This is a genomic window from Paenibacillus graminis, from assembly GCF_000758705.1.
In the GTDB taxonomy this organism is placed as follows: Bacteria; Bacillota; Bacilli; order Paenibacillales; family Paenibacillaceae; genus Paenibacillus_AQ; species Paenibacillus_AQ graminis.
Genome location: NZ_CP009287.1, coordinates 6676965 through 6792307 on the forward strand (window position 1 = coordinate 6676965; position 115343 = coordinate 6792307).

Annotated in this window: 93 protein-coding genes and 1 pseudogene (1 of these 94 only partly in view); 32 read left to right on the plus strand and 62 right to left on the minus strand. The window is 53.1% G+C overall.

Annotated features, from left to right (window positions below; all coding sequences use genetic code 11):
- Window positions 1-247 precede the first annotated feature (247 nt).
- Both PGRAT_RS28925 and PGRAT_RS28930 read right to left on the minus strand, forming a co-directional pair.
- Window positions 248-1642 carry a helix-turn-helix domain-containing protein gene (locus PGRAT_RS28925; RefSeq protein WP_025703406.1) on the minus strand — a complete coding sequence of 465 codons (1395 nt, stop codon included), beginning with the start codon at window positions 1640-1642 and terminating at the stop codon, window positions 248-250.
- Window positions 1643-1817: 175 nt separating this feature from the next.
- On the minus strand, window positions 1818-2435 hold the full coding sequence (locus tag PGRAT_RS28930) for a LysE/ArgO family amino acid transporter (RefSeq protein WP_025703405.1): 618 nt from the start codon (window positions 2433-2435) through the stop codon (window positions 1818-1820).
- 311 nt (window positions 2436-2746) lie between these two features.
- Between PGRAT_RS28930 and PGRAT_RS28935 the strand changes: the two genes are divergently transcribed.
- From PGRAT_RS28935 to PGRAT_RS28945, 3 genes and pseudogenes are all read left to right on the plus strand, one after another.
- Window positions 2747-4336 (plus strand): aminotransferase-like domain-containing protein, encoded by a 1590-nt coding sequence (locus PGRAT_RS28935; protein WP_244884042.1) that lies wholly within the window; start codon window positions 2747-2749, stop codon window positions 4334-4336.
- A gap of 413 nt (window positions 4337-4749) precedes the next feature.
- Window positions 4750-5358 (plus strand): TetR/AcrR family transcriptional regulator, encoded by a 609-nt coding sequence (locus PGRAT_RS28940; protein WP_025705393.1) that lies wholly within the window; start codon window positions 4750-4752, stop codon window positions 5356-5358.
- Between the two features lie 30 nt (window positions 5359-5388).
- Window positions 5389-6131, plus strand: a pseudogene (locus PGRAT_RS28945) (SDR family oxidoreductase).
- Here PGRAT_RS28945 and PGRAT_RS28950 read toward each other — a convergent pair.
- From PGRAT_RS28950 to mobA, 4 genes are all read right to left on the minus strand, one after another.
- Window positions 6128-7189 carry a sensor histidine kinase gene (locus PGRAT_RS28950; RefSeq protein WP_025705392.1) on the minus strand — a complete coding sequence of 354 codons (1062 nt, stop codon included), beginning with the start codon at window positions 7187-7189 and terminating at the stop codon, window positions 6128-6130. The pseudogene PGRAT_RS28945 and the gene PGRAT_RS28950 overlap by 4 nt on opposite strands.
- A complete protein-coding gene (locus PGRAT_RS28955; protein ID WP_025705391.1) occupies window positions 7190-7867 on the minus strand; it encodes a response regulator transcription factor in 678 nt (225 codons plus the stop codon). It abuts the gene before it with no gap.
- Window positions 7797-9662 carry an ABC transporter ATP-binding protein gene (locus PGRAT_RS28960; protein WP_025705390.1) on the minus strand — a complete coding sequence of 622 codons (1866 nt, stop codon included), beginning with the start codon at window positions 9660-9662 and terminating at the stop codon, window positions 7797-7799. Before PGRAT_RS28960 ends, PGRAT_RS28955 begins: the two co-directional genes overlap by 71 nt.
- A 92-nt stretch (window positions 9663-9754) precedes the next feature.
- Complete coding sequence (mobA, locus tag PGRAT_RS28965; protein WP_025705389.1) at window positions 9755-10420, minus strand: molybdenum cofactor guanylyltransferase; 666 nt, start codon at window positions 10418-10420, stop codon at window positions 9755-9757.
- A gap of 653 nt (window positions 10421-11073) precedes the next feature.
- Between mobA and PGRAT_RS28970 the strand changes: the two genes are divergently transcribed.
- From PGRAT_RS28970 to PGRAT_RS28995, 6 genes are read left to right on the plus strand one after another with little or no spacing between them, the layout of a single operon-like run.
- Window positions 11074-12876: a sensor histidine kinase gene (locus PGRAT_RS28970; RefSeq protein ID WP_025705388.1), complete on the plus strand. Its 1803-nt coding sequence runs from the start codon at window positions 11074-11076 to the stop codon at window positions 12874-12876.
- Window positions 12869-14161 carry a response regulator gene (locus PGRAT_RS28975; RefSeq protein ID WP_025705387.1) on the plus strand — a complete coding sequence of 431 codons (1293 nt, stop codon included), beginning with the start codon at window positions 12869-12871 and terminating at the stop codon, window positions 14159-14161. The genes PGRAT_RS28970 and PGRAT_RS28975 overlap by 8 nt, the downstream gene beginning before the upstream one ends.
- 58 nt (window positions 14162-14219) lie before the next feature.
- Window positions 14220-15170 carry a carbohydrate ABC transporter permease gene (locus PGRAT_RS28980; RefSeq protein ID WP_025705386.1) on the plus strand — a complete coding sequence of 317 codons (951 nt, stop codon included), beginning with the start codon at window positions 14220-14222 and terminating at the stop codon, window positions 15168-15170.
- Window positions 15163-16002, plus strand: coding sequence for a carbohydrate ABC transporter permease (locus tag PGRAT_RS28985; RefSeq protein ID WP_025705385.1), 840 nt, complete (start codon window positions 15163-15165; stop codon window positions 16000-16002). Before PGRAT_RS28980 ends, PGRAT_RS28985 begins: the two co-directional genes overlap by 8 nt.
- Window positions 16003-16062: 60 nt before the next feature.
- Window positions 16063-17415, plus strand: a complete 1353-nt coding sequence (locus PGRAT_RS28990) for an ABC transporter substrate-binding protein (protein WP_025705384.1) — start codon at window positions 16063-16065, stop codon at window positions 17413-17415.
- 27 nt (window positions 17416-17442) lie between these two features.
- Window positions 17443-19011 carry a glycoside hydrolase family 43 protein gene (locus PGRAT_RS28995; RefSeq protein ID WP_156124083.1) on the plus strand — a complete coding sequence of 523 codons (1569 nt, stop codon included), beginning with the start codon at window positions 17443-17445 and terminating at the stop codon, window positions 19009-19011.
- Here PGRAT_RS28995 and PGRAT_RS33825 read toward each other — a convergent pair.
- The gene (locus PGRAT_RS33825; protein WP_167337215.1) at window positions 18978-19427 is read right to left on the minus strand and encodes a hypothetical protein; all 450 of its coding nucleotides are present in this window, start codon (window positions 19425-19427) and stop codon (window positions 18978-18980) included. The genes PGRAT_RS28995 and PGRAT_RS33825 overlap by 34 nt on opposite strands.
- On the opposite strand from PGRAT_RS33825, the gene PGRAT_RS29000 reads away from it, so the two are divergent.
- The gene (locus PGRAT_RS29000) at window positions 19342-20574 is read left to right on the plus strand and encodes an MFS transporter (protein ID WP_025706655.1); all 1233 of its coding nucleotides are present in this window, start codon (window positions 19342-19344) and stop codon (window positions 20572-20574) included. The genes PGRAT_RS33825 and PGRAT_RS29000 overlap by 86 nt on opposite strands.
- A 125-nt stretch (window positions 20575-20699) precedes the next feature.
- Window positions 20700-20957, plus strand: coding sequence for a hypothetical protein (locus PGRAT_RS33830; protein ID WP_167337242.1), 258 nt, complete (start codon window positions 20700-20702; stop codon window positions 20955-20957).
- On the opposite strand, the gene PGRAT_RS29005 is transcribed toward PGRAT_RS33830, so the two are convergent.
- Window positions 20932-21126, minus strand: coding sequence for a hypothetical protein (locus PGRAT_RS29005; protein ID WP_042267576.1), 195 nt, complete (start codon window positions 21124-21126; stop codon window positions 20932-20934). The two genes, PGRAT_RS33830 and PGRAT_RS29005, sit on opposite strands and share 26 nt — an antisense overlap.
- Before the next feature lie 61 nt (window positions 21127-21187).
- Entirely contained in the window at window positions 21188-22888 is a 1701-nt protein-coding gene (locus PGRAT_RS29010) for a glutamine--tRNA ligase/YqeY domain fusion protein (protein ID WP_042267578.1), read from the minus strand.
- Between the two features lie 231 nt (window positions 22889-23119).
- Here PGRAT_RS29010 and PGRAT_RS29015 point away from each other — a divergent pair, with 231 nt between their 5' ends.
- Together PGRAT_RS29015 and PGRAT_RS29020 are read left to right on the plus strand one after the other, a co-directional pair.
- On the plus strand, window positions 23120-23365 hold the full coding sequence (locus PGRAT_RS29015; RefSeq protein WP_025708035.1) for a DUF2164 domain-containing protein: 246 nt from the start codon (window positions 23120-23122) through the stop codon (window positions 23363-23365).
- A gap of 28 nt (window positions 23366-23393) precedes the next feature.
- Window positions 23394-23942, plus strand: coding sequence for a GNAT family N-acetyltransferase (locus tag PGRAT_RS29020; RefSeq protein ID WP_025708034.1), 549 nt, complete (start codon window positions 23394-23396; stop codon window positions 23940-23942).
- Window positions 23943-24524: 582 nt separating this feature from the next.
- Here the strand turns inward: PGRAT_RS29020 and PGRAT_RS29025 are convergent.
- The 20 genes from PGRAT_RS29025 to PGRAT_RS29120 form a co-directional block, all read right to left on the minus strand.
- Complete coding sequence (locus PGRAT_RS29025) at window positions 24525-25169, minus strand: MOSC domain-containing protein (RefSeq protein WP_025708033.1); 645 nt, start codon at window positions 25167-25169, stop codon at window positions 24525-24527.
- On the minus strand, window positions 25150-25680 hold the full coding sequence (locus PGRAT_RS29030; protein WP_025708032.1) for a GNAT family N-acetyltransferase: 531 nt from the start codon (window positions 25678-25680) through the stop codon (window positions 25150-25152). The genes PGRAT_RS29025 and PGRAT_RS29030 overlap by 20 nt, the downstream gene beginning before the upstream one ends.
- Before the next feature lie 75 nt (window positions 25681-25755).
- The gene (locus tag PGRAT_RS29035) at window positions 25756-26967 is read right to left on the minus strand and encodes an MFS transporter (RefSeq protein ID WP_025708031.1); all 1212 of its coding nucleotides are present in this window, start codon (window positions 26965-26967) and stop codon (window positions 25756-25758) included.
- A gap of 118 nt (window positions 26968-27085) precedes the next feature.
- Window positions 27086-29191, minus strand: coding sequence for a molybdopterin-containing oxidoreductase family protein (locus PGRAT_RS29040; protein WP_081954777.1), 2106 nt, complete (start codon window positions 29189-29191; stop codon window positions 27086-27088).
- A 278-nt stretch (window positions 29192-29469) separates the two neighbouring features.
- A complete protein-coding gene (locus tag PGRAT_RS29045; protein ID WP_025707348.1) occupies window positions 29470-30297 on the minus strand; it encodes a formate/nitrite transporter family protein in 828 nt (275 codons plus the stop codon).
- Window positions 30298-30561: 264 nt separating this feature from the next.
- The gene (locus PGRAT_RS29050) at window positions 30562-31926 is read right to left on the minus strand and encodes an FAD-dependent oxidoreductase (protein ID WP_025707347.1); all 1365 of its coding nucleotides are present in this window, start codon (window positions 31924-31926) and stop codon (window positions 30562-30564) included.
- A 318-nt stretch (window positions 31927-32244) separates the two neighbouring features.
- Window positions 32245-33885, minus strand: a complete 1641-nt coding sequence (locus PGRAT_RS29055; RefSeq protein ID WP_042267583.1) for a formate--tetrahydrofolate ligase — start codon at window positions 33883-33885, stop codon at window positions 32245-32247.
- Between the two features lie 293 nt (window positions 33886-34178).
- A complete protein-coding gene (locus PGRAT_RS29060; RefSeq protein WP_025703138.1) occupies window positions 34179-34655 on the minus strand; it encodes a glutathione peroxidase in 477 nt (158 codons plus the stop codon).
- A 113-nt stretch (window positions 34656-34768) separates the two neighbouring features.
- Complete coding sequence (locus PGRAT_RS29065; protein WP_025703135.1) at window positions 34769-35788, minus strand: LLM class flavin-dependent oxidoreductase; 1020 nt, start codon at window positions 35786-35788, stop codon at window positions 34769-34771.
- Between the two features lie 199 nt (window positions 35789-35987).
- Complete coding sequence (locus tag PGRAT_RS29070; RefSeq protein WP_025703134.1) at window positions 35988-36326, minus strand: DUF3243 domain-containing protein; 339 nt, start codon at window positions 36324-36326, stop codon at window positions 35988-35990.
- A 39-nt stretch (window positions 36327-36365) separates the two neighbouring features.
- Window positions 36366-36536, minus strand: coding sequence for a hypothetical protein (locus tag PGRAT_RS33580; RefSeq protein WP_155990288.1), 171 nt, complete (start codon window positions 36534-36536; stop codon window positions 36366-36368).
- Complete coding sequence (locus PGRAT_RS29075) at window positions 36512-38083, minus strand: FAD-dependent oxidoreductase (RefSeq protein ID WP_025703132.1); 1572 nt, start codon at window positions 38081-38083, stop codon at window positions 36512-36514. Before PGRAT_RS29075 ends, PGRAT_RS33580 begins: the two co-directional genes overlap by 25 nt.
- A gap of 715 nt (window positions 38084-38798) precedes the next feature.
- On the minus strand, window positions 38799-39725 hold the full coding sequence (locus PGRAT_RS29080; protein ID WP_025703130.1) for a M15 family metallopeptidase: 927 nt from the start codon (window positions 39723-39725) through the stop codon (window positions 38799-38801).
- A 313-nt stretch (window positions 39726-40038) separates the two neighbouring features.
- Window positions 40039-41916: a DEAD/DEAH box helicase gene (locus tag PGRAT_RS29090; RefSeq protein WP_081954778.1), complete on the minus strand. Its 1878-nt coding sequence runs from the start codon at window positions 41914-41916 to the stop codon at window positions 40039-40041.
- A gap of 501 nt (window positions 41917-42417) precedes the next feature.
- Window positions 42418-44088 carry an ABC1 kinase family protein gene (locus tag PGRAT_RS29095; protein WP_042267584.1) on the minus strand — a complete coding sequence of 557 codons (1671 nt, stop codon included), beginning with the start codon at window positions 44086-44088 and terminating at the stop codon, window positions 42418-42420.
- Window positions 44089-44436, minus strand: coding sequence for a phasin family protein (locus PGRAT_RS29100; RefSeq protein ID WP_025708613.1), 348 nt, complete (start codon window positions 44434-44436; stop codon window positions 44089-44091).
- Window positions 44437-44537: 101 nt separating this feature from the next.
- Window positions 44538-45170: a ThuA domain-containing protein gene (locus PGRAT_RS29105; RefSeq protein ID WP_025708614.1), complete on the minus strand. Its 633-nt coding sequence runs from the start codon at window positions 45168-45170 to the stop codon at window positions 44538-44540.
- A gap of 140 nt (window positions 45171-45310) precedes the next feature.
- A complete protein-coding gene (locus PGRAT_RS29110; RefSeq protein ID WP_025708615.1) occupies window positions 45311-46123 on the minus strand; it encodes a uroporphyrinogen-III synthase in 813 nt (270 codons plus the stop codon).
- A 91-nt stretch (window positions 46124-46214) separates the two neighbouring features.
- On the minus strand, window positions 46215-48200 hold the full coding sequence (locus tag PGRAT_RS29115; RefSeq protein WP_042267585.1) for a methyl-accepting chemotaxis protein: 1986 nt from the start codon (window positions 48198-48200) through the stop codon (window positions 46215-46217).
- 506 nt (window positions 48201-48706) lie between these two features.
- Window positions 48707-49108, minus strand: a complete 402-nt coding sequence (locus PGRAT_RS29120) for a Fur family transcriptional regulator (protein WP_025704745.1) — start codon at window positions 49106-49108, stop codon at window positions 48707-48709.
- 195 nt (window positions 49109-49303) lie between these two features.
- On the opposite strand from PGRAT_RS29120, the gene PGRAT_RS29125 reads away from it, so the two are divergent.
- From PGRAT_RS29125 to PGRAT_RS29135, 3 genes are all read left to right on the plus strand, one after another.
- Window positions 49304-50872: an FAD-dependent oxidoreductase gene (locus tag PGRAT_RS29125; RefSeq protein ID WP_244884043.1), complete on the plus strand. Its 1569-nt coding sequence runs from the start codon at window positions 49304-49306 to the stop codon at window positions 50870-50872.
- 117 nt (window positions 50873-50989) lie between these two features.
- Complete coding sequence (locus tag PGRAT_RS29130; RefSeq protein WP_025705665.1) at window positions 50990-51709, plus strand: 3-ketoacyl-ACP reductase; 720 nt, start codon at window positions 50990-50992, stop codon at window positions 51707-51709.
- 82 nt (window positions 51710-51791) lie between these two features.
- Complete coding sequence (locus PGRAT_RS29135) at window positions 51792-52103, plus strand: antibiotic biosynthesis monooxygenase (RefSeq protein ID WP_025705667.1); 312 nt, start codon at window positions 51792-51794, stop codon at window positions 52101-52103.
- Between the two features lie 290 nt (window positions 52104-52393).
- Here the strand turns inward: PGRAT_RS29135 and PGRAT_RS29140 are convergent, their stop codons facing one another.
- The 7 genes from PGRAT_RS29140 to cidR form a co-directional block, all read right to left on the minus strand.
- Window positions 52394-54619, minus strand: a complete 2226-nt coding sequence (locus PGRAT_RS29140; protein WP_025705668.1) for an MMPL family transporter — start codon at window positions 54617-54619, stop codon at window positions 52394-52396.
- 381 nt (window positions 54620-55000) lie between these two features.
- The gene (locus PGRAT_RS29145) at window positions 55001-56914 is read right to left on the minus strand and encodes an ABC transporter ATP-binding protein (RefSeq protein WP_042267588.1); all 1914 of its coding nucleotides are present in this window, start codon (window positions 56912-56914) and stop codon (window positions 55001-55003) included.
- The gene (locus PGRAT_RS29150) at window positions 56911-58671 is read right to left on the minus strand and encodes an ABC transporter ATP-binding protein (RefSeq protein ID WP_025704176.1); all 1761 of its coding nucleotides are present in this window, start codon (window positions 58669-58671) and stop codon (window positions 56911-56913) included. The genes PGRAT_RS29145 and PGRAT_RS29150 overlap by 4 nt, the downstream gene beginning before the upstream one ends.
- On the minus strand, window positions 58664-59050 hold the full coding sequence (locus PGRAT_RS29155; RefSeq protein ID WP_081758627.1) for a MarR family winged helix-turn-helix transcriptional regulator: 387 nt from the start codon (window positions 59048-59050) through the stop codon (window positions 58664-58666). Before PGRAT_RS29155 ends, PGRAT_RS29150 begins: the two co-directional genes overlap by 8 nt.
- Before the next feature lie 424 nt (window positions 59051-59474).
- Window positions 59475-60875, minus strand: a complete 1401-nt coding sequence (locus PGRAT_RS29160; protein ID WP_025704178.1) for a hypothetical protein — start codon at window positions 60873-60875, stop codon at window positions 59475-59477.
- A gap of 134 nt (window positions 60876-61009) precedes the next feature.
- Window positions 61010-61294, minus strand: a complete 285-nt coding sequence (locus tag PGRAT_RS29165; protein ID WP_238326755.1) for an aspartyl-phosphate phosphatase Spo0E family protein — start codon at window positions 61292-61294, stop codon at window positions 61010-61012.
- A gap of 110 nt (window positions 61295-61404) precedes the next feature.
- Window positions 61405-62328 (minus strand): cidABC operon transcriptional activator CidR, encoded by a 924-nt coding sequence (gene cidR, locus PGRAT_RS29170; RefSeq protein ID WP_025704180.1) that lies wholly within the window; start codon window positions 62326-62328, stop codon window positions 61405-61407.
- A gap of 195 nt (window positions 62329-62523) precedes the next feature.
- On the opposite strand from cidR, the gene PGRAT_RS29175 reads away from it, so the two are divergent.
- Both PGRAT_RS29175 and PGRAT_RS29180 read left to right on the plus strand, forming a co-directional pair.
- Window positions 62524-62895, plus strand: coding sequence for a CidA/LrgA family protein (locus tag PGRAT_RS29175; RefSeq protein WP_025704181.1), 372 nt, complete (start codon window positions 62524-62526; stop codon window positions 62893-62895).
- Complete coding sequence (locus PGRAT_RS29180; protein WP_025704182.1) at window positions 62895-63575, plus strand: CidB/LrgB family autolysis modulator; 681 nt, start codon at window positions 62895-62897, stop codon at window positions 63573-63575. The genes PGRAT_RS29175 and PGRAT_RS29180 overlap by 1 nt, the downstream gene beginning before the upstream one ends.
- Window positions 63576-63661: 86 nt before the next feature.
- Here the strand turns inward: PGRAT_RS29180 and PGRAT_RS29185 are convergent, their stop codons facing one another.
- Together PGRAT_RS29185 and PGRAT_RS29190 are read right to left on the minus strand one after the other, a co-directional pair.
- Window positions 63662-64630: a Gfo/Idh/MocA family protein gene (locus PGRAT_RS29185; RefSeq protein ID WP_025704183.1), complete on the minus strand. Its 969-nt coding sequence runs from the start codon at window positions 64628-64630 to the stop codon at window positions 63662-63664.
- Between the two features lie 53 nt (window positions 64631-64683).
- Window positions 64684-66993, minus strand: a complete 2310-nt coding sequence (locus PGRAT_RS29190) for a helicase C-terminal domain-containing protein (RefSeq protein ID WP_025704184.1) — start codon at window positions 66991-66993, stop codon at window positions 64684-64686.
- 254 nt (window positions 66994-67247) lie between these two features.
- On the opposite strand from PGRAT_RS29190, the gene PGRAT_RS29195 reads away from it, so the two are divergent.
- Window positions 67248-69134 carry an LTA synthase family protein gene (locus PGRAT_RS29195; RefSeq protein WP_042267596.1) on the plus strand — a complete coding sequence of 629 codons (1887 nt, stop codon included), beginning with the start codon at window positions 67248-67250 and terminating at the stop codon, window positions 69132-69134.
- 180 nt (window positions 69135-69314) lie between these two features.
- On the opposite strand, the gene PGRAT_RS29200 is transcribed toward PGRAT_RS29195, so the two are convergent.
- Entirely contained in the window at window positions 69315-69746 is a 432-nt protein-coding gene (locus PGRAT_RS29200) for a MarR family winged helix-turn-helix transcriptional regulator (protein WP_025704186.1), read from the minus strand.
- Window positions 69747-69956: 210 nt separating this feature from the next.
- Between PGRAT_RS29200 and PGRAT_RS29205 the strand changes: the two genes are divergently transcribed.
- The gene (locus PGRAT_RS29205) at window positions 69957-71651 is read left to right on the plus strand and encodes a methyl-accepting chemotaxis protein (protein ID WP_025704187.1); all 1695 of its coding nucleotides are present in this window, start codon (window positions 69957-69959) and stop codon (window positions 71649-71651) included.
- 94 nt (window positions 71652-71745) lie between these two features.
- Here the strand turns inward: PGRAT_RS29205 and PGRAT_RS29210 are convergent, their stop codons facing one another.
- The 3 genes from PGRAT_RS29210 to PGRAT_RS29220 form a co-directional block, all read right to left on the minus strand.
- On the minus strand, window positions 71746-73755 hold the full coding sequence (locus PGRAT_RS29210) for a bifunctional diguanylate cyclase/phosphodiesterase (RefSeq protein ID WP_025705099.1): 2010 nt from the start codon (window positions 73753-73755) through the stop codon (window positions 71746-71748).
- 231 nt (window positions 73756-73986) lie between these two features.
- Window positions 73987-75642 carry a hypothetical protein gene (locus PGRAT_RS29215; RefSeq protein WP_042267598.1) on the minus strand — a complete coding sequence of 552 codons (1656 nt, stop codon included), beginning with the start codon at window positions 75640-75642 and terminating at the stop codon, window positions 73987-73989.
- Window positions 75635-76435, minus strand: a complete 801-nt coding sequence (locus PGRAT_RS29220) for an ABC transporter ATP-binding protein (RefSeq protein WP_025703808.1) — start codon at window positions 76433-76435, stop codon at window positions 75635-75637. The genes PGRAT_RS29215 and PGRAT_RS29220 overlap by 8 nt, the downstream gene beginning before the upstream one ends.
- 269 nt (window positions 76436-76704) lie before the next feature.
- Between PGRAT_RS29220 and PGRAT_RS29225 the strand changes: the two genes are divergently transcribed.
- On the plus strand, window positions 76705-78072 hold the full coding sequence (locus PGRAT_RS29225) for a dicarboxylate/amino acid:cation symporter (RefSeq protein WP_174469039.1): 1368 nt from the start codon (window positions 76705-76707) through the stop codon (window positions 78070-78072).
- A gap of 458 nt (window positions 78073-78530) precedes the next feature.
- Here the strand turns inward: PGRAT_RS29225 and PGRAT_RS29230 are convergent, their stop codons facing one another.
- From PGRAT_RS29230 to PGRAT_RS29240, 3 genes are all read right to left on the minus strand, one after another.
- Window positions 78531-79532: a Gfo/Idh/MocA family protein gene (locus PGRAT_RS29230; protein ID WP_042267600.1), complete on the minus strand. Its 1002-nt coding sequence runs from the start codon at window positions 79530-79532 to the stop codon at window positions 78531-78533.
- Between the two features lie 93 nt (window positions 79533-79625).
- On the minus strand, window positions 79626-80579 hold the full coding sequence (locus PGRAT_RS29235; RefSeq protein ID WP_025707002.1) for a 1,4-dihydroxy-2-naphthoate polyprenyltransferase: 954 nt from the start codon (window positions 80577-80579) through the stop codon (window positions 79626-79628).
- A 35-nt stretch (window positions 80580-80614) separates the two neighbouring features.
- Window positions 80615-80881: a hypothetical protein gene (locus PGRAT_RS29240; RefSeq protein WP_025707001.1), complete on the minus strand. Its 267-nt coding sequence runs from the start codon at window positions 80879-80881 to the stop codon at window positions 80615-80617.
- 173 nt (window positions 80882-81054) lie between these two features.
- Here PGRAT_RS29240 and PGRAT_RS31990 point away from each other — a divergent pair, with 173 nt between their 5' ends.
- The 4 genes from PGRAT_RS31990 to PGRAT_RS29260 all read left to right on the plus strand — a co-directional run bounded on the left by PGRAT_RS31990 (window position 81055) and on the right by PGRAT_RS29260 (window position 86987).
- Window positions 81055-83421: a bifunctional diguanylate cyclase/phosphodiesterase gene (locus PGRAT_RS31990; RefSeq protein WP_025707000.1), complete on the plus strand. Its 2367-nt coding sequence runs from the start codon at window positions 81055-81057 to the stop codon at window positions 83419-83421.
- A gap of 120 nt (window positions 83422-83541) precedes the next feature.
- Window positions 83542-84165, plus strand: coding sequence for an acetate uptake transporter (locus PGRAT_RS29250; RefSeq protein WP_025706999.1), 624 nt, complete (start codon window positions 83542-83544; stop codon window positions 84163-84165).
- A 222-nt stretch (window positions 84166-84387) separates the two neighbouring features.
- Window positions 84388-86532: a bifunctional diguanylate cyclase/phosphodiesterase gene (locus tag PGRAT_RS31995; RefSeq protein ID WP_025706998.1), complete on the plus strand. Its 2145-nt coding sequence runs from the start codon at window positions 84388-84390 to the stop codon at window positions 86530-86532.
- 131 nt (window positions 86533-86663) lie between these two features.
- Window positions 86664-86987 (plus strand): hypothetical protein, encoded by a 324-nt coding sequence (locus PGRAT_RS29260; protein ID WP_025706997.1) that lies wholly within the window; start codon window positions 86664-86666, stop codon window positions 86985-86987.
- Between the two features lie 171 nt (window positions 86988-87158).
- Here the strand turns inward: PGRAT_RS29260 and PGRAT_RS29265 are convergent, their stop codons facing one another.
- Entirely contained in the window at window positions 87159-87611 is a 453-nt protein-coding gene (locus tag PGRAT_RS29265) for a VOC family protein (RefSeq protein WP_025706996.1), read from the minus strand.
- A gap of 160 nt (window positions 87612-87771) precedes the next feature.
- Between PGRAT_RS29265 and PGRAT_RS29270 the strand changes: the two genes are divergently transcribed.
- From PGRAT_RS29270 to PGRAT_RS29280, 3 genes are all read left to right on the plus strand, one after another.
- Window positions 87772-88653 (plus strand): helix-turn-helix transcriptional regulator, encoded by an 882-nt coding sequence (locus PGRAT_RS29270; protein WP_025706995.1) that lies wholly within the window; start codon window positions 87772-87774, stop codon window positions 88651-88653.
- A gap of 257 nt (window positions 88654-88910) precedes the next feature.
- Window positions 88911-89387 carry a DsrE/DsrF/DrsH-like family protein gene (locus PGRAT_RS29275; protein ID WP_020426973.1) on the plus strand — a complete coding sequence of 159 codons (477 nt, stop codon included), beginning with the start codon at window positions 88911-88913 and terminating at the stop codon, window positions 89385-89387.
- Window positions 89388-89572: 185 nt separating this feature from the next.
- Window positions 89573-91084: an aminotransferase class V-fold PLP-dependent enzyme gene (locus PGRAT_RS29280; RefSeq protein ID WP_156124085.1), complete on the plus strand. Its 1512-nt coding sequence runs from the start codon at window positions 89573-89575 to the stop codon at window positions 91082-91084.
- On the opposite strand, the gene PGRAT_RS29285 is transcribed toward PGRAT_RS29280, so the two are convergent.
- The 5 genes from PGRAT_RS29285 to PGRAT_RS29305 form a co-directional block, all read right to left on the minus strand.
- Complete coding sequence (locus tag PGRAT_RS29285; RefSeq protein ID WP_025706177.1) at window positions 91070-91714, minus strand: TVP38/TMEM64 family protein; 645 nt, start codon at window positions 91712-91714, stop codon at window positions 91070-91072. The two genes, PGRAT_RS29280 and PGRAT_RS29285, sit on opposite strands and share 15 nt — an antisense overlap.
- 269 nt (window positions 91715-91983) lie before the next feature.
- Window positions 91984-92223 carry a hypothetical protein gene (locus tag PGRAT_RS29290; protein WP_025706176.1) on the minus strand — a complete coding sequence of 80 codons (240 nt, stop codon included), beginning with the start codon at window positions 92221-92223 and terminating at the stop codon, window positions 91984-91986.
- Window positions 92224-93651 carry a dihydropyrimidinase gene (gene hydA, locus PGRAT_RS29295; RefSeq protein WP_025706175.1) on the minus strand — a complete coding sequence of 476 codons (1428 nt, stop codon included), beginning with the start codon at window positions 93649-93651 and terminating at the stop codon, window positions 92224-92226.
- Between the two features lie 2 nt (window positions 93652-93653).
- Entirely contained in the window at window positions 93654-94943 is a 1290-nt protein-coding gene (preA, locus tag PGRAT_RS29300) for an NAD-dependent dihydropyrimidine dehydrogenase subunit PreA (RefSeq protein ID WP_042267606.1), read from the minus strand.
- Window positions 94944-95013: 70 nt separating this feature from the next.
- On the minus strand, window positions 95014-96405 hold the full coding sequence (locus PGRAT_RS29305; RefSeq protein ID WP_025704166.1) for an NAD(P)-dependent oxidoreductase: 1392 nt from the start codon (window positions 96403-96405) through the stop codon (window positions 95014-95016).
- A 328-nt stretch (window positions 96406-96733) separates the two neighbouring features.
- On the opposite strand from PGRAT_RS29305, the gene PGRAT_RS29310 reads away from it, so the two are divergent.
- Window positions 96734-98422 (plus strand): PucR family transcriptional regulator, encoded by a 1689-nt coding sequence (locus tag PGRAT_RS29310; RefSeq protein WP_025704165.1) that lies wholly within the window; start codon window positions 96734-96736, stop codon window positions 98420-98422.
- Here the strand turns inward: PGRAT_RS29310 and PGRAT_RS29315 are convergent.
- The 6 genes from PGRAT_RS29315 to PGRAT_RS29340 all read right to left on the minus strand — a co-directional run bounded on the left by PGRAT_RS29315 (window position 98388) and on the right by PGRAT_RS29340 (window position 105134).
- On the minus strand, window positions 98388-99755 hold the full coding sequence (locus tag PGRAT_RS29315) for an aspartate aminotransferase family protein (RefSeq protein ID WP_042267610.1): 1368 nt from the start codon (window positions 99753-99755) through the stop codon (window positions 98388-98390). The genes PGRAT_RS29310 and PGRAT_RS29315 overlap by 35 nt on opposite strands.
- 31 nt (window positions 99756-99786) lie before the next feature.
- On the minus strand, window positions 99787-101250 hold the full coding sequence (locus PGRAT_RS29320) for a CoA-acylating methylmalonate-semialdehyde dehydrogenase (RefSeq protein ID WP_025707729.1): 1464 nt from the start codon (window positions 101248-101250) through the stop codon (window positions 99787-99789).
- A gap of 138 nt (window positions 101251-101388) precedes the next feature.
- Window positions 101389-102492 (minus strand): ABC transporter substrate-binding protein, encoded by a 1104-nt coding sequence (locus tag PGRAT_RS29325; protein ID WP_042267612.1) that lies wholly within the window; start codon window positions 102490-102492, stop codon window positions 101389-101391.
- Between the two features lie 142 nt (window positions 102493-102634).
- On the minus strand, window positions 102635-103537 hold the full coding sequence (locus tag PGRAT_RS29330) for an ABC transporter permease (RefSeq protein WP_025708465.1): 903 nt from the start codon (window positions 103535-103537) through the stop codon (window positions 102635-102637).
- Window positions 103537-104349: an ABC transporter permease gene (locus PGRAT_RS29335; protein WP_025708464.1), complete on the minus strand. Its 813-nt coding sequence runs from the start codon at window positions 104347-104349 to the stop codon at window positions 103537-103539. Before PGRAT_RS29335 ends, PGRAT_RS29330 begins: the two co-directional genes overlap by 1 nt.
- Window positions 104346-105134, minus strand: coding sequence for an ABC transporter ATP-binding protein (locus tag PGRAT_RS29340; protein ID WP_025708463.1), 789 nt, complete (start codon window positions 105132-105134; stop codon window positions 104346-104348). The genes PGRAT_RS29335 and PGRAT_RS29340 overlap by 4 nt, the downstream gene beginning before the upstream one ends.
- A gap of 402 nt (window positions 105135-105536) precedes the next feature.
- Between PGRAT_RS29340 and PGRAT_RS29345 the strand changes: the two genes are divergently transcribed.
- On the plus strand, window positions 105537-107129 hold the full coding sequence (locus PGRAT_RS29345) for a histidine kinase N-terminal 7TM domain-containing diguanylate cyclase (RefSeq protein ID WP_025708462.1): 1593 nt from the start codon (window positions 105537-105539) through the stop codon (window positions 107127-107129).
- Window positions 107130-107245: 116 nt separating this feature from the next.
- Here PGRAT_RS29345 and PGRAT_RS29350 read toward each other — a convergent pair whose 3' ends face one another.
- From PGRAT_RS29350 to PGRAT_RS29365, 4 genes are all read right to left on the minus strand, one after another.
- On the minus strand, window positions 107246-108598 hold the full coding sequence (locus PGRAT_RS29350; protein WP_036706786.1) for a HAMP domain-containing sensor histidine kinase: 1353 nt from the start codon (window positions 108596-108598) through the stop codon (window positions 107246-107248).
- Entirely contained in the window at window positions 108595-109269 is a 675-nt protein-coding gene (locus tag PGRAT_RS29355; protein WP_025708461.1) for a response regulator transcription factor, read from the minus strand. Before PGRAT_RS29355 ends, PGRAT_RS29350 begins: the two co-directional genes overlap by 4 nt.
- 51 nt (window positions 109270-109320) lie before the next feature.
- The gene (locus tag PGRAT_RS29360; RefSeq protein ID WP_042267615.1) at window positions 109321-111285 is read right to left on the minus strand and encodes a serine hydrolase domain-containing protein; all 1965 of its coding nucleotides are present in this window, start codon (window positions 111283-111285) and stop codon (window positions 109321-109323) included.
- Window positions 111286-111467: 182 nt separating this feature from the next.
- Complete coding sequence (locus PGRAT_RS29365; protein WP_025706697.1) at window positions 111468-112322, minus strand: MBL fold metallo-hydrolase; 855 nt, start codon at window positions 112320-112322, stop codon at window positions 111468-111470.
- 180 nt (window positions 112323-112502) lie between these two features.
- Here PGRAT_RS29365 and PGRAT_RS29370 point away from each other — a divergent pair, with 180 nt between their 5' ends.
- Complete coding sequence (locus PGRAT_RS29370; protein WP_025706696.1) at window positions 112503-113345, plus strand: DUF72 domain-containing protein; 843 nt, start codon at window positions 112503-112505, stop codon at window positions 113343-113345.
- A 106-nt stretch (window positions 113346-113451) separates the two neighbouring features.
- Window positions 113452-114981 (plus strand): alpha-amylase, encoded by a 1530-nt coding sequence (locus tag PGRAT_RS29375; RefSeq protein ID WP_025706695.1) that lies wholly within the window; start codon window positions 113452-113454, stop codon window positions 114979-114981.
- A 113-nt stretch (window positions 114982-115094) separates the two neighbouring features.
- Here PGRAT_RS29375 and PGRAT_RS29380 read toward each other — a convergent pair whose 3' ends face one another.
- Window positions 115095-115343: the final stretch of a biotin transporter BioY gene (locus tag PGRAT_RS29380; RefSeq protein WP_025706694.1), read on the minus strand. The gene runs 360 nt beyond the window's last position; 249 of the gene's 609 nt are visible here — the last part of the coding sequence; the start codon falls outside the window, past its right edge; its stop codon occupies window positions 115095-115097.

Below are 115343 nucleotides of genomic sequence, written 5' to 3' on the forward strand. Positions count from 1 at the left end.
GTATATTATTTGTTAATGTATTTTTATGATCGAAAACAGAAACAAGATACAGCAGTATTAGCAACTCAATATATAAAAAAGACTTTTTCTTAATTGATACAGGTAGCAATTTTAAACTTTGCTTTTAGAATTTTCTGAACTTTAAGCTCCGCCACCACCATGTCCCGTCGGTTGGATGAGCAATTGGGAAGTGTCTGCTTCTACAGTTTTAACAGTACCACTAGGCAAAATAATTAAGATAGCTAAGCTACATGAAGCTAACAGCATTATGATTTTTTTTACCATACAAATTTTGCACCTCTCTTATTAAAAGTTTATATTGAGCCTTCTCTGCCTCTGCTGCTATGTGCCGGTATTGTTCAAATAAGTCGACACATCTGATGACAATAGCCTCATTATTTATCTTAGTTGAATACTCCAAACTATGTAGTATATAGTAAATTCCTTCTTTTCGTTGACTGTGCAAGTAATATTCTGCTAACTCAGCAAGGAAACTAGCATATTGATTTGCTATTACTTGCTGACTGTACTCGCCAAACTCAGTTTGATGAACCCGGTAAGGGATATAGGCAGAAAAACGCTCCAAAATGTGATCGACGTTCCAAGAATATCGATTTGCCGATTTAATAACATTAGAAAGGGCTGTAAATATTTCGCCTTTCCTAGTGGAAATATAATCAACATAATCAGGCAAGACTTCCGATTGCCCACCTAACAAGCGATATAAATAAGTATTTGCCCTTCCCCATTCTTGAAACTGAGCTAAGGTTCGTTTCACTTCCTCGCTTTCTTCTTGTATCCAGCTTCCATCCGTATAAATCGGTACAAGATCTAAAGCAGAATTGTAGTCCCCACATTCCTCATACACAATCGATCGCATAAGGTGCGCATATAGTATATAAAGGCATAACGGCTTTTCAGGCTTTTTTTCTTTTTGGAATCTACCTTCTGAATTATACTGAAGATCGTATCTAATCTTGGCAAGCCTTAGTAATTCCTGAGCCAGCTCATCCATCTTCCGCCACTGATGCAGAGAATAATAAACATTCATTAAATGTTTCAAAGCATCCAACTGGTCCGCCTCATCCAACCGGGGAACATAAGGTTCGAACAGCGTTGCCGCCCGCAGGTTTTCGCTCTGGTCGTCACCAAGCGCAATACGGAACAAGCGGTACTGACACACGGCAAGACGTTCGGAATACTGGTATTTCTCGCTGGCGCTCACATTCTTGTATAACAATGCTGCCGCCTGCCACTGCCCTTGCTCGAATAATCCTTCAGACACCTCAAACAGCGTAGGCACATTGTTCAGATTATCGAGCAGAATTTGCACCATGCGTTCAATACAATCCATGCGCCCAAGCTCAGCACAACGGATCATAAACGGCCGCAGCCGCCGCCAGGTGGGTGCCGAATAATAGAAGCATTCATCTACATACAAGCTGAAAAAGTGATCCTCCACCTCCCCCATCCCTTTGGTAATTAACTCCAAGTGACTCATAGCTATCGGCTGATTGCCTTTTACAATCCGGCTGAGTGTCCCGGAATTAATGCCACATCTGTCTGCGAACTGATTAATGGACATGCTCTGTTCAGATAAATAGTCCGCTAGCTGATCTCGAATCGTGACTGTAGACTCCAAGGATACACCTCCTTCCGAATCCCAGAAAATAGGTTTTTGTCTGTATAACTGTAATCCTATGTGATAATATTCCAATGGTCAATATGCCAGATTGGTCTAAAAAGTGAACAGCGCAAAATATTTTAAAATTTAGGCAACAGGGTTGCCATTTCCTTATGAAACAAGGGGGAACACGTCAAAATGACCGCCAGAGCTGTACTCCCATGTACACCGCAATGGCCCAGATCAACAGTGCTGAAGCGGTGTTCAGCAGCCGGATCACCCTGCCGGAGGAATCCAATCTGCCCAGCACCCGGCCAGCCGCCGCCAGGCTCAAAAACCACATCCAGGAAACCCCCGCCGTGGCAGCCGCAAACGCCCAGCGTTCAGCACCGGTATACTGCAGGGAATTGGTGCCAATGACACCCACTGTATCCAATAGCGCATGCGGGTTCAGCAGAGACACAGAAAGGGCATAGCCTACCTGGCCTTTTAGCGAGAGCAGCCGTGCCTCCCGGTACCCCTCTCCCGGCGTTGCGCTCCAGATTTTCCAGCCCATGATGCACAGAAATAGGATTCCTGCACCGTACACGATGGGCGTTACCCATTCCACGGAGAGCAGCACAAGCGAAATTCCACCGACGGCCGCGGCAATCAGCAGCGTATCACATACAGCCGCCGTAAGAACTACAGGCATCACACTGCGGAACCGGGGCTGAAGCGCCCCTTGGTTAAAAACAAATATATTCTGTACGCCCAACGGCAAAATCAGCCCAAAGGCCAATAGGATTCCATGCACAATGGCTTCCAGCATTAGTCTGCTCCTCTCAGTCTGTTTGCGGGGTGAATGAAGCTGGTGAATAACGGGCTGTTTTTGAATGCGGGATTCACTCCCCTTCTCCGCCGCAGGACTGATCGTACACCGCGATAGCAGAATTCGTAACCAGCCAAATTCTCCAAGTGCTGCCCAACCAAACTAAAAAGCACAGGTCAAAGGTGGTATACTCCAGAGAAGAACTCTTGCCTTTCCCGCCCGCATTATTCTCAATAAAGGATGGGCGTCAGATCAAGTCAGAGTATTGGCAGAGCATAAAACCGCAAGACCCTCGCAAAGGAGCTGGTATTTTGACCAATCAACATCAAAAGGAACAGATACAGGCAAGATCATGGACACCGGACCCGGCATCAGCGCTTCCGCTGCACAGACAAATATCCAATTATTACATGGATAAAATCCGCAGTGGCGCTTGGCCGCCCGGAATGCGCCTGGCCCCCCAGCGCGAGCTGTGCCGCCAGCTGGGTGTGAACCGCAGCACAGTGGTAACTGCGCTGGGAGAACTGTCGGCACTGGGACTGATTGAAGGCAGGCGGGGCGGCGGGACCCGGGTGGTCGATTTACGGGCCGCCGCAGACGGGTCGGTTTCGTACGGTGACAGGACGGCTGCGTCCGGTAGCCGGGCGGATGCGTCCGGTGACCGGGCGGTTTCAACGGGTGACGGGACAGGGATGTTGCCAGTCCAGTCTGCCGGAAGCTGGAATTCTTATGTCGAAGAGGGCGTCCACTATCCCAATCTGCCTACGGTGCAGGATATCAACCGCCTGGAATATGAGCAGGGGCTGATCCGTCTTGGCACCGGTGAGCCGTCGCCCGGGCTGCTGCCCGGCGAAGCCATGACCCGTGTGCTGGCTGAGCTCTCCCGGCAGACGCTGCCGCCGCTGTCCTATGAAGAACCTCTCGGCAGCCCGGGGCTGCGGAGGGCCGTAAGCGGCGAGCTGGCGAAGAACGGCATACAGGCTGATCCAGACTCTATTCTGATCACCTCCGGAGCACTTCAGGGCCTGCAGCTGATAGCGGTTGGGCTTTTGCCGCGCGGCTCTACCATACTGCTGGAGAAGCCTTCCTATCTCTATTCCATCCATGCCTTCCAATCCGCAGGAGTGAAGTTCAGCGGCCTGCCCATGGATGAGCATGGACTGCTAACGGACCGGCTGGCCAGGGAAGCCTGCCGGACCAAGGCGGCTATGCTGTACAGCATCCCGTCCTTCCATAATCCGACGGGCATCCTGATGGACGCCCAGCGGCGGCAGGAGCTTATGGATGTGACCGGCGGGCTGGGCCTGCCCATCCTGGAGGACGGAGCCTATCAGGAGCTCTGGCTCGACACGCCGCCTCCCCCGCCGCTAAAGGCGCTGGACCGCGATGGCAGAGTGCTGCATCTCGGCACACTGTCGAAATCCGCCAGTCCGGGGCTGCGCATCGGCTGGATCGTCGGCCCGGAGCCTGTCGTGCGCCGGCTGGCCGACATTAAGATGCAGACCGACTACGGGGCAAGTTCGCTCTCGCAGCTCGCCGCCGCCCGTTGGCTGGAGGGCGGGTATCATGAAGAGCATCTGCAGCGCCTGCGGGCCAGGCTGCGGCAGCGGCGGGATGCTGCGCTTGCACTGCTGCAGCATCATTTTGCCGGACTGGCTGCATGGAACGTGCCGGCGGGCGGCTTCTACATCTGGCTGTCCCTGGACAAGCCGGTGCCGCTGCGGACGCTTTTCCGCGCCGCCCATAAGGCCGGGCTGCTGCTGAACACCGGCGATCTGTACGACCGGGGCGACAGCCGCCATCTGCGGCTGTCCTACGTCTACGCCTCCACCACCGAATTAGAGCATGGCCTCCCTTTGCTGGCCGGACTGATCCGCAAGCTCCGGCAGCCCGGTTCCTGAACCGGGCTGCCGGCTAAATTCACTATATGAGTTATCCTTAAAGGAACAAAACGGCTACGCTGTCCTTCACTGGACAGCGTAGCCGTTTTGGATTCTGGTTTAGTGTGACCTCTACGGCAATATCAAGTGGAAAAAGGTTAACTATTTCAGCACCTTAGGCCTAAATGGCGTTATATTCCCCAATTAAGTTTCCTTTTTCCATTTAAATCTTAAGATTGTTGATTCCGAGGAGAAATAAGTTCCCTTTTTCCAACAAGCGCTGCGAACAGCCATCCATCAGAACATCCATCAGGGATTCTTGGTCATCGTTCTTGAGCATTATATAACCTCCTCTCACTATCAAATGACAAATAATAATATTTGTCATTTGATTACTTTAGTGATATGCTGTTTACACAGAGGAGGTCGGACCCATGAGCAAATCAAGCTCCTTTTTAAGTAAAACGGAAATTATGGACGCCGCCGAACAGACGCTGCGCCGCTTCGGGCCTGACAAGACCTCGGTAACCGATGTGGCCAAGCTGCTGGGGGTCAGCCATGGCACGCTTTACCGCCATTTTCCCAGCAAGGCGGCTCTGCGGGAGGCGGTAACGGAGCGCTGGCTGGAAGAGCAGATCGTTGTCCCGCTGGAGCAGATTGTGAAGGCCCCGGCAGACAATGCGCTCGCGCAGCTAAAGGTATATATTGCCCGGCTGATTGAGCTGAAGCGTCACTATGCCCAGCAGGATAGTGAAATGTTCAAGATGTACACGGACGTTACTATGGAAGCCGCTGAGCTGATTGAGGTGCATATCCAGCGGATAGTGGAGCAGATGGGCATCCTGATCGCCAGAGGAATTCAACAGAAACGGATTGCACAACGTGCGGAGACCAAATCGCTTGCCCGTTCGCTTTTCCATGCAACCTTAAGATTCCATCATCCGGCTCATGCCCATGAATGGCGGAGCGTCAGCATAGACCAGGAATTCGAGCAGCTCTGGCTGCTTCTGGAACACGGACTTGCCGCTTCACAGCATTCGTAATAATCCACAACATATCAGGAGGTATGTCAAATGAGTCAATCCCTGCAAGGCAAGGTTGAATAGTTACCGGGTCGTCGAGAGGCATTGGACGGAGTGTCGCGGAGAGATTAGCGGAAGAAGGTGCTTCGGTAGTCATTAACTATTCAAGCAGCCCGAAACAGGCCGAAGAGGTGGTCCAGGGCATTCAAGCCCAAGGCGGAACCGCTGCGGCGCTTCAGGCCGACATCAGCAAACCTGCACAGATTGAGCAGCTGTATAAGGATACCAAGGCATTATTCGGAAAAATCGATATTGTGGTCAACAACGCAGGAATTATGATCAACAGCCTGATTGGGGAGGCCACCGAGGAACAGTTCGACAAGCAGTTCGCGATTAACGTCAAAGGAACCTACTTCTCCTGCCAGCAGGCCTTTCTCCACCTGGAACAGGGCGGGCGCATCATCAACTTCTCCACTTCGGTCAATGGGCAGATGTTCCCGGCTTACAGTATCTATGCCGGTACCAAAGGCGCCGTGGAGCAGTTCACCCGCCAGCTGGCCAAGGAATTCGGCAGCAAAGGCATCACCATCAATGCGGTTGCTCCCGGCCCTGTCGCCACAGACTTGTTCCTGGAGGGCAAATCGGAAGCACAGCTTGAGGGACTGAAGAAGGCCAATGCCTTCGGACGCCTGGGCCAGCCGGAGGATATTGCCGGAGTGGTCAGCTTCCTTGCAGCAGAACAGTCGGGATGGATCACCGGCCAGACGCTCCGCGTGAACGGCGGATTTATCTAAGACTGTATAGGCAAAACGACTACACAAGCCGTCCCTTCCCCTGGGCGGCTTGTGATGGTTATGCCGCCTCCATGGATGTCGACGATTTTTTTGACCAGCGACAAGCCAAGCCCGCTTCCGCCTTCACTAGTGCTTCTGGCTTTGTCCACCTTATAGAAGCGCTCGAAGATGCGGGGCAGCTCGTCCTCGGCAATCCCGATGCCGTTATCCTTGACTTCGACTTCCACCCGGTTATCCAGGGTCCGCAGACGGACCGTAATCATCCCGCCCTGGGGAGTGAATTTGATGCTGTTATGCAGCAGGTTGGTCCATACCTGGCTCAGCAGGTCTTTTACAGCTTGGACAGTAACCTCATCCAGTTCAGCCTCGACGTCGATATTCTTGCCCAGCCACTGCGGCTCACAGGCCAGAATCATCTCCTGGAGCTGCTTATCCAGCCGGTACGCGGTGCGCTCGAACGGAAAGCTCTCCGCCTCCAGCGCTGACAGCTTCAGCAGATTGTCGCTGAGGCCGGAGAGGCGGCTGCCCTCTGCTTCAATGATGTCGAGATAATGAGCCCTGCTCTCCGCACTCAGCCCTTCATCCCGCAGGGCGCGCGCGAAGCCGCGAATCGAGGTGAGAGGGGACTGAATCTCATGCGAGACATTGGAGATAAAGTCCTGGCGCATCGTCTCCATCCGGCTAAGCTCGCTGGCCATTTCGTTGATGCCTTCAACAATACTGCCGAACTGCCCGTAACGCCTGTCGTTCTCCAGCTCCACCTTGAAATTCCCCTTGGAAATTTGCCGGATCGCTGTAATAATCTGGAGATAAAAGGTCCGTTCGTCTCCTCTCAGATGTCCGACCAGTGCCGCGATGGCGGCAAACAGGAACAGAATGAGAAACTGGAGCAGCATGGTCAGCAATTGGAACCTGTAGGGCGTAAGGGACCAGTTAAAATGCTTCTCGAGCAGCTTTAGTCCGAAATACCCGCCGTTCCAGGAAAGATAGAAGCCTGCGATGACCATGATTATCCCCATGACCCTTTTCACAATCTCTCCGGCTCTGCTTCCGCCCATCTATTTATCCCCCTCCAGACGGTAGCCCAGACCACGGACCGTACGAATGGCAAAACCATAGTTCTCCGCGGGAAAACGGTCACGCAAACGGCCCACATGCACATCCAGCGTGCGTTCATTTCCTTCAAAATCATATCCCCAGATCTCTTCAATCAGCCGGTCGCGCGTCAGCGTCTGCCCCGGATAGCTGGCCAGCTTGAACAGCAGCTCAAACTCCTTCAGCGGCAGCGTAATGCTTCCCTGATCTGCGGTCACCTCGTAGGTTTTGCGGTTCATGCGCAAACTGCCTACATTTACGCTCTGTGCGGCAGAAATCTGGTACCGCTTCAGCAGGGCTTTGACCCTGGCGATCAGCACCGGAGGCTCAAACGGCTTGACCAGATAATCGTCGGTTCCCAGCTCGAAGCCTTTGACGATCTGCGAGGTTTCGCCTTTGGCCGTCAGCATCAGAATCGGAATATCATAGCTCCGGCGCAGCGCCTTGCACAGCTCCCAGCCATCCATATTCGGCATCATGACATCAATGACTGCAAGATCCACTCCATTATCCTCTAGCAGCCGCAGCGCCTCAATACCATCGGAAGCACCGTATACCTCCTCCATGCCTTCAGCTCTCAAAAAGACTTCCACCAATTCGCGGATGTGCGGATCGTCGTCCACTACCAGGATTTTGGCCATTCTTCGCAGAACCCTCCTTTTCACCGCCGCCCGGAAGCACCGGTGTATTCAATTGCAGCTGCTGCTCGGCAAACTCCCGGTACAGCTCATGCTCCCGCAGCAGTTCTTCATGTGTTCCCCTGCCGGTAACCCGGCCCTTCTCCATAAAGATAAGCTGATCCGCATTTACAACTGTCGCCAGCCGGTGCGCAATGACAATCGTCGTCCGCCCCTTCATCAGATTGGACAAGGCCTTCTGCACCACTGCCTCCGACTGGCTGTCGAGACTTGCGGTCGCTTCGTCGAGCATCAGAATCTTCGGATCACGCAGCAGCGCCCGGGCAATGGCGATCCGCTGGCGCTGTCCGCCGGACAGCTTCACCCCGCGTTCGCCGACATCGGTATCATAGCCGTGCGGAAGCTCACTGATGAAGCCGTCGGCATAGGCCATCGCCGCCACACGGCGCAGCTCCTCCACGCCAACCTCCCGGTTCAGGCCGTAAGTGAGGTTATCGGCAATCGTGCCGGAGAGCAGCGGGCTTTCCTGGGATACGTAGCCGATCTGCTTGCGCCAGGAACGCAGAGAGAAATTCGATATCGGCTTCGACCCCAGCCTGATCCCTCCGCCCAGCGGTTCATAGAACCGTTCCAGCAGCGAGAAGAGCGTCGTTTTGCCGCCGCCGCTCGGTCCGACAATCGCCGTTACCTGTCCCGGCTGCATGGAGAAGCTTACTCCGCTAAGCACCGGGTCGCCTGTTGTGTAGCCAAAGCTCAAATTATCGATCACTATGGCTTCTTCTGCTCCTTTGGCTTCCTCTATCCCCTCGTAGATCTCCTCATCGGCCGCAAGGGTCTCAATGATCCGTTCGGAAGCGCCTTTGGCCTTTTGAATCTGCGTGAAAAACTGGGTCAGCTGGGTCAGCGGCATCACAATCTGAATCAAATACAGGATGAAAGCGACCAATTCCCCGGCCGTCAGCGCGCCTGAGGACACCTGCATTCCGCCGTAGCCGATAACGACCACCAGCAGCATCATAAATACAAAGGAGACCAGCGGACTGATCATGGCGCTGATTTTGCCCTCACGGATGCCGAAGGACAACAGGTTCATGATTCCGGTACGTCCGGCCTCATATTCCTTCTGTTCCGCGCCTGAGGATTTCACCAGCCGGATTTCGGACAAGACCCCGCTGAGCGTAGCGGTAAAGGATGCGGTTTCGTCCTGGGTACCCTTGGAGATTTTGTACATCTGCCGGCCCAGCGGCACCAGAATCAGTGCGGATAACGGGAGTACTGTGAATAGCACCAGCGTCATTTGCCAGTTCAGATAGAGCAGTACGGCAATCGAGCCGACGATGGAGATCACCCCGGTGAACAGGCTCGCTAAATGTTCTGAAATCAGAGTTTTGATAATCCCTGTGTCGTTCGTCATCCGGCTGACACTCTCTCCGGTGCGGTTGTCGTTGTAGTAAGCTACCGGCAGTACTAGAAATTTACGCCACAACCGGTCCCGCAGTCCCGCTACAGCCTTCTGCCCGACATAATTCAGCAGATAGATCGAGATCCCTCCGGCGATCGTCTGGGCAATAAAAGCCCCGGCAATCCCGGCAATCTGCAGCTTGCTGATCGAAGCCAGGGAGAAGCCGTCCACCAGATTCTTGGTGAACATGGGTATCACAAGACCCACCAGGGTCGATATCATGCTAAGCGCAACAGCAAACACCAATAGCCCATACGAAGGCTTGGCGCTGTGCAGGAGCTTCAGAAACGACTTCAGGGACGCCCCCTGTTTCTTATCAGATTGATTATTGTTCATGGATGTTCCCCTTTTCCAGCGGATCGATATCAGGGACCTCCGGGGTCCCCTGCCGCCTTAACTCTACTGTAACCCGGCAATGTAAACTGAAATTAAACAGAGGAATCATCCGCCGGTGCGGAAACCAGCTTCAGAGCTGCGGCATAATCCTCCGGTGTATTCATGTTGTACAAAGGGGAAGGCCCTGACGGGCCGCCCGTGAAGCCTGCCTCCGGAATATAGAGCACCTCCAGAGCGTCCAGGCATTCCATGACTCTGAACCGCCGCCCCTGCAGCGCTTCTTCCAGAACCCGCAGCACGCGCTTATGGAAGAGTCCAAGCAGCGGCTGAACACGGCCGGAATTGGACACTGAAACTACAGCATCAACCTGCAGGCAATCCCCGTTATAATTAGGCACAAGCTCCCGGCTAGGTTCTTCAACCGAACCCATCATATACCGCATAAATTCCGCTGAGGCAAACGGCAGATCACAGGCAGCCACCACGCTCCATTCCGTGGGGGCTTGGTACAGCGCCGCGTGAAGTCCGGCCAGCGGGCCGCAGCCCGGATAACGGTCAATGATTTGGGGCAGCTGCAAAAACCGGTAAGCCTCCCGCTCCTGCTCCCCGCAGGCTATGACTGTACCTGCGGCCACCTTGGACAGCTCATCCGCCAGGCGGGCAATGACTGTTCTGCCGCCAAGCTCGAGCAGCGCCTTATCACGGCCCATTCGTCTGGAATATCCTCCCGACAGCAAAATCCCCGTGAACTGTGGCATCTTTTCTCCTCCCGGCTCTCATATTTGTAGCATTCTGAAGTTATCGTATCAGACTTTACAGCGGGAGAACAGCTGACGCCTGCAGCAGAACAGGAACAAACCGACTACGCCGCCCTTCACCGGATAACGCAGCTGTCCCGGATTTCAATTTAGCGCTGCCTGGGCCTGGAGGACCTTTCATGAATCCGGCGGCAATACAAGGTGGAAAAAGGATCACTAATTCTGCTCATTTCGCTCCTGAGTGGATAGAACCACTCAATTAGTTTTCCTTTTTCCACTTAAATTCCTCTTCTGTTGATTTCTAGGGGAAACAAGTTCCCTTTCTCCAACTATTGATTGTTGTTCACCTGCTTCTCCGCCAGCGCGAGCCGGAAAAGGCTAACGAATCCGGCGGATTTCCGCTCTTATGGGTGAATTCGCTGAATTCACGTCAACTGTTCCCCAACTTCATGCCTATTTATCGGCAAAGGTGGTAATCGCAATTTCCTATATAGTAAAAAACAGACTGTTGATTTTGCAGGGGTCTGTGCTACTCTATGTTCGGAGGGGACGCTATCATCCGGCAGGCTAGAACGGCTGCAAGCCAATCTCATCTGTACAAAAATGTTACCGTTAACATTTCTTAAGATCTTCTCTAACAAAGGAGTCATTTCATGAAGCGTTATTTCGCCGACCGGCCTATTCAATCCAAATTGCTGATCTGCTTCCTGCCCATCCTGGTTCTATCCGTTGTTCTGACCGGCTTCTTCTCCTATCTGTCCTCAAGCCGGCAATTAAAAGAAAACGCTTTCTACGCGCTGTCTGACACCACTCATCAAACCGCTCTGTTCATGAACGATAAATTCATGACCATATTCGAGCAGCTAGTCAGGCTTGAGCGGAATGATGCCTTGGGCAGTATCCTGTCGGGGGAAGGACAGACAGCCGAGCAGCACCGGTACGATGATCTGATCGAGCTGCACAAGCAGCTTGACGATGTATACCATTCCTATTTTCAAATGATTGATTCCATCTTTGTGGCCTTCAATAACGGGAGGTCCTTCAATCTGCAGCAGGAATACGTCCCCCGGCAGGTACATATTGATCTGGACGGCTGGCTGAAGCGCTATAACACTTCGAAGAAAGGGTACTACTGGCTGAACAGCCATAAAGATACCATCTTCGAAACCGTAGAACAGCGAAAGGTAATGAGCAGCTTCAAAATGATCGGCACCGAAAGCTCACCGGTCAGCGGCATTGTACTGATTAATTTACGGGAAAGCTATTTCCTCGACATTATGGAGAATGTGAATATCTCTCCCGGCGGGACATTGGTGCTGATCAGTCCGGAAGGCGCCCTATTCTCCAAAGAGCTGGATAAGGGGTATGAGCTGAGCAGGGACACGATCACCGCGCTAAGAAACAGCACCGCTGGCAGTGGCAGCTTCTCAACGGACAGCAAAGAAGGGCGTAAAATGGCTATCGCCTACAATACCCTTCCGCTTAACCACTGGGTGCTTGCCGCCGTTGTTCCCGAGAAGGATATTCTGGAGGGAGCCAACCGGATCAAGTATATTACTCTGGTGATTATGGTCTTCATTCTTATCGTGGTCAGTCTGGCGGCAGCCGTTGTCGCACGCAACCTCAGCAACCCCCTCCGCTACCTGTCCAAGCAGGTTAAGCGCTTCGAACGGGGCGATTTCACCGTCAGCTTCGCTCTGGACCAGCATAATGAAATGGGCGTTCTGGCCCGCGGGCTCTCCGGGCTGCTGGCTTCGGTTGTCCAACTGCTTGATAAGGTGCGCAGCGAGCAGGAGAAGAAGCGCCAGATTGAGCTTCAGGCCATGCAGGCGCAGATTCAGCCGCATTTTCTCTACAACACGCTTAGTTCAATTAAGCATCTGATCGATATGAATGAGCGGCAGCGGGCCTCGACGATGGTTAGCGCACTAACCTCCTATTTCCGGATCAGCATCAGCAAAGGCCGGGAGATCATTCCCGTCCGGGAAGAGATGGAGCATGTGCGCAGCTACCTGATGATTCTGAACATCCGCTACAGCCAGGAGTTTGATTATGAAATCAAAGTGGCGGACGAGCTTCTGGAGCTTCCCATTCTCAAGCTGACGCTACAGCCCATCGTTGAAAATGCCATTTACCACGGCATCAAAAACAAACATGGCCAGGGCCACCTTTCCGTTACCGGCTACCGCGAGGGGGATAACGCCGTTTTTGAAGTATACGACAATGGACATGGCATCAGTGAGGCCAAGCTCTCCCAGCTCCGGGCGTCACTGCAATCGGATACGGCCGCTTATGAGGCCATCACTTACGGGCTGTGGAACGCCCATATGCGCATTTTGCTGCATTTCGGGAACAGCTACGGATTACAGCTGGACAGTGAAGAAGGAGTATACACACGGGTGAAGGTGTACCTTCCCTTTGCCAATAAAGCGAAAGGAGAGAGTGCCGATGCTTAAGATGCTGATTGTGGATGATGACAAGTGGATTCGGGAAGGCCTGCGGGCCAACGTAAAATGGAGCCGGGAAGGCATTGAAGTAGTTGCAACCGCTGCCAACGGCGAGGAGGGCTGGGAACTGGTGCAGAAGCTCCGGCCGGACATCCTTCTGACGGATATTCAAATGCCGCTGCTGGACGGCCTGCAGCTTGCCGAGAAGGTTAATGAGCGGTACGTCTTGACCAAGATCATTTTCCTGACCGGCTACGACGATTTCTCCTATGCCAAGAAGGCTCTGGACCTGCAGGCTTCCGGTTATATTCTGAAATACGAGGACAATGAGGCTATCCTGCAATCCGTTGCCGAGACAGGGAACAACCTGCGGAGAGAGAAACGTGAACTGGAAAAGGCCAGAAAGAGCCAGAGCCTGATTGAGAATAAATTTTTTGCCGACCTGCTGTCGGGGGTTCCCAGTGTGGATTGGGCCCGCCGGGAGATGGAGCTTCTGGGAATCCGGCCGGAAGGCCCTTATTTCCGGGTCGCGGTGATCCAGCCTGAAGATCTGCAGCGCTTCTCCCGGCCCGGAATGCTGGAAAATACCGAGCTGCTGCTGTTCTCCATTCAGAACATATGTGCAGAGCAGTTCACAAACCGCCTTCCTAAGCCTTTTTTTGTCCCTTACAACCACCGGATCAATATTATCCTGAACCTGGCAGACACGGACGGGACCTCACCATCCGGCTGCTCCCTTGCCACGCTGTTGGAGGACATACGCTATACGATTGAGTCCTGCCTAAAAATCCCTGTCAGCATCGGTGTCGGTACGGTCTGCGAAGGCTTCGGGCAAATCCCCTATTCCTACAACAAGGCCCTGGCTGCGGCCCATATGAAGGATGTCGCGGGCAGATCCGGACTATTTTTCTGTGACGAGATGAGCCATTCCCAGCATTCACACCATACGCTGCTGAAGCAGATGGAGAGCTATATCCACAAAAATTATGCCGACGAGAATCTCAGCCTGGCAGCCATCGCCGGTGAAATCCACATTTCTCCGTCGTATGTAAGCACACTTTTCAAAAAATACAGGGAAATCAACGTCATTGAATACGTAATCCGCATCCGGATGGAAAAAGCCGCTGAGCTGCTTAAACAGACGGATTATAAATCCTATGAGATCAGTGAAAAGGTAGGGTACGGCAATCCCCAATATTTCAGCGTGCTGTTCAAAAAGCATTATGGCATGTCCCCGTCCGATTACCGTAAATCACAGCGGGATGAACTGTCAAAGAAAACAAACAACCTTTGAAAGATATCTTATTCAGTACATGCGCCTTCTGGATTACGATTGTTCTGGAGGTGCGGTTATGGAAATTACGCGACAACCCGGAAACGGCAATCTTGCCTTATCCACACTGAGAAAAAGAAAACGAAAGAAAGGGGAGGCTTGGGTTCCCTACCTGCTGATTGCCCCCACGGTGCTGCTGATCGCAGGTATTCTCATATTTCCGATCTTCAGGGTATTCGACCTGAGTGTTCAAAGTTATGATTTCACCCGTCTGCAGGATGCGGGCTATATCGGACTGGAGAATTTCCGCCATATTTTTACGCAGGATGATCTTTTCTACTCCACCCTCGTCACTACGCTGAAATGGGTATTTTCCGAGGTGGCCCTGCAGCTGGTATTCGGACTGATTGTGGCTCTGCTGCTTAACCAGTCTTTCCGGCTGCGCGGTTTGGTCCGTTCGCTGGTGCTGGTCCCCTGGGCTGTGTCGGGAGTGCTGACCACGATGCTGTGGTCGCTGATGTTCAACCAGCATATCGGGATCATCAACGACATCCTGCTGAAGCTTGGAATTATCCATGAAAAAATCGCATGGCTCGCCAATCCGGGCACAGTATTCGGTTCCGTGGTCTTTGCTGAACTGTGGCGGGGCATTCCCTTCTTTGCCATCACTCTGCTTGCGGCCTTGCAGACTATACCGCATGAGGTGTACGAATCCTGTGAGGTTGATGGGGCCGGAAAGCTGAAGAAGCTGTTCCATATTACGCTCCCTTATCTGAAGGAGAGCATTATCTTTGCCACACTGCTCCGGGCGATCTGGGAGTTCAACTCGATTGACATGATTTTTACGATGACCAATGGCGGGCCGATGGATATGACAACGACACTGCCGATTTACATGATGAAGACCTCGATTCTGGAGGGCAACTACGGTTACGGATCGGCGCTTGGCGTGGTGACCTTCCTGTTCCTGATGATCTTTGTCATTCTGTATCTGAAGCTTAACCGGGCAGGGGGCATGCAGGATGAGTAGCAAAACCGCCCGCCGGATCGGGAGCAAACTGCTGTTTTACATTCCGCTGGCCTTGACGCTGATCCTTGTGCTTGTGCCTTTTCTATGGGCAATTTCTACTTCCTTAAAAAGAGAATCGGACATTATGAGCCCCGTGATTCATTATCTGCCGCAGCCCATTACCTTTGCAAATTATATCAGTGTGTGGAACGAAAATAGCTTCTCGCAGTATTTTCTGAACAGTGTGCTGGTATCGGTCATGTCGGTCGTAGTGATTACCCTTCTGTCCGTAATGAACGGCTACGCGATGAGCCGCTTTAAGTTCAAGGGAAAAAGCGCGTTCATGCTGATCCTGCTCGCTACCCAAATGATGCCCGTAATCCTGTTTGTGATTCCGCTGTTTCTGATTTTTAAGAATCTCGGGCTGATCAACACTCCTTACTCACTGGTCCTTTTCTATATTGTGCTGCAGGTGCCGTTTAACACGATACTGATGCAGGGCTTCATCTCCTCCACACCAAAGGAAATTGACGAAGCTGGCATGGTCGATGGCGCAGGCCGATTCCGCATCATCATGACCATTATCGCGCCGATTGTGCTTCCGGGCATTGTGGCGACCAGTGCCTTTGCATTCATTGGGGTGTGGAATGAATTCCTGGTCGCCTTCTCCTTCATCACAACGCCGGACCGCTTTACCATCCCGATCGGGCTTAAGTTCATGATTGGGGAGTTCAGCGTGCAATACGCTTCACTCGCGGCGGGGAGCATCATCGGCCTCATCCCTCCTGTACTGCTGTTCATGTACATCCAGCGTTATTTGGTGGAAGGTCTCGGCGGTGCCGTCAAAGGCTGAATTCCGGCCAGAAGAAATGCAACGATCCTCACAACATCATTTCAGGGAGGTCTATTGTTAATGACAAGAAAATTACGGGGAACAGCCCTTGTGGCCGCTTCGCTGCTGCTGGTGCTGTCCGGCTGCGGTTCGGACAAAACATCCAATTCAAATGCATCTGCAGCGGACGGGAGCGCAAACACCAGCGGCAAAGGCGAACCCGCCACGATCAGCTTCTGGGCGGCTGCGGTGACGACAGAGCGCAATGCTTTTTTTGAAAAAATCATCAAACAGTTCGAGGAGGAGAATCCGGATATCAAAGTGGACTATCTGGGGGTTCCGGGGGACCTCTCCGCCTACGAGCAAAAGGTTAACGTAGCCATCTCCGCAGAACAGGCACCGGATATCATGAATGACTTCAAAGCCGATCTGCTCTCCAGAGATGTGCTGGAACCTTTGGATACGTATTTTGACGGTTGGGCCGACAAGGATCTGATCTCTTCGGAGCTGATTGCCAGCAACCGCAAGCTGGATACGAAAGAAGGGAAATTGTATGCGCTCCCATACAGCTCACAGACCTGGAATCTCTGGCTGCGCCCTGACTGGTTCAAGGAAGCCGGCCTACAGCTGCCCGATACCTGGGATCAATTCTTCGAAGATATTGCCAAGCTCACGGATAAGTCCAAAGACCGCTATGGCCTGAGTATCCGCGGCGGTGCCGGCAGCGCCAATACGCTGGAAATGCTGATGTATTCCTACTCCGGGATTACCGATTATTTCACGCCGGAAGGAAAGTCGACGATTAACGATCCGCTGCATGCAGAGTTCCTGGAGAAATATCTGGGTGCCTACAATGTATATAGTCCGGAAGATGACTTGAATAAAGGCTGGACTGAACTGGCGGCTACCTTCCAATCCAATAAGGCAGCCATCGTGGTCCATAATCTGGGCTCGGCAAGCTCTCATGAAAAAGCCTTCGGCGGTGACTATACCAAATTCGAGGCTGTTCCGTTTCCAAAAAGTGTGAAGGGCTACCGTGAACATCCCGGTCTTGCTCCGCTTGGCCTGACCATGAGTAAAACAGCGAAGAATAAAGAAGCCGTATGGAAATTCATGACTTTCTATTTATCCCATGACATCAACAGCCAATATGCGAAGCTATATGGTGAGATTCCGGCCAACAAGGATGCCGCCTCCGATGCCTGGGTACAAGATATTCCATATATGAAATCCGCCTCCGATCTGCTGAATTCTGCAGATACCCATTTTGCCGATAACCCGTATTATTTACCGGGCTACAGCAACATTCAGAAGAAGGCTGAATCCATGATCCAAAAAGTAATGGCCAAAAAAATGACCGGACCGGAAATGCTTAACGAGTGGGCCAAGCTGCTGGAAGCTGAAAAGCAGTCCTATGATCAAGCCCAAAAGTAACTTACCCCCACAGATATGGAGGCCAGAATGAATACACCTGCTGTTACAGATTCCGGACTCTGGATTCCCGATCAGGAGAACGGGACCTACATCAATCCGATTATCTATGCCGATTACTCTGACCCGGATGTCATCCGTGTGGGAGAAGACTTTTTCATGACGGCTTCAAGCTTTACGCACATACCGGGTCTGCCGATTCTTCATTCCCGCGATTTGGTGAACTGGCGCATCGTCAATCATGCCCTGCCCCGGCTGGAGCTTCCTGGCTACGACAAGGTGCAGCATGGCAAAGGCGTATGGGCTCCAAGCCTGCGGTATCATGAGGGCCAGTTCTGGATCTTCTACGCCACACCCGATGAAGGTATCTTCATGACGAAGGCGGATGATCCGTTCGGAGCCTGGGAACCGCCGCATTTGCTGAAGGCTGCCAAAGGATGGATTGACCCCTGCCCCTTCTGGGATGAAGACGGGCAAGCCTATCTGGTCCATGCCTACGCCCACAGCCGTTCCGGCCTGAAGCATATTCTGAACCTGTGCAGGATGTCCCCTGACGGCACAACATTGCTTGACGACGGCACAATCATTGTGGACGGAACGGTAAAGCATCCCACGCTGGAAGGCCCAAAAATGTATAAAAGAAACGGCTATTATTATATCTTTGCACCAGCAGGAGGGGTTCCGACAGGCTGGCAGGCGGTCTTCCGCTCCAAATCCATTTATGGTCCCTATGAAGATAAAATTGTCCTCCAGCAAGGAGAGACCCCGGTGAACGGCCCTCATCAGGGCGGATGGGTCGAGCTGGCCTCCGGTGAGTCCTGGTTCATTCATTTTCAGGATAAAGGCGCTTACGGGCGGATCACCCATCTGCAGCCCATGGAATGGCGCGAAGATTGGCCCGTGATGGGCCGGCTTGCGCCGGACCGGGAGGTCGGGGAGCCTGTAGAGCTCTGGAAGAAGCCTGACGCCGCAGCGGGAGATGTGTGCATTCCGCAGACTTCAGATGATTTCTGCGGGACTGCGCTCGGCTTGCAGTGGCAATGGCAGGCCAACCCCGCTCCCGGTTGGCATCGCCTGATCCCCGGCGGCGGCTTGAGGCTGAATGCCGCTCCTCTTCCAAGGGACTGCCGGACGTTGTATGACACACCGCAGCTGCTTATGCAGAAGCTGGCTGCGCCCGCTTTTACAGCTACCGTCAAAATCACTCCACGCTTCTCCTCCTGCGGTGAACGCGCGGGACTGGTCGTCTTGGGACACCGGGCGTTCTGCATCGCGTTGTCCCTTGACCCGGCCGGAGATCTCTGGCTGGCCCGATACGAGAGCGGTACTGCGGATGATCCCGGCCGAAAGGACCTGGATATCAAAATCTCCGCGATTCGTATCCAGACAGAGTCCCTGTATCTCAGGGCCAGTTTTGAAGAAGCTAACGGCTGCCGTTTCAGCTTTAGCCCGGAGGGTTCCGATTTCACCGAGTTTGGCAGCCCCTTCAGGTTAGAGGAAGGACAATGGGTTGGAGCCAAGGTTGGCTTATTTGCCCTCTCCCTGACGCCGGGTGAACCACAAGGCTATGCGGACTTTGAGAGATATACGATTTCATAACTACAACCCACATAACTCCATAATGAAGCCCGGCTTAGCATAAGCAGCAGCGCAGCGATCCTCCAATGGAAGAGAATCTCTGCGCTGCTGTCTTTTAGCGCTGATTGAGCAGCAAGATAAGGGCAGCTTCTCCGGATACACTCCCTTACTGGACAGATCCCTTTCAGGCAGCAAAACGCGATGCCCGCAGCAGAAATAATTAAGCAGTTGGAAATCTGATCAAAAGTTGGTTTGTATCCCTTTTCAACAAGTGTTACAGTGATAGAAGCAGCCTCTTCAATGCTGCCATGAATACAAGCAAGGCATTTAGCAGGAAAGGAGTGCCCAATTTTGCGGGAGAACCTTGATAAACAGTTTTCCTTCACCTCATTGAAGTGGTTCAACTTCTTCTTGTATGGAACGGTCGTTCTCTTCACCAGCTTCTTTCCCCTTTATCTGCAGGAAGTGGGAATGAACAAGCTGGAGATCGGGAGCCTAATGTCGGTCGGGGCGCTTGTCTCCATTATTGCCAATCCCTTCTGGGGCATCTGGACCGACCGGTATCAGAATATCCGGCGGATTGTCCTGCTGATGCTCACAGGCACGCTGGTATTATCCCAGGTCGTATTCCAGGCAAATACATATGAAATGATCTATGCTTCCATATTGTTTTTTTATTTCTTTCAGGGACCGCTGTTTGCCGAGAGCAATACCATGATCCTGAGCTACATTGACGGTACCAAGCACCGCTTCAGCTCTTTCCGGCTATGGGGATCGCTGGGCTGGGCCTTTACCGCAATCCTGGCCGGACCTGTGATTGAGTGGGCCGGTGTATCCGTGCTCTCCTATCTGTTTGCGGCGCTGCTCTGTGCAGCCATGATCTCGCTGATTGTCCTGCCCAGACTCGACCATTCCATCGGGATTGCGCCGCTGCCGTTCAAGGGCTTCCGCCAGATCTTTTATAATGCCTTTTTTCTGAGCTTCATCTTCTTTGGCATTCTGGTTTCGATCCCCAATACAATGAACAATACCTTCGTGTCCCTGTACATTACAGAGCTTGGAGGCAGCAAGACCATGATCGGTCTGGCGGTGTTTCTCTCCTCGATTCTGGAGGTGGCTGTTCTTGTCCTGTGCGACCGTTACCTGAAACGCAGCATTCCGGTGCTGCTTGGCTGGCTCGCCCTGGTCAGCGCACTGTTCGTCTTGCGCTGGCTGCTGATGGCCGATGCAACAACTCCGCTGCAGGTGGCCTTTATTCAAATTCTGCATTGCGTTACGTTCGGCGGGTTCTTCTATGTCGGCACCCGGCTGACCATGCTGCTGGTTCCGAAGCCTTACCGTTCCTCGGGACAAGCGCTGTATACCCTGACTTGGAGCGGGATCTCGGGGATTATGGGCGGCGTTCTCGGCGGCTGGCTGTATCAGTATCTCGGCGCGCAGAGCATGTACCAGTCCGGAGTCTTTCTATCGCTGATTGGGACTTTGGGGTTCGGTGCCATGTGGCTGCTCGTCAGCCGTGGCGGCTATCACCCCCAGGACGGGCATCCGGAAGAAGAGTGGAATGAAATTGAGCTGAACCGTTGATGCTCCAAACCTCTTAAAAAAATGGGTACGCGTCAACATCGGCAGCAGGGAATTAGCCCCGCCGCCGGACAAGCCCATCACAAACAGCAAAGCAGCGGTTCTCCCATGGGTGGAGAATCGCTGCTTTGGGTCCATTGCCGCGTGCATCGGCAAATAATCTGCCACGTCGTGCCGCTAGTAGAGAGTGCCGCGGCCGCGGCAGCTTAATCAAAGGTATTTTTACCTTTGATTTCGCCACTTCCGGCCGCGGCGGACCATTCAAAGGTATTTTTACCTTTGATTTCGCCACTTCCGGCCTCGGCGGGCCATTCAAAGGTATTTTTACCCTTGATTTCGCCACTTCCGGCTTCGGCGGGCCTATTCAAAGGTATTTTTACCTTTGATTTCGCCACTTCCGGCCTCGGCGGGCCATTCAAAGGTATTTTTACCTTTGATTTCGCCACTTCCGGCCTCGGCGGGCCATTCAAAGGTATTTTTACCTTTGATTTCGCCACTTCCGGCCTCGGCGGGCCTATTCAAAGGTATTTTTACCTTTGATTCGTCCCACGCCAAGAGGCTGCCCCCGTCATATGATGACTTCGGACAGCCTCTTGTGCTTAAAGTAGCCTCAGCCTTATTTGGCAGGCTGGAATGAGCTTTTTAGAGAAACGATAAGATTGAACACCGGATGCCCCGGTGTGGAATATCTGCTGTCCACGTTGAAGTATCCATGACGGAAGAACTGGAACTTGTCCTGCGGCACGCTGTCCTTCAGTCCCGGCTCCACAAAACCATGCAGAATCTCGATTGATTTCGGATTCAACTGGTCAAGAAAACTAGGCTCGGGCTTATCAGTAGTAGGCTCCATGCCCTCGACTTCAGCCTCCTGATCGGCCTCCTCAGCGGAAATCAGCGGCTCATAGAGGCGGAATTCCGCCGGTACGGCCTGGCCGGCATCCACCCAGTGCAATGTTCCCTTAACCTTGCGGCCGGTGAAGCCGCTGCCGCTTTTGGTCTCCGGATCATAAGTGCAGTGAAGCTCCACAACCTCGCCGTTCTCGTCCTTGATGAAATCCGTACACTTGATGAAATAGGCATTCTTCAGGCGCACCTCATTGCCGGGGAACAGACGGAAATATTTGTTCGGCGGGTTCTCCATGAAGTCGTCGCGTTCAATATAGATTTCGCGGGAAAATGGAATCTGGCGGGTGCCCATAGCTTCATTCTCCACATTATTCTCAATTTCGAACCATTCCGTTTGGCCTTCCGGATAGTTGGTGATAACCACCTTCAGCGGCCGCAGCACCGACATTGTCCGGGGAACCGTCAGCTTAAGGTCCTCACGGATGAAATGCTCCAGCATCTGCAGATCCACCAGCCCCTGGCTTTTGGAAATGCCGGTCTCATGCACGAAACTGCGAATGGCTTCCGGTGTATATCCACGGCGGCGAAGCCCGGAGATCGTCGGCATGCGCGGATCGTCCCAGCCATCGACATGGCCTTCATCCACGAGCAGCTTCAGCTTGCGCTTGCTGGTGACCGTCTGCGCGAGATTGAGCCGCCCGAATTCATATTGATGCGGCGAAGCCGGCATATCACACTCGGCTACCACCCAGTCGTAGAACGGACGCTGATCCTCAAACTCCAGGGAACAGAGGGAGTGCGTTACGTGCTCGATGGCATCCTCAAGCGGATGAGCAAAAGTATACATCGGATAGATGCACCAAGCATCACCCGTATTATGATGATGGGAATGGGAAATCCGGTAAATGACCGGATCACGCAGGTTGATATTCGGGGAGGACATGTCGATTTTGGCCCGCAGCACCTTTTCGCCATCCTTGAATTCTCCTGCACGCATCCGGCGGAACAGATCCAGATTCTCTTCGATGGTGCGCTCCCGGTACGGGCTGTTCACCCCCGGCTCGGTCAGTGTACCGCGGTATTCACGGATTTGCTCAGCCGTCAGGTCATCGACGTAAGCCTTTCCTTTTTGAATCAGCAGTTCTGCCCGTTCATACATTTCCCCAAAATAATCCGAGGCAAACCGTAGCTCATCCCATTCATAGCCGAGCCACTTTACATCCTCTTGTATAGAGTTTACATATTCCGTATCCTCTTTGAGCGGATTGGTATCGTCGAATCTGAGATGTGTCCTGCCGCCGAATTCATCTGCCAGGGTGAAGTTAATCCAGATCGCTTTGGCATGCCCGATATGTAAATAACCGTTAGGCTCCGGCGGAAAGCGGGTCACCACTTCCTTTACTTTTCCCGAGCTCAGGTCTTCGGTAATGACATTCTTAATGAAATTGGAGGGTGTTCCACGGTTCTCCACAGTTATCAACCTTTCATTCTGTAATATTACTACTTCCTTGTATGAACATGTTTCCTACTAATATACCCGTTAAGCGGGGAATGTTCAATAAAAGTCAAGAAGAAACGGCCGGGAAGTCCAGCTATAGAGGCCTGTTTGTTCATGGTGTTTTGACTTATTTCCCGGCTATAGAGTAGCATGGGGATTATAGTGTATGTATCTTTATAATTGCTATAAGAGGGGGACTTATTCATGAAGCCAATCAAGCTGCCCAAAGAGCAGCGGGATACCATTACCGAGAATATCCGGGCCTACTTCGAAGCCGAACGGGGAGAGAGCATCGGCCATCTGGCGGCGGACAGCCTGCTGGAATTTTTCCTGCAGGAGCTCGGACCGGCGATTTATAACGGAGCGCTGGGCGACTGCCGCACACTGGTAGGCCAGCGCATGCAATCACTGGAGGACGACATTTACGCACTGGAATGGAAAAAACGTTAATCCTTGAACCGGTAGAGGGGGCAGCCTCATGTTTAATTATGTCATTGACGAAGAGCTTACGCTGAAGCTGTTGATGCCTGAGCACGCACGCCATATGTTCGCGCTGGTGGAGCGCTCGCGCGCCCGGCTCAGACAGTGGCTGCCTTGGGTAGACGGTGTTACGGAGCAGGCTCATTTGGAGACTTTTATCAAAAATTCAGTCAAACAGGGCAGTGAGAACGGCGGCTTCTCTGCCGGACTGTGGGTGCGGGAAGAACTGGCCGGCATTATCGGATACCACGAAATTGACTGGCACAACCGCTCGGTCGGCATCGGCTACTGGCTCGGCGAAGGCTATGAGGGTAAAGGCTACATGACCAGTGCCTGCCGGGTCTTCGTGGACTATGCACTGCTTGAAATGGATCTGAACCGTGTTGAAATCCGCTGCGCTACCGGCAACCGGACGAGCCGGGCGATTCCTGAACGCCTGGGCTTCGTGTTCGAAGGCGTGATCCGCCAAGCAGAAAAGCTTCCGTCCGGCTACATGAATCACGCTGTCTACGGGCTGCTGCGCAGTGAGTGGAAGCTGCTGGGCTGAATGGGCTGAAGACAGCACGTTTGTCCAAACTATTCGCAACGGGCAAAGCCCTGGGGGAATTATTCCTCCGGGGCTTTGCTTTCCTAAACTCAGATTGTTTATTCTCGTTATAGACGGAATCCTTCTGCGCGCCGTGCAGTTCCCAGCAGCAGTTGAGGTTGCGTAACAGTAGTACCCCACGGAGACTTAACATTGCCCCGATTCGAGGCCGTGCGCTGTAATGAATCCAGACTCTAAGTGGAAAAAGTATCACTAATCCAAGTCTCTAGGCTCCTCCACCAATATTAAGTGGAAAAAGTATCACTAATCTGAACCCATTAGCCTTCCAGCGCTGGATTTGCCGAATTTAAGGGTATTCCCACTAAATCCCTGTTGAGGCACAGATATCTGCAAATTAGTGGTACAAAATCCACTTACCCTCTTAAGGAATCTGGCGCAAAGCGACTTCAGCGACAGCAGAAAGTATCTCACAGCAGCACTCCACTTCACACAGCACTCATATACATATAAGCCCTGTAAGTATCGGGAATCCTTGCCAACCCAAGAGTTCCCGGCTCTTCCGGGAGAACCCTTCCGAACCCCTTATCTCTCCGCCGTATCCAGCCAGCCCCGAAACTTCTCCCGGGTGACAGCGGACAAGGTCTCAAGCGCGGCCAGCTCCGCCAAGCCTGTCTTGTCCTTGCGTCCGTGCTCCATCAGATAGAGCACCTGCTTGATCGGGAAGCTTCCTTCGCCGCTTTCCTGCTTGATGATTGAGTCGCCAGCGGCAATCTGGCCCTCGCGCAGCACACGGAAATAGAAACCGCTGTACCCGGTTTTCAGCACCTGTGCCGGCATATCCGCGGGGCCGTGTTTTTGCGCCAGCTTATAGCATGGAAAACGCGGCTGGCTGACCTGCAGCAGTGTTGTGCCGATCTCATACACATCCCCGATGCACACTTCCGTCTCCAGCAGGCCGCTGGCCGTTATATTCTCGCCAAAGGCCGAATATTCCAGTTTCTTGCCAAGCCATTGCTCCCAATAGGCATAATGCTCAATGGGATAGACACACACTGCTTTGTCCGCACCGCCGTGGTTCACAAGGTCCGCTTGCCCGTCCCCGTCGAACCCTTCCAGATGAAGCTGCACCTTACCGGGTGCGGGCATTTTGTAGATGCCTGTCTCCAGCGGCTTGCCCCGGTAATCGACGGTCTTGGGCTTGCCTACATTAAGCGAGATGACTTCCATCCTCTTTCCCTCCTGTCAGCATGCAGCTCATAAATACCTCATCAACGTAACGCCCGCCAAGAAAAAACTCCTCGCGCAGACGGCCCTCCTCCACAAATCCGCATTTGCGGTAGAACGCAAGCGCAGGTTTGTTGCAGGACAGCACACGCAGCCGCAGTTTGCGGATGCCGTTCTCCGCCGCATGGCTTTTGATCGCTTCGATCAGCTGTCTGCCAATGCCCATTCGCTGAAACTTCGGGTGAACGGCGATGTTGACCTCGCACACATGACGGTTGCTCTCCATACCACTGGGACAGCCAAAGCCGACATAGCCGCACAGTTCCCCATCCTTCAGAGCGACCAGCTGTGAACCGGGAGGGGCATGCATTAGATAATCCTCCCGTGAGCGCCACATTAACGGACCGGGTGATGTATCCTCAGTCCAGATCATATTATCAAGTACAATCAGCTCCCGGGCATCCTTGATTTCCGAGGGACGGATCGTTAAGGCATCCCTGTTCAGTTGTGGCATTCCTTCTACACTCCTTGCCTTACTAAATCACGCGGAAGACTGCAGCTGCCTTAACAGCATTCTCCCGCTGCAATTTCATGCCGTATTCCGTCCCAGTGTACGGGCGGAGCGGTTGATGTATGCATGTAACCCAAAGAATCCCACCGACAGCACAGCCATCCCGCATGCCAGCCACCCCGTCGGGGCTAGACCTCCATTGTCGAACTGGACGCCCATCAGATAAGGCCCGATCACTCTGCCGATTGCGCCAATGCCGCCGCTCAGCCCCAGATAGAACGGCGCATTGCGGTCTGCATGGTCCGAAATAAATGAAGGCATTGCCGGAGAGATCAGCATCTCCCCCAGTGTCGCCAGCAGCATCGCCAGAAACAAGCCGGCATAGCTTGGCATGAGCAGAATCACCGCATAACCACTCAAATAAAAGACGGCACTGGCCGTCATTTGCGCCGTTGAGGTTGCTGCGAACCAGCGTTTGATCAGACTGACCAGCGGCTGCGCGGCAAAGATCAGAATCCCGTTCAGCGTCCACAGAAACCCGTAAGTCTGCTTCGGCCAGCCTTCTGAGATAATAAACGGCGACACACCGGTATTCCAGATTGAATTGCCGATCAGCAGAAACATGGAGCCAATGGACATGAACAGATAAATCCGTATCTGACCCATAAGCCTCCAGCCGGATTGTGCGGGCTGCGGCTGCTTTCTCCGGGTCTGTTCGTGAGGTGAAGCTGTCCCTACTTTGCGCAAATAAAAAAAGAAAAAAACAGCAAATACAGCCGAAGTTACACCGTTTAGCACAAAGCTCAGCATATAATTGCCCAAAAATCCGCTCAGCGACGTTCCCAGTGCTACTCCTATATTGTTGCAAACATAGATGATATTAAACAGCTCTGCACGCTGCTCGGCAAACCGGAAACCGACAAATGCCTGGATGGCCGGCAGCGACAGCGAATTAAACAGTCCAAATAATCCCATTAAAATAATAAACAAATGCCAGTTGCTGCTTGCCGCCGGAATGGAGAACAAGGACAGGGCCGTTAGGGCCAAGGCTCCCACAATCAGCCGGTTGACACCGACCTTATGATAGAGCGAACCGCCCAGCAGCTGGCCGGCAATCCCCCCGAGCGCCTGAATCAGCAGAACGAAGCCGGCATCCTTCATACTCCGGCCAAGCTCATCGAATACGTACATAGTCACGAGCGGCCACATCAGTGCGCTGCCGGTTGCGTTAATCAGGCTGGCAATCAGAAATACTTTGATTTCCTTAGGATAGGCTTGCAAAAACTTCATATCTTGTCTTTCATCCCCTGTAACCTATGTGTCATTAATTCATCCAGTATCATCCTAAAACAGGGTCAAGGGCAAGTATATGGATTGACGCTTTATCGCGTCACTCAAATAAAACACATCACTTAAATCCAACAGATTCTCCGTTGGACTTCGCTTCTCCCCTACGCTTCACTTCTACAGTGGCAGAGAAAAAAGTCGCCCCGTTGCCCATATCGCTCAGCCGGTCCGGCGTCAGCACATTGACTCTCTGTTTGTGTCCTTTACCTTCCCACCACAGGCCTTGGCTGATTACGGTGCCGGGCAGCATTTTGTCCGTTACCACCGCCCACAGCTCAATAGCTCCTCTGCCGTTATATACGGTGAGCTCGTCGCCCTCTTCAATTCCCCTCACCGCTGCATCTTCGGGATGAATCTGCAGGGTCGGCCGTTTCTCCATCCGCTGGTGCTTCTCTACATTGGAGAAGGTGGAATTGAGGAAATTATGATTCGGCGGCGAAACGAACATCAGCGGGTACGCCGTTCCCGGCTGCGGCTGCCGCTCGCCGTCATAGCCTTCCTTCAGCGGTGTATAGGTTGGCAGCGGAGGCAGGCCAGCCAGCTCCATGGCCTTTGAATACAGCTCGATTTTGCCGGAGGGAGTCGGCAGGTTGTCCAGATAATCCGCCTGCGGCGACATATCCAGCTTCACGAAACGCTCAGCCGTCAGCCGCTCCAGCGTTACCCCGTTCAGATAAGGGTTGCGCGGGTAATCCAGCGCCTTACGGATCATATCATATTCGGACTCGCTGAAAGCCTCTGCATCAAAGCCCATTGCCCGGCCAAGCAGCGAAAAGACCTCCATATTGCTCTTGCATTCTCCCGGCGCATCCAATACAGGCTCCTGGAGCTGCATATAATGATGCCAGTAGGAACCGTATAGATCCACATTCTCCAACGTGGATGTTGCCGGCAGCACAATATCGGCATAAAGCGCAGTGTCGGTCATGAACAGATCATGCACGACCGTGAACAAATCCTCACGGGCGAATCCCTTCCGCACACGCTCCGCATCGGGAGCAACTACAACCGGATTGCAGCAGTAAACGAACATCCCCATCACCGGCTCTTCCTTCAGCTCCAGCGCTTCACCGATCCGGTTCATATTGATCGTGCGTGCCCGGCGGTTAGGGCGCAGATCAGGGCGGGTCAGCGCCCGGTCATTCGTGGAACTGTAGCCGCCGTTTGACTTGATCGCCCCGCCGCCGGTCTTTAGCCAGGCACCGGTAAGTGCCGGAAGACAGGCAATCGTCCGAACATTCATGCCGCCGTTGTCGTGATGCTGGAGGCCGTTGCCGATGTGGATATGCGAGACTTTAGCTTCACCGTACAGCTTAGCCAGCTTCTCAATATCCGCTGCCGCAATGCCTGTGATCTCCGCGACCCGCTCGGGCGGGTAGGCGAGCACATGGCCGCGCAATTCCTCATGTCCGGTTGTATAACGCTTAAGAAAAGCGTTATCCGTCATTCCGTCCCGGAACAGGATATGCATCAGCCCGAGCGCGAGCGCTGTATCCGTGCCGGGGTACAGCGGCAGGAACCAGTCCGCCCACTGGGCCGTGCGGTTGCGGTGAACATCAATTACAACCACCTTCGCCCCCCGTTTGCGGGCCTGCTCGGCGTAGACGACCTGATGCATGTTCGTGCTGACAATATTGCCGCCCCAGACGATAATCAGGTCGGCGTTCACCGTATCCTCAGGGCTTGTCCCGCCGTTGAAGCCCATTGTATATTTCCAGCCTGCGCTGCCTGCTGCACTGCAGATGCTCTGCTCCAGACGGCTTGCGCCAAGCGCGTTAAAAAAACGCCGGTCCATTCCGTCGACGCTGAGCACCCCCATATTTCCGTAGAAACTGTAGGGGAGAATGCTCTCCGGCCCGTGAGCTGCCGACAGCTCCTTAAAGCGCCCGGAAATTTCGCCTATGGCTTCTTCCCAACTGATCGGCGTGAAAGAACCGCTTCCCTTCGGCCCTGTACGGCGAAGGGGCTGCAGCAGCCGCTCGGGATGATGGACCCGTTCGGCCATATGCCGCACCTTGTTGCAGATCGCCCCCTTGGTGACCGGATGCCCGGGGTTGCCCTCCACTTTAATGATTTTACCATTCTGCTTATGCACTAGAAGTCCGCATGTGTCTGGGCAATCCAGCGGACATACCGCCTGAAAAACCCCATCTCCGCTGTAACTCATGGGCTGCAGTCCTCCTTTGTTGCTTGAATATGTATATTCTATAACCGCATGTGCTCCACGTAAAGAAAATAGGCGGGAACAAACTGATTCGTTCCAAGTATGCCTGGGTAATAGAGCATATGAAACACTCCCTAAGAATTCGCCGTGAGCCCGATTTCGTTCCCCCGAGTCGGATATGCACGGCGAATTTTGTTATGGGCCGGAGTAGGAACAATAAAAAACACCCCCCGATTTCGGAGAGTGCTGTGATGCTTCCAGATGGTGAGCAAGCCTGGAGTTTAGGCGTGTTTTTTTACACCGGCAGGAGCAATGCTGTCTACGGATTGGGCAACCGCCGGCGCTTTGCGCAGGTATGCCATCCAGTAAGCGAATGCGACGAAGATTGCACCGCCTGTGAGGTTCCCGAGCCAGACCGGGGCAAAATTGCCGAAGTACTGGGACCAAGTAAAATGTCCTTCGAATATGGCAGCAGGGATAAGGAACATGTTGGCTACAACGTGCTGGAAGCCGATGGCCACAAACGCCATGGTCGGAAACCAGATCCCGAGGATTTTACCGCTGAAATTATCCGCTCCGTAAGAAAGCCATACCGCCAGAGCAACGAGCCAGTTACAACCGATACCGGAAACAAACGCCTGCAAAAAGGTGGCATCAATCTTGTGTCCGGCCATATCCACCAGTTTGTCCAGATACACGCCGTCTGCGGTAAGGCCAACAACGTGGCCGAAGAAATAAGCGACGAACAAGGCACCTGCGAAATTACTGATGGTTATCAGCACCAGGTTCTTAATCGTTTCCCAGAATGAAATTTTCTTGGACATAAATGCCAGCGGCACCGCCATCATATTGCCTGTCAGCAGTTCCCCACCGGCCAGCAGCACCAAGATCAGACCTACCGGGAACACGGAAGCCCCGATAAAATTCGCAATGGAACCCCATTCCTTCGGTGCGCCTGCGATCACGCGAATGTCCAGCAAAAACCCGAGCGCGATGAACGCTCCCCCCAAGAAGCCAAGAATAAGTACGGTGCTGAGCGGGTTGTGAGCCTTCTTGATTCCGTTCTCCACCGTGACTTCGGCAATCCCCTGCGGTTTGTTATAAGCCATGATTCCTATCCCCTTCTAATTACTTAAAATTTGTTCCTTTATGTCATTGTAGCGTGTCAACTACTACAATTACGTGATAAAAATCACTTATGCAAAGACTAAGTGAAAGTTTTCACTGACATGTCAAATTTACCACAAAAGTATTCAAAGCGGAATGTTTTATTCAAGCAGAAGCGGCCAGTCCGTCAAAAAATACAGCCGTGCAGAAGCGCACCAAAAAACCGGAGCCTTCATTCGGCTCCGGGTATGGGAATGGCAGCGGGCTTAGACCGTTACAGTTTCTTTATGGGGAACCGTAGCGGGCAAGGCTTGAAGACCTGCGGTATTCAGGAAATTCCATGGTTTGTTGTAATGCGGCTGGAAGAAGAAATCGATAAATGCCAGCTGATCTACAGTCATTTTATTCTGTATGCATACCGACACGGTATTGATCGACTGCGTCAGGTCCATCTTGGACATAATCTGAGCGCCGAGGATGCGTCGGGTCGAGCGGTCATAAACCACCTTTAACTGCACCTGCTCAAAGGTTGGCATGAACTCAGGACGGTAGTTGTCGGTCAGCAATACACTCTCGACATCCATACCTTCTGCTTTGGCTGCATCTTCCGTCAGCCCGGTTCCGGCAATATTGTCTTCATAAATTTTGATCCCCGAGGTGCCCTGTGTGCCCATATAGGCGATCGTAGGCGACACCAAATTCCGGGCTACCAGCGTACCCATCCGCACTGCGTTGGTTGCCAGCGGAATATAAGCATTTTTGCCGGTCGGGTTATAGTGAATTGCGCAGCTGTCACCCGCAGCATAGATGTCCGGAAGGCTGGTCTGCATGTAGTCGTTGACGATAATCGCACCGTTAGGCAGCATATCCACTTTCCCCTTCAGCAGTTCGGTATTCGGACGGAAGCCGATGCAGAGGATAACCAGGTCTGTCTCATGCTCGCCTTTGCTGGTAATGACCTTGGTCACTTTGCCGTTCTCTCCTGCAAACGAGCTGACCTTCTCGCCCAGTGCCAGGGTGATTCCGTGATCCTCCAGGGATTGTTGAATAGGTGCCGTGAATTCTTCATCCAGGTATTTGCTCAGAATACGATCTTCGCCATCGATCAGCGTAACCTGCTTGCCGTTCATCTGAAAAGCTTCCACCAGCTCGACTCCGATATATCCGGCGCCGACAACAGTGATTCTGTCCACCTGCTGTGCTCTTTCGATGATGGTGTTGGAATGGCTGTAGTTCTTCGACAGGAGGATACCATCAAGCTCCATGCCTTCCAGCTTCGGAACAATCGGCCACGAGCCGGTGGTCATGATCAGCTTGTCATAGGAGTCATCGAATTCCTGGCCTGTCGCCAGATTGCGGGCACGCAGGGTTTTGCGGTCCGTATCGATTTGGATGACTTCATGACGCATGTTCGTCTTGACGCCAAGCTCAGCCAGCTTTTCCGGTGAGGAATAGAACAGACCCTGCGGGTCCTTGATTACTCCCCCTACATAAAGCGCGATCCCGCACGACAGGAAAGATATATTATCATTGCGTTCATATACTGTAATCTCGGCTTCAGGGTAGAGCTGGGCGGTGTTGACAATTGCGGCGGTTCCGGCATGGGTACATCCAATGACTGCTACTTTCATGGTTTCTTCCTCCTCCAAATTTGGGCATTCATTTATTTTCTCTATAGTTGTGATTTATTTCACTTTATAAATTGATTATATTGTGATTTTTCTCACATTACAAGCCTTTTTGTGATTTTTCTCACAACGTTCACAAGTTTTGCGGATTTAGTTCTCCAGGTCCCCTCTCCGTCTGCATTAGTTTTCCCCGGAACGAGTACATTATGTCTGCTGCACAGCAGGAAGGAGCAGGGAACCTTCAGCACAGCAAAGCCCCCGTACCTCTGCAGCAGTCGCAGAAATACGGGGGCTTAGGCCTGTGAACTTATATCATCCTAGCTATTCTAAACCGTTAATGGCACCGTTCAGGTCTACCTGAATACCTTCTGCAGCCGGTTTGGCTGGGAGTCCAGGCATCGTGACGATATTGCCGGTGATGATTACGGCGAAGCCTGCGCCCAGCGACAGCGTAATATCGCGGACACCCATAGTAAAACCCTCGGGGGCTCCCAGCAGTCTTGGCTGGTCTGAGAAGGAGTATGGAGTCTTAGCCATGCAGACCTGAAGCTGCTGGAGGCCAAGCTTCTCAATAATGCCCAGGCTGCGTTTCGCAGCCGGCGAGAAGGCGACCTCAGCACCACGGTAAATTTCAGTGACGATTGTATTGATTTTGGCCGGGATGTCCAGATTGTCCTCATACAAGGGGGCAAATGCCGCAGGTTGGCCTTCTCCCTGTTCCAAGAGCTTCTTCAGCTCCATGGCGAGCTCTACCCCTCCGGCACTCCCTTCAGCCCATACCTTGGAAATGGCTGCGGGTACACCCAGACGGCTGCAGGCCTCCACGACATCGTTAATCTCTGAGGGGGCATCTCCCTCGAAGTGATTAACCGCCACAAGCACCGGTACGCCGAATTTGCCCAAATTCTCAATATGGCGCTCCATGTTGGAAATGCCGGAAAGCAGGGCGGCCCGGTTCGTCTTGTACAGCTCATCTTTACGCACACCGCCGTTGTATTTCAGCGATTTCACGGTTACAACCAGCACGGCAGCGGCGGGAGTGAGCCCGGCTTGGCGGCATTTGATATCCATGAACTTCTCCGCCCCGAGATCCGCCCCGAAGCCGGCTTCCGTCACCACCACGTCACCCAGCTTCAGCGCATAACGGGTACCGATCACACTGCTGCAGCCATGGGCGATATTGGCAAAAGGGCCGCCATGCACAATTACCGGTGTCCCCTCCAGTGTCTGCACCAGATTGGGCTTCACAGCTTCCTTCAGCAGCGCAGTCATGCCTTCCACTGCCCCGATATCCTGGGCCGTTACCGGCTGACCCGACTGGTCATAGCCGACCAGCATCCGGCTGAGACGTTTTTTGAGATCGGCTAGGTCGTCGCACAGACACAGCACAGCCATAATCTCGGAGGCGGTAGTGATCTGGAAGCCGCTCTCCCGGACCGTGCCGTTGCCATCGCCGAGACCGGTCACAATGCTGCGCAGGCTGCGGTCATTCATATCCATTACGCGTTTCCAGACAATACGCTGCGGGTCCAGCCCGAGAAGATTGCCTTGGAAAAGATGATTGTCGATCATGGCCGACAACAGATTATGCGCCGAAGTTACCGCATGTATATCGCCTGTGAAATGCAGGTTGATCTCATCCGCCGGAACAATCTGCGCCTTGCCTCCGCCGGTGGCTCCGCCTTTCATCCCTAAGGTTGGACCAAGCGAAGGCTCGCGCAGCGCTGCCACGGTCTTAACCCCCGCCGCATTCAGCGCCTGGGACAGTCCGATGGTCGTCAGCGTTTTGCCTTCGCCTGCCGGAGTCGGATTCATCGCGGTGACCAGCACCAGCTTTCCATCCTGCTTGTGCTTAAGCTCATCCCAAAGGGATGGTGACAGCTTGCTTTTATATTTGCCGTACAGCTCCAGATGCTCCTCATGAATCCCTGCTGCTGATGCCACCTCTGTAATTAACCTCATGCCGTTATAAAACCCTCCTGCCGTTATTATCCTGCTTCACCATTCACTTTATGCAGTTCTTTAAGTTCTACACATTCCTCTTCAAAGGATACAGTGTCTCTGAAAAGCGTCAAGGATAATTTTCATAGATGCCCATACGAAAAATCCCCCCAATCACGGCAAAGCCGCATCCGGGAGGAAAACTCATGTGAATTCCAGCAGTCAGAAACGGCTTAACCGTCTCCTTACAAGATATATAGAGCAGAGCGCTCTGCTTATAAATTCTTATATTTTAAACATGAAGCCGTATTGTTCTAAAGCAATGCTTCGATCTGTTCCTTCATGCTTTCAGGTGATTCCTTTGGTTCCACACGGGCTACCACGTTGCCGCTCCGGTCGACGAGGAACTTTGTAAAGTTCCACTGAATGTCACTGCTCCCGCCTTCTCCCGGCTGCTGGCCCTTCAAATATTGAAACAGCAGACTGGCGTCCGGCCCGTTCACATCCACTTTGGCAAAAACGGGAAACGTAACGCCATAATTAATCTGGCAGAACTCCTCCGCTTCTTCACTGGTTCCCGGCTCTTGTCCGGCAAACTGGTTGCAGGGAAAACCCAACACAACAAGTCCCTGGCCGCCGTACTGCTCATACAGCTTCTGCAAATCCCCATACTGTGGTGTAAGTCCGCATTTGCTGGCCGTGTTGGCAATCAGCAGCACCTTCCCTTCATAATCCTTGAAAGGCACTTCCGCACCCGAAGGCTTCACTCCGGCGAAACTATAAATAGACATCCTGCTTCCTTCCCTTCATCCGTGGATTCTCTAAAGGCGATGCACTGTCCAGCCATTCTTCATCTTAACTCATTGCCGCAGAAATACAAAATTCAGGACACCATAGCGGATAGCTAATCCGCTCCGGCCTCTCCGTGCAATCCGCAGACATCGGCTATCAGCCGCAGAGATTTCAGCTTGTCCTCATAGCGGTGCACAAGCGTAGCGAACATAATTTCCTCGCATTGGTATTCCTCGATGAGCGCTGTAAACTGCCGCCGCACTTCGTCCGGTGATCCAAGCACCATTCGCCTGCGGTTATCCCCGATCCGAAACCGGTCATACGGCGTATAATTGTAACCCAGCGCCGTCTCCACAGAAGGCGTGCCTGTGGAGACATGGCCCTTCTCCAGCTGAACGAGGGACAAATCCATGCTGGCAGCCAGCCGGTCCGCTTCCGCGGAAGTCTCCGCACATATGGCAAACACCGACACCAGCGCCCGGGGCGCTGAAGCTGCAGGAGACGGGCGGAAGCTGCTCCGAAAGGACCGGACCGCCATGCTGCCCCCATCACTGTTAATAAACCTGGCGTAAGCATAGCCGGTCCCCAGCCTGGCGGCAAGAGCTGCACTATCCCTGCTGGACCCCAGCAGCCAGAGTTCCGGCGCCGTGCTGACCTGTGGACTGGTCTCCAGCCCGGCAAAGCGGTGTTCATCATCCGGAGCGCCATACAGATAGCTTAGCAGATCCCGGATTTGCAATTCGTAGAGCTCGGCGCCGCCGGTCCGGTTCTCCTGGAGCGCTCTTGCAGCGAGCGCCCCGCCTCCTGCAGCTCTGCCCAGCCCAAGATCAATCCGGCCGGGGTATAAGGCTTCGAGAACACGAAAGTTCTCGGCCACTTTATACGCGCTGTAATAGGGAAGAAGCACAGCTCCCGAACCGATGCGGATTCTTGAGGTTACTGCAGCCAGATGTGCCATAAGCACCTCGGGGCTTGAACCGGCCAGCCCGCGTGCCGCGTGATGCTCTGAGACCCAGAAGCGGTGATAGCCCAGCCGGTCCGCCTCTATGGCTAAGCTTACGGTCTCAGCCAAAGCCTCGGCCGGCGTGCTGCCCTCCGGGACCGGTGATTGATCCAGAATGCTTAATTTCATATCAGCGCATCTCCAAGTCATGAGATTTCAGAATGGGAGTATCCCATTTGAATCCAATTGCTTCCCCTATTATAGCATTCGGGTACCTGATGTTTCCCGCTCTGCCTTCTTTACGGCAAAAAATCCTTCCCCGGCCACCGGAGAAGGATCTTTGTCCACCCTATGCACTTAGATAAGCGTTAGCGGAAAACAGCTCTATTCAATTCCGGGCCAGTTTGACCAGCATATGTGCCAGCCGGTGGCGCTCTTCCTTGCTGCCGACCTTCCACAACTCCAGCAGCAGCTTCTCCTCGCTGTTGCGCGGCTCTTCATGTGCGGCCAGATAGTCGGCGATTTTTTCCGCCGCTGCTGCCAGCTGTTCTTCGCCCAACCCGATTTTCTGCGCCAATTGGATGCGCTTTCCTAGATAAGATCTGAAATCTTCAAAATTCTTCAGGATAACCTCTTTTTGTTCGGGATCTATCCGGTCAAGGGCTTCACTTACCTTAGCTATCGTCACATTCCCGTCCTTGTTCACCACATGATTATGTTCGGACATCCGAAGTTCCCCTTTCACTGGAAATTTCACGGTTTCCCACTACTTAACCAGGGCCCAGGGAGATGAACCATTAGAACCGGCGGCTTCGGCTGTAAGACACACCTGTACGGACAGCCGGAGCATGCCCGGCAGGTGATGTCTGCGGTATCCTAACCCGTAATACAGATTCAGCTCGTCATGCCGGCCTAGACCGCACCAATAGACGGCCATTCCAGCTCAAACCCGTTATTACGCAGGCGGGTCTGGAAGCTGCTCAGCTGTTGCGGGGAATTTCTCACCCCGCGGGGGGTAATTCCGTTATCCAGACAGAATGCCGCCAGCATGCCTGCAGCCTCTCCAATGTTCCATTCCACCGGATGCAGGCGGTAGCAGCCATTGGTGATATGCGTGGTCCCAATGTTTTTGGCAGCAGCGATCAGGTTGTTTACCCGTATCGGAATCAGCGCCCCCAGCGGGATCTGGAACGGCAGCGAAGGAATGTCAATGAAGGTCCGCAGCGCCGTGCTGGGATGAAGATCAATCCGGTAGCTGCCGATGCCAATAGTATCCGGGTATTTTTCGGCTTTGCCGCCGGGACGGTCGGCCGGGCTGAGATGCTGCTCCAGGATTGTATATTCTGCGCGGATACGGCGTCCTTCACGAATATACGGAGCCTGTGCAAGTCCATGCGGCGCTCCCGTCGCATCCGGCCGTGGACGAAGGCCCGGGTAACCTATACCGCCATCTTTGCGGGGAGCCTCCGTTTGCATCCAGTATAAAAGGGAAAGACTGAGCTGCTTCGCTCTCTCCAGGTGGCAGTGCCTTTCCTCAGGAGCAACGTCAACAATCGGTCCGAGCCAATAGTCATTCTGCGGCCAGTTGACCACGCTGAGGTCCGTCTTGTAGGCTCCAGGCTGAAAATTACTGCGGTCCGCCAATCTCCGGTAAGTAAACAGCGGGTTAGCCCCCTCCTCCGGCAAAAGCACATAGGTCACAGGCGCAAGCGTTGAGGGGGAAGGAACGGTCCAGCTCAGCTGTGGAGCCGGCCAGAAATCAGCCTGGTAGCTCTTCCAGAAATCATATTCCCGCGGCTTGGCAATCGTATAATCTTCACCCTCGTTATAGTCGAGCGCCAGACAATGCGTAAACGCCTGGATATCCCGGGGATTCGCCGGCCCCGTAAGCGCGTGCCTCTCCCCAGTCTCGGCAACTGATTCCGCGCCGGTTACGTACTCCACGCCAGCAAGCGGCAGCACATCGCCTTCCTCGGTTGCATCCAAAAAATAGCTGCCTGTCAGCACCAGCTTATCTCCATCCTGCCCGCATACCGTTACCGAAATCACTTCATCTCCGTCTGTCTCGGCCCGCACAGGCTTGTATCCGGTCCATATCTGCAGCCGCCCGCTGTGCACATAGGGGGCCAGCATATCCCGGAGCACCGCCAGCGCGGTACGCGGTTCGTGAGAGAGACGGCTGACCCAGGCATTTCCGGGGTTGAACCCCGCGCGGGCGCGCGCCTGCTCCGTAAGCGGGAAGAATCTGCGGTAATAGTCGCGTACTGCATTCCGGTAAGTCCGGTAGCTTGCCGTACAGCCAAACTGTTCAATCCAGCGGTTCTCATCAGGCGGCACCACCTGGCTGGTGAGCTGTCCGCCAATCCATTCGTAGGCTTCGGTCATCACCACCGACCGCCCTGACCTTGCAGCACCAAGGGCGGCCGCACAGCCTCCGGTTCCTCCGCCGATAATGATTACGTCTGCCTGAATCTGCTTTGTCATTTCACCATCTCCTCCATAACTGAATAAAAAAAGGACTGATTCCTCATGCCTTTACTTATATGTAATTTTTAGAGATGATTTTACAACTTAAAATTTTCAGATAGCCAAAGAAAAAAAACGACAGAGGTTCCGGCGATGTCTGGCGCAGGGCCGGCGGCCTTGTTAGAATAACAAGCCACCGTAGACTATTTCTGGTTAAATCAAAGGTACTTGTACCTCTCATTTCACCCAACCGCCTACTTTTGGCTAAATCAAAGGTATTTATACCTCTCATTTCACCCAGCCGCCTACTTCTGGCTTAATTAAAGGTATTTATACCTTTCATTTCAACCAGTCGCCTACTTCTGGTTTAATCAAAGGTATTTGTACCTCTCATTTCACCCAACCGCCTACTTTTGGCTAAATCAAAGGTATTTATACCTCTCATTTCACCCAGCCGCCCCAGCGAAGCCTTCAAGTATTCCGGATTTTATTGCACTGTATAATTCCCTCGTACCTTACAAGAACAAACCACTCTTCGTTTCCGGACATAGCTTCTTCAGCACTTCGACAACAGCATTTTTGCCGTTGTTCCGGACCGCATTCGTCTTTTAGAAGAGTTGAAACTAAAAGATTCTTATCCACAATGGTAAGTAATCATATCTCCTAAATAACAAAAAAAGCACTGCCCTCCACCTTGCGGGGAATTGCAGTGCTTCATAGTTCAACGGACCAATTATTTAGATACCGGAACAGCGTCATAGTACTCTTCCAGCGTAATGCCCCTCTCCGCGATGGAGGCAGCAATATCCTTTCCTACATAGCGGACATGCCAAGGCTCATACATATACCCTGTGATTGCCTGCTTGCCCTCCGGGTAGCGGATAATGAAGCCATACTCAGCCGCATGAGCTGCCAGCCAGTTGGCTTCCTTCGTTCCGGCAAAGCAGCTCTCGGCTGCGCATTTACCATCCGTGCCGGAAAGGTCGATCGCCAGACCTGTCTGATGCTCGCTGTGTCCAGGTACGGCGCTATAGGTACGGGCTTTTTCTTCACCGTCTTTTTTGACATAGTTATTAAACAGCCGGGTCTGCGTAGCCTCAGAACGGTAGCCGGAAACCCCGGCCAGATGTACCCCATCCTTCAACGCTCCTGTGAACATTTCCTCCAGTGCATCAGCGGCAGACTTCCGCAGCATCCGCTTTTCAATCTTTTCCGAGAAAATAAACGGCACATCGGGATAGACCAGATCAGCTGGCTTATAACCGTCCGGCAGCTTATACTGCTTATTAATCATAGCCGCCACACTATCTGGCTCGGCAGCGGTAAGCTCTGCTTCCGGATCAGTTGAACCGGAGCTGTCCGAATCAGAGGGCTTGTCCGTTGGCGATGGTGAAGGCTTCACAGCAGCTTCATTGCCGGAGTTATCCGGCTCGGCAGAAGGCCCGCTCTCTGTGGCTGTGTCCGACTCCGCCGGAGTGCTGCTGGCCACGGCTGAAGGCTCCGTTGCAGCGCTTGGCTGTCCCTGAAGCTCATTCCCCGCGCCAGCGGAAGCTCCCTCCTCCTGTGAAGCCGAAGGCGAAGGAGAGTTATATTTACCTACCCCCCAGCCAACAGCAATTACAATAATGAGTAAAATGACGATTTTGGCGGTCTTAGACATATCTTATGTTTCCTCCCAGAAAGTTAATGAATGCTCCAGACAAGCGGCCGATAAATGCACAGACGGAAAATTTGCCCCGGTTTCCTTGACCAGCGCGAACCCGAAACACCCGCACCCTATTCGTTATAGGCAGTACTCTATGAAATCTGAAGTTCAAGTTATATTATAGACAAGCTTTGCGTCCAAAATGTTTCAAAACTTTAAAGATACAGGAACAGACCTGCCCGCAGGCAAAAAAAATGTTACCACAGAATGCCAGCCTCTGCGCTGGCCGTCCTATGGTAACAAGTTTCACAAATGAAATCCAGCGCCTTTATCTGGATGAGCCGCGGCCGCCGCGCGTGCCGCCGGAGCCGTTGCCACGGCCGCCACGCGAGGAAGCATTTCCTCCGCTGCTGCGCCCGCCGGAACCGTAACCGCCTTTGCCTCCTTTGGAGCCGCCGCGTGCGCCGCCTCCCTTGGCTGGTGCTGACGGACTCCAGCCCCCGGCATCATTGCTGCGGGCCACATTCGCTCTATGCTTCGGGCTGGCCTGAGCGCCGCCCGGATTGTACCCGCTGCCGGAGCCCGCTCCTTTGGAGGCTCCATAGCTGAAGCCTCCGGCATCTGCGCCGCGGGAAACGTTGGCGCTGTAGCCGCTGCTCGGGCCGCCTTTGGAACCGGCGGCCCCTTTGCCGCCGCGCTGGCCGGCGGCGCTTCCTCCGGCTGCATTGCCTGCAGCCGGGCTGCCGCTGCGGGCGTCGAAGCTGCCATAGCCGCCGCCCGTTCTTGGCTTCGCCGCGCTTTTGCCGGCGTACCCGCCGTCTCTTGGCGCAGCGGCGCCCCAGTCGCTGCGCTTGCCGCCAGCCGCTGCGCTGCGGCTGCGCCCTTCCGCAGGCGCGCCCCAGCCGCCTGCTTCCTTGCCGCGGCCGCGGCCGCCCGGCCGCGCCCCGGCTTCGGCGCGCGGAGCTCCGCCGCTGCGCCCCTGGGCGCGCCCGCCGCGTCCACTGCGGGCGCCTTCCGGCGCGGCGTTCTGGCGTCCGCCGCGCGGCGAACCGCCGCCCTGCACGGAGGTGAATTCGCCTACGCCGAATTCATCCTTCTCATACCGGCGGCGGTCCAGCCGCTGGGAAATGCCGTGCTCGATCAGCTCGAGCCCGGCGCGTTCGCGCGGCGAAGAGAACGTGATCGCCAGCCCCTTGCCGCCTGCGCGTCCGGTCCGGCCGATCCGGTGAATGTAGCTGTCCGCATCCAGCGGCAGATCAAAGTTGAAGACATGCGTGATGCCCTCGACGTCCAGTCCGCGGGCAGCCACGTCCGTGGCCACCAGCAGCTGCAGCTTCGCCTCGCGGAACCGTTTCATCACCGCTTCGCGTTTGCCCTGCGACAGGTCGCCGTGCAGCTCGTCGCAATCATAGCCTGCGGCCTGAAGCGCTTCATTCAGCTTGGACACCCGGCGTTTCGTCCGGCAGAAAATAATCGCCAGGTAAGGACGGTCCCGCTCAATCAGCGCGATCAACGCCTCTTCCTTGTTGCGGTCCGAGCATTCCACAACCTGCTGGCGGATATTGTCCAGGGGGATAGGGGAACCGCTTTTAATAACGATATCCAGCGGCTCTTTCATGTAGTTGCTGGCCAGACGCTTGATCGGGTCCGGCATTGTCGCGGAGAACAGCATCGTCTGGCGGCGGTAAGGCACAGCCGTAATAATGGTCTCCACATCCTCCAGGAAGCCCATATGCAGCATTTGGTCCGCTTCATCCAGCACAAGCATCTTGACCCCGCTGAGATCCAGCGTTCCCCGGCGCATATGATCCAGCAATCTGCCCGGCGTCCCGATAATCAGATGCCGGCCGCCTTCCAGCTTGCGCAGCTGCTTTTCCACATCCTGACCGCCATACACAGCCAGAATTTTCACTCCGGTATGACGCGCCAGCTTGCGGGCCTCCTCGGTAATCTGCAGCGCCAGCTCCCGTGTCGGGGCCATGATCAGCGCCTGCGGATACGCCTGCTCCACACGGATCTTGTCCATAATCGGCAGCAGGAAGGCCAGTGTCTTCCCTGTTCCCGTCTTGGCCCTTGCGATAACGTCCAATCCCTGCACCAGCGGAGGAATAGCTTCCTCCTGCACCGGTGTAGGCTTAGCAATCCCTTGGCCCTGAAGCAGGCCGTTCAATAATTCAGATACTCCCAGTTCCTTAAAACCCGGCAATGTCTCCACCTCACAATTTTCTTTAATTTGTTCAATTCATGTCACTATAGTCATCCAGTTTCTGGAGTAATGTAGGCAGGATACGGTTGCCTTCCGCAGCATCAGCCGCGTATTTAAGGCATCAACAGCTTTGTCGTCCCTTTAAGCAGGCATGAACATCCGGAGCAGCGATACTATGTATCGTTTTCCGGTACCGTTTCAGCGGGAAATATAAGGATAATTATTAGCGTGAAGCCTAAAATTCTTATATTTCAAAACAAAAGCGGAAGAACCCCGTCACCGGAGCCCTTCCGTCTCACTAGCCGCCCTTCAGCCCTGCAGATGCGCGGTCCAAAGTTCGGTTTCAGGGGCAGCAGCGATCCACCGGACATTCAGACGGCACTCCATTTGCGTTCCATTACACTCTATATCCAAGCTTCTTATAGGATTAAGAAGTTAACCTTTACATTGTACTTGATCCCGCGCTGTTTGTGTGCAACTCTCCAAGAATATTTATTACAGCTAGAACCGTCCTGACTTAAATATGGAGTACAGCAGCCATAGAATCATCAGCAGGGCGATCACGGAGCCGATTTCGACAATCGGGAAATCCCAGAGCATAGAAGGCTCTCCCCGCAGCGAAGAGGCAATGATCAGCCCGGCCATAATAATGCTGAAGGCCAGCAGCACAATGCTGAACGAGAGGCGGTTGCCCACCCGGCTAAGCTTGTGCTCAATGCCCTTCAGCTCAGGCAGCACAACCTCCACCTTCAGCTTGCCTTTGCCAACGAGCGCAGACAGCTGTCTCGCCTGTGCCGGAAGCTCTACCAGACTTTCGGCGAGGTCAGCTACGCCGCCGAGAATTTTGCGCTGCAGGCGGCTGCCGCTGAAACGCTGTCTCACCAGACGCTTGCCGAAGGGCTCGGCCATCTGCACAATACTGAAGGCCGGGTCGAGGTTGCCGACAACCCCCTCCAGCGTCAGCATGGTCTTGCTGAGCATCGCCAGGTCCGGGGGAATGACCAGCCTGTGCTTGCGGGCGATGCCGAACAGATCATTCAGCGCTTTGCCGATGCTGACCTGCTTGAAAGGGATATCATAGTATGCCTCGCGCAGCCTGTCCATATCATCATGCAGCGCCATCCGGTCCGCTTCCTCGGGAATAACACCCAGCCGCAAAATAGCCCGCACCATGGAATCGGTATTCTTACGCATTAGAGCAATAACAAGCGCAGACAGGCTGTCCTTCATCTCCTCGCTGAGCCGGCCGACCATGCCGAAATCAATCAGCGCCAGTTTCCCGTCATCCAGAAGCATGACATTGCCGGGATGGGGATCAGCATGAAAGAAACCATGAATAAAAATCTGGTTCAGCATCATCTCCACCAGCTGCTGGGCCAGCGTCTTCAGCTTTACACCCTTGAGGAGCAGCTCCTCGCGGTGGTTCAATGTGATGCCATTGACATATTCCATTGTCAGCACACGAGTGGAGCTGTAATCCCAATAAATCGCCGGGATATAGACCTGATCGTGCTCCGTAAGCTGCCCGGCAATCCGTTCCGCATTGCGCCCTTCCTGGCCATAATCCAGCTCTGCCAGCAGCGCCCGGGAGAATTCCTCTACCATCCGGGTCAGCCCGTATTGCTTCGCCCAGTCCAGCTTCCTCTCAGCCAGGGCGCTTAGATCCTGTAAAATTTCCAGATCCCGTGTCATGGTCCGCATCACACCGGGACGCTGGATTTTGACTGCCACACTCTGTCCGCCGTGCAGTACAGCCCGGTGCACTTGACCAATGGAAGCTGCGGCAAGCGGGGCATTCTCAAAGTAGCTGAACATTTCATCAATCGGCTGGTCAAGCTCCTGCTCCAAAATATTGCGCGCCGTTTCCGCCGAGAATGGAGGGACGCTGTCCTGAAGCTTCACCAGTTCCTGAATGATCGAATCGGGCAACAGATCGGAGCGCGTACTGGCCAATTGGCCCAGCTTCACAAAGGTTGGCCCCAAATCCTCGAGTACCCGGCGTATCCGCTCCCCCAGCGTCAGACTCTCGTGAACCTCCTGGGTAATCATCCGGCGCGGAAGGGACAGCAGATGGTAGAGGCCAAGTTCCTCCACCATATAGCCGAAGCCATGACGCATCAGCGCCATGGCAATAGACCGGTACCGCCCGGCATGTCTTATACGTACAGCCATTTAGTCCGTACGCTTTTCCGGCAGGACTTCCTCCGCAGCAGGAGTTCCTTCCAGCTCCGCCACACGGCGCTCCAGGACAGCAATCCGCGCTTCCAGCTCAGCAACATCGCTCTGAACCGGGATTTTAAGCTCCTTCAGCACACGTTCGACCTGTTCATGAACCGCAGATTTGAATACTCCGCGTTCTTCCTCGCCGCGCTCCACCAGCCGGTCGATGAGAGCCTTGGATTCCGAGGGGGCCAGCTCGCCCCGCTTCACCAGATCTTCAACTACCTTTTCTACCTTTTCCTTGCTGACAATGGTGAGGCCGACTCCTAAAGAGATTGCTTTCTTGAACAAATCACTCATGTCACTTTCCTCCCAATGATTCCGGTTATGGATAGAGTATACCCTTTTGCGGGCCATTTCACAAAATTCAAGCCTGTGCAAAGCCGCCGCACTGTTACAGATTATCTAGGGATCCGCGCCGCCCAGGTAGCCGCCCGCAGGATCAGCTGACGAACTGCCGGATGCGTGAAGGAGGGCTCATGATGGCCTGGCATCAGAAATACCACCCGTCCAAGCCCGTAGCTGTGACACCAGGCGGCCGGACGCATTTCACCATCTGCTTCATACTCCAGTAGAATCGTTTTCTCCGTAAACGGATCGAAGTCGAACGTGTAAGGCTCCTCATCCAGCTGAAAATCTTCCATGCCCTCGGTTATGTCATGCTCCAGCACCTTGAAGTTCAGCGGAGTATAAGGCGGATGTCCGGTAAACCTGCCGCCGATCAAATGGGCCAGCTCATAGCGTTTGGCCAGCGAGATTCCGGTATGCAGCACGATCAGTCCGCCGCCGCCGCTCACATAGCTCAGCAGACCCGCAGTCTGCTGGGGGGACACCGTCTCATTCCACAGCTCATTGTATGCGATGCACAGATCATATCCTGATAAGTGCTCGCTGAGCAGCAGCTTTTTATTCTCCGAACACTGCACAATCAGCAGATCATTCAGGATTTCACTAATTTGTTTGTCCACACCCTGCAGCGGATGGAAACGGGGGTGGGTATAGTCGCCCAAAAGCAGACATTTTCTCTTGTCCATAGGGGACCTCCTCCTTCTCTCTGTATCTATAGTTGTCTTTTTAGTTGCCTATATTCTAAGTAAAATGGCTGAGGTTGTCTATTGCCGGCACAAATATCCGTGCGTGTGAGACTTCCTATTTCTATTGGCTTCGCAGACAATCAGCGGCGGGACGCGATATATTTCCCAAGTTCCACGAACATGCTGCCCATCCGTTCATGCTCGGGCATCACAATCCGCGTTATTCCTTCCTCCTTCAGGGATTCAGAGGTGATCCGTCCTACAGAAACCGCCAGCACCTTGTGTGCAAAGGCCTGCACCAGCTCCGCCAATTTGCCCTGCTCCCTGGCATACTGAGCCAGAAAACGGAATTGCGGAGCGCTCGTAAAGGCTACAGCATCAACTCTGCCTCCTGTAATCTCATCATACAGCAGGGCCAGCGCCCCAGGCTCCGGCGGCGTATGGCGGTACGGCTCCACTTGAAGGACAGTCGCCCCCGCCTCCTTCAGCCGGGCCGCCAGCTGGGGAGCAGGATCGCCATGGAGCTGAAGAACAACCGATTTGCCGCGCAGGTCCCATTCTTTCAGACCCCGAAGCAGCCCGGCTGTACTCCCGTCATCATCGCGTACTTCAGGCTGGAGTCCCCGCTTCTTCAGCGCATTAACCGTCTTGTAGCCACGCGCGGCAATCGGAGAAGCGGAGAGAATCTCCAAGAAACGCGCCTCCACTTCCATCTGCGCCGCCATTTCAAACAACGCCTCCAGACCCATCCCTGTCGTCAGAATAGCCAGATCAGGCGGATGGGCAATCCAGGCAGCAATTCCTTCCCGCAGCGCCTGATCATCCAGAAACACCGTCCCCTGGGCAGGCCGGTGCAATGCCGTGCCTCCCATGTTCTGCACCAGCTTGGCCATTTCTTCCGCCTTGCGCGGACCGGCAAGGGCGACGGTAATGCCTTGCAATTGCTCTGCCATATCCTTTCTCCCCCTCATCAGCCCATAAACTTATTGTTTATCAGTATACTTGCATTGGACGGAAAAAGAAAAGATGAAAAGCAATTCCCGCCTATTTCTCCGACAGCTTGAAACGTCCCACAAGCTTCTGCAGCTCCTCGGCAAGATGGCTTAGATCCGCTGAGGAGGAAGCAATCTCCTCTACGGAAGCCAGCTGCTCCTCGGCAGCAGCCGATATCGTCTCCGTATTGCCGGCAGCCTCTTGAGAGATCGCTTGAATTTCATGGATCGCAGCCTTCATGCTGACAGCCTCAGCCGTCAGTGTGCCAACGGCTCCCACCATGGCTTCAATCTTCTCGGCTGCACCTTTAACCGCTCTGCGGATGCGGGAGAAAGAGCGCCCGGTGGTATCCACCGCCATTATACCTTCCGACACCTTGCTGCGGGCATCCTCCATCGTCGCCGTTGCCTGCTGCATCTCTGTGTTAATGGAAGCAATCTGATCTGCAATCCTGTGCGCGGATCTCTCTGATTCCTCAGCCAGCTTGCGGACTTCGGCAGCAACAACTGCGAAGCCCCTGCCCTGCTCACCGGCTCTTGCCGCCTCGATGGAAGCATTGAGCGCCAGCAGGTTGGTCTGGCGGGCAATTCCCGTAATTACACCGACAATCCCGTGAATCTGGCCTGTGCGGTCATTCAGCTTGCCGATTACACTGCTGAGTTCCTCCACTGTTTCGTGAATGCCGTTAATTTTGTCTACCACGTGGATCACCGAATCATTGCCCTCGGCAGCGGACAGCGAGGTCTTCTCCATCATTGCCGACACCTGCTCCATGAATCCGGAGATATGTTCAACTTCGCTCGCGGTTGCCGCTGTGCTCTCCGTTCCTTTCTGCACACTGTGCACCTGCCGCTCTGTGCCTGCCGCTACCTCCTGAATCGCGATCGTTACGTGCTCAATAGCCTTCGTAGTCTGCTCCGCCCCGGCAGTCAGTTCTTCTGCAGAAGCGGACACATTGCCGGTCATCTCCTTCACACCTGTAATCATGCCGCGCAGATTGGCAACCATAGAACGGAAATTGTCGGCAAGAGAACCGATTTCATCCCTGCGGAAGCGGCCGATATCCTCTGACAGGTCGCCACTGGCAATGACCTCTGTAGCTTTGCGCAGCCGGGTGAGGGGTTTAAGGATCGAAGCCACGTTGAAATAAATCAGCACAAGTGCAAGAATCACGGAGACTGCGATAACAGTCAAAGCCCTATCACGGATCCCTTTTGTGGCTGCCGTCACCTCACTTTTGCTGATTGTGCCCCCGATTCTCCAACCGGTGAGCCCGTTCACCTGATACGTCAGCTTTTTGGGGGCATTGTTGTAGGTATAATCAAACGAACCGTTTTCTCCGTCAAACATTTTCTTAATAAAATCAAGCGACGTTTCTTGTCCAACCGGTTCTATAGGATGTACGAGAAATTTTTTGCTGCTGTCGACCAAAAAAATATATCCTTCTTTTCCAACCTTTAAGTTCGTTAGATTAGCAATTTCCTCCAGATTGAGGTTCAGAGCGATCACTCCGCCCCCGTCTTCAAGCACTGCGGAAACCGCAACTGCTGTTTCGCCATTAACTGTCTGGAAGGCCGGTGAGATCACCGCCCCCTTGCCATGCTTCAGGGCACTGACATAAGCATTCTCCTTGCGCGGATCATAGCCTTCCGGAAGTTTCGCATCCGAGGCATGTACCATCTCCGCCCGGCTGGTTGCCACATAAATATCCAGAACATCGGGATGAAGCGCAGCATACTCCTTCAATCTGGCCTGCACCGCAGCACTGCCGTCTCCCGCCGTCAGCCCATGGATAGCCGGGGAGGAGACCTGCTGGGCAAAATACTGAATATCCTTCATTTTAGACTGCATATTCGCGTTAATGATTTCGTTCACCGCGGCTACGCTTTCAGCGGCATTATTCAGAAGCTGGCCTTCCACTTTGCTGCTGGCCGATTCGTAAGTTTGCCAGCCTATGATACTACTTGGCACCAGGAGGACAACCAGATATGTAAGAATTAGCTTCATACGGATGGTTATATTAGCCTTATGTTTCATTCTCTTTGCTCACTCTCGCTTTCTTGAGTCTTAAGTACAGCTTGTGTGCAGTCTTGTAGATCAACAAATCTTAAATGGTGAAATCAAACCTTACTAACCGGGATGGATGGAGCTAGAATAGGAAATGGCTAAAATATGGAGATCCAGGGCAGGCGGATCAGGCCCAGCGAGCGGAATCCTTTCTTGGTCGATAAATCGATAAAGTCTGCCTGCAAAATTGAACCCAGCCGGTGAAAACGATGGATAGCGGATTGCACAGAATTAGAACGGATGATCTACTAGTATATAATTATATATCAGTCCTGAAAAACCTCCTTTGTTCAACAACTCTTCAGTATTCTCATACTTTTTTGGAGAATTTTCATATAACCGCAGCAAAAAGACCGTTTTATGAAAACGGTCTTTTCTTATATCTGTATATGGTCTCCGGACTATAGAGTTTGACTTTGAACTCCGCAGTCTTCATTTATGGAAAAGTTGGCTTTGCCCTTACTTCCTGTGAACGTTCAGGGCTGCTTGGCCCCTTTGCTTCTGCAATTCGGGCACACACCTCCAAACACCACATGCGCATGGGTAATTAAATAGCCCGTCTCCCCGCTCACCTGTTCAGTCCATTCCTGCGGTACCTGGGTCATCACCTCATCCACTGCCCCGCACACCTCGCACAGGATATGCTGATGGTCATCAAGACGGGCATCATAGCGGCTGGCGGCTTCCCCCAGTTTGAGCTCACGGATCATTTGTTTGTCCGAAAGATAACGCAAAGAATTATATACGGTTCCGTAAGCAAGGTTGTGTCCTTGCTCTACCAGCCGGTTCATTACCTCTGCTGCAGTAGGGTGGTCATGTGAACTCCGGACAATGTCATACACAGCTTGACGCTGGGAGGTCAGATTCAGGGTCTTCATCTTCATCATCCTCTGATTTATTTTTAGATCAAGTATAAATCCAGATGACCCCAGCGTCAATGAGGAAGGCTTTGTGTCTTGGCTGTTTCTATTTCATGCACCACTGGTAACTGACGGGTTTCTTTTGGGGGGAGTGTGGTAATAAATGAAATGAGTCTTTCTGTGAATGAGGAAATTTAGATGGAGGAGATTAAGATGAAGGATAACAGGATGAACAGCCCCCAGTTCCCGCAGAGCCTTCCGCAATTCCCGCAATCGTTATGGAGAGCCAGTAATGAAGTGCCGTCCTTTCCGGCCCTTGCGGAAGACCATTCTACAGATGTGGCGATTGTTGGCGGCGGAATTACCGGGATTACGGCTGCCTATCTGCTGACCCAGGCGGGTTACAAGGTAACACTGCTGGAAGCAGGAGAACTTTTCGTTGGCACAACCGGATTTACAACCGCTAAAATCACCGTACAGCATGGCCTGATCTATAACGATCTGGTTAAATATTTCGGCGAAGAAGCAGCCCGGCTCTATTACCAGTCGAACAACGAGGCGCTGGAGTGGATAGTACAGACGGCTGAAGAACTGAAACTATCCTGTGGCCTTACACGCGAAGCAGCCTACCTCTATGCAGATGAGGGAGACGAGAAGACGCTGAGGCAGCTCGAGGATGAGTTCAAGGCCTATGGCAAGATCGGGCTTCCAGGCGAGTGGCAAGACCATATTCCGCTTCCGCTGAGGGCCGGCGGTGCCATTAAGCTGCAGGGACAAGCCCGTTTCCATCCGCTCCAGTATCTTAAGGGACTGCTGGATGTTATTTTGGAAAAAGGCGGGGTTATCTACGAGCATACGATGATTGGAGAACAAGTCGACAAGGGCAGCGGCATGCTGACACTGTACACGGAGCAGAGCGGACATAAAATCAGCTGCCGGCATGCGGTATCGGCTTCCCACTTTCCTTTTTATGACGGCGGCGCCCTGTATTTTGCCCGTCTGCATGCGGAGCGCTCCTACTGCCTGGCCATTGATCCGGAAACCGATTATGAGGGCGGAATGTATCTAAGTGCGGGAGACCCCACCCGTTCGCTGCGGGCCGTGGAATGGAATGGCAAGAAGCTGGTCATTGTCGGAGGGGACAACCATAAGACGGGGCAAGGCATCTGCACCCATGGCCATTATGAGAATCTGGAGAAGTTCGCCGGAGAGCTGCTGGGCATTCGGGGCATTCCCTTCCGGTGGTCGACCCAGGATCTCATTACTCTAGACCGTGTCCCTTACATCGGCAAAACAGCCGAGGATGAGGAAATTTATATCGCCACCGGCTTCCGCAAATGGGGTATGACGAACGGAACACTGGCAGCACGCATGATCGCAGACGGCATCCAGCGGCGCAACAATCCTTATACGGAACTGTATGACCCTTCACGCTTCAAATCCCGGCCTTCAGTTAAAAACTTCATTGTCCAAAACGCCAATGTTGCAAAGGAATTGGTTGCAGGCAAAGTGGAGATTGTGCATAAAAAGACGCAAGAACTGAAGCCGGATCAAGGGGCAGTGGTCTTCCACGACGGCAAGCGAGTTGGAGCCTACCGCGATCCCGAAGGAAAGCTGCACCTGGTGGACAGAACCTGCACCCATATGGGCTGCGAAACCGAGTGGAACGATGGTGATCGCTCCTGGGACTGCCCTTGCCACGGCTCCCGCTTCTCATATGATGGAGAAGTGCTGGAGGGTCCGGCAACCGTTCCGCTGACTAAGCTGGAAGCTGAAAAATAAGACCGGAAGGTGCGTTCTCCTTCCCTTCACGTGCTTCTCTTTTCCCGCTCAGGTATAATGGGACTGAATAGCAGCCTCATTACTAAGCCTATGTAAAAAGGAGCGTGAAGTTAGATTATGGATTTGAGAGGAAAAAGCATTGTCATCACCGGTGCCGGCAAAGGGATCGGCAAAGCTCTGGCCATGGCGCTGGCCAAGGAAGGCGCAAATCTGGGGTTAATCTCCAGAACAGCGGCCGATCTGGAGGCGCTCAAGTCGGCGCTGACTGAAGTGTACGATATTAAGGTGAGCATCGCGGTGGCGGATATTGCTGTCCGCGAGGACGCTGAACGGGCGGTCGTCTCCCTGCAGAATGACCTCGGCGCGTTCGACGCTTTGATTAACAATGCCGGGATCGCCAAATTCGGCACATTTCTGGAAATGGACCCTGCGGATTGGGAACGCCATATGCAGATTAATCTGTTTGGCACCTACTATGTCACCCGGGCAGCCTTGCCTGCAATGATTGAGCGGAGCAGCGGCAATATCATCAATATCTCTTCCACAGCCGGAGAACGGGGCTTTGCCACCGGCTCTGCTTACTGCGCTTCCAAGTTCGCGCTGATGGGCATGACCGAGGCGCTGGCGCAGGAAGTCCGCAAGCACAACATCCGTGTGGTCGCGCTCACACCAAGCACTGTCAACACCGGCCTCGCGGAGAATGCCGGCCTGAAGATTGGCGATGAGGACCGGATGATGCAGCCTGAGGATGTAGCCGAGCTGACCCTCGCCGCCCTGAAGCTTCCTGACCGTGTCTTCCTGAAAACAGCGGGTATCTGGACAACCAATCCGCAATAAGCGGTTAAGGCCGACTCCTCGCTGCGGCGGCCTTACAGAACGGGTACGGGTAGGATTCTCTAGCATGAAGGAGGTCTTTGGAATGCTTGTAGTTACCAATACCATCAAGATTAAGGAAGGCCACGCCGAGGCCATAGCCCAGCGGTTCGGAGCATCGAACGGGGTACAGGATATGCCCGGCTTTGTCCGTATGGAGGTCTGGCACGGCAGCCCCAAAGAAGGTGCAGAGGAACTGAAAATATGCACCGTATGGGAGAATGAGGAAGCGTTTAAGGGCTGGACTTCCAGCGACGCCTTCCGTCAGTCGCATCGCGGCGCAGGCGGGAATGAAGCGATTCTTGGCGCCTCGCTCGACAAATATGAACTGCTCGTCAGCCGTACGCCTGACAAGTGATATGCGTGGGCAGGTAACAACAGGGATGGGCTGAATCATTTATGGCCCCGGTTCGGGTTTCTTTTTGGGCTGCGTCAGAGATATGCAACTGCTTGGTCAGATTTCACTCCTGAGAGTAAGTTCCGTTTTTCCGCGTTGCAAAGAGATTATGAACTAGGTCTTGTGGATAACACTAGTGTGTTAACTTCTTCCTATCGCAGTAAAGCCTGAACATATTTGGAGCGAGACCTTTTGGGTCCCGCTCCATCTTTTTTGTATAAGAGTTAATTGCTTTGATTCCTGTGCATCCCTCACACTGCACGTTCCGGCTGCTTCTGCTCGGCTTCCTGGTGTTTGCCCGGCCAGAAGGACCAGCGGCCCAAGAGTACGGTAATTGCCGGCACCAGGAAAGGACGGACAACGAAGGTGTCCAGCAGCACCCCAATGGCGGTGATAATGCCGAACTGCACCAGCACTTGAATCGGCAGGCTGGCCAGCACCGCAAAGGTTCCGGCCAGTATGAGTCCGGCAGAGGTGATGACCGAGCCGGTCTCATTTACCCCTTCAGCAATGGCCTGCTTCAGCGGCATAACTTTGCGTTTTTTCCAGATGTTCGAGATCATGAAGATGTTGTAATCCTCCCCCAGAGCAACCAGGAACACGAAGGAATACAGCGGAATGGCGCCCTGAATGGCGTCTGCTCCCAGCAGGTAATGAATAATAATCCAGCCCAGCCCAAGCGCTGAAAAGAACGACAGGATTACGGTTGCCACCAGATAAACCGTCGCCACCACAGAGCGCAGATAGATCAGAAGCAGCACGGTTATCATCCCGATAACGACTGGAATAATCAGATCCGTATCTCTTTCCCCGAGTTCTTTGGTATCATACTGGGTCGCAGTCTGCCCGCTGATCCACACACTGTCCTTGGCATTGTCCAGGCCCGATTCAGCCAGCGCCTGTTCTACGGATGCCTGAAGCGCCGGAATGTGATTCATGGCCTCCAGAGAATATGGATTGCTTTTAAATTCGACATCATACCCGAGAATATTATTGTTGACGGCACCCTGCTGGGGATCGGAGACCGTATCAATATAAGAAATACTGCTGAGAACTACCTTGATATCCTCCCCGTTCACCTTGCCCTGCGTATCAATCATCAGCTTGGCCGGAGCGAGCTCGCCGGGAGAGAACTGGGTGCCGATCAGGTCAAAGCCCTCACGCGACTCCATATCCTCCGGAAAGGATGAGAGAATATCGTAAGTAAATTTGATCCCGCTGGAAAAAGAGGCGAGCACACCGAGAAGGACCACTGTAATGCCTACAATTGCCCAAGGGCGGGTTACCACGATATCGCCGATTCCTTTTTTGCGTACAGGTTTAGGCTGTGGTGCCGGTTTGCCTTTTGCTTTGGCCCGTTCGGCTTCCATCTGCGGAGTACGCGGAATAAACGGGAAGAAGGAGGTGCGGCCAAAAATCGCCAGCAGCGCAGGCACCAGCGTCAAGCTGGCAATCCCCATAATCAGAATCGAGACGCTGAACGGAACGGCGAACCGGTGGTACGCACCGTATTTCGCCAGCAACAGCGCAAACAGCGCCAGCACAACTGTAAATCCGCTCATGGCAATAGCACCGGAAGAATGTGTGATCGCACGCAGTAATGCGTGTCCTTTATGTTCCTCGACCTTCAGCATCTGACGGAACCGGGAAATTAGGAACAGGCAATAATCCGTACCCGCACCGAACAACAGCACAGTCATAATGGAAATGGCCTGGGAGTCTACGGTGATCCAGCCTTCCTGGGCCATTTTTCCGAGCACAGGGCTGGTAACACCATAGGCAAAACCTACCGCTACCAGTGGAATCAAGGCCAGAATCGGCGAGCGGTAGATCAGCAGCAGGAACACAAGCACCAGCACGACCGTTGCGATCAGCAGGGAGACATCTGCATTCTGGAACAGTCCAGTCGCATCGACAGAGATCCCTACCGGCCCCGATACCCGAAGGCTCAGATCATTGCTCTCCGTCTTTGCTGCGGAAGGGTCACCGCCTGTCTCCGTATTTATTATTTTTTTCATTTCCGTTAATGCTTCACCAAGCTGGTTACTATCGGCCGTCTTGTCAAACAGCACCGGTGTAACCAGTGTGCTGCCATCCTCCGACAACGAAGCCCGGAGCGCCTGCGGCGGCAGCTTCCCGAGCGGCGGAACATAGTTCTGATGTGCCAATGGCTCCTGCTCAAGCTTGCTGTAAACAGCAATGATATGTGCCAGATCCTCCCCGGACATTCCGCCTTCCCTATGCCATACGAGCAAGGCGGGGACGCCGCTGCCAGCCGGAAACTCCCTTTCAGCAACGACTGAAGCCCGCACCGACTGAGAAGCTTCAGGCAGGTTGGATGCATTGTTCATCTCCTGCGAATTCACCGAAGGCCATAACATGGAGAGTGCTCCCACAACCGCTATCCAGACGACTAGTGTAACCCATTTTGTTTTGCTGCCTGCCACCCAATTTCCGTAGCCTGACATTCCGTTCATCCTCTCTTCTTACCCTCCGGCTCAAAATGAACCGCGGGTCATTTTCATACCCTTATCATATATACCCTAAAAATTTTAATCAAATCTTTTTTTCAATAGATCGGAACATCAATATGTTTATATGCCCAAGGCCTTCCGGTTAGTGCTGAATATTACCATACCTGAAATCTGTAGGGCTGAGTGTGCAATAAAGGAGTTATGATTATGATTGCACTTTATGAAAATAGAATAACCTGTATAATGCGGCAAAATCGCATTCTGCTTATAGCGCTCAGACATAAATCGGCTCATGAAAAAAAGCCCCCGTCCACAGCATGTGCTGTGAACAAGGGGCTTTTCAAGCGGCGGTATGCCGCATAACATAACTATTCATTGCATTCTTTAACCTACGTCCGGCAGACCCTCATCGGAGAACTGGCTGTTGTACAGATCCGCATAGAATCCGCCAGCTGCCAACAGCTCCTCGTGGGTTCCTTTTTCGATGACGCTGCCCTTGTTCATAACGAGAATCAAATCGGCGTCACGGATGGTGGATAGACGGTGGGCGATGACAAAGCTTGTTCTGCCTTTCATCAGCGTGTTCATCGCCTTCTGAATTTGCACTTCAGTCCGTGTATCGACGCTGCTTGTCGCTTCATCGAGAATCAGGATGGAAGGGTCCGCCAGAATTGCCCGGGCAATAGTCAGCAGCTGCTTCTGCCCTTGCGAAATATTGGAGGCTTCCTCGTTCAGAATAGTGTTATAGCCAAGCGGAAGTGTGCGGATAAAGTGATCGGCATGCGCAGCTTTGGCGGCCCGCACCACATCGGCTTCTGTAGCACCCTCACGGCCATAGGCGATGTTGTCACGGATGGTTCCGTTGAACAGCCAGGTATCCTGGAGCACCATACCGAATTTGCTGCGCAGCTCACTGCGCTTCATATCGGTAATGTTGACACCGTCGATGATAATCTCGCCGCCGCTAATTTCATAGAAGCGCATCAGCAGGTTGATCAGCGTCGTTTTGCCGGCACCCGTTGGCCCTACAATGGCAATGGTCTGTCCGGGGCTGACCTCAATGTTCATGTCTTCAATCAGAATAGCATCTTCCTTGTAGCCGAATTTCACATGACGGAATTCAACCGAGCCTTCTTCTGCATCCACTGGGCGTTTGGCCAGGGACGTACTGACTTCAGGAACTTCCTCCTCTTCATCCAAGAGCTCAAATACACGTTCTGCCGAAGCAATCGTCGATTGAATAATGTTAGCAATATTGGCTGTTTGCGTAATTGGCATGGTGAACTGGCGCGAATATTGGATAAATGCCTGAATGTCCCCGACATCAATAATCTTTTTGGTGACAAAAATACCGCCAACCACACACACCAGCACATAACCCAGGTTCCCGATGAACATCATCAGCGGCATGATAATACCGGAAATGAACTGCGCCCGCCAGCCTGAATCGTAAAGCGAGTCATTGATTTTATTAAACTCGCCCAGCGAGTGCTTTTCGCGGCCAAAAGCTTTGACAATGCGGTGACCGGTGTACATTTCTTCAACATGCCCGTTCAACTGGCCCAAAGATTTCTGCTGCCCGATGAAGTAAGTCTGGGAACGTTTGGTGATTCCCATAATGACCACAAAGCTCAGCGGAAGTGTAATAATCGTGATCAGAGTAAGCCACGGGCTAATGGTCAGCATCATGATAATCACACCGATAATGGTCACGATAGAAGTGATGAGCTGTGTCAAACTCTGCTGCAGCGTAGTGCTGATATTGTCCACATCATTGGTGGCACGGCTGAGGATTTCTCCGTGTGTCCGGGAGTCGAAATATTTCAGCGGCAGCCGCTCCAGCTTGCTGTTGACCTGCTCACGCATATCAAAAACAACCTTTTGCGCCACACCGGACATTACATACTGCTGCACATAACTGAACAATGAGCTAAGCAGGTACAGAGCGCCCAGAATAATCAAAATATCATTAATATAGCCAAAATCAATCGCAGCGCCAGGCACACCCTTCATCATGCCAAAAGCGCCCTCAAACAATTTGGTAGTTGCTTTACCCATAATCTTAGGGCTGAAGATACTGAATACGGTACTGGCTATTGCCATAATAAAAACAATAATAAGCTGCATCTGGCGCGGCCGCAGATAGCGGATCAGACGGCGCAGCGTGCCTTTAAAATCCTTGGCCTTCTCAGGGGGCAGGCCCATGCCCGGACCACCGGGCCCGCCCGGACCGCGTCCGCCTCCAAACCCGCCTTGCCGGCGGGGAGCCGATTTGCTTGCATTATTCTGTTCACTCATGCTATTTCCTCCTCTGACAGCTGCGAGGATACGATCTCGCGGTACACTTCACTGTTGTCCATCAACTCTCGGTGTGTACCCATCCCGGCAATCTGTCCTTCATCAAGCACAATAATCCGGTCGGCATCCATGACGGTGCTAACCCGCTGGGCTACAATGACTACAGTTGATTCTGTCGTTTCTCCCTTAAGTGCGGCCCGCAGTTTGGCGTCGGTCTTGAAGTCTAGGGCAGAGAAGCTGTCGTCAAATAAATATATCTCTGGTTTTCTTACCAGCGCACGGGCGATCGAAAGACGCTGCTTCTGGCCGCCGGAGACGTTGCCCCCGCCCTGGGAAATTTCTGAATTGAAGCCGTCCTTCATGGCGGAGACGAAATCGTAAGCCTGGGCGATCTTAGCCGCATGGATGATTTCTTCCTCTGTGGCCTCTTCTTTGCCGTAGCGGATATTCTCATTGATTGTACCTGTGAACAGCACAGCTTTTTGCGGAATATAGCCAATCTTGTTCCGCAGCTCTTCCTGCGTCATCTCCCGCACATCGACTCCATCTACACGCACTGCACCTTCGCTGACATCGTAGAATCGTGGAATCATGCTGAGCAGAGTGGATTTGCCTGAACCTGTACCGCCGATAATCGCTGTGATCTCACCGGGCTTGGCACTGAAGCTGATTCCTGTCAATGCAGGCTGCTCCGCACCGGGATAAGAGAAGGACACGTTATCGAACTCGACAAACCCGTGCATGCTGCTGCGGCCGTCCTTATGGGTCGCTGTAGCTGTAGACTGGAGCTGTCCGGCGGTTGGATCTGTAATTTCAGGCTGCATGTCCAGCACCTCATTAATCCGCAGCGCGGAGGCGGAGGCCCGGGGAATCAATACAAACATCATGGACACCATAATCAGGGAGAACATAATCTGCATCGCATATTGAATAAAAGCCATCAGCGAGCCGACCTGCAAATCGCCATCGCCGATCCGGATGCCGCCGAAATACAGAATGGCAATCATCGAAAAGTTCATAACAAGCATCATCAGCGGCATTAGACCGGCCATAATCTTGTTGACCTTGATGGCAGTATCCGTGAGGTCTTTGTTGGCTTCGGTAAACCGTTCATTCTCATGGCTGATCCGGTTGAAGGAACGGATGACGCGAATACCTGTCAGATGCTCGCGCAGCACGCGGTTCAATTTATCCAGCTTGACCTGAATCGCTTTGAACAGCGGGAGACCTTTCATCCCAATGAAGAGAATCGCGCCAACCAGCAGCGGAATCACCACAACAAAGATCAGGGAAAGCTTGGCATCCTCCGATATAGCCATAATAATACCGCCGATCATCATCATCGGCGCACCGATCATCATACGCAACATCATAGTAAGTACGGTTTGTACTTGTGTAATATCATTGGTGGTACGTGTAATCAGCGATGCTGTTCCCAGCTTATCGAATTCATGCAAGGTGAAATTCTCTACATGATTGAACATCCGTGACCGGGTATTCTTACCGAAGCCGGCGGCAACTTTTGCTGACAGGTAACTGGCTATAATTGAGCATACGGCTCCTCCGGCGGCAACCAGCAGCATGAATCCGCCGATTCTCCAAATATAACTGCGGTCCCCCTGGACAATCCCTTTGTCGACAATGTCGCTCATCAGGGTAGGAAGATAGAGATCGCCCATGGACTGCAAGAATACGAGGATCAGTACAGCTGCGATAGCCAGCTTAAAAGGCTTCAATTGTTTCATTAATTTAATCATGTTTCTCATCTCCGTTCATTTGTAACCGGTCCAAATTAGGCGGTGGATTATCTTCGACAAATCTTTGCACCTTCAGCAGCAGCTCTGCCAGCTGGTTGCTCTCGTCTTCGCCCAGATAATCCACCAATCTGTTAAGCGTTGCATTCATATGCTCTTTTGCCCTACGGGTAATAATTTCCCCCTGCTCCGTCAGCTTGATACGCACGACCCTCCGGTCGTTTACATCCGGCAGTCTTTCCACCATTTGCTTGGCTTCAAGACTGTTAATAAGCTGTGTAACGGTTGGAGGAGTGAGTCCCATGAAACGGCTGATTTCGGAAACCTTCAACCCTTCGTCTCCCTCACGTGAACGTCTTGCGATAGTTATTAATAAAGTCATCTCACTAGGCTTATGGCCCTCTACCGTATGCTGCCAGTGTGTTTTACGCAACTGCCGGAGGGCGGCAAAAAGCTTGTGCGCGACTGGATTTTCATGATTTATCCCAATGCCTCCACCTCTTTTTTATTTAGGTATACAAATAATTAAATACTATATTAATTAGGATACCTAATTATATTTCCGGCCAGATGCTTTGTCAATTCTTGAATGCGTTATCAATTATTACGGAATGAAGAACACTGTCTGAGCGCGCCGGAAACACCAAAAACCCCGCCAGTAAGCGGGGTTTTTGGATGTGGCTTGCAATGGTGCTTGTCCTGACTGCATCGAATCTTAGTAACCTATTCCATGCTCCATGGTCGTAAAAGATCCACCCGCTGATCCGGAATGCTCTGCAGGTACTCCCGGCCCGATCAGAATAAAGCTAAATAATGCCAGAACGCTGAATGCCGTTAACAGTGTTTTCTTCATTTTTTCTCAGCTCCCGTAGGGTTTCCCCATATTTTTTCTGCTGCTGCTCGGTTGCAAAATGCCTATACGTCTCAAATAGCGTCACACAATCAATGATGCTTCCCGCACCATTCAGCCGAATGGCCAACTGCAGAGACTGAAGAATAGTCTCTACTCCTTGATTATACTGCCCCCGGTCCAGAAGGTACATTGAAATCTGGTAGCGCAGGCGATATAACCGGTCAATATTGATAGGGTCCATAAATTGTTCAAAGCGGACCATTTCGCGGGAGAACTGCGCCAGCACCTTATCGACAGAGAAACCATAGCGGTTGGCGGACTCAACAATAACTACCAGCCCTGGGAGGATTTCGCCGGGATTGTTGGCCAAAAAAGCGGAATACGCCGGAAGTGCCGCTTTATTGCCTATCAGCATTTCAAGCGTGAAACCGTTGGCTACCGCAAAAAGGCTGAAGTCTTTTACAACCTCCCGTCCCTCTTCATCCAAAATTTCAAACCAGTTTAGATCGGCATATCCAGCAGTGTATTTTTTCGCCTCCTCATATCTTTCCAGTTTGGTGAGTGCAGTTGCTTTGAGTAAATAGCCTTGTGCATAATATAAGACCAACGGCCGGAACAGGTTCAATTCCTCACCCCTGCGGTTATTCTTTCTGCGCAGCTCTTGCCGGTAGATGGCGTTAGCCAAAGCCCTAAGCTCATCAGCGTACTTGCCCATATCCTTCCACTTCTGCAGGGTGAAGCAGACATTAGCCAGCTTAAGCAGGCCATCCAGCTGCATATTCTCCGGAAGACGGCCGCGGTAGGGCTCAAAGGTTATGACTGCGCGCAGCTGCTCTTCTTTGTCCACCAGCGATTCCAGCGACTTGAAGATACGGTATTGGCAAATCGCCATGCGTTCGGAATAACTGTCCATTTCGTTGTCTACAATGATTTTATAAAATACCAGGGATTCCCGGATCTTTCCGTTTGCAAAAAGCTTCTCCGCCACAGAGTACAAGATTCCCAGCGGCTTCGGGTACTCCATGATCCGGTTCAGGACATCCTCTATGCAATGGTGCTTACCGATTTCGGCACAGCGGATCAAAAACGGTTCAATCCTCCGGCGGGAGATCCGCTCCTCGCTGAAGCATTCATCCACATACAGCGGATACAGCCATCCCTCTGGAAACCCAAAGGCTCTGGTGACCGCATCCAGTTGTCCCAAAGACATTGGTTTAGGCGGATTCCCGTGGAGAATCGCACTGAGACTGCCGCGGTTCAGACCGGAAACCTTGGCAAACGAAGCGAGATTATGGCCCGAGCGGGACAGATGCTTCTCAATTTCTGAGCGTATGGTCGTCAACTTTGCCTCCACCCGGCACCTCCTCCGTTAATTTCAAGATTAACCTTCTATTAATTGACATTATAGGTGATGACTATAGAAAGTACAACAAAATGACCCCACAAGGTGGGGCCTTTATTTGTAACAGGTTTATGTCCGAGGATAGGCTATTGCTGCAGCGCAGCATTATTGCGGATTCTCTGGCTCTTGGTTTTCTTTCCGTAAGCGGCTGCAGCGTTCTTGCGGCTGCGCAGACTTTCCATCATTTTGTTCTGGGCAAGCACGATGTAACCGTCCAGCCGCTGACTGAGCTCCAGAACTGCGTGGTCGCTGAGACTGCGCTCCTGTGCAACCTCCAACAGTTCACATCTAAGACTCTCTATAGTTATGTACAGCTCATCTTCTCTATATTCTTTTCCAAGTTCAGCGGACGAATTCTGGTAAAGGCTCACGGTTACCCACCTTCTCTCCTGATCAACTTCCCCCTTATCATAAGTCATGATGCCAAAAAACATATTTTGAAAAAAAAGAAAAAAATGTCGATCCTCATGCAAACCAACTTTCACAATTCAGGCTGTCCGGCCTCTCCAGGCGGGAGGTAACGCTCCCCCAGGACCCCCATGGCAAAATGAATCCATTCACGTGCCGCAAAAGACAAGTAGCGGTCTCTGCGCCAGATCATGCCCAGCTGCCAGGGGATTACAGGCTCAGTCAGCGGAACCACAGATATCAATGTGCGGTCAATGTCCCGGCAGATAGTCTCCGGGAGCAGGGCAATCCCCATTCCTGCCTCTACCATCCGGCTGATTAAATCCCACTGCGAGCTCTCATATACGACCCTTGGCTGAAAGCCCGTCTTGACACACTCCGTAATAATCCGGTCATGCAGCGCAAAATCCTCCCGGAACAACACAAACTCCTCTTCGGCCAGTTCCCTCAGCGGCACTGAAGCTCTGCCCGCCAAACGGTGGCCTGCCGGCACCAGAAGCTCAAGCTTCTCTTCCACAAAAGTGAAGCAATGAAATACCGCTGTATTCACCGGCAGGACGATGGCTCCGATATCGAGCAGTCCGGTTTCCACGTCATCTTCCACTTTTTTGGCTCCATCTTCGTGCAGACGGATGGTCACATCAGGGTAGCGGCGGTGAAATTCACCGATGACTGCCGGAAAGAAGCTTGCCCCCACCATGGGCGGCAGCCCGATACGGATATGCCCCTGCTTCAGATTGCGCAGGCTGTCCAGCTCAGAAGACAGGCTCACGAAAGATTCCACAATATTTTGTGCTTTGGTCAGCAGAATCTCTCCGGCATCTGTCAGCCGGATGCTTTTTCCTTCACGGTAAAAGAGGTCGGCCCCCAGCTCAACCTCCAAATTACGGATCATTTTGCTGATGGTGGGTTGGGAGATATACAGCGATTCCGCCGCTCGGGAAAAGCTGTTCAGCCTGGCCACCTGGACGAAATACTGCAGCTGCCGGATATCCAATTTTCTCGCCTCCATGTATAGATAAATGGAATGTCACTTATTCGATCTATTCATTTTACCTATGAAAGAAAAGGATGTAAACTTTCAGTAACAAGAAAAACGGCATCCCGTCCTCTTATGGAGGCGGCTTCCGTTTTGTCAAAAATAGAGGGCTAACAGAAATGTTCTTCTATTTCATGAAAGGAACGAAGCCTTATGAAAAAGCTAAGTCTAGGCTTGCTGCAGGTAGCTGGACTCACCCTGTTCTCGATGCTCGTTAATGTATTGACCCCATTCCTTCATATTCCTATTCCCGGAAGCATCATCGGCATGATCCTTTTGTTCCTGCTGCTGGAATCCGGAGTCATCCGTCTGAACTGGGTAGAAGCTGGCGCTTCCTGGCTGCTCGCCGAACTGCTGCTGTTCTTTATCCCTTCAGCTATAGGTGTTATGAAATATTCCAAGCTGCTCGAATCAAACGGCCTGCAAGTGCTGGCAGTAGTGATTGTCGGTACCTTCGCTGTAATGGCCAGCTCAGGGCTGCTTACGGGAGCTATATCAAAAGCAAAGGAGCGTAGAGAATCATGATGATTGGACTGTTGCTGCTTGTATTGACTGTCGCGGTGTATCTGCTGGCCAAGCGAATCTATGCTTCCAGCAGCAAAATGTATGCTTCACCGCTTATCATCACACCGCTGCTGATTATCAGCTTTTTGCTGTTAACAGGAATTCCCTATGAATCCTACAATGCGGGAGGCAAATGGCTTACAGATCTGCTTCAGCCGGCAACCATTGCCTTTGCAATCCCTCTTCATAAAAACTTCAAGGTACTGAAAAAGCATGCTGCCGAAATTGCGGCAGGCGTGCTGTCAGGGACGGTTATGGCTGTGCTCTCCTCGATGCTGCTGGCCAAATGGCTGCATCTGAGCGGCGATCTGGCAACCAGCCTGGTACCCCGTTCGGTCACCACACCGATCGCCATGAGCATCTCGCAAAGCATTGGGGGCGTTCCGAGCATTACAGCAGTATTCGTAATTCTGACCGGAGTGCTCGGTACGCTGATGGGGCCTTCTGTGCTGCGCCTCTTCCGCATTGACAACGAAATTGCGCGCGGTGTATCGCTGGGAACCGCAGCGCACGGTACGGGCACCTCCAAAGCCTTCGAGCTGAGTTCGCTGACCGGCACCATCTCCAGTATCGCGATGATTCTGACGGCCCTGCTCTCTATTGGACTTGCGCCGGCCCTCCTCGCGGTTTTCCTCCACTAGGCCGTCCCGGCTTGGGCCAGAGACCAGACCGCTCAGCAGAGCGGTCTGGTCTCTTTTTTGCATATAAATCTGCTGATTTGTTGTCCCTACAGCTTCACCGGCAATCCGCTTTTCGCGGATTCATAGGCAGCACAGGTTACTTTCAGCGTCTTATAGCCGTCTTCGTAGTCGCTGAGAATACGCGAGCGGTCACCGGTCCGCACTGCATGCAGAAACGCCTCGCTTTCGGCTGCATAAGGATTGCCGGAATTGGCATATTCCTTGCTGTCGCCGCTGCGTACCTCCATCAGCCGGTCCGGATTCCAATCCAGCAGCCCTTTGTCATTGTAAAAGCTAAGGCCCACTTGTCCAACCTCTCCCGGCAGTACACAAGTATTCGAGATATTTGCAACAATGCCGTTGTCCAGCTTAAGCGAGACCGTGCCCACATCGGCTACCGTTACGCCTTCATGCAGCTCATGCACAATCCGGTTGCCGAACATGCCATAAACCTCTGTCACCTCGCCGCCCAGATAACGCAGCAGATCGACAATATGGGTGGTCTGCTCGGTAAATTGTCCGCCGGACTGCTCCTGATCGCGCCACCAGGCAGCGCCCGGCATGCCGCCCATCCATTGCCCCACGATCATCCCTACCTTGTCGCCGCTGAGTAATTGCTTCAGCCGTGCGATGTTCTCCTGATACCGGAAGTGGTAGCCAACCGAGGTCAGCAGCCCATGCTCCTTGATATCCTGCAGCAGGCTGGCCGGAATCTCCGTGCTCGAACCCAGCGGCTTCTCCACGAAAAAAGGGATCTCCCTGCGGATCAGCGCCCGCTCAATCGCTCCATGCGACTGCGGAGGCACACAAATATACACGGCATCCAGCTTGTGGGCATCCAGCATCTCTGTGATTTCCCCATACCCTTCAGCGCCGTAGGCACTAGCCATGTCTTCACCCTTCTGCCTGCTGCTGCCGCAGACCGCCTGGAGCTTCACATCCTCCATTCCCGACAGCAAATCGGCATGCACCTTGGAGAACCAGCCTGTTCCTACAATTCCTATATTAAGTGTCATCCTCTTACCTCCTGAAATTCTCGAATGTATGCCTTTTCAAAGATTATACCCGCTTAGGTCCGGATAAGGTAGGCCCGCCACTCCTCAGGGAGCAGGTCCGCATAAGGCTGCTGCAGAAAACGGTCATCCGCCAGCACGATAATGCCGCTGTCACTCTCACTGCGGATCAGTCTTCCACCCGCCTGCTGCACTTTGCACATGCCCGGATAGACATAGGCATAATCAAAGCCGTTCTTGCCTTGGGACCCAAAATATCCGCGCAGCAGATTGCGTTCCAGTCCGACCTGCGGCAGGCCTACGCCTACAATCATTACGCCGTTCAGGCGGTCTCCGGGCAAATCGACACCCTCTGAGAAAATCCCGCCAAGCACCGCGAAGCCAAGCAGCGTCTGCGGATTATCGGGACGGAAGGAAGCGAGGAACGCCTCCCGGGCCTGCTCACTCATTCCGCTTCCCTGCACCAGGGTCGTGATCTCAGGATACTTGTCCGTGAATACCTCGAATACGCTCTGTAAATAAGCATAGGATGGAAAAAACACAAGATAGTTCCCCTTCCTTGCAACCATCCCGCGCAGCGCATCGCTTAGCGGGATCAGGGAATCGGCGCGGTCATGATAACGGGTGGATACCGGAACTACGGACACTTCCCATTGCTCCTTGTGGAACGGAGATGCTACATGTAGGCTGTAATCCTCTTCCGCTGCACCAATCATGTCCCGGTAATAGGACATCGGTGAAAGTGTCGCCGAGAAGAGAATCTGGCTGCGGAAGCCTTTGGCCATCTGCTGCAGCAGATGCGAGGGGTCCAGATTGAACAGCTTCAGGAACACATCGCCGCGCCTTACCTCGGCGTAGGTGACATACCGTTCATCATAGGTTTTGAAGGTGCGAAGCATACCCTGGACCGCATAATAAGTATCCAGCAGGCTGCCTTCCCCGTCCTCTGCCAGAGCAATGATGGCGGAGGATGGGCTTGCCAGCTCCATTTCTGCCTCAGCGGCAAACGCCTCCAGCAGCTGCGGCAATTCCCCGGGATATTCAGCCCATTGTCCCTCCCCGTTGTCATTGCAGCTTTTGCGCAGGGCAATAAAAAAGGCATTCACCGCTTTGGCCGCTGCGCTTAACGCAGGATTAACTGTCTTGTACTGCCGCTGAAGGTTCAGGAACGGCGCCTTGGTCAACGAGGCAGAGAACATTTCCCTGCCCCGGTCCACCAGGTTATGGGCCTCATCCACCAGCAGCACCGTCTTTTTCTTGCGTTCCTCCGGGAGCCGTTTCAGACTGATCCGGGGGTCATAGATATAATTGTAATCACAAATGACCAGGTCGCAGGCATAGGCGGCGTCCAGCGAGAATTCAAATGGACACACCTCATGCCTTTGGGCATAGACGGCGATGACCTCCTGCGTCATCATTGTTTCATGCTCCAGCATGTCCAGCACAGCAGCATTGACCCGGTCATAGTAGCCCTCGGCAAACGGACAGGCCTCCTTGCTGCAAAGCCCTTCCTCACGGAAGCAGGCTTTCTCCTTGGCCGTCAGCGTAATGGCATGCAGCTGTAGGCCGCCGCCGATCAGCAGCATGACCGCCTCCTGCGCCGCAAACCGGTTAACCGTCTTCGCGGTTAAATAGAAGATTCCCGCCGCGATTTCCTCGCCCAGCGCTTTTACCGCCGGAAAAAGAGTCGACATCGTTTTACCGATGCCTGTAGGTGCCTGGGCGAACAGATTAACACCTTCAGCCACCGTCTTGTACACGGCGGCGGCGAAATGCCTCTGGCCCTGCCGGTAGTCCTGGAACGGAAAAGCCAGACTCCGGATACTTTCCCCCCTCCGCGCTTCATGACGTACCCTCAGCTTGGCATAAGGCGCATACCGGGCTACCGTTTCGGCGGCAAAGGCCTCCAGTTCTTCCCGGGCAACAGTCCTGTACAGGCTGCGCTGCTCTTCACTGCCCCTCATCACATAGGTAAGCTTAACTTCAATAGAAGAAAGCTCCTGGCCAACCGCTATCATATAAGCATACATAAGCCCTTGCGCCCAATGAACCTCTTTGCCTTCCAGCGTGGAGTCCAAAGGTCCGGCTATGGATTTGATCTCCTCTACAATGAGCCTGCCGTCCTCTCCGGCCAACAAACCGTCGCAGCGTCCATCGATAATAAAAAGAAGTCCCTCATAAGGAATTTCTGTCTTGAGGTAGACCTCTTTGCGGTCCCCTTCTTTATATTGCTTCTGGATATGCTGATGGATACGCGTGCCTTCCGCCATCGCCGCGCCGCTGCGGAACCCCGGCTCCAGACTGCCGCTGCTGAAGGCATACTCCACCAGCGTTCTTACCGAAAGAAATATCTCTGCATGGTCCATGTCCGTCCTCCTTCCATTGCCCGCACCTTTTTTGCCTGAAGAGGCCATTTCCGTCCTTTTTCCCCGGTTTAACCTCATTAAGAGTTGATATTCCCGGCTTCACAAGTCGGCGTTTCAAATTGCGCTTTACCAGGTAGGTATACGGCATTTCTGATTTTTGACATTCCTCCCCCTGCGCTGCATAATAAGGACTATTGATAATGGATTCTTGTGTCTTGCGCTGCTTCCTACTAGCCGGGAATTGGTGTTTCATTATGCAGAAAGAAGGCGAAGCTGTGTCATCCTTAAACGTAAAACGATGGCTGATTAAGCCATTCGTATTTTTCTCCATTCTTTTTGTCCTGAAGAGTTTTCTGGCCTGGGGCGTGATTTTTGGAGATCTCCTCTCCTGGAAAACACTATTAACGGAAATCCCTTTTGTCTGGGCCTTGTTCGCCCTTATCGAACGCTTCGCTTCCAAACGGAAGCTTGGCTATTACATGACGGTCAATCTGCTCGTCACCGCAATCTTTTTTGCCGCCATTATGTACTTTAAATATTATGGGGTTATCGTCACTTACCATGCGGCAGAGCAGGTGAATCAGGTCACCGCTGTCCGCAACAGTGTATTCTCCCTGATGGACCCGTATTATCTGCTGATATTTGCCGACATTATCGTCCTCGGCATCTATTTCTTTTTCAATAAGAAGGGCCGTGCCTACAAAAAGGATAACATTAATCACCGCAGCGGAAAACTCTCGCACAGTCTTTTGTTCGCAGTCTCGCTGGCCCTTTGCTTATTCAATATCCTGCCCAACAAGGCCAGTATGAATGAAATCAAGAAGGCGCAGGAGATGGGCATCCTGAATTATGAGGCGTACACGATTTTTGCCAAAGACAAACCTGAGCTTGTGAATGCCAGCGAAATCACTCAGGATGCCATCAACAAGCTCAAGGGAATCGATCCTGCTGCGGTTTCACCGCTTCAGGGGGCAGCCAAGGGCAAGAATCTGGTTATTATTCAATTGGAATCATTCCAAAGCTTCCTGCTTGGACTTAAGGTAGACGGCCACGAAATTACGCCCAATCTGAACCGCTTGATGGAAAACAGTCTGTATCTCCCTAATTTTTATCAAATGGTTGGCCAGGGTAACACATCAGATGCCGAGTTCGTGGTCAACTCTTCCTTCTACATTCCGCCGCAGGGTGCGGCTACCATGGCGTATGTCGACAAGGAGCTGCCCAGCCTGCCGCGTCTTTTGCAGGAAAACGGCTACCAGACAGCCACCTTCCATACTAATGATGTGGAGTTCTGGAACCGCGGGGAGCTGTACAGCTCTCTCGGCTGGGAGCATTATTACGACCATAAATTCTTCGGGGACGAGGATACCTTTTTCTTCGGGCCTTCCGACGAGGCACTCTACCGCAAGACCGCAGATAAGCTGAAGGAAATGGATGCGGACAGTAAGCCTTTCTACGCCCAGGTCATTTCGATGTCAGCCCATCATCCGTTCACTATTCCTGAGGAGAAATACAAGATGAAGCTGCCGGAGCGGTATGAGGGCACTTTTGTCGGGGATTATATCCGGTCCCAGAATTATGCCGACTTTGCCTTTGGTCAGTTCGTGGATGAGCTCAAGGCAGACGGGGTATGGGACAACAGCCTGATCATGGTCTATGGGGACCATATGGGACTGCCGATTTATTCCCTGGACCATGACGACAAGGAATTGATGAAGGAAATCTACGGTCATGAATATGAATATGCAGATATGCTTAATATCCCGCTGATCATTCATGAGGAAGGCAAGATCGGGACACAAATCCTTGATCATGTCGGCGGTGAAGTGGATATTATGCCAACGGCAGCCAGCCTGCTGGGCGTTTCGATGGACAACAACATTCACTTCGGCCAGGATCTGACAAGCCAGTCCTACAACCTGCTGCCGCAGCGTTATTATCTCCCTACCGGGTCCTTTATTGCCAGCTCCGGTCTGCTGATTCCCGGCAACAGCTTCGAGGATAACACACAGTTCACTCTGGCTTCAGGAGGCAAGGCGCCTGCCGGAACCGAGGATGAATACAACCGTGCGCTGCGTTTGCGCCAGCTCTCGGACAGCTACGTAACGCAGCTTCCTGATAAAGTAAAAGATACAGAATAACTAGCCCTCATAGCTGACAACAAGTAGAAACGGCTACGCCGTCCTTATTAAGACAGTACCCGTTTCAGCGAGAAATAGAAGGATAATTTATTGCGTGAAGCATATAAATTCTTATATTTTTAACAAAGCCGCGCTTCCGGATACCGGAGCGCGGCTTTGTGCGATTACCTATATTGAACGTTAACGTTCCTGCTGGTCCAGCATCTGATAATAATCGGCGAAATTTTGCAGCTCTTCCGGCTGCAGTATGGCCAAATATTCGCTAAGCAGAAGCAGGAAGCGGTATTTCCCTTCTTCAAGCAGCTTCTTTCCCTTGTCGGTAAGGGTCACAATGACGGCTCTGCGGTCGTGTTCATCCTGCTCGCGCGCGCTTAGTCCCAGCAGTTCCAGACGGTCCAGCATCACTGTTACCGCACTGGATTTGACCTCCATTTTGTCCGCGAGCTGGATCACCCGCGGATTCTGCTCCTGCGCGATCATGCGAAGCAGGCCAAATTGCGGCACGGTAAGCCCGATTTCCTGGTGCAGGGACATTTGTGAGGCAATTTTGCGCTGTACCTTCCACATGGATAATCCTAAACGTTCTACCAGCGGATCGATTTGTTGCGACATTTCTTTCAGCTCCAGTCCGTTTGTCCTGATTCAAGCGTAACATTATCACGGGGTTTGATTCAATGCTTTTATCCAGTCACATTTTTACATAATACGTCATGTTCCGACACAAAAATATTATATTTGCGCTGGCATTGATGCGCTATAATCGTAGCAGTGATACAACGGTATTACTGAAAACATTAGAAGCAGGGTTGGTGGTACTAAAATATGAAATTGGCAACAAAATTAACTTGGATGATCCTTATTGTGTTGCTCCTTGTAGGGTCTTCCATCGGATTCTTTGGTTACCGTGCCGCCTATCATCAGGTAGATGAGGCTGCGGGAATCGAACTGGTGGGCTGCGCCAATATTACAACCGGCCTGATTGATCCCGCCGACATTTCAGCACTTGTCAGCGGGGATCGCAGCAAAGTGTCTGCAATTGAAGACCGGATCGGCTGGATTGTGGCACATAAGCCGATTTTCAAAGAAGCATTTATCCTGTCACTGGACGGTAAAATACTCGCCGCCGACGCCAGCTTTAAGAAAAGAGGCTATAAAGCCGGAGATGACTTCTATTTTACAGAAGAAGATAAAGCCATGATTACTACCATGAAGCATTCCGCATACTCCAAAGTTTATACATATCAAGGAACCTCGCTCAAAACCGGGTATGGCCCCATTTATCAGGATCATGATCCCACCAAACCTATTATTGCCCTGATGGCTATCAATTTTGACGGCCCCTTAATTCAAGAGCGGACGATGGATATTATTGTTCAGCCTTTCATCATCGGCGGTGCCATTCTGATCGTAGCCATTCTCGCCGCCTACCTGATGATCCGCCGTATGGTAAGCCCGCTCACCAAGCTGTCCGGCTCTGTGAACACTATTGCGAGAGGCGACCTGACCCATGAACCGCTGCTCTTCAACAGCAAAGATGAAATCGGGACACTGGCCCGTGACTTCAATGACATGACCCTGAATCTGCGCGACATTATCACCCAGGTGAATGACACTTCCATGCTGGTAGCCTCTTCTTCCCAAGAGCTGACTGCAAGTGCCCAGGAGACGAACCGTGCCGGAGAGCATAGTGCGAATGTTACCATTGAGCTGGCTGAGGGTGCGGGTACCCAGCTGAAGGACCTGGAAGGAAGCTATCAGGCTGTACAGGATATGTCCCGCTTCATTAGCGAGATCGCCGGAAATGCCGACAGCGCGAAGGATACCGCTGCAAATAACGCCCAAAAAGCCCGCCTCGGACGGCAATCGCTGGACTCTACAACCTCTCAGATAGGGATTGTGAGCGAAAGCATCCATGACCTTTCGGACATTATCGATACGCTGGGCAGCCACTCCAAGGAGATTGAGAACATCGTAGGTACGATTTCCAGTATCGCTGAAGAAACCAATCTGCTGGCATTGAATGCAGCGATCGAAGCTGCACGTGCCGGAGAAGAAGGCCGGGGCTTTGCCATCGTTGCCGGCTCTGTCCGCAAACTTGCCGAGCGTTCAGCCGCATCCGCCGGCCAGATCGGCGAGCTGGTCAGCCTGATCATCAGCCAGATGGATAACGCCGGTGAAACCATGAAACGTTCAACGGAAGAAATGGAGCAGGGCAAGGAGCTGATCCTGTCCGCCGGACGCTCATTCTCCGAGATCGAGACCTCGGTCTCTGACATGTCTTCACAGAGCCAGCAGATCTCCGAGACCGTCCGTGAACTGGGCCTGATTGCAGGCGGACTTGTGGAGTCGATTCAGAAAATTGTCACTGTGTCCAATTATACGGCAGAAGGGGCCATGACCCTCTCCGCCACTTCCCAGGAACAGCTGGCAGCGATGGAAGAAGTGGAATCTTCAGCCGGGTTCCTTTCATCTCTGGCAGAGAAGCTGCAGGTTCTGGTAGAGCGGTTCAAGGTCTAGGGGGACTATATAGGCTTTAATGTATAAGCAAACAGCGCAGAACCTCCCAAGAGGTTCTGCGCTGTTTGCTGCAGGATAAGCTGAATGTATTACATTATGCCGTATTCTCTATGAACCACTGCCCCAGTTCACTGACAGGCATGGGCCTTCCGTAATAAAAGCCCTGCATCACCCGGCAGCCCAGGGACTGCAGCAGTTCAATCTGCTCAGGGGTTTCCACACCTTCGGCGACAACCTCCATATTGAGGTTGCTGGCGATGGCAATTATATTGCTGATGATGGCCTTCTTGGAATGCATCTTGCTCTTGCGGATGAATACCTGGTCAATCTTCAGTGTGTTCACCGGAATTTCATCCAGATTCCCAAGGGAGGAGAAGCCGGTGCCGAAATCATCCAGTGATACCCGCACCCCAAGACTCCGCAGCTTGGAGAGTTGGGCTACCGTCTCTTCCATATTGTTCATGGCGATGGATTCCGTGATCTCCAGCTCCAGGAAATGCGGTTCCAGGCCGGAGCGGACCAGCGCCTCTTCAACCACCTCATAGAGGCTGCCGCCTTCAAACATCCGGGCCGACATGTTAATGGAGACGGCAACGTTGGCTACGCTTGCCTTGTGCCAGAGCTTATTCTGGCTGCACACATCATGCAGCATCCAATACGTGATGGGCACAATAAGTCCAGTCTCCTCGGCGATGGGAATGAATTCGGCAGGCGAAATAATGCCATGTTCCGGGTGCCTCCAGCGCAGCAGCGCCTCCAGCCCGACGGTTACGTTCATGAGCGAATCCCATTTCGGCTGATAGACCACCATAAATTCTGAACGGGCCAGCGCCTTGCGCAAATCCTTCTCCAGCGACATCCGCCAGAGCTGATGGCGGTTCATTTCCTGATCGAACACACTGAATTTATTCTTGCCGGAGTCCTTGGAGGTATACAGCGCTGTGTCCGCCGCCTTCATCAGTGCAGAGCGGTCTGTCCCGTGCAAGGGAGTCATACTGATGCCGACACTCGCTGTAACATACAGTTCATTGCCCTCAATGCTGTAAGCCTTTTTCACTTCCCGCAGGATGTGCTGTGCTTCCTCCCGGGCAGCTTCCATGGTACAGACCGGCAGTGCAATCAGAAATTCATCCCCGCCCAGCCGGAAAACTTTGCCCTTGGCATTGATCACACGCCGCAATCTCCCCGCAACTTCCTGGAGCAGCATGTCTCCGATATCATGTCCCAAGGTATCATTAATCGACTTGAACCGGTCCAGATCGACAAAAAGCACCGCACCCGAGGGCCCGCCAAAAAATTCACCTTTGAAGTAACGTTCCAGCCCATGCCGGTTCGGCAGCTCTGTCAGAGGGTCATGATAGGCCATACGCTCCAGCACATGCCGGTCCAGAAATACTGCGCCGCAAGATACCGCAAGCATAAACAGAGTGACAAGAGAAACCCCCGTCAGCAGAACCACATCCGCCTCCATCAGAAGAGGCTTAGCGCCAGTCCAGTTGTCAACCTCCCAAAAGCTGGCCCGCAGGCTGATATAATGCATTCCGGTAACGGCAAGCCCAATGAACACCGCGGAGTACAGCTTCCAGCGGCTGAAACCGGTATAATCCTTGAATTTGTGAAAAAGAAATACGGCGGTATACGAAGCCAGACAAGCGACGGCCACGGACAGCCCCTGGGTCAGCGTCTCATAATGAATCCCTGTCTGCAGCTTCATGGAGTACATGCCCATATAATGCATCATGGAAATCCCGCTGCCGAGAATCAGGCCGCTGAGCAGCAGACGCCCTGTTCTCAGGCGTGACATTGTGGCGATCCATAACGATAGATAACACGCACACAGACTGATCACCAGTGAGAAACCGGCTATTCCCGGATGATAGCTTACCTTGAACGGAAGGTAACTCGCCATAATTCCCACGAAGTGCATCGCCCATAATCCGCTCCCCAGCACACAGGCGCTGGATAGCAGCCATAAGCGTCTTACCCTGCCAGCAGAATGGAAAACCTGTAAAATTAAATTAAGCGCTGAATAGGCTGCTGTGGCAGCAAGCGCAAAAGACAGCAAAACCATCCATAGGTTATAGTGGATTCCCATTTGATCCATAGTTGACCTCTTCACCATTATAATTATCATCGTCGCTGCAGTACATTTGCTATGTCAAAATCAATATACGAATATCAGATAAATGGAAGAGTGCATAAAGATTATAGGCCATCCCTGAAAGTAAACTTTAGCTGTATTCTAACCTGTATTTAGTACACTGTCTAAGTAAATACTGGAACTTAGACCCTTTTTTTAGTGCCGGCAAAAAATGTCCATATTTGCCTGTCAGCATCATGCTCCGAGTGTTGGAATTTGCCCGGGCCGTGAACCTTCATGCGAGAAGGCCGCACGCCAGGCCCAGACATTCGCCGCTGCCAAAATTACCAAATAGATGTAAATGCCGAATGGGAACAGGGAAACTATATAATGCAGACCCGCCAGCCCCATCAGGATAAAGAGCAGCACAAACCCGCTCACCGAGAAATCCTTCTGCTTCGCCGCTTCATACTTCTCCGAAAAAGGCAGTGCCTGCGGCAGCACCCGGAAACAGATGACCGAATACAGCGGCAGAGCAAGCATTACTGCGGCCAGATCGGGAAGAATACGCGCCCCGAACAGCCACAGGAATACGGCCGATTCCAGAACAAACAGCGGGAGCATCAGCCGCAGCAGCACAGCCTTGAGCATCCCCCGGTACACGGGGGCCGTTCCGGCCAGCGGGATGGTCTTATAAACCCAGGCTCCCTTATAGCTTGAAGAATAACGAAGCATTTGCACTACAGTCAGCAGCAGCAGCGCACAAAGATAAATAAACAGATACGCTTTGGATTCTGTGTTCAATGATGGACCGCTGGTCCACACCTGGTTGAATATGAAGATGAACGGCAGTATTAATGATAAGCCTACGGTCGGGTAAACCTTTAGTTTGAAATCACGTTCATTTCTCATCATGGACCAGGTAAACCGGAAGAACATCGCCTCTGACTTATTCCGGCACAACAGCCCAGACAACAGACCGGGGTATCGGCTCTTATCCTTGCCGGCAGCTCCCTGCTCCGCCAGCTTCTGCAGGCTCCGCTCGAACAGCGGCATCAGCTTGATATAAGCAAGCAGCAGCACCAGCGGGATGATGACAGACAGCGCAGCCAGCACGTTGAAATCCACCCCGCGGCCCCCTCCCGCCAGCACCTCAAACGGAGCGGCAAACCACACAGGCGCAATGACATATTGCCACCAGGCGGGCTGGAAGGAGCCTGTCATATCAGTCATATCGAAGAGGCGCGGAACCAGCTGGTACCCTACAGCAATTCCGACAGATAAAATAATCTGTACATAGTTGATGATATCCTTAAGCTTTTCCCCGTCGAAGACCCTTAGAATCAGCAAGTAGAGCAGGGCGGTAATCACTAGAATAAAACAATCCATCAGCAGAATCTCCACCGCATAGACCAGGAAGAACAGCACCCCCTGCTTGAATAAGGCAACAAGCAGAGAAGGACCCGTAAAGGTCAACGTTAGCGTAACCAGGTAGATCAGGACATGGAGGCTCTTGGCCATATTAAGAGTCCGGCGGTCTACCGGCTTGGAGAACAGAATGTTCTTGTCCCGCAGATCCAGCATGACCGACGAGAAGTCGGAAATCAGAGTGGTTGTGATCATGAACATGACGACCGCAAACAGCACACTCATATTCAGCATGTAGTTGCTCCCGGGTACAACGAAGAGAATCAGCATCAGGCCAAGCAATAGATAGATCCACTGTACCCGCAGCGGCGAGCCCTCACTTCCCTGACTGCCCTTCTGTGTTCCAAGCACTGTCGGTGTCCGCCTTCCGTCCATCGTAAGCTTTACCTGCAGAATGCTGCGCAGCATCTTATAATCCACTCCGGCCCTCCGGAATCCGCCCTGCAGCCGGTCAAGCAGCTTCAATACCCAAAAGTCATTCATGCGGAGCACCTTCTCCAAGTACAGCAACAAACTCCCCGGCAATATCCCGGTACTTGTCAAACCCGGTCAGCTGATTAAAAATATCCTCCAGTGAACCTTCCCTGTTCTGTTCCTGAAGCTGTGCGAAGGTCCCGTCTGCCACAATGTCCCCGTTATTGATCAGGATGATCCGGCTGCTGATCTTCTCCACGACATCCATGATATGCGAGGAATAAAAGATCGTTTTGCCCTGTGCCGCAAGTGAAGCGAAAATCTCCTTCACCACCATAACACTGTTGGCATCGAGGCCGCTGAGCGGCTCATCAAGGAACAGAATGTCGGGATCATGCAGCATGCTTGAGATCAGCAGCACCTTCTGCTTCATCCCCTTGGAGTAGGAAGCGATGCGCATATCGTAGGCTTTTTTCAAATTAAGCAGGTCCATCAGCCGTTCGGCCTTGGCATCAGCTTCGGTCCGCTTCATACCGTACAGCTCGCCAATGAATGTCAGATACTCCCGGGCGGTCAGGCTGTCATAGAGCTCTGCAATCTCGGGCACATAGCCGATCCTCCGTTTGTAGGCGGCATTGCCGTCAGCGATGTCCCGGCCAAAAATCCGGACCGTACCTGTGTAGCCTTCCACCAGCCCCAGCATAATTTTTACCGTAGTGCTCTTGCCTGCCCCATTCGGGCCAATGTAGCCGATAATCTGCCCCCTGTATACTTCGAGGTCTATGCCCCGCAGCACCATCCGGTCGCTGTAATTCATCCATAGTCCTGAAATCGAAATGACCGGTTCTTCTGTAAGTCCCATAACCTGCTCCCCTTTCTGAAATCCGCTAGGCAATTCCATATATATGAAATTACAAATTCAACTCCCATTCTACCAAATTTATAGATCAACAACCTATTAGAAATGCTCATGCACAGTTATACACAATACGGTCCAGTGGACTCCTGAATGACTTACGGCTAAGCACCATATTTTTAACATATTATTGTATTGACAATCATAAAAATACTCTGTACATTATTCTCATTATTCACACCAAAAAAGTCGGTTTAGGAGGTTTTGTAAAGCTAATGAACAATATTGATAATAACCTATTGTCTGCCATTGAGACGAACTGGATTGGTTTCGCGGTTTCCATTTTTGTGTTTGGCATTCTTTTTCTGTCAGCGCGTAAACGGATCGGATTTGGTACCCGTGTTCTTGCGGCTCTCGGCATCGGTCTGATAGCCGGCATTTTCTTTCAATATTTTGATTTGGAGACCGAGGCTATTAAGACGTTCGGCAGCATTTATGTCAGTTTGATCCGGATGCTCGTTATTCCGTTGGTATTTGTCCTGGTTCTGAACAGCATTTCATCCTTAACCAATCTGGAGTATTTACGCAAAATAGGTATAAAAACCTTCGCCTGGTTCCTGGGGACAACCGGTGTCGCTTCTATAATCGGCTTATCGGTAGCCCTGCTGTTCAACCCTGGGAAGGGCATTCAGCAAGCAGTGCCGGAAGGGTTCGAGGCCCGTGAAATCCCTACCTTCTCACAGGTCATACTGGACCTGGTGCCCTCCAACCCCGTCAATGAGGCCGCAACCGGTAAGGTAGTTCCCCTTCTGATCTTTGCCATTTTCCTGGCTGTAGCGATCATCAAGGTCGGCTCCAAAAAACCGGAGGCCGTTAAGCCGGTGCGCGATCTCATTGAATCCTTGACCGCTGTCCTGCATCAGGTAGTTAAATTTGTCATCCGCCTGACTCCATATGGAGTATTCGCGCTGATCGCGGGAATTACAGCACGTTATGGCTGGGATACCCTGCAGGAGCTCGGCAGCGTCATCATCACGTCCTATGTCGCGCTTATCATTCATTTTGCCCTCATTTTCGGAGGACTGGTGCTGCTTGTCGCCAAAATCAATCCCTTGCGCTTTTTCCGCAAGATATATCCAACCCTCACTGTTGCCTTCACTACCAGAAGCAGCTATGCTACGCTTCCAGTTAACCTGGAGGTCATCACGAAACGCCTGCATGTCTCTCCACGAATTGCAAGCTTTGTCGCGCCTCTGGGAGCTTCTGTCAACTTTAATGGCTGCGGAGGGATCTGGCCTGCCATCGTGGCTGTTTTTACAGCCCAGGTGTTTGGAATCCAGCTGACCGGAACCGACTATGTGACGCTTGTATTGGTAAGCATCATTTCTTCAATAGGTGTAGCGGGTGTACCCGGTCCGGCAGTTATTTCTACAACAGTTGTATTGACCGCACTAGGACTGCCTCTTGAAGGCATTGCCATTGTGGCAGGGGTCGAAGCTCTCATTGATATGGGGCGTACTGCTGTAAATGCGACAGGAACAACCGTCACCGCACTTCTGGTGGCCAACTCGGAAGGCGAGTTTGACCGGGAGGCGTTCAACCGGAGGGATGATGATGAAGAAATCCTGCTGAATGCGTTGTAAAGAGAACGGCGGCGCTATGTGCCAACTAAGCAGAAACCGCTTCGGTCAGCGTATACACAAGTAGAAACCGCTTCGCCGCCCTTTTAAAGGATGGTATCGTTCCAACAGGAAATATAAGGGATATTCATCGCGTGAAGCATAAAATATATTTTGAAAAAACGGCTACGCCATCCATCACCGGACAGCGTAGCCGTTCTGCCATTTTATCTTTAACGGTGCCTGGAGACGCTCGATGAACCCTCCGGCAACTCTAAGTGGAAAAAGGATCACTGATTTGCTCCAGCACCATGCCATCCGGAAGTTAAGTGGAAAAAGGATCACTAATCCAGCTCATTTCGCTCCTGACGAGGTAAGATGGCCTAATTAAGTTCCCTTTTTCCACTTAAATCTCACGATTGTTGATTTTGGAGGGAAATAGGTTCCCTTTTTCCACCTAATCTCTTATTCCCGACTCCTTGTCATCCCTGCTTCAGGCTGAGCCGCTGCCGTGTCCGTGCCGATGCCAGGCAGGTCTCAATCAGTATCATGTTCAGCACCGGGTCCTCTGCGGCAACCACAGGTGCTGCGCCGAAGACAGCAGCGGCGAAATTATCCGCCTGGCAGACATACGGATTAGCTCCTGTTGCCCGGGCGCGTCTGACTTCCCCACCGGAATATACGAAGAATTCGGCATCATCAAATCTGGCGTTAAACGGCATCGGAAGCTCAATCCGCCCTTCCGTCCCGAGCACCTCCAGCAGCTGCCGGTTGTAGGCCCACATGCCGCAGTCGAAGATCAGGCTGACGCCGCCCGGGAACTCAACCAGCCCGGAGGCCATCATATCCACATTGTCATGCTCAGGGGAAAAGATCGCCTGTACGGTTGCCGCTTCCGGCTCCGCGCCGAATAACAGCCGCGCCGCACTTAGCGGGTAACAGCCGACATCGTACAAGGAGCCGCCGCCCCAAGCTGAATTGAAGCGGATGTTAGAAGTATCTCCGGCATCGTTGTATGTAAAAGTCCCCCGGATGGACCGCAGATCGCCAATCTCACCGCTGGCGATAATCTCCCGCACTTCTGCAATCCGCGGGTGGTGCCGGTACATGTAGGCTTCAGCCAGATGCACGCCCGCCTTCCGGCAGGCTTCCACCATCTCTGCCGCCTCCCGGCTGTTCAGGGCAATCGGCTTCTCGCACAGCACATGCTTGCCGGCTTCTGCCGCGCGGATTACCCATTCCCGGTGCAGATGGTTCGGAAGCGGAATATATACCGCATCAACATCGGGATCGGCCAGCAGCTCCTCATAGCTGCCATAGGCCTGTGCCACGCCCAATTCCTTAGCGACGGCGCTGCTCTTCTCCAGCCCCCGGCTCGCCACCGCCTGAATGATTCCCGTCTCCGATTCCCGGATGGCCGGCATGACCGAACCTGTTGCGATTTGAGCACAGCCCATAATTCCCCAACGCAGCTTTTGTGTCATCGGTGTACACCTTCCCTTGTTATAGATTTCCTGGACGTCTCTATTGAAACAATATCACAGAATCCGGCATATCTCTATGAACGGAAGCTGCAATCACAGCAGAATCTTCAGCAGGATAGCCGCACCCAGCACCACAATCCGGGCCACGCTCATCAGCATGAAATTTTTGACGGACAGGATAAAGGTGGTCGCCTTCTCCTGCTTCTCCTCAAAGCGGGCGATATTGCGGCGGAGCGGAATCAGTGTCAGCAGCAGCAGCACCACCAGCACAGGGTTCACTCCCAGCAGCAGCAGCACGGCAAGGTCTGCAAAAGAGACATAATACAGCAGCCTGAACAGCAGCAAAGCGTTCTTCCGTCCAATATACACTGGCAGTGTATACCGCCGGTTGTCCATGTCATCCTCGATGTCGCAGATATTGTTGGCCAGCATAATTCCGGCAATCCCAAGGATCGCCGGCACGGAAAACCAGAAGAGATAGAGTACCTCAGGGATATGGACATGCAGGCTGGCCCAGCCTTCGGAGAACAGCAGCGTCACCACAGTCTGGTCCGAGTGAATATAAGCTGAGATGAAAATGATGACAAACCCCATAAACAGTCCCGAGAACAGCTCGCCGAGCGGCATCCGCGAAATTGGTATCGGGCCGAACGAGTACAGAATCCCGATCAGAAAGGACAAGCCGCCCAGCAGGAACACCAGCAGCCCTGTCTCTGCAACAAGTGCAATCCCGCTGCCTACGGCAAGCGTGAGCAGGACAGCAATAGCAGCCACTACAGTACTCTCCTTCAGCCCGTAGTGAACAATGGCATTATGCGTTTCATAGCCGTAGCCATGGGTTTTGGCCGCTTTTTTATAATCATAATAGTTGTTGATCGCCGTTGTCGCCATATCAAAGCTCAGCAGGGAGACAAACATCAAGGCAAAGCGCAGAACATAGAAATCTTCGAACCGGTACAGGGCATACAGTGTCCCCAGCAGAAAAGGCAGCATGCTCGCCACCTTTGTCGGCAGTTCGACAAATTGCAAAAAGCTTTTTACATTCACGGGCATACATCCTTATCTGTCAAAAATAAGCTCGTTTACGTTCCGGCAGTGGTGATGGTGACCGGGGACCATTCAGCAATAACCGTCTGTCCATGCGCGGATACACTGCCCTCGGGCGTCGCTACCAGAAGTGCAAAAAGAGATTCCGGCAGCAGCCGCACCGATAAAAGTGACGGCAAATAAAAACGGATGGAAACTCCCCGCCCATACGTATGCCCGGCAGTTCCCAGGACAACCGGTATAAGCATAACCGGAATGACTCCAAACCGCGAAGCTTTCCTAAAAAGAGTCCACTTGTTCATGCAGAGGCTTATCTCCTTCTATTATTATTTAATAATGATTCTCATTGAATTATTATACATCAAATTTCGACACATTGTGGAGAAAAGCCCTGCAAAATATTCCCTATTCGTGGTACACTGTACAGTATGGTACTTATTTCCTATTCATATGAAATTTACAAAAGGGGAGCATCATGAAGCTGCGCAAAAAAATGATCATCTTCACCTGTGTTGTTGCCCTGGTTACCTTGGGGATTAACTACCTGCTTCTGCACCTCATCATGCTGAACCGTTTTGAGAAGCTGGATGAAGCCGCGCTGAAACACAGTCTGGACGACGCGCTCACTTCCTATCAGGAGGAACTGCTGGATATGAGGACCGGAATGCTGAACTATTCGCTCCGGGATGAAACCTACCGCTTCGTAGAGGGACGACGCTCAGCAGATAGCCCCCTTGCTGCAGATGATGGTTTTATCCGCAGCACCTTCAATAGTGCAACCTTTGAGGTCAATCACCTGGATATGATGGCCCTGCTGGACAAATCGGGGCAGCCTCTATATGGCGGAACATATGATACTGCCCGCAAGAGCATTTCCCCGCTGACACCGGAGCTGCATACACTGTTCAAGCTGATGAACAGCAGGCTGCCAGCCTTGGCAAGTGCAAGTGACAGCCAAACCGGGATCGTGCTTCTCGATCAGGGTCCGATGCTGATAACGCTTACGCCTATTGTCGACAGCAGCACAGGCAAGCCGGTGATCGGCACTGCCGTTGCCGGAAGAATGCTTCAGCAGGAGGAAGCCACCCCTGTCAGAGAGGACGGGCCCACCAGTATCCAAATAACCAGAGCCACCTCAGAAATGCTGGCACAGAGCGGCGGAAAGGATCGCTGGATGAGTCCGGCCTCCGGCAGCATGCTGTCGGTTCACACCGTTGTGAACGACCTGTTCGGCAATCCAGGCGTCGTCTTTACCGTGAAGCAGCCTCGTCAGATCTATGAGAACGGGCAGGAATCCGTCTACAGCTTCCGGCTTGCCTTCTTCATTGTAACCATACTGAGCTGCATAGGGAGCATGCTCTTCGTGAACCGCTCTATCCTGGGAAGAATGACTTCATTAATCAAAAATATCAGGGATATTGGCAGCAGCAAGGATTTATCTATCCGCATCATCAGTACTGGGAGGGATGAGTTCAGTGATGTGGAGCATGAATTCAACCGGATGATCGATTCCCTGCAGCAGGCCCAGGAGGAGCTTCAGCAGCAATCCATGCTTGATCCGCTGACTCACCTGCCTAACCGCCCGCTCTTCTTCGCAAAGCTTAATACAGCGATTGGCGCAGCGAAGGGCAGCAACCGGCAGATTGCCCTTGTCTTCATCGATCTGGATCACTTCAAGACCGTCAATGATACGCTGGGCCATGATTTTGGGGATGCCATGCTCCAAGAAACCGCCTTCCGGCTCGAACAGGTCGTCGGGACACATGATGTAGTGTCACGCCTTGGCGGCGACGAATTCACCATCCTGCTCTCCGACATCCCCGATCCGGCCGCTATTTCGGCACAGCTGTCAAGCATTCAGGACGCTCTCTCCATGCCGCATCAAATTCAGGGGCATCTCTTCTATTGCACAGCCAGCATAGGCATCAGCATTTATCCCCAGAACGGGGATGACGCCGACTATCTCGTCAAACAAGCCGATCTGGCGATGCTCCATGTCAAAGAGACGGGACGTAACAATATATTTCAGTATTCCGAGGACCTGGAAGAGAGCATCCGGCGCAAAAAGGTGTTGGCGCAGCAGCTGCTCTCTGCCGCAGCCAATGATGAGTTTGAAGTGCATTACCAGCCAATTCTGAATGCTGCGCGGCTGCAGGTACATAAGGTGGAGGCGCTTCTTCGCTGGACCAGCCCTTCCTACGGGCCTGTGTCTCCGGCAGAGTTCATTCCGCTCGCGGAGACCAGCGGCTCCATTGTAAGTATCGGGGGCTGGGTGCTGCGGCAAGTCTGCGCTGATATGCGGAGGTTTCGGGAGAACGGCCTGTTTCTCACCGCCGCAGTCAATATTTCCGCGCTGCAGCTGATGCAGCCTGGTCTTCTGGAGCTACTACTCGGGCTGCTGCACGAATATGAGCTGCCGCCCTCCAGCCTGGAGCTTGAAATTACGGAGAGCGTGCTGGTTTCCGGCGACAGCATATTGGAGTCGCTGCAGCAGCTTAGAGCACACGGATTTCACATTTCGCTGGACGACTTTGGCACCGGATTTTCTTCTTTGAGCTATTTGCGGCGGTTCCCTGTCGATGTGATCAAAATCGACCGCTCCTTTGTCTCTGAAATGACTCCTCAACCGCAGGGTGATGTGCTGGTCAAAGCCATTATCGAGCTAAGCCACAATCTCGGGCTGAGTGTGGTGTCCGAGGGGATCGAGCTGCAGGAGCAGTTCGATATGCTGCGCAGCCTGGGCAGCGACGAGCTGCAGGGATTCTATATCAGCAAACCGGTCAAAGCCGGAGAAATCCAGTCCTTTTTGTCGCAGAAAAAATTGTTTTTTGGCGAAAAATGAACGGTTCCTTTATAGGCAAGGTTGGGGCGATATGATATGATAGGCAAGCTGATAACAGCACCCGCTCCGGGTGCTGTTATCCTATGCGTACACTTATGAAAATTGGAGGCATTTATTGTTATGTCAGCGCAATCGCCAAACACCCAATCCGTCAAAATCGTCACCGCCGACCCTAGCGCCATCGGCTTGTTCGGATTGGCTATCGTCACCCTGGTCGCTTCTTCACAAAAGCTTGAAATTACAACAGGTCTCAGCTACTGCATTCCTTGGGCTATTTTTCTCGGTGCCTTTGCCCAACTGTTCGCATCCATTCAGGATGCCAAACACAACAATACCTTCGGAATGACCGCCTTTGGCGCTTACGCGTTCTTCTGGTTCGGCATGGCGGCAAGCTGGCTGATCAAGCTCGGGGTATTCGGAACGGTTTTGGCGGAAGGCGTAGACCCCAAACAGCTAGGATTTGTTTTTTTGGGATATCTGGTCTTCACTCTCTTCATGACCCTCGGCGCTGTAGAAGCCAACCGGGTGCTGCTTGTCATCTTTGTGTTAATTGACTTCCTGTTCCTCGGACTTACAATGGATTCCTTTGGGGTTGCTGCTGAGTTTTTCCATAAGCTGGCTGCCTGCTCAGAATTGGCCATTGGCATCGTTTCTCTTTACGGCTGTGGCGCGTCAGTGCTCAACGCTCATTTTGGACGCCAATTCCTTCCGGTTGGAGCTCCGCTCGGGGTCTTCAAAAAATAAGATTTAACTGCAACGGATAAATACATGCCGCCTTCAGGCGGGATGTGTTTATCCGTTTTAATTTTGCAGGACCACTGTAAGCTTTTCCCTTGCACAAAGACGATAAAGGTGACATGCTATAGAGACATCTACGACAATTATCGACATTTTCCTGTGATGCGGGAACCGCTTCTATCGAATGGCAAGAATAATGTTGAATTTTTTTGATATCGGAGGCACTCCATGGCTTTCATTAATAAAAAGCCTTTAACGATCATCCTCGGCTTTGTAGTCGTTCTTCAGCTCTCTCTATTCTACTATTACTCTTTATCAGTAGACCGTGAATACCGGGCTGAAAAAGCCGACTTGTCCTCAAAAGCAGTCATGCTAACATCAAACATTGAAGAGAGAGTCTCGATTGTCAAAGGCGTCAGTTCCTTTATACAAACGGTCGGCTTTGATGCTGATCCAAACCTGATTAATGAGTATCTGCACACCGCATACACCAACAATTCAAGCAACGTTATGAATATCATGATCGCTCCGGACGGCCTCATCCGTTACTTATATCCTCTCTCAGGCAATACAGCGATACTGGGCAAAAGCCTGCTGCTGGATTCAGCACTATCCTCACCCGGCATGGTCCAGGAAACCATCCGTTCCGGCGGCGTTACAATAGACGGGCCCCGGACTCTCGCCCAGGGTGAATACGGCATGGTGATCAGACAAGCCATCTACCATAACAAATCTTTTACAGGCATAGTTTCCGTAACACTGAAGATTGAGAATATTGTGGACCAGCTTTTGCTGAAGGACACCCAAATATTCGTAACCACAGACGACCATACCTTTCTATTCGGCAGCCCTGTGAGCAAAGAAGACAAGCGGCTAATGGTTCCGGTCACCGTCTACAATCAGCACTGGCTGATGGGCATCCCCACGCCTTCGCATAAGAAATGGGAAGTGCTGCGCAGCGTTCTATGGATCGATATTGCCATCCTGCTTATCATTGCGTTCATTCTCTACATCTTCTGGCATCAGAGCCGCTTCAACCGTGAACTGGAACGGGTGGTCAGCATCCGCACACGTGATCTCCGCGTGTCCAAGCGTCTGTATGAAAAGCTCGCGCATTATGACAGCCTGACAGAAATACCTAACCGGCTGTACTTTATGGACGAGTTCGAACGCCTTCTGCAATCGGCAGAGCCGACCCAGACCTACACACTGTTCTTTTTCGATCTCAACCGTTTCAAGGAAATCAATGATACACTGGGACACTCCATCGGCGACCAGGTCATCAAGACACTTGCCAACCGGCTGAAAAATGGAAAAGTGCCCTTCAAGCTGTTCGCGCGCACCGGCGGCGATGAGTTCGTGATGGTATTCTCCGACCTGCCCCGGGAGCATATTCCCATTATCGCAGGAGACATCAGCGGGCTGATCTCAGACACGCTGCTGATTTCCGGCGCGCACCTGAGCTTATCGACCAGTATTGGCGTCTCGCTGTATCCCGAGCACTCGCTGAACAAGGATGATCTGCTGAAGTTCGCGGACATGTCGATGTATCAGGCCAAAAGCCAGGAGGAGGCCAATTACTTTATCTTTGACTGGGAGCTGCGCGAGAAGCTGGAACAGAAAACGATGATCGCCAAATATCTGCATTCCGCACTGGAGCGCGAAGAATTTGTGCTGCACTACCAGCCGCAGATCAACGCCGTTACGGGTAAAATGATTGGCATGGAGGCGCTTGTCCGCTGGAACCACCCTGAAAAAGGCCTGATCGGGCCAGGCACCTTCATTACCGCCGTGGAGGAGGCCGGGCTGATGATTCAGCTTACGGACTGGGTGCTCCGTGAGGTCTGCCGCCAGCTCTGTGAATGGAGAACGATGGGCCTGCCGCTGCATCGGACCTCGATCAATATCTCCAACAGCTGGTTCTATAACCGCAACCTGATCGAGAACCTGCTTGCGGTGCTGGACCAATATGGACTGGAGACCAGTATGCTGGAGTTCGAAATTACGGAGAGCACCGCCCTGCTGGAAGAGCATTATCCGCTGCTGCAGCAGATGCGCGACCATGGCATCGTCGTCTCCATCGACGACTTCGGCACCAAGTATTCTTCACTGAACTACCTGAAGCATTTTCCCGTCAACAAAATCAAAATCGACCGCACCTTCATCACCGGCATCGGCGTCAGCTCCATTGATGAGACAATTATTAAGTCCATCGTCTATGTTGCCTCGCAGCTCGGGTATGAGCTGATTGCCGAAGGCGTGGAAACCCAGGAACAGCTTGAATTCCTGATTAAGCATAACTGTCCGCATATTCAGGGCTTCTTCTTCTTCCCGCCGCTGCCGGCCGAAGACATTCATAAGGTGGCCTCCTAAAGAATTATGACCCCCAAGTTCTGTGGCTTGGTAAAACCCCTCCGGGCCAGTATAATAAAAAGCAACAACTGTGCCGTCCCTATCGGGGACGGCAGCAGCTTGGAAGTTAAGCCGAAAGGATTCTGAGAATAATGAATACGCTATCAACACCGGAATGGATTGTAACCATTGTCTTCGCGCTGATCCTTGCCATCATCGCCTATCGCGTGATCCGCGGTATGCCGAACATGGCTGGAAATATTACAGCTTTCCGTAAAAGAACCTTAGTCTGGACGCAGGTCGCGCTTGTGCTTGCAGTTCTCCAGCTCAATTTCAAAGCAGGAGACTGGCGTTTTGGCATCATCCTTGGCCTGATTGTACTGTTCACGGGCAGTGTGTGGCTGGCCGCCCGCTATTATGACCTGCGACGTCCTGAAGCCGCAGACCCGGCAGAGCAGGAAACAGGCAAAGAATAGCCTTTTCCTTATATTTTTGGCTAACGAAGCCCCACCGAGTTAAGCAGCTTGCTGCCGGCCGCGATGCGGTTAGCCGGTGCGGATGTATCCTGGAAATTACTTCCTCGTTCCTTGTTTCCGGGAGCGAGGGTCGTCCGGATCCGGAGCGTAAAAATGCAGTGTTTATATCACTTATTGATTATTAAGTTGTTCCGCCAAACCGATTAGAAGTCCTTCATTTCCACGAATGTAGCAGAGCCGATACGAGTCCTCGTACTGAACCACTTCCCCAACGAGCTGAGCCCCATACTTAGTGAGTCTGGACACCATTTCGTCAATGTCTTCAACGGTGAACATGACGCGTAGATAACCGAGGGCATTTACAGGAGCAGTTCGGTGATCTGATATAGTAGGTGGATTGATAAATCGCGAAAGTTCAAGCCGGCTGTGGCCATCTGGGGTAACCATCATAGCAATCTCTACACACTGTGAACCCAGCCCGGTTACGCGGCCAGCCCATTCACCTTCGACAGTTGCTCGCCCTTCAAGCTTCAAGCCAATCTCCTCGAAGAAAGAGATTGCGTCATCAAGGGATTCTACAACGATGCTGATATTGTCCATTCTAAGTAATTTGTTTTTTGCCATAATTTCATCTCCTTATGTGTACAAATTTATTACCTGATCATCGTCATATTCATTCTATAACAGTTCATAATAAACAAGGTTAATATAGCCATATTTTTAATAAGCTCCCCCTGTGGGGGCTTTTTTGATACTATAAAAGAAATCTGCAAGGAGGGATTCTGTGAACAACCCAAGCAGCTACGGAGTCTATGGCTTCCGTTTCAGCGAGCCGGACCACCTGCCGCTCTGCAACCTTTTCGCGGCCGGACATGACGTTGTGACGGATGCTTCCTACCACTGGAATGGCATGGAGCGTACAGATGGGCCTCTGCTGCTGTTTCAGTACACAGCAGAAGGCAGCGGAATATTTGAAACGGAGCAAGAGACGTTCCGTATCGGCTCCGGGCGGGCATTTCTGGCTGAGATCCCCGGCAGCCACCGCTATTATCATCCCGGCGATTCGGTGCCGTGGGAATTTTATTTCCTGCTCTTCAGGCCGCAGCCGCTGCTTCCTCTGTGGGAGGACATTAAATCCAAGCTTGGAGCCGCTCCAGCCATTGTCCCCGGCAGCAGACCGATCCGTATTCTCCGTGATATTGTCCATGAAGCATATTCGGGCAGAATTTCCGATCCCTACATTGCCTCCTCCCTGCTGCACCAGTTCATGATGGAACTGGGCAGGCTCTCCTCCAGCGGACCGCGGGACGCGGCGGAATGGCCAACGGCAGTAAGGGAATCCGTCCAATTCATCGAAGAGCGGTACAGTTCCATGATCGGCCAGGAGCAGCTTGCCGAGCAAATGGGACTCTCCAAATTCCACCTGCTGCGCACCTTCAGCAAATACGTCGGCCTAACCCCAAATGAATATCTGAACCGGACCCGAATTGAACGTGCTATAGAACTCCTGACTACCACTGACTTGAGTATCGAAGCCATTGCATCCCGGGTCGGGTATTCGAGCGGCAGCTATTTTATTAAGGTTTTCCAAAAACTGACAGGACAAACTCCCGGCTCTTTCCGCTCCGGCAGCGGCAGTTTGAATTACAGCCGGCTTTTTTTCTGAACATATCCCCGGAAAGGCTGGTATGCAGGCGAGGGAGGCTAACCCTATTACGGGCTCTCCCGGTATTCCTGCAGTGGAAGATTCTGTGCAACAGAAATCGTAGCTATCGCCCAAATGGAGCAGAAAATCGAAAATCTGCTGCACAAAAACATTAGAATTGCCAAACTGGCGTGCGGACATCCTGTGACCGGAAGCATACTTCTTCTCTCCATAACCATACTAATGACATTCTGGGTATCAATGGAGGGATAAGTAGGATGGGTAAACGAATGAATCTGCTGATGTTCAGCGGGGAGTATGACAAGGCGATGGCGGCGCTGATTCTGGCCAATACCGCCCGGGATATTGACGTAGAGGTCACCATGTTCTTCTCGTTCTGGGGATTATTTCTTGTCCGTGATCCGGACAAAATGACGCTGGAGGACAAAACGATCTATGAAAAGCTGATGGATGTCATTACGCCGAAAGGACCGGAGCAGCTGCCGCTCTCGCGGATGAATTTCAGCGGTCTCGGGAAGCTGATGCTGGAGGAAATGATCGAAGATCAGGGAGCGCCGAAGCTGATCCATTTTTTGAAGGGGGCCCGCAAAAAGAACATCAAGTTCTACGCCTGCAAGCTCTCCGTTGACATCATGGGCTTCAAGCCGGAGGAACTCCTGCCCGAGGTTGAAATTATTGACGCTGCCGCCTATCTGAAGGACGCACTGGAAAGCGATATGCAGCTGTTCATCTAGCCCGCTTGCCGATGACTGCTTCTGGGCTTTAACCTATTTCCTCCGGCGGGCATATACTGGGGCCATAAGAAGAAACGGCTTAGCCATCCATTAAAGGACGGTATCTGTTTCGGCAAAAATATACGGATGACTTGAACCCATTCATCCTTATATTTTAAAGTAATCACTGGCTGGAGGGATTGTCCGTGCTGAGTATCAACCGCGCTTCTACGGCAGAGGAGCCCGTTTCACTGCTGGAGCATTTCGCAGTTTTTCGCGAGCATACTATTGGGGGGCGGCATGTGATCTCCACTCCCTACGGCCGTCAGCCGCTGCTGTATGCCGACTGGACAGCCAGCGGGAGGCTGTATGAGCCCATTGAACGTAAAATCCAGGAGAGCTTCGGGCCTTATGTCAGCAACCCGCATACAGAATCGAACACGACCGGTCTGACCATGACCCTCGCCTATAACGAAGCGCGGAAGATTATCAAGGACCATGTGAACGCCGGGCCGGATGATGCACTGCTCTTCTGCGGCAACGGCACTACCGGCGCAGTCAACAAGCTGCAGCGGCTGATGGGCCTGAAGCTTCCCGAATGGCTGCGGGAGGATTATCTATGCATTCCGGAGGAACGCCCGGTTATTTTTGTCAGCCACATGGAGCATCACTCCAATCTGCTGCCCTGGCAGGAAGGCATCGGCGATGTAGTTACCGTCCCTGCCGGAGCGGACGGAACTGCCGATCTCCGGGAGCTGGAACGCCTGCTGCTGCTCTACCGGAACCGCCGCTTCAAAATCGGTTCCTTCACAGCCTGCTCCAATGTTACCGGCATCCATACCCCCTATCACAGGCTCGCTGCCGCCATGCACCGCCACGGCGGGGTTTGCTTTGTGGATTTTGCCGCCTGCGCCCCGTATGTATCCATTAACATGCATCCGGCAGATCCGCTGGAGAAGCTGGATGCTATCTTTTTTTCACCGCATAAATTTCTCGGCGGCCCCGGCACAGGGGGAGTGCTGCTCTTCGATTCCGGCCTCAGCAGAAGCCAATTGCCGGATGAACCGGGCGGTGGAACTGTGGTGTGGGTCGATGCCTGGGGCGGACGCCGGTATATCCATTCAGTCGAAGTACGCGAGGACAGCGGTACTCCTGGATTTCTGCAGGCCTTCCGCACAGCACTGTGCCTCAAGCTGAAGGAAGCGATGAACGGGGAGGGCGGATTCATGCTCGCCAGAGAGCAGCAGCTGTGCAGCAAGCTGCTCAGCGGGCTTCATTCCATTCCAGGCTGCACGATACTCGCGGGCGAACACACCAGGCGTCTTGGCATTGTATCTTTTAATCTTGAAGATATTCATTATAATCTCGTGGTCAGGCTGCTCAATGACCGGTTTGGCATTCAGGCGCGCGGTGGCTGTTCCTGTGCAGGACCTTACGGCCATCATCTGCTGGGGCTGGACCGGGATCTCTCCCGGGAATTTATCCAGGCCATTCATGCCGGTGACCAGTCCCTCAAGCCGGGGTGGGTCCGCCTTTCCCTGCACCCCATTATGACCGACGGAGAAGTCGAGTTCATGATCCACGCCGTCCGCAGTATCGTCCGCCATATCAGCGAATGGAGACAGGATTACCGCTATAACCGCATCACTAACAGCTGGGTGCACCCAGCCGATGAAGCCGGGAATGAGACTGCTGTCAGCGGATTATTTGCGTTGTAGCGATTCGCCTGACGGAAGCTGCTCCTCCCGCGCCTGCGCGGCCCGGGTGAACCGGGCCTCAATAGCCTTAACCCCCCAGAGTGAAACCCCGATAAAGAGCAGCACATAGATGATTTCTCCGGGATGGCGGATAAACCGGTCCACATCATTACCAATATAGGAAACCGCAAAGACCATGATCGCTTTGCCTGCACACAGTGCAAGCAGATACGAGCGCAGCCGCATTTGCGCAAGCCCGGCAGCCATATTGATCACAACAAAAGGTCCAACCGGGAACAGGCTAAGCAGAAAAACATAGCTGAAGCCGCTATTGCGGACCCATTTCATGCCTCTCGCAACTTTGGGCCGCAGCGCCCACTTGCGCAAGTAAGGGTGCGAGGCGATTTGGCGGATTATCAGGAACGTGGTCACACAGCCCGCAACCAGCCCCAGCCAGGAATAAAAAAAACCAAGCCACAGCCCATACACCGCCCCGTTAAGTCCTACAATTGCAATCGTCGGCAGCGGCGGGACGAAGGATTTCATGAAGGTGAGTCCGATTCCGGGCAAAGGCCCCAGTGAGCGGTATTGCTCCAGCAGCTGCAGGAGGCGCTCCTCCGTCAGCCATGACATAATATCTAAAAAAAACATAGGAAATCCGCTCTCCTCATCCTTAAGTTGAAATTGCCGGCACTGAGCCTCAATTATACAATACTTTTCACCGGATGCATCCTTCCCGTACATCTACTGGACAAGCAGAATCTCTTCGCCCGCCCGCCGGTAACAGACCTTCAAGCAAATGCTTAAGAGCAATCACAGAATCCCTCTTCTCTAGATTCAAAAAAAACCAAGCCTATACCGTATAATAACGGATTGGGCTTGGTCTTCAGAATTCACATCAATCAGTTGCTTAAGACAATTTACGTATGTGTTTCTATTAGCTTAGCCGGGTTGGTACCGGCAAAGATCAACGTGGTCACATACTTGCGGCTATCTGCCGTAAGCAGCAGCAGCTCTACCTGGCTTAGTCCTGGCTTGCTGCCCTTGAACTTTACTCCCGCTCCATCCAGATCCTCATGGATACCGGTAATGATGTAGCCCTGCCGCAGCAGGGTGTCAATCTCCTGCCGTTCCTTGTCAAACTCGGCATATGCGGACATTCAGATCACTCCTCCGCTGATTTCGGCTTGAGAGGGACGCGGTGCCTCCGCTTCGAACCGTTTGCGGTGCAGATATTTGCCGGACCCTGCCTTGCCGACAAACTGCTTGTCACGAATGACGAACTCTCCCCGAATGAGCACAGAGACCGGCTCGCCTTTGACCTCCATACCTTCGAAGGCATTGTAGTCAACGTTCATATGATGGGTTTCAGCAGAAAGAGTTCTTTTCACGGCCGGGTCGAAAATAACGATATCTGCATCGCTGCCGACGGCAATAGTGCCTTTCTGAGGGAAAAGCCCAAACAGCTTCGCGCTGGAGGTGGAGATGATATCGACAAATTTATTCAAGGAAATGCGGCCTTTCTGCACGCCCTCAGAGTAGAGCACGCTGAAACGGTCTTCAATGGTCGGTCCGCCGTTCGGAATTTTCGAGAAGTCGTCCAGCCCAAGATCCTTCTGCCCCTTGAAGTTAAAGGAACACTGGTCGGAGCCGATCGTCTGCAGCGTGCCGCTCCAGAGCGCATCCCACAGCACATCCTGGTTCCATTCTTCGCGCAGCGGCGGGGACCAGACATACTTGGCACCTTCGAAGTCCGGCTTCTCCAGCGCCGTCTGATCGAGTACCAGATACTGCGGACAGGTCTCGCCGTAGACCCGCAGCCCTTTCCGGCGTGCTTCTGCAATTTTCCAGGCAGCTTCCGCACAGGTCACATGCACAACATACAGCTGAGAATCGGTCAGCTCCGTCAGATACGCGGCCCGGCCCGTGGCCTCGCCCTCCAGCTCCGGCGGACGGGTCAAGGCATGGTAGATCGGACTGGTATTCCCGGCAGCCAACGCCTGCCCGACCAGATATTCAATCACATCGCCGTTCTCGGCATGGACCATTACCAGTGCGCCTTCCCGCTTGGCGGCCTGCAGCGTCTTGTACAGCACGCCGTCGTCGGCCTGGAAGGTGTTCTTGTAGGCCATGAATACCTTAAGCGAAGTGATGCCTTCGTTCTCAATAATCTGCGGCAGCTCGCCAAGCACCTTGTCATTCAGCTCTGAGACCATCAGGTGGAAGCTGTAATCAATCACCGCCTTATCCTGCGATTTGTGATGCCAGGCATCCACAGCCTGCTGCAGCGGCTGGCCTTTGGTGGTCAGGCAGAAGTCAATGACTGTCGTTGTCCCGCCATATGCGGCGGCAATCGTTCCAGTCTCGAAGTCGTCGGCCGTCACCGTGCCGCCAAAAGGCATATCCAGATGCGTATGGGGATCAATGCCTCCCGGAAATACATAACAACCGGAAGCGTCGATGATCTCCGCACCCGGCGCTTCCAGATTCAGGCCGATTCCGGCAATGATCCCGTCCTCGATCAGAACATCTCCTGTATACGTATCCGCTGCGGTAACGATAATGCCATTCTTGATAATCTTCTTCATCCTTACATCACCTCCGCTTCCGAATATAAGCTGTTCAGGCTGCTGATGACCTTTTGCCGCTGATTCCAGGTCATTGGAGCTGCTCCGCTGTCCAGAGCCACCATATCAATCGCCCCGTCCGCCGGGCAGACAATGGAACACAGGTTGCAGCCTACACAATCTTCCTCGCGCACTTGCAGAATGGCCTTGCCTTCGGCATTTGTAAGCATATCAATACATTGATGCGAGGCGTCCTCGCAGGCAATATGGCATTTGTTGCAGTTGATGCAGTTCTCTTCATTAATTCGTGCCACCACTTTATAATTCAGGTCCAGATCGCCCCAGTTGGAGTACTTGGGCACCGATTTGCCGATCAGCTCTGTGACAGATGCCAATCCTTTGTCATCCAAATAGTTGTTCAGGCCGTCGATCATTTCCTCGACAATCCGGAACCCGTGATGCATGACCGCCGTGCAGACCTGAATGCCGGTTGAGCCCATCAGCATGAACTCCACCACATCCTGCCAGGTGGAGATGCCGCCGATCCCGGAGATCGGCACGCCCACCCCGCGGTCGCGCGCACATTCAGCGACCATGCTGAGGGCAATCGGCTTCACAGCCGGACCGCAGTAGCCGCCGTGCGCCCCTTGGCCGCCCACATTCGGGATCGTGTTCCAGCTATGGATGTCGACACCGGCAAGACTGTTGATCGTATTGATCAGGCTGATTGCATCCGCCCCGCCCTTGACGGCATGGCGGGCTACAACTGTAATGTCCGTAATATTCGGCGTCAGCTTCACAATGACGGGCGTAGCCGCCACTTCTTTGACCCAGCAGGTCTGGGCTTCCACCAGGTCGGGCTGCTGCCCGGAGGCCGCGCCCATCCCGCGCTCAGCCATGCCGTGCGGACAGCCGAAGTTAAGCTCAAGGCCGTCTACGCCGACAGCTTCGACCCGCTTGACGATTTCATGCCATTTCTCCTGCTTCGGCTCCACCATTAGAGAGGCGACAACGGCATGGTCCGGAAACCTTTTTTTCGTTTCATAGATTTCCTTGAGGTTGACCTCCAGCGGACGGTCGGTAATCAGCTCGATATTATTGAATCCGGCTACACGCTGCCCGTTAAAATGCACAGCCGCAAACCGGGAAGAGGTGTTGATAATCGGATCGCCCAGCGTCTTCCACACCGCACCTCCCCAGCCTGCCTCAAAGGCGCGCTGCACCTGGTAGCCGGTATTGGTAGGCGGCGCCGAGGCCAGCCAGAATGGATTAGGTGACTTGATCCCCGCAAGATCGATACTCAAATCTGCCATTAATGTTCCCTCCCTGTCATTGTAAGACCGGCAAATGCAGCCGGCCTTGTATTCGCACAGCAGCTCCAATTTAGACGGCAGAGCCAAGCACACTATCCTGCAGACCCGACAGCTGTTTCATAATGGCATAAGCGGCATCCTTGCCCTGCTGGGCAGCGGATACCACCATCGCTTCACCTTCGCCCGAGCCGAAGACGATATCCCCGGCGGCGTAAATCTGCGGATCGGAGGTCCGGCCGGTTGCCTCATCAATCTTGACCACGCCCCGTTCATGCTCAAGCCCCAGCGCTTCAATCAGGTCAATCCGCCGTTTCTGTCCGATGGCCACCACCACCGCATCTACCGGCATCAGGAATTCAGAGCCTTCCACCGGCACCGGTGTCTGACGGCCGTCTTTGCCGGTCTCCCCGCTCAGCTTCATCTGCACACACTCCAGAGCGGTCACATTGCCCAGTTCATCTCCGATGATCCGCTTCGGCAGGGTCAGCCAGCTGAATTCCACACCTTCCTGCTTGGCGAATTCATATTCAAAATCATACGCAGTCATCTCCGCAGGTGTCCGCCGGTAGACCATCTTCACATTCGCCGCTCCCAGCCGCACCGAGCAGGTGGCCGCATCGATTGCCGTGTTGCCTGCGCCGATGACGGCAACCCGCTGGCCCATCAGCTCCAACGCCGGAATTCCCGTCTTTGTGGTTTCCACGAGCTCGATGGCATCATACACGCCGGAGAGTTTCTCTCCTTCAATGCCAAGAGGCGGAACATACCCCATTCCCGCAGCCAGCACAATGGCATCATATCCCGCCTTCAGCTCCTCTACAGAGACGTCCACACCTACCTTCATACCTGTACGGATCTCTACGCCCAGCTTCCCGACCTGTTCCACTTCCCACAGCGAGATGGACTGCGGCAGCCGGAACGAGACGATTCCGTGTGTGTCCAGTCCGCCCGCAAGCTCCTTCGCTTCATAGATCACCACACCAAAACCTTCACGCGCCAGCTCCCTGGCTGCTGACAGACCGGCCGGACCGCCGCCGATGACCGCAACTCTTTTACCGTTAGGAACGCCCGGCTTGAATAACTGAGCTCCGCTGTTGACCGCCCAATCGGTCGCATAGCGCTGCAGCAGGCCGATTCTAATCGGCGCAGAAGCGTCATTGAGCACACATGCCCCTTCGCACAGCTCCTCCGTTGGACAGACCCGCGCGCAGCTGGCGCCAACCGGATTTGAATCCATGATCGTCTGTGCCGAGCCCTTCAGATTGCCGGTTGCAATGCGCTTTATGAAAGAAGGAATATTAATGCTGGTCGGGCAGGCTTTGATGCAGGGCGCATCGTAGCAATACAGGCAGCGGTTGGACTCTTCGATTGCGCCTTTACGGGTGAGGCCGGGCTCGGCTTCGGCAAAATTGCGCATGAACATGTCGGGCGTGAATGTGTTTAACGGAGAAGTGTGCTCCATCCGTATCCCTCCTTCTGTTGAGTGGCTTCCGTTTAACATCATGTTTATGTTATATAATATAACACAGTTACAAGTATTGCCTTAATATTTTGCTTACTTCTCAGAATTAATGTAGTAAAATGAACAATGAACCTTATTCCTCATTCTATTTTTTATTCATACAAGTTAACTTTTCTTACACGTTATATTGAAACTATAGTGAATTCCATTTTTCGTTACATTAGACAGATTGTCTAATTTCAAAAGTGTATTTTTTACCTGTGAGAATAGCCTGAGAACAGCCCGAACCAGGCAGGAAAAGATCATATGTTAAGCGAGGGGGATGTTTATGGATTGGGAACTTGTATTTACCATTCGTGATGCACTCCAAAGGCCGCTGTTTGCAGAATCGGAAGTCATCGGCGGCAGAACCGGCCTGAACCGTGCCATCCGCTGGGTGCATGTGCTGGAGAGCGCGAGCTTTGAAAGCCTGATCCACGGGGAGGAGATGATTCTGACCACCGGCATAGGCGCAAGCGCCGATCTGCCCTCTTCCTTAGCTTTTATGCAAAATCTGATTGACAAGAACGCAGCCTGCTTATGCATTGAACTGGGGGCCTATTTCAGCAGCATTCCCCAGGAAATGATTGATCTGGCCAACCGGCATGACTTCCCGCTGATCATTTTTACCCGCACTGTACGCTTTGTAGATATTACTCTTGATCTGCATTCCCTCATTATCAACCGCCATCACCGCATGCTTCAGGAGCTGGAGAGCATCTCCCGTGAGTTCCACCGCCTGACACTGACCTCTCAAGGTACGATCAAGGTGCTGCAATTATTAAGCAAAAGCACCCGTACACAAATTGTGTATATGCAGCCGCAAGGAAAACCTCTGTTCTTCCCGGCACTCTCGCCTGAGGAGCAGGCCCCTCTCCTAAGCTTCTTCGCAGCCTTTGGCGAAGAAATGGAAGGCGTGCAGCCGGATGCCGCCCCTTATATCCGCGACTACGGCCACAAGACGATTGCCCTGAAGCCGGTAGGTGCGCTCGATCAGACCTGGGCTTATATCCTGATGGTCTGCAATCACAAGCCCCAGGAGTTTGACTGCCTGCTGCTCGATTCCGCGTCGCTGTCCATTGCCCAGGAGCTGCTGCGCACGCGGTATATGGAGGAACGCAAGCTGTTCTCGGAGAATCTGTGGGTGGATGAGCTGATCGGCGGCAGAACCCAGGATGACAACCGGCTCAAAGGACTGGTCGGACCGGACTTCAATGTCGTAAATGAACTGCCCTACCGCGTATGCCTCATCGAAATCGAGAACCCCCGCGACGTGAAATGGAACAGCTCGGAGAACGATTGGGAGTCGATCACCATCCATTTGTCGCTCATCCTGCGCTCGATCTTCGAGAAATACTCGCTGCGTCCGCTGATTACACTGAAGAACAACCGCCTCACCGTCATCGCCCTCGATATCCAGTCCAAGCTGCCCGGCAAGCTGCGCCTGCAGCAGGCGCTGGATGCCCTGCAGCATATCCGCTCCGACGAGAAGCTGAAGGATCTGCAGCTCGTGATTGGAGTCAGCAAGTCCCACCGGGGCCTGAAGCACGCCTATGCCGGATACCAGGAAGCCGTACAGGCGCTGTCTCTTTATTCTTGTTACCAGAAGTCCCTTCTCTTCTATGAAGAGCTTGGCGTCTTTCAGCTGCTGCTGAGCCTGAACGACGGGAAGACGCTGGAGAACTTCATCCGCAGCTATCTCGGCCCCTTGATTGACCACGACCTCGCCAAAGGAAGCGAGCTGCTGCTGACCCTGCGCGTCTATCTCGACCACGACGGCTCGAAGCAGATCGCGGCCCGGAATTTATTCATCGTCAGACAATCACTCTACTACCGGCTGGACAAAATCACCGAGCTGCTGGGCGAAGACTTCATGCTGCCGGAGAACCGCATCTCTATCCAGGTTGCCCTGCGCGCCTACCAGCTTCTGTATCCCGAGAAATTCACTCTGCCGAGCTCCCGTTCAGCACAGCTTTAACTGTATCGATGATAAACTGGATATCCTCATCGGTGGAGGACAGCGGCGGAGCGATAGTAAGCACATTATTGAAGCCTGCTACGGTATCGCCGTTTTTGCCGATGATCAGCCCTTTCGTTTTGCACCCGCCAATAATGCCCTTGACGACAGCCAGGTCGGCAGGCTGCTTGGTGGCCTTATCGGCTACCAGCTCAATGCCGATGACCAGCCCGAAGCTGCGGATATCCCCTACCAGCTTGTGGTCCAGCAGCTCGGCGAACCCGGCAGCCAGCCTCTTGCCCAGCATATCGGCGCGCTCCACCAAGTTCTCCTGCTCCAGGATTTCCAGATTGCGCAGGGCAAGCGCACAGGCAGCGGGGTTGCCGCCGAAGGTATTCACATGGCGGAAATGCCCGTAATCGTCACTGTTGTCCTTGAAGGCATCGTAGATATCCTTGCGGACCGCCGTTGCCGACAGCGGCAGGTAGGCGCTGGTCAGTCCTTTGGCCATGGTGATGATATCCGGCTTTACACCAAAATTATGATGGCCGAATTTGCGGCCGGAACGCCCGAAGCCGCAAATGACCTCGTCAATAATCAGCAGCACGCCATGCCTGCGGCAGATCTCCTGTACCCGGTCCAGATAGACCTGATGCGGCACAATGACGCCGCCCCCGGTAATCACCGGCTCCATAATGACAGCTGCTACCGTCTCCACGCCTTCCCAGACCATCGTATCCTCAATCGCCTGCGCACTCTGGAGGTTGAATTCCTCCACGGTCATGCCGGCTGGACGGCGGTAGCTGTCCGGCGGGGCCACATGCAGAAATCCGCCGCTCAGCGGCTCGTATTTATATTTCCGCTGTGCCTGGCCGGTAGCCGAGAGCGCGCCAAGCGAGCTGCCATGATAGCCCCGGTAGCGGGCGATGAATTTATGACGGTAATGCTGGCCGATCTGCTGCTGGTATTGGCGGGCTATTTTGAAGGCAGCTTCGTTGGCTTCCGAACCGCTGTTGGAGAAGAAAATGACATAGTCTCCCTCCAGCCATTCGTTCAGCTTCTCAGCCAACGCAATTGCCGGCATATGGCTTTGCGTGAGCGGGAAATACGGCAGGCTAAGAAGCTGATGATAAGCCGCCTCCGCCAGCTCCTTGCGCCCATAACCAACATTCACACACCATAGGCCGGACATGCCGTCCAGAAACTTGTTCCCGTCAATATCCGTCACCCATGATCCGCTTGCCGCTGCAGCGATCATAGGCGGATTTTTTTCACTGTAGGGGGTAATGTTATGCCATAAATACTGCTGATCCTTTTGGATGGCCAGCTCGCTTTCGTTCCCCAGGCTTTGCATGGCACTCTCTCCTCTCAACATCCCATAGTAGTTAATAACGTGCGGTAACCATCTTCTTGCGGGTATAGAACTCAACGCCATCCCTGCCGTTCGCATGCAGATCCCCATAAAAGGATTTCTTATAGCCTGAAAAAGGAAAAAAGGCCATCGGCGCAGGCACGCCCAGGTTAACGCCCAGCATTCCCGCATCAATCTCTTCCCGGAATTCCCGGATCGCCTTGGCGCTGTCCGTATAGATGCAGGCCCCGTTGGCAAAAGGTGACTGATTCGCCACGGCAATCGCCTCGGCCAGGTCCTTAACCCGCACTACCGCCAGCAGCGGCGCAAAAATTTCATCCCGCCAGATGGCCATTCCCGGCTGCACATGATCGAAAAGCGTCGGCCCGAGGAAGTAGCCCGCTCCGGCTGCTGCACTGTCCAATCTGCCGTCCCGCACCAGCTCCGCCTGCTCCTGAATTCCCGTTTCGATATAAGCGATCGTACGCTCCTTGTTCGACTGGCGGATCACCGGGCCGAGGAATACCCCCTCGTCCTTGCCGTTGCCGATCTTCAGGCTGTCCGACGCCTCACTCAGGCGGCGGACCAATTCATCGGCAACAGCCTCATGGACAACTACCACAGAGCAGGCCATACAGCGCTCGCCCGCAGAGCCGAATGCGGCAGCAATGATGTTTTTAACCGCGCTGCCGAGATCGGCATCGGGCAGCACAATGGAATGGTTTTTGGCTCCGGCCAAGGCCTGCACCCGCTTGCCGAAAGACGTTCCTTGCTTATAGACATATTCCGCAACGGGCTGGGAGCCCACGAAGGAAATGGCTTTGACCTCCTCATGTTCGAGCAGGCCGTTCACCACCTCATGCGCCCCGTGCACCACATTCAGCACCCCCGGCGGAAATCCCGCTTCCGCGAACAGCTCCGCCAGCCTGTTCATCAGCAGCGGCGTGCGCTCGGAGGGCTTCATGACAAAGGTGTTGCCGCAGGCAACCGCCAGCGGGAACATCCAGCAGGGCACCATCATCGGAAAGTTGAACGGCGCAATGCCGCCCACTACCCCAAGCGGGTACCGGTACATGCCCGACTCGACTCCGGTAGCAATGTCCGGCAGCTGGCTGCCCATCATCAGCGTGGGAATGCCGGCGGCAAATTCCACACATTCAATGCCGCGCTGCACTTCACCGAGCGCTTCCTCCAGGCTTTTGCCGTTCTCCAGGGTGATCAGTCCGGCCAGCTCGTTCCAATGCTCCACCAGCAGCTGCTGATACTGGAAGAAATAGCGGGCGCGGCGCGGTACCGCAACCTTTTTCCAGGAGTGGTACGCCTCTGAAGCCGCCTTCACGGCAGTATCCAGTTCCCCCCGGCTGGAGATCGGGACATAAGCAATGACCTCGCCGGTTGCCGGATTAAATACTTCTTCCTGCTGTCCGGAGAAGGATTCGACCCAGGCTCCATTCACATAGTTCTTCAATTTCTCCGTTTGCTTCACAAGCAGAGACATCTTCTGCACCTCTTTCCGTCTCGGGCCGTTGATTATAAATAAGCATCATTTTGCCCCTTAATAGTTCATTTGTTCACCTTAGATGATAGATGACCGCCCATTCCGGCGGTCATCTATCAGAAATATGAGCGGGACATTTTATTTTGCCGCCATTTCCACAATTTCGTTCGTATAGGCTTCATCCACCTTGGATGCCGTCTTGATGACACCGAACTTCAGTGCGATATCTGCGGTCTGCTGGAACGCAGCCGCGTCGGTATAGCCCAACTGGGATGCATCGAAGCCCTCCGGCTGGATCAGCTTGGCAACCTCTGTCATCATCGTCAGCTGATGTTCACGGGTGGTGCTGCCCTCTTCCGCCAGCTTCATCACGCTGTCTACCGCCGCCTCCGGATCGGCCATTGCGTCCTTCCAGCCCTTCAGGGAAGCGCGGACGAACTTGGCTGCCGTTTCCTTATTGGCTTCAAGCCAGTTCTTGTTGGCGAACAGGTTGTCTTCCAGCATCGCCACCCCTTCATCGTTCATGTCGATTACGTTCAGATCCTCCGCCTTGACGCCGGATTCCAGGATGACCTGGTATTCGTTATAGGTCATGGCCGAGGCCGCATCGATCCCGCCGCCAAGGAACTGGTCCATCGTGAAGCCCTGCTTGGTAAAGTTCAGATCTTTGTTCGAATCCAGTTTGTATTTATCGAAGAGTGCCAGAATCTCAAACTCGTTGCCGCCCATCCAGTTGCCGACCTTCTTGCCCTTCAGGCCAGCCGGTCCGGCAATCCCCGCAGCCTTCTTGGATACCAGCACCAGTCCGCTCTTCTGGAAGATCTGCGCGATCTGCACCAGCGGCATCTCCTGCTCCTGGCTGGTCAAAAGACTCGCTACCCAATCGACGCCGATATCCGCCGATCCGCCGGCAACCTGCTGCTCCGGCACAATATCCGGACCGCCGGGCAGAATCTCTACCTTCAGCCCTTCTTCGGCATAATACCCTTTATCCTGTGCCAGGAAGTAACCGGCGAATTGGGCCTGCGGCACCCATTTGAGCTGCAGCTTGACGGTTACCGGATCTGCAGCCGGTTCTGCCGTGGCTGCTTCCGGAGAAGCGGAAGCCTCTGTCCCTGCCGTCCCCTCAGCCGCCGGAGCTGCATTATTATTGTTGCCCCCACAGCCTGCCAGCAAAGAAATCATCATGATCAGGGCAGCCACCAGCAACCCGCCACGAAACTTGCCTTTTCTCCCGTTCATCAATACAACTCCCCCTACCCGTTTGAGTTTTCATTTCGAAAAAAACACAGCATGGCAACCAAGCATGATGCTCTATGCATACGGCCTGGGGAGGGTACTCTTTTCCCTTCGGCGCAGGACCGGATGTAATGGATTCAGGGGGTCAGGCCCGCTGGGAGGAATGCCACTTGATGAACACCTTCTCCAGCCGTTCCACAATCAGGTAGAAGATTACCCCGGCAATGGCCGCGAGTACGATACAGGACCAGCCGAGCGGCATTTTGGCCACCTTGACCGAGTTGGATAGCAGGTAGCCAAGCCCCCGCGAAGAGAAAAAGAATTCCCCGACAATGGCTCCAATCATACTGGCCGTGGTATTGATCTTGAACGCAGTGAACACATAGGGCAGACTGTTCCGGATACGCAGGTAACGAAATACCGCAGGTTTGCCGGCTGCATACGAATGCATCAGATCCAGAGCCAGCGGGTCAACAGCTGACATGCCCTTGTAGGCATTAATCGCCATCGCAGCCATCGTGGTCGCTGTAACGATTGCGGCGCGGGACCCGATGCCGTCCCCGAACCACAGATTCATAATGGGGGCGAGCGCCACAATCGGCACGGCATTCAGCGCAGCCACGAGGGTAAGGCTGCCTCCCCCCCAGCGGGGCCAGGCGGTTGCCGCCAGCGCGATCAGGAAACCGCAGGCTGAACCAATCAGCATCCCCGCAGCCGCCTCGGCCAGCGTATAACCGGTATAAGACAGCAGCAGGCTGAAGTTATCCCGCATCGCCTCCGCAATGGCCGAGGGCAGCGGAAGCTGGTACTTTTTGAGATCCAAGAGCTTGTGAAAAACCTGAAACTCCCATAGGAAGAGGAATAATATCCCGGCCAGCAGGGGCAGAATCACACCGGGGTTCAGCCACCTGAACGGACGCCGGGGGTTTCTCCGTCCACTATAAACAGTCGATATACCGTTGTTAGTTGACGTAATAGAGGCAGATTTAATTTCTTTGCCCGTTGAGGCTATGAAGGATGTATCCCGCACGGTAGTGTTTCTCTCCATCAGCGGCTGCCCCCTTTCGGGCGAAATTCCGGCTGCCATGGCGCTGCCAGGCGTTCCACCAGACTCATCAGCCAATAGCTGGCTATTCCGAGCAAGGCGCCGACAAGCACGGTTGACCAGAACATGTACGTATGAGAAGGACCGTAATAGAGATTGCGCAGCATAATGACACCGATGCCATGCTGTGCGCCCATGAGCTCTACAAGGATCGCTCCGGTTACCGCGAGCGGTGCCGCGATCTTGAGTCCGCTGAACAGGCCCGGCAGCGCAGCCGGAAAGCGCAGCTTCCAATATACAGCCCAAGGTTTCGCAGCAAGAGAGTGCATCAGCTCCACTGCCGGGAGATCGACACTGCGCAGCCCGCGGAGCATATTCAGAGCGACTGGAAAAAAAGTAATGTACCCGGAAATGATAATCCGCGACACCTGCTCATCCCGTACAATGCCGTAGATAATCGGAGCCAGCCCCAGAATCGGAATCATCTGCGAGGCCACCGCATAAGGAAAGGCGAGCTGTTCAACCGTCTTCGACAGGCTCATCAGCACTGCCAGGAGCACTCCGGCCGCTGCACCGATCAGAAATCCAACGCCGGCGTTGCCGAAGGTCGCCCCGCCTTCCTTGAGCAGCGTACTGCTATATTTCCATAAGGTTGCCGCCACTTCATGAACATAAGGCAGCTTAGACTGGGCCAGCGGTGTCTTGGACACATGCAGCAGCCACCAGGAGACCGCCTCCCAGACTGCCAGCAGGCCGAAGATCCAGACGAACAGCGGCAGCACGCGGTCCCGCATAAACGTGCTGTTCCCCTTCATCCCTGCACCCCTTCGAAGCTACCGCGGATACGGGCGATCAGTTCAAAAAATTCCGGGCTGTTCCTCATTTCCGCTGTGCGCGGACGCGGCAGCGGAATATCCACAACGGCGGACAGCCTGCCCGGATGCGGAGACAACACGAACACGCGGTCCGAGAGAAAAATCGACTCTGGAATGCTGTGGGTTACGAAGACAATAGTGCTCTGCACCTTGCTCCACACAGCCAACAGCTCCTCATTCAGACGTTCACGGGTGAATTCGTCCAGCGCAGAGAAGGGTTCATCCATCAGCAGGATTTCCGGCTCCATCGACAGCGCTCTGGCAATAGCTACCCGCTGCTGCATTCCTCCGCTGAGCTGCCACGGATACTTGTCGGCGAAGCCCTGCAGGCCTACGAGATCCAGCAGTTCCAGCGCTTTATCCTCACGGATGGACTTCTTCACGCCCATCAGCTCCAGAGGCAGCGTTATATTATGCTTCACCTTCCGCCAGTCATAAAGGACCGGACTCTGGAACACGATACCGTACTTTTGGGCCAGCCGGGCTTCACGCGCACTTTTGCCGGCTACCGTAACGTCTCCGCCAGTTGGCGTGAGAAGATCTGCCATCAGTCTGAGCAGTGTAGTTTTGCCGCAGCCGGACGGTCCCAGCAGGGAAACGAACTCCCCTTTAGCGATATCCAGGCTTACCTGATGCAGTGCAAGCACATCGGCTGTGTCTGTCTGGTAACGCATCTCGACGTTCTGCAGCTGTATCTCAGGAATTTTTGCCGCTGCTAATGACATTCCCAGCTCCCCCTTTATTCCCGGATCGGATTTGATTTTCTTTCCATATGTCAAATAACATAACACTCTTCCTGCGTGAGACGATGTTTCTTCCTTCCTCTATGTTCGATTAACTAACATCTTACACTGTGCTCCGGTTACTCTCACTAGACAAAAAGTAAAATGGAGTCTGAGAAATTCCGTCACTTTGTCTAGGTATTCATAGATACTGTTAAATATATGCTTTCTGAATTTTTAAAAATTGCGACTTTTGCCGATAAAGTAGGTATATATCTTCATGCTGTATGCGCTGACAAGCGGGATTTCACTATGTATATTTGCTACTATCTCACTAGATTTTTAATAAACAGGAGACAATCTGCCTATGCCCGCAGCATATATCCGCAGACGGAGGCTTGAACAATGGGGTCTATGATTTCGAATTATATAGTTATTGTTTCAATCTCCGGTGTGCTGAGCGCCCTGCTGGCGCTTTTTGCCTACTATAAAAAAACCGATTTCGCGGGAACACGGGCCTTTATCCTCAGTTCTCTCACATCGGCCATCTATACCTTTGGCTTTGCCTTAGAGCTGTCGGGCAGCACAATGCCCGAAATCAGTTTCTGGATTAAGGTCGAGTATCTTGGGATGCCTTTTATCGCCCCTTCCAGCCTGCTGATGATTATGTATTTCGTAGGACTGGAGCGGCTGATCCGAAAAGGGCTGGTCACCGCGCTGTATGCCATTCCCTTTATCTCCGTACTGCTTGTATGGACCAACGACCATCACCATTTCTTCTATCAGTCGATGTATTTCCGGGAAGGAGCACCTACACCGCTGATTGATGTCGTTATGGGTCCCTGGTATATAGTCCAGGGCAGTCTGACTTTCGGCTGTATGCTTGCCGGGATGTGCCTGATTCTCTGGCAGTGGAACCGGATGAAGCGTGTCTACCGCAGACAGCTGTTCACCATCTTTATCGGGCAGTTTCTCCCGGCTCTGGGCGCTTTTCTCTATTTAATGGATGCAACTCCCTATGGGATGGACCCTGTTCCGGTAATTATGAGTATTACTTCAACTCTGTATATATGGGCTATCCTGTCCCGAGGTATGCTCACCGCAGCCCCTATAGCCCGCGAAAATCTGTTTGAGAGCATGCGCGACGGTGTGCTGGTTACGGATCTTTCCGATACGCTGGTTGATTTCAACCGGGCTGCTGCGGACATGCTACAGGATCTGAATGCCTCGGCCATCGGCAAGCCTCTGGCCCAGCTCTTTCTTCCGGCAGGCCAGGATGCAGTGGATTACGTGATGAATTCTGATCCGCTGATCAGTGAAGAACGCGAGCTGGGCTGGAATATGAACGGCGAAACCCGGTACTATCAGATTAGATCCTCCCCCGTGCAGAAGTATGGCGGGCATCAGGTGGGACGGATGATCATGCTGATTGATGTCACGGAGCGGACGCTGCTTCAGGAAAAGCTACTCCAGCTCGCCACCGTCGACAGCCTCACCGGCATCTATAACCGGATGCATTTCATGGAGCTGAGCCGGGCTTTGCTGAATGAGGCAGCCCTCAGTCTGGCGCCGGTCTCGGTTATATTGATGGATATCGACTTTTTCAAAAACATCAATGACCGTTACGGCCACCACTATGGGGATATGGCACTGCAGCATATTGTAACCGTCTGCAGCAGCCATTTGCGCGAAGGGGATATTTTCGGGCGTTACGGGGGCGAGGAATTTGTTCTCTGTCTGCCGGGAACATCGTTGAAGCAAGCTGCTCTGTTATCTGAATCGATGCGGAAGGACATTGAGCGCAGCTCTATATCTACCCTTTCCGGACCCATCCATGTCACTGCAAGCTTCGGCGTCGTGGAGGCCCGGGGCAAAAATCTTTCTCTGGAGGATCTGCTCTCCGAAGCAGACCATGCTCTGTATACTTCCAAACGGAATGGGCGCAATGCCGTTCATGTATCGAGCGGTTCCTCCATCACGCACTTCACACCGGTGTGAGCGGGTGGTGGGAACCTATCCTTCTATAGCAAAAAAAGCCCAAATCCCCCGCACATGAACAGTGGGACCAATTGGGCAATGCAGGTTAAGTCTGCCGTTTACGTCTTTCATCCTGATCATAGTACCGGCAGCCGGACAACGACCGTTGTTCCTTTGCCCAACTGGCTTTTGATATTAATGTCTCCATGATGAATAGCCACGATTTTCTTGACGATAGCCAGCCCCAGGCCATTCCCGGCGGTGTTGCGGTTCCGTGACTGGTCGGTTTTGTAAAAACGTTCAAAAACCTGATTTAGATGCTCAGCCGCAATGCCAATCCCGGAATCGGCGATCTCCAGGCTAATTCCGTCTGCTGCATAGGTTATACGTATATCAATCTTACCGCCCCCGGGAGTGAATTTGATAGCATTGCCGAGGATATTCATCCACACTTGGTTGAGCTGGTCACGGTCCGCCGTAATTTGAACAGGGGCCGTCCACGCCAATTCCACGCTGATGCCCTTGGCCGACCACTGAGGCTCGCAGGTCACCACCATCTGCCTGATCTGCTCGTCGAGGCTGTAAGTCAGCGGTTCAAAGGGGTGTTGCTCTGAATCCAGCGAAGCCAGCTTGAGCAGGTTATCGCTAAGTCTGGACAACCGCCCGCTCTCCGCGATAATAATATCCAGATAATAATTCCGGTCATGTTCTGCTACAAGGCTGCTATTCTTCAGGGCCGTGGCAAATCCGGATATCGAAGTGAGCGGGGTTTGAATTTCATGCGAGACATTCGAGACAAAATCCTGCCTCATCTGCTCCAGCTGCTTCAGCTCGCCTGCCATCTCATTGAAGCTTTGCGTTAAGGCCCCCATTTCATCCTCGCGTTTCGTTCGGATTTTCACATCAAAATCACCCTTAGCCAGCCTTTTGGCTGCCAGAGTCAATACCTGGATCGGCTTGACTAAATACCTGGCCGCAATCAGAATGCACAGGCTTCCTATGAGCAATCCAAGCAGCAGGATAAGCAGCATCATCCGGTTCAGAATATGCTCATTCTGCGGGGAGAACTGCATAAACATAGCCTGTGGTTCTTCCCGATACCGGACAGGAAGACCAATGAACGCTGCCTCAGCCTTGCCGGAGGAACGATAATACTTCCCTGCAAGCACCTGCTCTACCGCCTCCGGCGGAATTGCTATTCTATCGGAATGGTTCAAGTCATAGAACGCTACACTGCCGGATGTATCATACAGATGAATCGGATAAGAAGAGATCTGGACCATGCGCCGGATGAACCGGTCCAGGTCGGCCGGCTTCGTCTGTTCATAGAGCTGGATCATCTCCTCACCTGCGGCAATCATATCGTTCTGGCCTCTATGGTTGATTTCGGGTTGAAAGACCAGAAGTCCTATCCCAAAAGAGGACAGCAGGCTGAAGATAATGACGGCCAGAAAGGCGCAAATGATGCGGACGTACAGGGTTTTGATCATGTAATGACTAACCGGTAGCCCAGACTGCGGGCCGTCTCGATTTGAAAATGCTGTGCATCCCCGGCAAATTTTTCCCGGAGCCGCTTAATATGAACATCGACGGTGCGGTCATCCCCTTCGTAATCCGTTCCCCAGATCTGGGTAATCAGCTGTTCCCTGGTGAAAATCTGGCCGGGCTGGTTCGCCAGCTTAAACAGCAGCTCAAATTCTTTTAAGGGAAGGTTCAGCTTCTCCCCGTTCCGGATCACTTGAAAGCTGCGGCGGTCCAATACAATGCCACCCAGCTGTATGCTTTGGGATGAGAGGACCATTGCGCGTTTCAGCAGCGCTTTTACACGCATGACGAGTTCCAGCGGATCGAACGGCTTCGTCAAATAGTCGTCCGTCCCCAGCTCAAACCCTTTAACCTTATGCCCTGTTTCGGCTTTGACCGTCACCATCAGAAGCGGAATATTCGTATTTATACGCCTGATCTCCCTGCACAGCTCCCAGCCGTCCATATGGGGCATCATCACGTCGAGGATCACCAGATCCACCTGAGCCTCTTCCATCAGCGCCAGCGCCTCTGCACCGTCAGCAGCCTCCAGGATGTCGAACCCTTCGTTCCGCAAAAATAAGGTAACCAGCTCACGAATGTACACATCGTCATCGGCAATCAGGATTTTGGCCATACGCTTACACCTCTCCTCTTATTCCGCCCGGATGGGCGCGTCAGGATTTCTTCATCCGAATTGCCAGCCCAGCAGATTCCAATGATATAAAAACACACTTAACACTACCGCTGCCAGCACCACAAACGTATAATGGATGCGTTTCAGCACAGTCCAATAGCTGTTTTTCCAAACCCAAACGCCCTGAACTATGATTGCCACTGTCAGGCCCATCAGTATGATAGGACTCAACAGATACACATATAACGAAGGCGTAATCCGGCTCAGCCGGACCACCAGGTCCATGTTCATGACCATAAAGGTCGCGGCGGACGTCAGCAGCGCCCATCCTGCGGTAAGCGCCGACAACCGGACGGCCCGTTTCTGCGCCTTCGGCATCGCTTGGATTTCCCGTCTCCGGTAAGCAAATCCCGTCAATGCGGTGATGAACAGCACGGCGCTGACGCCGAGCAAAGGAAGCCAGAGTTTCGATTGATCCCACAGCGGCGTCCGTTCGAGCGGCATAGGATTCAGCATATCCATAAACAGATAAGTCACCTTGCCTGAGGCGTCCGTGCGGAAGCCCATCTGGCGGGTGCCTCCGACCTCCTGGAATAAATCCGGTCCGATGGGTGCGTATAGCTGCTGTTCAGCCCCGCTTCCAACGGACAGGCGGTTACCCGCTGCCGTAATGTTGATTTGGGCCAAAAAACTGAAAAACTTATCGATCTTAGTGTGGTTACGGCGCGTGAATTGATACGACCCCGCGTATTTCTGCACGGAAGCTGAAGGCTCCACGGACCCGGAAACCCGTTTCAATTCCGGCGCAGGATAATAACGGTCGAACAAAGCCTGCACAAATTCGGCCGCCGCCGTTCCGCTCTCCCCGCCGCTGTAGGAAACAAAAAGGCCGATTTGCTGTCCGGGCACAAGGTATAGCTCGGTGTTAAACAGCTCATCGGCGCCTCCATGGGAAATCACGCGCAATCCGTTGATCTTCAACTCATAAAAGCCAAGGTCCATTGCCGGCATCCGCTTGTCAAACTGGAACGCCGGTGCATGCATCAGCTTCACGGTTGCAGGCCTCAGCAATTGGGCGTCTGCATAGCGCCCGTCCTGAAGATGGGCAATCATGAAATGAGCCATGTCCATTGCCGAGACGGAGCCCGAGCCGGCAGGCCGGAACCCGCCCTCGAACGTGGGAGGCCTGGTAGCGAACTGCCCGTTCTCACGGCCATAACCCAGCACCGCATAAGGCTGCAAAGAGGCTGGAACAGGCTCCTGCACCGTAGCATATTTCATGTCCAGCGGTTCGAAGATATACCGCTCAATATAGTCATTATAAGCAATGCCGCTGACTTCCTCGACGATCAGGCCCGCCAATGCAGCGCCATAGTTGGAATAAGCCATCATCTCGCCGGGAGGCCTTACCCGGGCCGGCATATGCTTGGCTAGGGTGTCCGCAATCGACACCGGCAGCTTCTCAGGATCGGTGGTGATTTGATAGCCGACTCCGCCTTCCTCAAACCCTGCGGTATGAGTCATCAGATGGCGCATCGTAACCGGCTGCGGATACGTTTTTGGAATTTGCATGGTTTGTAAATAAGTGTTCACATCGGCATCCAAATCCAGCTTGCCCTGTTCCACTAATTGCATAACTGCCGTCCAAGTGAACAGCTTCGTTGTCGAAGCAATCCGGAACAGGCTCGTCTCGGGGTCCACTGGCGTACCTTTTTCCAGATTGGAGTGCCCGTATCCCTTAGCCAGCAGAACTTTTCCATCCTTAACAAGAGAAACCACCGCACCCGGAATCATGTAATGATCCATTTGCCCGCTCATCATACCATCAATGAATGCCGTTAGCTGGACAGTGTCGTCCAAATCCGCTCCCGTTCCTTCCGGCGCAGCGGCTGATACTGGGGCGGCAAGTTCTGCCGATACGGGCGTCCGGCTCCCTAACAGACCCGCCCCCACCACAGCAACCAGAAGCCCCAGTACAACTATTTTGCTAGATCTCTTACTCCTAAACGATGGCATGATAAACCCCCAACATTCTGTGATTGGATTAAGCGGAAGCTTCCGCTTTCTAGGGGAGCATATCAAAATTATATGAACGGGGAGTGAACCCGGCGGACGATTCATCATTGCCAATACTTAACTTTCCATTTGCCGGATGCCTTCGGTCCAGGGCCATATTTACACTGAAGCGCTTCCCCTATTCATTTGCTGCCGGCCATAAAATATTCCACACCCTGCAGCAAATCGGCGGGCAGCTCCTCAAGCTGCAGATAATCCTTCAGCTCCAGTACCACACGTTCGCGGTTGTGGCCGAATACATCCACAATCCGGGCCAGCCGCTCCCACGGCGCCAGATCGGCACGGAATTCCGCCAGGCTCATCGGGACTCCATGCGATTCCACATACCACTGCGCGTTATAGCCATAGGCAAGCCCCAACAGCTTCAAAAAACCTGTACTGCTGTACCGGCGCGGACCGCCATATATAGAGGGGCCCAGGGCATCACCCAGAAAAAGCACGTTATCTTCCCTAATGTAAAGAAAACAGGAATCTGCTGAATGGTCACCGCCAACATGGCTTAATTCACAGGTAACGCCGCCCAGATCAATAGCGATATTGCTCGAAAAGACGATATCCGGCTTCATTACTGTTATCTCTCTGCTCTCTCCGTACTCCAGCCGAATATGCTGCACACTCTCTTCGCTCAGGATGCCAGCGAGAACAAGCTCAGCAAGATCCTCATCCGACCAGCTTCGTCCGCTAAGTCCGGCAAGCGCTTCCGCCGTTCCTTCATGGGCAATAACCGGCGCCTGCCAGGCAGACAGGCCGAAAGAATGATCCCAATGCCAATGCGTCAGCACCAGCAGCTCCGGCGGCTTGATCCCGCGCTTGGCGAGTTCTTGGCGGAATAGCTCCGCATGCCCGGGCGAATTCCCTGCGTCCATCAGCAGCGTCCGGCGTTCCCCAGTGATAGCCGCCAAAACGGGCCGGTCTGTCTCATGCTCCGCGTGCATGATCAGAATGTGCGGACTCAGTTGCTGAAATCTATGTTCCATAAGTAGTTTCCCCCGGAATCCTGCCTCTACGGCAAATGAATAAAAATCTGTATATCGTACATGTTGCATGAATTTCAGTGATTAATCAACCGGCCGTTGTTTGTGAACACCGGTTTTCAGTTTAATAAGAGTTAGCCGATTGATTCACGCTCACTTTCCAGCGCTAGAGGAGGAGATTCCATGATCAAAATCGGGCTGACCGGCTTTGGGGACCACGAAGAGCTGTACGGTAAAATCAAACCTGCCGGACGTCTGCCTGCCTACAGCACTCATTTCCCCATCGTGGAGATTGACAGTTCTTTTTATGCGGTACAGCCGGTCAAAAACTACGCCAAATGGTCAGAACAGACTCCTGAAGGATTTCAGTTCATCGTCAAGGCGTATCAGGGCATGACCGGACATTTACGCAGCAAAAAGAATTATTTCGATACACCGGAAGAGATGTATCAGGCTTTCCATGCCTCTATCGAACCTGTACGTTCAGCGGGAAAGTTGGCAATGGTGCTTTTTCAATTCCCGCCCTGGTTCGACTGCACCAAGGACAATGTGGAGTTTCTGCGCGAGGCCAAAGAAAGAATGCAGGATGTTCCTTCTGCGGTAGAATTCCGCAATGAATCCTGGTACAGCCCGGAAATGCGCGGCAAAACGCTGCATTTTCTGGAGCAGGAGGGCTGGATTCACACGGTGGCGGATGAGCCGCAGGCCGGCTCCGGGTCGATTCCCATTGTTCCTGTATCCACCGGCACTGATGCAACTTATGTCCGGCTGCACGGACGCAACATCAGCGGCTGGAACCAGAGCAGCCACCCGGATTGGCGCAAGCTGCGCTACCTGTACCGCTACAGTACCGAAGAACTGGCGGAGTGGCGGGACCGGCTGCTGGAACTTGAAAAAACATGCCGCGAGCTGTATGTTGTGTTTAATAATAATTCTGGCGGAGACGCCACAGATAATGCGAAAGAGCTGCAGTCATTACTCGGAATTGATGGCGGACTGGCTCCGCGCCAGTTGGATTTCTTTTGAACCCGGGTGATGTTTGCAGGTCTACATACTCTCTTCTACTTCTTGCTGAAGAATAAATCATATAACCTATCCATCCGTTTCATATTTATGAAGGAGGCCACAGGAAATGAAGAGAAACCATACTATGATGCAATTTTTCGAATGGCATGTTGCGGCGGACGGGCAGCACTGGAAGCGGCTGGCCCAAATGGCCCCCGAACTGAAAGCCGCTGGTATTGATTCCATATGGGTGCCTCCGGTAACGAAGGCCATCTCTCCTGAGGATACAGGCTATGGCGTGTATGATCTTTATGACCTGGGGGAATTCGACCAAAAAGGGAGCATCCGCACGAAATACGGCACTAAGCAGGAGTTGATCGACGCCATTGCCGAATGCCTCAAGAACGGGATTGCCGTGTACGTGGACCTCGTCATGAATCATAAAGCGGGCGCAGACGAGACCGAGGTCTTCGAGGTGATTGAGGTAGACCCGAACAACCGCAACAAGGAGATCTCCGCCCCGTTCGAGATCGAAGGCTGGACCAAATTCACGTTCCCCGGACGGGGAGACACGTACTCCAGCTTCAAATGGAATCATACGCATTTCAACGGCACCGATTTCGATGCCAAGGGAGGACGGAATGGAGTCTTCCGGATTAACGGAGAGAACAAAAGCTGGAACCAGAATGTGGATGACGAGTTCGGCAACTATGATTATCTCATGTTCGCGAACATTGACTACAGCCAGCAGGAAGTCCGCAGCGAGATGCTGGAATGGGGCAAGTGGCTGGTAGATACGCTGCAGTGCAGCGGTTACCGCCTGGATGCGATCAAGCATATCAATCATGAGTTTATCAAAGAGTTCGCGGCGGAAATGACCAGAAAACGGGGCGAGGATTTCTACATCGTCGGGGAATTCTGGAATTCAAATCTTGAAGCCTGCCGGGAGTTCCTCAATACCGTCGACTATCAGATAGACCTGTTCGATGTATCGCTGCATTACAAGCTGTACGCGGCTGCGCTGGGCGGCAGAGATTTTGACCTGACGCATATTTTTGACGACACACTGGTACAGACCCATCCTGCCAATGCGGTGACCTTTGTGGATAACCACGATTCACAGCCGCATGAAGCGCTGGAGTCCTGGGTCGGAGACTGGTTCAAACAGAGCGCCTACGCCCTGATCCTGCTGCGCCGTGACGGATATCCGGTGGTCTTTTACGGTGATTATTACGGCATTGGGGGGCCCGCTCCTGTCAAAGGCAAAAAAGAGGCGATCGATCCCTTGCTGTACGCCCGCTGCCACAAGGCCTATGGAGAGCAGGATGATTATTTCGATCATCCGAATACCATCGGCTGGGTACGCCGCGGGATAGAAGAAGTCGAAGGCTCCGGCTGTGCCGTGGTCATCTCGAATGGAGACAATGGCGAGAAGCGGATGTTCCTTGGTGAGGAACGGGCAGGAGAGGTCTGGGCCGACTTCACCCATAACCGTGAAGAGTCCGTGACCATTGGCGGGGACGGCTGGGGAGTTTTCCCCGTGAACGGCGGAAGTGTCTCCGTATGGGCACTGCCGGATGCGGAAGAAGAGGAACCTGCTGGACAGAATATGGATGTCATTGAGAACAGTACGAAGAATAGTTCCGGTACAGAATAACGCTCTGAGGAATAGTGTTATTCAGGTTACCGACATAGAAAAAGAGGTGAACTTCGCCGTATGGGCAGAGTTCACCTCTTTGCTGTATTCCTTATTTCAGTTGGACTAACCTTTTAGCGGATGACCGTTGAATTTTCACCTTCGGCCCAAGCGTGAGATTCCGTGTTCAAGATACGCTCAATCGGGTAGACTCTCCATACGGCGGTTACAACGCCGGCGCTTAACACCGCTTTGATAAGGTCGCCCGGGATGAACGGCCACATTCCTGCCGTTAATGCTTTGGAGAGAGAGGTCATACCTGTGGAATGGGCCAGCCACCATACGCCGCCGGGGTACACAAGCAGTGCGCCGAACAAAAAGTT

Bases quoted from the DNA above. Each gene is read 5' to 3' on its own strand.
- PGRAT_RS28930 (WP_025703405.1), bottom strand. From the start codon at position 2,435: ATGCTGGAAGCCATTGTGCATGGAATCCTATTGGCCTTTGGGCTGATT.
- PGRAT_RS28940 (WP_025705393.1), top strand. From the start codon at position 4,750: ATGAGCAAATCAAGCTCCTTTTTAAGTAAAACGGAAATTATGGACGCC.
- PGRAT_RS28950 (WP_025705392.1), bottom strand. From the start codon at position 7,189: ATGGGCGGAAGCAGAGCCGGAGAGATTGTGAAAAGGGTCATGGGGATA.
- PGRAT_RS28955 (WP_025705391.1), bottom strand. From the start codon at position 7,867: ATGGCCAAAATCCTGGTAGTGGACGACGATCCGCACATCCGCGAATTG.
- PGRAT_RS28960 (WP_025705390.1), bottom strand. From the start codon at position 9,662: ATGAACAATAATCAATCTGATAAGAAACAGGGGGCGTCCCTGAAGTCG.
- mobA (WP_025705389.1), bottom strand. From the start codon at position 10,420: ATGCCACAGTTCACGGGGATTTTGCTGTCGGGAGGATATTCCAGACGA.
- PGRAT_RS28970 (WP_025705388.1), top strand. From the start codon at position 11,074: ATGAAGCGTTATTTCGCCGACCGGCCTATTCAATCCAAATTGCTGATC.
- PGRAT_RS28975 (WP_025705387.1), top strand. From the start codon at position 12,869: ATGCTTAAGATGCTGATTGTGGATGATGACAAGTGGATTCGGGAAGGC.
- PGRAT_RS28980 (WP_025705386.1), top strand. From the start codon at position 14,220: ATGGAAATTACGCGACAACCCGGAAACGGCAATCTTGCCTTATCCACA.
- PGRAT_RS28985 (WP_025705385.1), top strand. From the start codon at position 15,163: ATGAGTAGCAAAACCGCCCGCCGGATCGGGAGCAAACTGCTGTTTTAC.
- PGRAT_RS28990 (WP_025705384.1), top strand. From the start codon at position 16,063: ATGACAAGAAAATTACGGGGAACAGCCCTTGTGGCCGCTTCGCTGCTG.
- PGRAT_RS28995 (WP_156124083.1), top strand. From the start codon at position 17,443: ATGAATACACCTGCTGTTACAGATTCCGGACTCTGGATTCCCGATCAG.
- PGRAT_RS29015 (WP_025708035.1), top strand. From the start codon at position 23,120: ATGAAGCCAATCAAGCTGCCCAAAGAGCAGCGGGATACCATTACCGAG.
- PGRAT_RS29020 (WP_025708034.1), top strand. From the start codon at position 23,394: ATGTTTAATTATGTCATTGACGAAGAGCTTACGCTGAAGCTGTTGATG.
- PGRAT_RS29025 (WP_025708033.1), bottom strand. From the start codon at position 25,169: ATGGAAGTCATCTCGCTTAATGTAGGCAAGCCCAAGACCGTCGATTAC.
- PGRAT_RS29030 (WP_025708032.1), bottom strand. From the start codon at position 25,680: ATGCCACAACTGAACAGGGATGCCTTAACGATCCGTCCCTCGGAAATC.
- PGRAT_RS29035 (WP_025708031.1), bottom strand. From the start codon at position 26,967: ATGAAGTTTTTGCAAGCCTATCCTAAGGAAATCAAAGTATTTCTGATT.
- PGRAT_RS29040 (WP_081954777.1), bottom strand. From the start codon at position 29,191: ATGAGTTACAGCGGAGATGGGGTTTTTCAGGCGGTATGTCCGCTGGAT.
- PGRAT_RS29045 (WP_025707348.1), bottom strand. From the start codon at position 30,297: ATGGCTTATAACAAACCGCAGGGGATTGCCGAAGTCACGGTGGAGAAC.
- PGRAT_RS29050 (WP_025707347.1), bottom strand. From the start codon at position 31,926: ATGAAAGTAGCAGTCATTGGATGTACCCATGCCGGAACCGCCGCAATT.
- PGRAT_RS29055 (WP_042267583.1), bottom strand. From the start codon at position 33,885: ATGAGGTTAATTACAGAGGTGGCATCAGCAGCAGGGATTCATGAGGAG.
- PGRAT_RS29060 (WP_025703138.1), bottom strand. From the start codon at position 34,655: ATGTCTATTTATAGTTTCGCCGGAGTGAAGCCTTCGGGTGCGGAAGTG.
- PGRAT_RS29065 (WP_025703135.1), bottom strand. From the start codon at position 35,788: ATGAAATTAAGCATTCTGGATCAATCACCGGTCCCGGAGGGCAGCACG.
- PGRAT_RS29070 (WP_025703134.1), bottom strand. From the start codon at position 36,326: ATGTCCGAACATAATCATGTGGTGAACAAGGACGGGAATGTGACGATA.
- PGRAT_RS33580 (WP_155990288.1), bottom strand. From the start codon at position 36,536: ATGGCCGTCTATTGGTGCGGTCTAGGCCGGCATGACGAGCTGAATCTG.
- PGRAT_RS29075 (WP_025703132.1), bottom strand. From the start codon at position 38,083: ATGACAAAGCAGATTCAGGCAGACGTAATCATTATCGGCGGAGGAACC.
- PGRAT_RS29080 (WP_025703130.1), bottom strand. From the start codon at position 39,725: ATGTCTAAGACCGCCAAAATCGTCATTTTACTCATTATTGTAATTGCT.
- PGRAT_RS29095 (WP_042267584.1), bottom strand. From the start codon at position 44,088: ATGGCTGTACGTATAAGACATGCCGGGCGGTACCGGTCTATTGCCATG.
- PGRAT_RS29100 (WP_025708613.1), bottom strand. From the start codon at position 44,436: ATGAGTGATTTGTTCAAGAAAGCAATCTCTTTAGGAGTCGGCCTCACC.
- PGRAT_RS29105 (WP_025708614.1), bottom strand. From the start codon at position 45,170: ATGGACAAGAGAAAATGTCTGCTTTTGGGCGACTATACCCACCCCCGT.
- PGRAT_RS29110 (WP_025708615.1), bottom strand. From the start codon at position 46,123: ATGGCAGAGCAATTGCAAGGCATTACCGTCGCCCTTGCCGGTCCGCGC.
- PGRAT_RS29115 (WP_042267585.1), bottom strand. From the start codon at position 48,200: ATGAAACATAAGGCTAATATAACCATCCGTATGAAGCTAATTCTTACA.
- PGRAT_RS29120 (WP_025704745.1), bottom strand. From the start codon at position 49,108: ATGAAGACCCTGAATCTGACCTCCCAGCGTCAAGCTGTGTATGACATT.
- PGRAT_RS29125 (WP_244884043.1), top strand. From the start codon at position 49,304: ATGAAGGATAACAGGATGAACAGCCCCCAGTTCCCGCAGAGCCTTCCG.
- PGRAT_RS29130 (WP_025705665.1), top strand. From the start codon at position 50,990: ATGGATTTGAGAGGAAAAAGCATTGTCATCACCGGTGCCGGCAAAGGG.
- PGRAT_RS29135 (WP_025705667.1), top strand. From the start codon at position 51,792: ATGCTTGTAGTTACCAATACCATCAAGATTAAGGAAGGCCACGCCGAG.
- PGRAT_RS29140 (WP_025705668.1), bottom strand. From the start codon at position 54,619: ATGAACGGAATGTCAGGCTACGGAAATTGGGTGGCAGGCAGCAAAACA.
- PGRAT_RS29145 (WP_042267588.1), bottom strand. From the start codon at position 56,914: ATGAGTGAACAGAATAATGCAAGCAAATCGGCTCCCCGCCGGCAAGGC.
- PGRAT_RS29150 (WP_025704176.1), bottom strand. From the start codon at position 58,671: ATGATTAAATTAATGAAACAATTGAAGCCTTTTAAGCTGGCTATCGCA.
- PGRAT_RS29155 (WP_081758627.1), bottom strand. From the start codon at position 59,050: ATGACTTTATTAATAACTATCGCAAGACGTTCACGTGAGGGAGACGAA.
- PGRAT_RS29175 (WP_025704181.1), top strand. From the start codon at position 62,524: ATGAAAAAGCTAAGTCTAGGCTTGCTGCAGGTAGCTGGACTCACCCTG.
- PGRAT_RS29180 (WP_025704182.1), top strand. From the start codon at position 62,895: ATGATTGGACTGTTGCTGCTTGTATTGACTGTCGCGGTGTATCTGCTG.
- PGRAT_RS29185 (WP_025704183.1), bottom strand. From the start codon at position 64,630: ATGACACTTAATATAGGAATTGTAGGAACAGGCTGGTTCTCCAAGGTG.
- PGRAT_RS29190 (WP_025704184.1), bottom strand. From the start codon at position 66,993: ATGGACCATGCAGAGATATTTCTTTCGGTAAGAACGCTGGTGGAGTAT.
- PGRAT_RS29195 (WP_042267596.1), top strand. From the start codon at position 67,248: ATGCAGAAAGAAGGCGAAGCTGTGTCATCCTTAAACGTAAAACGATGG.
- PGRAT_RS29200 (WP_025704186.1), bottom strand. From the start codon at position 69,746: ATGTCGCAACAAATCGATCCGCTGGTAGAACGTTTAGGATTATCCATG.
- PGRAT_RS29205 (WP_025704187.1), top strand. From the start codon at position 69,957: ATGAAATTGGCAACAAAATTAACTTGGATGATCCTTATTGTGTTGCTC.
- PGRAT_RS29210 (WP_025705099.1), bottom strand. From the start codon at position 73,755: ATGGATCAAATGGGAATCCACTATAACCTATGGATGGTTTTGCTGTCT.
- PGRAT_RS29215 (WP_042267598.1), bottom strand. From the start codon at position 75,642: ATGAATGACTTTTGGGTATTGAAGCTGCTTGACCGGCTGCAGGGCGGA.
- PGRAT_RS29220 (WP_025703808.1), bottom strand. From the start codon at position 76,435: ATGGGACTTACAGAAGAACCGGTCATTTCGATTTCAGGACTATGGATG.
- PGRAT_RS29225 (WP_174469039.1), top strand. From the start codon at position 76,705: ATGAACAATATTGATAATAACCTATTGTCTGCCATTGAGACGAACTGG.
- PGRAT_RS29230 (WP_042267600.1), bottom strand. From the start codon at position 79,532: ATGACACAAAAGCTGCGTTGGGGAATTATGGGCTGTGCTCAAATCGCA.
- PGRAT_RS29240 (WP_025707001.1), bottom strand. From the start codon at position 80,881: ATGAACAAGTGGACTCTTTTTAGGAAAGCTTCGCGGTTTGGAGTCATT.
- PGRAT_RS31990 (WP_025707000.1), top strand. From the start codon at position 81,055: ATGAAGCTGCGCAAAAAAATGATCATCTTCACCTGTGTTGTTGCCCTG.
- PGRAT_RS29250 (WP_025706999.1), top strand. From the start codon at position 83,542: ATGTCAGCGCAATCGCCAAACACCCAATCCGTCAAAATCGTCACCGCC.
- PGRAT_RS31995 (WP_025706998.1), top strand. From the start codon at position 84,388: ATGGCTTTCATTAATAAAAAGCCTTTAACGATCATCCTCGGCTTTGTA.
- PGRAT_RS29260 (WP_025706997.1), top strand. From the start codon at position 86,664: ATGAATACGCTATCAACACCGGAATGGATTGTAACCATTGTCTTCGCG.
- PGRAT_RS29265 (WP_025706996.1), bottom strand. From the start codon at position 87,611: ATGGCAAAAAACAAATTACTTAGAATGGACAATATCAGCATCGTTGTA.
- PGRAT_RS29275 (WP_020426973.1), top strand. From the start codon at position 88,911: ATGGGTAAACGAATGAATCTGCTGATGTTCAGCGGGGAGTATGACAAG.
- PGRAT_RS29285 (WP_025706177.1), bottom strand. From the start codon at position 91,714: ATGTTTTTTTTAGATATTATGTCATGGCTGACGGAGGAGCGCCTCCTG.
- PGRAT_RS29290 (WP_025706176.1), bottom strand. From the start codon at position 92,223: ATGTCCGCATATGCCGAGTTTGACAAGGAACGGCAGGAGATTGACACC.
- hydA (WP_025706175.1), bottom strand. From the start codon at position 93,651: ATGAAGAAGATTATCAAGAATGGCATTATCGTTACCGCAGCGGATACG.
- preA (WP_042267606.1), bottom strand. From the start codon at position 94,943: ATGGCAGATTTGAGTATCGATCTTGCGGGGATCAAGTCACCTAATCCA.
- PGRAT_RS29305 (WP_025704166.1), bottom strand. From the start codon at position 96,405: ATGGAGCACACTTCTCCGTTAAACACATTCACGCCCGACATGTTCATG.
- PGRAT_RS29310 (WP_025704165.1), top strand. From the start codon at position 96,734: ATGGATTGGGAACTTGTATTTACCATTCGTGATGCACTCCAAAGGCCG.
- PGRAT_RS29315 (WP_042267610.1), bottom strand. From the start codon at position 99,755: ATGCAAAGCCTGGGGAACGAAAGCGAGCTGGCCATCCAAAAGGATCAG.
- PGRAT_RS29320 (WP_025707729.1), bottom strand. From the start codon at position 101,250: ATGTCTCTGCTTGTGAAGCAAACGGAGAAATTGAAGAACTATGTGAAT.
- PGRAT_RS29325 (WP_042267612.1), bottom strand. From the start codon at position 102,492: ATGAACGGGAGAAAAGGCAAGTTTCGTGGCGGGTTGCTGGTGGCTGCC.
- PGRAT_RS29330 (WP_025708465.1), bottom strand. From the start codon at position 103,537: ATGGAGAGAAACACTACCGTGCGGGATACATCCTTCATAGCCTCAACG.
- PGRAT_RS29335 (WP_025708464.1), bottom strand. From the start codon at position 104,349: ATGAAGGGGAACAGCACGTTTATGCGGGACCGCGTGCTGCCGCTGTTC.
- PGRAT_RS29340 (WP_025708463.1), bottom strand. From the start codon at position 105,134: ATGTCATTAGCAGCGGCAAAAATTCCTGAGATACAGCTGCAGAACGTC.
- PGRAT_RS29345 (WP_025708462.1), top strand. From the start codon at position 105,537: ATGGGGTCTATGATTTCGAATTATATAGTTATTGTTTCAATCTCCGGT.
- PGRAT_RS29350 (WP_036706786.1), bottom strand. From the start codon at position 108,598: ATGATCAAAACCCTGTACGTCCGCATCATTTGCGCCTTTCTGGCCGTC.
- PGRAT_RS29355 (WP_025708461.1), bottom strand. From the start codon at position 109,269: ATGGCCAAAATCCTGATTGCCGATGACGATGTGTACATTCGTGAGCTG.
- PGRAT_RS29360 (WP_042267615.1), bottom strand. From the start codon at position 111,285: ATGCCATCGTTTAGGAGTAAGAGATCTAGCAAAATAGTTGTACTGGGG.
- PGRAT_RS29365 (WP_025706697.1), bottom strand. From the start codon at position 112,322: ATGGAACATAGATTTCAGCAACTGAGTCCGCACATTCTGATCATGCAC.
- PGRAT_RS29370 (WP_025706696.1), top strand. From the start codon at position 112,503: ATGATCAAAATCGGGCTGACCGGCTTTGGGGACCACGAAGAGCTGTAC.
- PGRAT_RS29375 (WP_025706695.1), top strand. From the start codon at position 113,452: ATGAAGAGAAACCATACTATGATGCAATTTTTCGAATGGCATGTTGCG.